General features: G+C 40.2%; 101 protein-coding genes and 2 rRNA genes (1 of these 103 running past the window's edge). 42 read left to right on the top strand and 61 right to left on the bottom strand.

Features of this window, described 5'->3' with window-relative positions; translation table 11 throughout:
• The 10 genes from EYS08_RS14590 to EYS08_RS14545 all read right to left on the bottom strand — a co-directional run.
• Positions 1–1,794, bottom strand: partial view of a heavy metal translocating P-type ATPase gene (locus tag EYS08_RS14590; RefSeq protein WP_131030738.1) — the 5' portion only. It extends 591 nt beyond the left edge of the window; 1,794 of the gene's 2,385 nt are visible here — the first part of the coding sequence; the start codon lies at positions 1,792–1,794; the stop codon falls past the left edge of the window.
• Between the two features lie 13 nt (positions 1,795–1,807).
• Positions 1,808–3,154, bottom strand: coding sequence for an oxygen-independent coproporphyrinogen III oxidase (gene hemN / locus EYS08_RS14585; protein ID WP_131030737.1), 1,347 nt, complete (start codon positions 3,152–3,154; stop codon positions 1,808–1,810).
• Entirely contained in the window at positions 3,154–3,582 is a 429-nt protein-coding gene (locus EYS08_RS14580; protein ID WP_131030736.1) for a Rossmann-fold NAD(P)-binding domain-containing protein, read from the bottom strand. The genes hemN and EYS08_RS14580 overlap by 1 nt, the downstream gene beginning before the upstream one ends.
• Positions 3,583–3,844: 262 nt before the next feature.
• Complete coding sequence (locus EYS08_RS14575; RefSeq protein WP_131030735.1) at positions 3,845–4,876, bottom strand: response regulator; 1,032 nt, start codon at positions 4,874–4,876, stop codon at positions 3,845–3,847.
• Between the two features lie 24 nt (positions 4,877–4,900).
• Positions 4,901–6,091, bottom strand: a complete 1,191-nt coding sequence (locus EYS08_RS14570; protein ID WP_131030734.1) for a PAS domain-containing sensor histidine kinase — start codon at positions 6,089–6,091, stop codon at positions 4,901–4,903.
• A 57-nt stretch (positions 6,092–6,148) separates the two neighbouring features.
• Complete coding sequence (locus EYS08_RS14565) at positions 6,149–7,930, bottom strand: hypothetical protein (RefSeq protein ID WP_131030733.1); 1,782 nt, start codon at positions 7,928–7,930, stop codon at positions 6,149–6,151.
• 230 nt (positions 7,931–8,160) lie between these two features.
• The gene (locus tag EYS08_RS14560) at positions 8,161–9,471 is read right to left on the bottom strand and encodes an ATP-binding protein (RefSeq protein ID WP_131030732.1); all 1,311 of its coding nucleotides are present in this window, start codon (positions 9,469–9,471) and stop codon (positions 8,161–8,163) included.
• A gap of 408 nt (positions 9,472–9,879) precedes the next feature.
• Entirely contained in the window at positions 9,880–10,335 is a 456-nt protein-coding gene (locus EYS08_RS14555) for a pyridoxamine 5'-phosphate oxidase family protein (protein WP_131030731.1), read from the bottom strand.
• A 32-nt stretch (positions 10,336–10,367) separates the two neighbouring features.
• Positions 10,368–11,402: an alcohol dehydrogenase AdhP gene (adhP, locus tag EYS08_RS14550; RefSeq protein WP_131030730.1), complete on the bottom strand. Its 1,035-nt coding sequence runs from the start codon at positions 11,400–11,402 to the stop codon at positions 10,368–10,370.
• Between the two features lie 55 nt (positions 11,403–11,457).
• Positions 11,458–12,333 carry a universal stress protein gene (locus EYS08_RS14545; RefSeq protein WP_131030729.1) on the bottom strand — a complete coding sequence of 292 codons (876 nt, stop codon included), beginning with the start codon at positions 12,331–12,333 and terminating at the stop codon, positions 11,458–11,460.
• A 216-nt stretch (positions 12,334–12,549) separates the two neighbouring features.
• Between EYS08_RS14545 and EYS08_RS14540 the strand changes: the two genes are divergently transcribed.
• Complete coding sequence (locus EYS08_RS14540; RefSeq protein ID WP_131030728.1) at positions 12,550–12,915, top strand: helix-turn-helix domain-containing protein; 366 nt, start codon at positions 12,550–12,552, stop codon at positions 12,913–12,915.
• 25 nt (positions 12,916–12,940) lie between these two features.
• Here EYS08_RS14540 and EYS08_RS14535 read toward each other — a convergent pair whose 3' ends face one another.
• The 3 genes from EYS08_RS14535 to EYS08_RS14525 are packed head-to-tail and all read right to left on the bottom strand — an operon-like array spanning position 12,941 to position 15,536.
• Positions 12,941–13,531: a YceI family protein gene (locus tag EYS08_RS14535; RefSeq protein ID WP_131030727.1), complete on the bottom strand. Its 591-nt coding sequence runs from the start codon at positions 13,529–13,531 to the stop codon at positions 12,941–12,943.
• A 47-nt stretch (positions 13,532–13,578) separates the two neighbouring features.
• A complete protein-coding gene (locus tag EYS08_RS14530) occupies positions 13,579–14,895 on the bottom strand; it encodes a hypothetical protein (protein WP_244215961.1) in 1,317 nt (438 codons plus the stop codon).
• A 23-nt stretch (positions 14,896–14,918) separates the two neighbouring features.
• On the bottom strand, positions 14,919–15,536 hold the full coding sequence (locus EYS08_RS14525; protein ID WP_131030725.1) for a YceI family protein: 618 nt from the start codon (positions 15,534–15,536) through the stop codon (positions 14,919–14,921).
• Positions 15,537–15,961: 425 nt separating this feature from the next.
• Between EYS08_RS14525 and EYS08_RS14520 the strand changes: the two genes are divergently transcribed.
• On the top strand, positions 15,962–17,389 hold the full coding sequence (locus EYS08_RS14520; RefSeq protein WP_131030724.1) for a S41 family peptidase: 1,428 nt from the start codon (positions 15,962–15,964) through the stop codon (positions 17,387–17,389).
• Positions 17,390–17,458: 69 nt separating this feature from the next.
• Here the strand turns inward: EYS08_RS14520 and EYS08_RS14515 are convergent, their stop codons facing one another.
• Positions 17,459–18,151 carry a response regulator transcription factor gene (locus EYS08_RS14515; protein ID WP_131030723.1) on the bottom strand — a complete coding sequence of 231 codons (693 nt, stop codon included), beginning with the start codon at positions 18,149–18,151 and terminating at the stop codon, positions 17,459–17,461.
• On the bottom strand, positions 18,138–19,592 hold the full coding sequence (locus EYS08_RS14510) for a sensor histidine kinase (RefSeq protein ID WP_131030722.1): 1,455 nt from the start codon (positions 19,590–19,592) through the stop codon (positions 18,138–18,140). Before EYS08_RS14510 ends, EYS08_RS14515 begins: the two co-directional genes overlap by 14 nt.
• 109 nt (positions 19,593–19,701) lie before the next feature.
• On the opposite strand from EYS08_RS14510, the gene EYS08_RS14505 reads away from it, so the two are divergent.
• From EYS08_RS14505 to EYS08_RS14475, 7 genes are all read left to right on the top strand, one after another.
• A complete protein-coding gene (locus tag EYS08_RS14505; RefSeq protein WP_131030721.1) occupies positions 19,702–22,086 on the top strand; it encodes an outer membrane beta-barrel protein in 2,385 nt (794 codons plus the stop codon).
• 296 nt (positions 22,087–22,382) lie between these two features.
• A complete protein-coding gene (locus tag EYS08_RS14500) occupies positions 22,383–22,604 on the top strand; it encodes a hypothetical protein (protein WP_131030720.1) in 222 nt (73 codons plus the stop codon).
• Positions 22,605–22,617: 13 nt separating this feature from the next.
• Complete coding sequence (locus EYS08_RS14495; RefSeq protein ID WP_131030719.1) at positions 22,618–23,775, top strand: hypothetical protein; 1,158 nt, start codon at positions 22,618–22,620, stop codon at positions 23,773–23,775.
• Positions 23,776–24,084: 309 nt separating this feature from the next.
• Positions 24,085–24,621 (top strand): hypothetical protein, encoded by a 537-nt coding sequence (locus tag EYS08_RS14490; RefSeq protein WP_131030718.1) that lies wholly within the window; start codon positions 24,085–24,087, stop codon positions 24,619–24,621.
• Positions 24,622–24,833: 212 nt separating this feature from the next.
• On the top strand, positions 24,834–25,559 hold the full coding sequence (locus EYS08_RS14485; RefSeq protein WP_131030717.1) for a hypothetical protein: 726 nt from the start codon (positions 24,834–24,836) through the stop codon (positions 25,557–25,559).
• Positions 25,560–25,695: 136 nt separating this feature from the next.
• Positions 25,696–26,157 carry a DUF4262 domain-containing protein gene (locus EYS08_RS14480; protein ID WP_244215960.1) on the top strand — a complete coding sequence of 154 codons (462 nt, stop codon included), beginning with the start codon at positions 25,696–25,698 and terminating at the stop codon, positions 26,155–26,157.
• 102 nt (positions 26,158–26,259) lie between these two features.
• Positions 26,260–26,739: a hypothetical protein gene (locus EYS08_RS14475; RefSeq protein WP_131030716.1), complete on the top strand. Its 480-nt coding sequence runs from the start codon at positions 26,260–26,262 to the stop codon at positions 26,737–26,739.
• 561 nt (positions 26,740–27,300) lie between these two features.
• Here EYS08_RS14475 and EYS08_RS14470 read toward each other — a convergent pair.
• Together EYS08_RS14470 and EYS08_RS14465 are read right to left on the bottom strand one after the other, a co-directional pair.
• Positions 27,301–28,113, bottom strand: a complete 813-nt coding sequence (locus tag EYS08_RS14470) for a helix-turn-helix domain-containing protein (protein WP_131030715.1) — start codon at positions 28,111–28,113, stop codon at positions 27,301–27,303.
• Positions 28,114–29,085, bottom strand: coding sequence for an aldo/keto reductase (locus EYS08_RS14465; protein WP_131030714.1), 972 nt, complete (start codon positions 29,083–29,085; stop codon positions 28,114–28,116).
• 316 nt (positions 29,086–29,401) lie between these two features.
• On the opposite strand from EYS08_RS14465, the gene EYS08_RS14460 reads away from it, so the two are divergent.
• Positions 29,402–30,298, top strand: coding sequence for a hypothetical protein (locus EYS08_RS14460; RefSeq protein ID WP_131030713.1), 897 nt, complete (start codon positions 29,402–29,404; stop codon positions 30,296–30,298).
• Between the two features lie 37 nt (positions 30,299–30,335).
• Entirely contained in the window at positions 30,336–30,830 is a 495-nt protein-coding gene (locus EYS08_RS14455) for a hypothetical protein (protein WP_131030712.1), read from the top strand.
• Here the strand turns inward: EYS08_RS14455 and EYS08_RS14450 are convergent.
• The 15 genes from EYS08_RS14450 to EYS08_RS26660 form a co-directional block, all read right to left on the bottom strand.
• Entirely contained in the window at positions 30,827–31,669 is an 843-nt protein-coding gene (locus EYS08_RS14450) for a helix-turn-helix domain-containing protein (protein ID WP_131030711.1), read from the bottom strand. The two genes, EYS08_RS14455 and EYS08_RS14450, sit on opposite strands and share 4 nt — an antisense overlap.
• Before the next feature lie 120 nt (positions 31,670–31,789).
• On the bottom strand, positions 31,790–32,278 hold the full coding sequence (locus tag EYS08_RS14445; RefSeq protein ID WP_131030710.1) for a hypothetical protein: 489 nt from the start codon (positions 32,276–32,278) through the stop codon (positions 31,790–31,792).
• Between the two features lie 262 nt (positions 32,279–32,540).
• Complete coding sequence (locus tag EYS08_RS14440; RefSeq protein ID WP_131030709.1) at positions 32,541–33,659, bottom strand: Gfo/Idh/MocA family protein; 1,119 nt, start codon at positions 33,657–33,659, stop codon at positions 32,541–32,543.
• A 188-nt stretch (positions 33,660–33,847) separates the two neighbouring features.
• A complete protein-coding gene (locus tag EYS08_RS14435; RefSeq protein WP_131030708.1) occupies positions 33,848–35,104 on the bottom strand; it encodes a serine hydrolase domain-containing protein in 1,257 nt (418 codons plus the stop codon).
• Positions 35,105–35,141: 37 nt separating this feature from the next.
• On the bottom strand, positions 35,142–38,021 hold the full coding sequence (locus EYS08_RS14430) for a TonB-dependent receptor (RefSeq protein ID WP_131030707.1): 2,880 nt from the start codon (positions 38,019–38,021) through the stop codon (positions 35,142–35,144).
• Positions 38,022–38,036: 15 nt separating this feature from the next.
• Positions 38,037–39,062 (bottom strand): alpha/beta hydrolase, encoded by a 1,026-nt coding sequence (locus EYS08_RS14425; RefSeq protein WP_131030706.1) that lies wholly within the window; start codon positions 39,060–39,062, stop codon positions 38,037–38,039.
• A 4-nt stretch (positions 39,063–39,066) separates the two neighbouring features.
• Positions 39,067–39,918: an alpha/beta hydrolase gene (locus tag EYS08_RS14420; RefSeq protein ID WP_131030705.1), complete on the bottom strand. Its 852-nt coding sequence runs from the start codon at positions 39,916–39,918 to the stop codon at positions 39,067–39,069.
• The gene (locus EYS08_RS14415; RefSeq protein WP_131030704.1) at positions 39,918–41,459 is read right to left on the bottom strand and encodes a long-chain-fatty-acid--CoA ligase; all 1,542 of its coding nucleotides are present in this window, start codon (positions 41,457–41,459) and stop codon (positions 39,918–39,920) included. Before EYS08_RS14415 ends, EYS08_RS14420 begins: the two co-directional genes overlap by 1 nt.
• Positions 41,460–41,564: 105 nt before the next feature.
• Positions 41,565–42,320, bottom strand: a complete 756-nt coding sequence (locus tag EYS08_RS14410; RefSeq protein ID WP_165456464.1) for a helix-turn-helix domain-containing protein — start codon at positions 42,318–42,320, stop codon at positions 41,565–41,567.
• Between the two features lie 476 nt (positions 42,321–42,796).
• Positions 42,797–45,262 (bottom strand): outer membrane beta-barrel family protein, encoded by a 2,466-nt coding sequence (locus EYS08_RS14405; protein ID WP_131030702.1) that lies wholly within the window; start codon positions 45,260–45,262, stop codon positions 42,797–42,799.
• A 110-nt stretch (positions 45,263–45,372) separates the two neighbouring features.
• Positions 45,373–46,200, bottom strand: coding sequence for an AraC family transcriptional regulator (locus EYS08_RS14400; protein ID WP_131030701.1), 828 nt, complete (start codon positions 46,198–46,200; stop codon positions 45,373–45,375).
• Between the two features lie 221 nt (positions 46,201–46,421).
• Positions 46,422–47,267 carry a sugar phosphate isomerase/epimerase family protein gene (locus EYS08_RS14395; RefSeq protein ID WP_131030700.1) on the bottom strand — a complete coding sequence of 282 codons (846 nt, stop codon included), beginning with the start codon at positions 47,265–47,267 and terminating at the stop codon, positions 46,422–46,424.
• Between the two features lie 124 nt (positions 47,268–47,391).
• Positions 47,392–48,564, bottom strand: coding sequence for an efflux RND transporter periplasmic adaptor subunit (locus EYS08_RS14390; protein WP_131030699.1), 1,173 nt, complete (start codon positions 48,562–48,564; stop codon positions 47,392–47,394).
• Between the two features lie 10 nt (positions 48,565–48,574).
• Positions 48,575–52,951, bottom strand: a complete 4,377-nt coding sequence (locus EYS08_RS14385; RefSeq protein ID WP_131030698.1) for a CusA/CzcA family heavy metal efflux RND transporter — start codon at positions 52,949–52,951, stop codon at positions 48,575–48,577.
• A gap of 115 nt (positions 52,952–53,066) precedes the next feature.
• The gene (locus EYS08_RS26660; RefSeq protein WP_394343111.1) at positions 53,067–53,384 is read right to left on the bottom strand and encodes a DUF6660 family protein; all 318 of its coding nucleotides are present in this window, start codon (positions 53,382–53,384) and stop codon (positions 53,067–53,069) included.
• A 162-nt stretch (positions 53,385–53,546) separates the two neighbouring features.
• Here EYS08_RS26660 and EYS08_RS14380 point away from each other — a divergent pair, with 162 nt between their 5' ends.
• From EYS08_RS14380 to EYS08_RS14295, 18 genes are all read left to right on the top strand, one after another.
• On the top strand, positions 53,547–53,969 hold the full coding sequence (locus EYS08_RS14380) for an SMI1/KNR4 family protein (protein ID WP_131030697.1): 423 nt from the start codon (positions 53,547–53,549) through the stop codon (positions 53,967–53,969).
• A gap of 64 nt (positions 53,970–54,033) precedes the next feature.
• A complete protein-coding gene (locus EYS08_RS14375; RefSeq protein ID WP_131030696.1) occupies positions 54,034–54,507 on the top strand; it encodes a hypothetical protein in 474 nt (157 codons plus the stop codon).
• Positions 54,508–54,710: 203 nt separating this feature from the next.
• Positions 54,711–55,826: an acyltransferase family protein gene (locus EYS08_RS14370; RefSeq protein WP_131030695.1), complete on the top strand. Its 1,116-nt coding sequence runs from the start codon at positions 54,711–54,713 to the stop codon at positions 55,824–55,826.
• Positions 55,827–56,224: 398 nt separating this feature from the next.
• On the top strand, positions 56,225–56,476 hold the full coding sequence (locus EYS08_RS14365; RefSeq protein ID WP_131030694.1) for an FUSC family protein: 252 nt from the start codon (positions 56,225–56,227) through the stop codon (positions 56,474–56,476).
• An 83-nt stretch (positions 56,477–56,559) separates the two neighbouring features.
• Positions 56,560–56,892 (top strand): cupin domain-containing protein, encoded by a 333-nt coding sequence (locus tag EYS08_RS26345; protein WP_244215959.1) that lies wholly within the window; start codon positions 56,560–56,562, stop codon positions 56,890–56,892.
• Between the two features lie 622 nt (positions 56,893–57,514).
• Complete coding sequence (locus EYS08_RS14355; RefSeq protein ID WP_131030693.1) at positions 57,515–58,735, top strand: acyltransferase family protein; 1,221 nt, start codon at positions 57,515–57,517, stop codon at positions 58,733–58,735.
• A 124-nt stretch (positions 58,736–58,859) separates the two neighbouring features.
• Positions 58,860–59,621, top strand: coding sequence for a polysaccharide biosynthesis/export family protein (locus EYS08_RS14350; protein WP_131030692.1), 762 nt, complete (start codon positions 58,860–58,862; stop codon positions 59,619–59,621).
• Between the two features lie 7 nt (positions 59,622–59,628).
• On the top strand, positions 59,629–61,986 hold the full coding sequence (locus EYS08_RS14345; RefSeq protein WP_131030691.1) for a GumC family protein: 2,358 nt from the start codon (positions 59,629–59,631) through the stop codon (positions 61,984–61,986).
• Complete coding sequence (locus EYS08_RS14340) at positions 61,979–63,328, top strand: flippase (RefSeq protein ID WP_131030690.1); 1,350 nt, start codon at positions 61,979–61,981, stop codon at positions 63,326–63,328. The genes EYS08_RS14345 and EYS08_RS14340 overlap by 8 nt, the downstream gene beginning before the upstream one ends.
• Positions 63,315–64,007: an FkbM family methyltransferase gene (locus EYS08_RS14335; protein WP_131030689.1), complete on the top strand. Its 693-nt coding sequence runs from the start codon at positions 63,315–63,317 to the stop codon at positions 64,005–64,007. The genes EYS08_RS14340 and EYS08_RS14335 overlap by 14 nt, the downstream gene beginning before the upstream one ends.
• A 1-nt stretch (position 64,008) precedes the next feature.
• Positions 64,009–64,656, top strand: a complete 648-nt coding sequence (locus EYS08_RS14330) for a class I SAM-dependent methyltransferase (RefSeq protein ID WP_131030688.1) — start codon at positions 64,009–64,011, stop codon at positions 64,654–64,656.
• The gene (locus tag EYS08_RS14325) at positions 64,656–65,573 is read left to right on the top strand and encodes a nucleotide-diphospho-sugar transferase (protein WP_208745859.1); all 918 of its coding nucleotides are present in this window, start codon (positions 64,656–64,658) and stop codon (positions 65,571–65,573) included. Before EYS08_RS14330 ends, EYS08_RS14325 begins: the two co-directional genes overlap by 1 nt.
• A 1-nt stretch (position 65,574) precedes the next feature.
• Positions 65,575–66,999, top strand: coding sequence for a hypothetical protein (locus EYS08_RS14320; protein WP_131030687.1), 1,425 nt, complete (start codon positions 65,575–65,577; stop codon positions 66,997–66,999).
• The gene (locus EYS08_RS14315; RefSeq protein WP_165456463.1) at positions 66,983–67,852 is read left to right on the top strand and encodes an FkbM family methyltransferase; all 870 of its coding nucleotides are present in this window, start codon (positions 66,983–66,985) and stop codon (positions 67,850–67,852) included. Before EYS08_RS14320 ends, EYS08_RS14315 begins: the two co-directional genes overlap by 17 nt.
• An 11-nt stretch (positions 67,853–67,863) precedes the next feature.
• A complete protein-coding gene (locus EYS08_RS14310) occupies positions 67,864–68,964 on the top strand; it encodes a glycosyltransferase family 4 protein (protein WP_131030685.1) in 1,101 nt (366 codons plus the stop codon).
• A gap of 2 nt (positions 68,965–68,966) precedes the next feature.
• Positions 68,967–69,701: an FkbM family methyltransferase gene (locus EYS08_RS14305; RefSeq protein ID WP_165456462.1), complete on the top strand. Its 735-nt coding sequence runs from the start codon at positions 68,967–68,969 to the stop codon at positions 69,699–69,701.
• The gene (locus tag EYS08_RS14300; RefSeq protein WP_131030683.1) at positions 69,698–70,894 is read left to right on the top strand and encodes a glycosyltransferase family 4 protein; all 1,197 of its coding nucleotides are present in this window, start codon (positions 69,698–69,700) and stop codon (positions 70,892–70,894) included. The genes EYS08_RS14305 and EYS08_RS14300 overlap by 4 nt, the downstream gene beginning before the upstream one ends.
• A gap of 46 nt (positions 70,895–70,940) precedes the next feature.
• A complete protein-coding gene (locus EYS08_RS14295; RefSeq protein WP_131030682.1) occupies positions 70,941–72,344 on the top strand; it encodes an undecaprenyl-phosphate glucose phosphotransferase in 1,404 nt (467 codons plus the stop codon).
• On the opposite strand, the gene EYS08_RS14290 is transcribed toward EYS08_RS14295, so the two are convergent.
• Positions 72,341–73,150 (bottom strand): FkbM family methyltransferase, encoded by an 810-nt coding sequence (locus EYS08_RS14290; RefSeq protein WP_131030681.1) that lies wholly within the window; start codon positions 73,148–73,150, stop codon positions 72,341–72,343. The genes EYS08_RS14295 and EYS08_RS14290 overlap by 4 nt on opposite strands.
• A gap of 354 nt (positions 73,151–73,504) precedes the next feature.
• Here EYS08_RS14290 and EYS08_RS25750 point away from each other — a divergent pair, with 354 nt between their 5' ends.
• Complete coding sequence (locus EYS08_RS25750) at positions 73,505–73,675, top strand: hypothetical protein (RefSeq protein ID WP_165456461.1); 171 nt, start codon at positions 73,505–73,507, stop codon at positions 73,673–73,675.
• 50 nt (positions 73,676–73,725) lie between these two features.
• On the opposite strand, the gene EYS08_RS14285 is transcribed toward EYS08_RS25750, so the two are convergent.
• Positions 73,726–74,232 carry a hypothetical protein gene (locus EYS08_RS14285; RefSeq protein WP_131030680.1) on the bottom strand — a complete coding sequence of 169 codons (507 nt, stop codon included), beginning with the start codon at positions 74,230–74,232 and terminating at the stop codon, positions 73,726–73,728.
• 30 nt (positions 74,233–74,262) lie between these two features.
• Complete coding sequence (locus EYS08_RS14280; RefSeq protein WP_131030679.1) at positions 74,263–75,060, bottom strand: DUF4382 domain-containing protein; 798 nt, start codon at positions 75,058–75,060, stop codon at positions 74,263–74,265.
• Between the two features lie 194 nt (positions 75,061–75,254).
• Here EYS08_RS14280 and EYS08_RS14275 point away from each other — a divergent pair, with 194 nt between their 5' ends.
• The 4 genes from EYS08_RS14275 to EYS08_RS14260 are packed head-to-tail and all read left to right on the top strand — an operon-like array spanning position 75,255 to position 78,400.
• A complete protein-coding gene (locus EYS08_RS14275) occupies positions 75,255–75,539 on the top strand; it encodes a hypothetical protein (RefSeq protein WP_131030678.1) in 285 nt (94 codons plus the stop codon).
• Positions 75,540–75,543: 4 nt separating this feature from the next.
• Positions 75,544–76,395 carry a hypothetical protein gene (locus EYS08_RS14270; protein WP_131030677.1) on the top strand — a complete coding sequence of 284 codons (852 nt, stop codon included), beginning with the start codon at positions 75,544–75,546 and terminating at the stop codon, positions 76,393–76,395.
• A 5-nt stretch (positions 76,396–76,400) separates the two neighbouring features.
• Positions 76,401–77,081 (top strand): response regulator transcription factor, encoded by a 681-nt coding sequence (locus EYS08_RS14265; protein ID WP_131030676.1) that lies wholly within the window; start codon positions 76,401–76,403, stop codon positions 77,079–77,081.
• Complete coding sequence (locus EYS08_RS14260) at positions 77,078–78,400, top strand: sensor histidine kinase (protein WP_131030675.1); 1,323 nt, start codon at positions 77,078–77,080, stop codon at positions 78,398–78,400. Before EYS08_RS14265 ends, EYS08_RS14260 begins: the two co-directional genes overlap by 4 nt.
• Positions 78,401–78,441: 41 nt before the next feature.
• On the opposite strand, the gene EYS08_RS14255 is transcribed toward EYS08_RS14260, so the two are convergent.
• Both EYS08_RS14255 and EYS08_RS14250 read right to left on the bottom strand, forming a co-directional pair.
• Positions 78,442–79,173, bottom strand: a complete 732-nt coding sequence (locus EYS08_RS14255; RefSeq protein ID WP_131030674.1) for a DUF3667 domain-containing protein — start codon at positions 79,171–79,173, stop codon at positions 78,442–78,444.
• A 5-nt stretch (positions 79,174–79,178) separates the two neighbouring features.
• Positions 79,179–79,424: a hypothetical protein gene (locus EYS08_RS14250; RefSeq protein WP_131030673.1), complete on the bottom strand. Its 246-nt coding sequence runs from the start codon at positions 79,422–79,424 to the stop codon at positions 79,179–79,181.
• An 87-nt stretch (positions 79,425–79,511) separates the two neighbouring features.
• Here EYS08_RS14250 and EYS08_RS14245 point away from each other — a divergent pair, with 87 nt between their 5' ends.
• On the top strand, positions 79,512–80,273 hold the full coding sequence (locus tag EYS08_RS14245) for a response regulator transcription factor (RefSeq protein ID WP_131030672.1): 762 nt from the start codon (positions 79,512–79,514) through the stop codon (positions 80,271–80,273).
• A gap of 75 nt (positions 80,274–80,348) precedes the next feature.
• Here the strand turns inward: EYS08_RS14245 and EYS08_RS14240 are convergent, their stop codons facing one another.
• A complete protein-coding gene (locus EYS08_RS14240; RefSeq protein WP_131030671.1) occupies positions 80,349–81,089 on the bottom strand; it encodes an SDR family NAD(P)-dependent oxidoreductase in 741 nt (246 codons plus the stop codon).
• Between the two features lie 92 nt (positions 81,090–81,181).
• On the opposite strand from EYS08_RS14240, the gene EYS08_RS14235 reads away from it, so the two are divergent.
• Together EYS08_RS14235 and EYS08_RS14230 are read left to right on the top strand one after the other, a co-directional pair.
• On the top strand, positions 81,182–81,574 hold the full coding sequence (locus tag EYS08_RS14235; RefSeq protein WP_131030670.1) for a winged helix-turn-helix transcriptional regulator: 393 nt from the start codon (positions 81,182–81,184) through the stop codon (positions 81,572–81,574).
• A gap of 146 nt (positions 81,575–81,720) precedes the next feature.
• The gene (locus EYS08_RS14230; RefSeq protein WP_244215958.1) at positions 81,721–82,179 is read left to right on the top strand and encodes a DinB family protein; all 459 of its coding nucleotides are present in this window, start codon (positions 81,721–81,723) and stop codon (positions 82,177–82,179) included.
• A 339-nt stretch (positions 82,180–82,518) separates the two neighbouring features.
• Here the strand turns inward: EYS08_RS14230 and EYS08_RS14225 are convergent, their stop codons facing one another.
• The 14 genes from EYS08_RS14225 to EYS08_RS14160 form a co-directional block, all read right to left on the bottom strand.
• Entirely contained in the window at positions 82,519–83,487 is a 969-nt protein-coding gene (locus EYS08_RS14225) for a helix-turn-helix transcriptional regulator (RefSeq protein WP_131030668.1), read from the bottom strand.
• A 51-nt stretch (positions 83,488–83,538) separates the two neighbouring features.
• The gene (locus EYS08_RS14220) at positions 83,539–84,189 is read right to left on the bottom strand and encodes a YdeI/OmpD-associated family protein (protein ID WP_131030667.1); all 651 of its coding nucleotides are present in this window, start codon (positions 84,187–84,189) and stop codon (positions 83,539–83,541) included.
• Between the two features lie 721 nt (positions 84,190–84,910).
• A complete protein-coding gene (locus tag EYS08_RS14215; RefSeq protein ID WP_131030666.1) occupies positions 84,911–86,647 on the bottom strand; it encodes an STN and carboxypeptidase regulatory-like domain-containing protein in 1,737 nt (578 codons plus the stop codon).
• The gene (locus tag EYS08_RS14210; protein WP_131030665.1) at positions 86,647–87,606 is read right to left on the bottom strand and encodes a FecR family protein; all 960 of its coding nucleotides are present in this window, start codon (positions 87,604–87,606) and stop codon (positions 86,647–86,649) included. The genes EYS08_RS14215 and EYS08_RS14210 overlap by 1 nt, the downstream gene beginning before the upstream one ends.
• 10 nt (positions 87,607–87,616) lie before the next feature.
• Complete coding sequence (locus EYS08_RS14205) at positions 87,617–88,219, bottom strand: RNA polymerase sigma-70 factor (RefSeq protein WP_244215957.1); 603 nt, start codon at positions 88,217–88,219, stop codon at positions 87,617–87,619.
• Positions 88,220–88,312: 93 nt separating this feature from the next.
• Positions 88,313–89,407 carry a hypothetical protein gene (locus EYS08_RS14200; RefSeq protein ID WP_131030664.1) on the bottom strand — a complete coding sequence of 365 codons (1,095 nt, stop codon included), beginning with the start codon at positions 89,405–89,407 and terminating at the stop codon, positions 88,313–88,315.
• A 406-nt stretch (positions 89,408–89,813) separates the two neighbouring features.
• Entirely contained in the window at positions 89,814–90,164 is a 351-nt protein-coding gene (locus EYS08_RS14195; protein WP_131030663.1) for a hypothetical protein, read from the bottom strand.
• A gap of 86 nt (positions 90,165–90,250) precedes the next feature.
• A complete protein-coding gene (locus EYS08_RS14190) occupies positions 90,251–91,381 on the bottom strand; it encodes a sensor protein KdpD (protein ID WP_131030662.1) in 1,131 nt (376 codons plus the stop codon).
• A gap of 7 nt (positions 91,382–91,388) precedes the next feature.
• Positions 91,389–91,637, bottom strand: coding sequence for a hypothetical protein (locus EYS08_RS14185; protein WP_131030661.1), 249 nt, complete (start codon positions 91,635–91,637; stop codon positions 91,389–91,391).
• 158 nt (positions 91,638–91,795) lie between these two features.
• Positions 91,796–92,866 carry a porin gene (locus EYS08_RS14180; protein WP_131030660.1) on the bottom strand — a complete coding sequence of 357 codons (1,071 nt, stop codon included), beginning with the start codon at positions 92,864–92,866 and terminating at the stop codon, positions 91,796–91,798.
• 287 nt (positions 92,867–93,153) lie between these two features.
• Positions 93,154–93,714 carry a K(+)-transporting ATPase subunit C gene (locus EYS08_RS14175; RefSeq protein ID WP_131030659.1) on the bottom strand — a complete coding sequence of 187 codons (561 nt, stop codon included), beginning with the start codon at positions 93,712–93,714 and terminating at the stop codon, positions 93,154–93,156.
• Between the two features lie 105 nt (positions 93,715–93,819).
• Positions 93,820–95,847 carry a potassium-transporting ATPase subunit KdpB gene (kdpB, locus tag EYS08_RS14170; protein ID WP_131030658.1) on the bottom strand — a complete coding sequence of 676 codons (2,028 nt, stop codon included), beginning with the start codon at positions 95,845–95,847 and terminating at the stop codon, positions 93,820–93,822.
• Between the two features lie 128 nt (positions 95,848–95,975).
• Positions 95,976–97,694 (bottom strand): potassium-transporting ATPase subunit KdpA, encoded by a 1,719-nt coding sequence (gene kdpA / locus EYS08_RS14165; RefSeq protein ID WP_131030657.1) that lies wholly within the window; start codon positions 97,692–97,694, stop codon positions 95,976–95,978.
• Between the two features lie 39 nt (positions 97,695–97,733).
• Positions 97,734–97,811, bottom strand: coding sequence for a potassium-transporting ATPase subunit F (locus EYS08_RS14160; RefSeq protein WP_082035969.1), 78 nt, complete (start codon positions 97,809–97,811; stop codon positions 97,734–97,736).
• Positions 97,812–98,298: 487 nt separating this feature from the next.
• Here EYS08_RS14160 and EYS08_RS14155 point away from each other — a divergent pair, with 487 nt between their 5' ends.
• Both EYS08_RS14155 and EYS08_RS14150 read left to right on the top strand, forming a co-directional pair.
• The gene (locus EYS08_RS14155; RefSeq protein WP_131030656.1) at positions 98,299–98,496 is read left to right on the top strand and encodes a cold-shock protein; all 198 of its coding nucleotides are present in this window, start codon (positions 98,299–98,301) and stop codon (positions 98,494–98,496) included.
• Between the two features lie 71 nt (positions 98,497–98,567).
• Entirely contained in the window at positions 98,568–99,233 is a 666-nt protein-coding gene (locus EYS08_RS14150; RefSeq protein WP_131030655.1) for a Crp/Fnr family transcriptional regulator, read from the top strand.
• Positions 99,234–99,304: 71 nt separating this feature from the next.
• Here EYS08_RS14150 and EYS08_RS14145 read toward each other — a convergent pair whose 3' ends face one another.
• The 6 genes from EYS08_RS14145 to EYS08_RS14120 all read right to left on the bottom strand — a co-directional run bounded on the left by EYS08_RS14145 (position 99,305) and on the right by EYS08_RS14120 (position 108,651).
• Positions 99,305–100,792 carry a redoxin domain-containing protein gene (locus EYS08_RS14145; protein WP_131030654.1) on the bottom strand — a complete coding sequence of 496 codons (1,488 nt, stop codon included), beginning with the start codon at positions 100,790–100,792 and terminating at the stop codon, positions 99,305–99,307.
• 4 nt (positions 100,793–100,796) lie between these two features.
• Positions 100,797–101,918: a TlpA disulfide reductase family protein gene (locus EYS08_RS14140; protein ID WP_131030653.1), complete on the bottom strand. Its 1,122-nt coding sequence runs from the start codon at positions 101,916–101,918 to the stop codon at positions 100,797–100,799.
• 39 nt (positions 101,919–101,957) lie between these two features.
• Positions 101,958–103,337, bottom strand: coding sequence for a RagB/SusD family nutrient uptake outer membrane protein (locus tag EYS08_RS14135; protein ID WP_131030652.1), 1,380 nt, complete (start codon positions 103,335–103,337; stop codon positions 101,958–101,960).
• Positions 103,338–103,348: 11 nt separating this feature from the next.
• A complete protein-coding gene (locus EYS08_RS14130; RefSeq protein WP_165456460.1) occupies positions 103,349–106,642 on the bottom strand; it encodes a SusC/RagA family TonB-linked outer membrane protein in 3,294 nt (1,097 codons plus the stop codon).
• A 269-nt stretch (positions 106,643–106,911) separates the two neighbouring features.
• Positions 106,912–107,904, bottom strand: coding sequence for a FecR family protein (locus tag EYS08_RS14125; protein ID WP_131030650.1), 993 nt, complete (start codon positions 107,902–107,904; stop codon positions 106,912–106,914).
• Between the two features lie 150 nt (positions 107,905–108,054).
• A complete protein-coding gene (locus EYS08_RS14120) occupies positions 108,055–108,651 on the bottom strand; it encodes an RNA polymerase sigma factor (RefSeq protein ID WP_131030649.1) in 597 nt (198 codons plus the stop codon).
• A gap of 792 nt (positions 108,652–109,443) precedes the next feature.
• Between EYS08_RS14120 and EYS08_RS14115 the strand changes: the two genes are divergently transcribed.
• The 3 genes from EYS08_RS14115 to EYS08_RS14105 are packed head-to-tail and all read left to right on the top strand — an operon-like array spanning position 109,444 to position 112,338.
• Entirely contained in the window at positions 109,444–110,628 is a 1,185-nt protein-coding gene (locus EYS08_RS14115) for a glycosyltransferase family 87 protein (protein ID WP_131030648.1), read from the top strand.
• Positions 110,625–111,557: a glycosyltransferase family 2 protein gene (locus EYS08_RS14110; protein WP_131030647.1), complete on the top strand. Its 933-nt coding sequence runs from the start codon at positions 110,625–110,627 to the stop codon at positions 111,555–111,557. Before EYS08_RS14115 ends, EYS08_RS14110 begins: the two co-directional genes overlap by 4 nt.
• A gap of 1 nt (position 111,558) precedes the next feature.
• Positions 111,559–112,338 (top strand): polysaccharide deacetylase family protein, encoded by a 780-nt coding sequence (locus tag EYS08_RS14105; protein WP_131030646.1) that lies wholly within the window; start codon positions 111,559–111,561, stop codon positions 112,336–112,338.
• Between the two features lie 168 nt (positions 112,339–112,506).
• On the opposite strand, the gene EYS08_RS14100 is transcribed toward EYS08_RS14105, so the two are convergent.
• From EYS08_RS14100 to rrf (EYS08_RS14090), 3 genes are all read right to left on the bottom strand, one after another.
• Positions 112,507–114,273, bottom strand: a complete 1,767-nt coding sequence (locus EYS08_RS14100; RefSeq protein WP_165456466.1) for a S8 family peptidase — start codon at positions 114,271–114,273, stop codon at positions 112,507–112,509.
• A 603-nt stretch (positions 114,274–114,876) separates the two neighbouring features.
• Positions 114,877–114,988: ribosomal RNA gene (gene rrf, locus EYS08_RS14095) — 5S ribosomal RNA — on the bottom strand.
• 107 nt (positions 114,989–115,095) lie between these two features.
• Positions 115,096–115,207, bottom strand: a 5S ribosomal RNA gene (gene rrf / locus EYS08_RS14090).
• Positions 115,208–115,343: the final 136 nt, after the last annotated feature.

Below are 115,343 nucleotides of genomic sequence, written 5' to 3'. Positions count from 1 at the left end.
ATGCACGCCGCTTTCGCGAGCAGATTTTACTTCCATAGGCAGCATAGAAAGATGTCCGGCATAAATACTGTGGTTATTTATTTTAGCGGTCAAACCTTTTCCTACTACCTCTTTATAATCGCTGAGTGAATAATATCGGTCAACATTTAAGGCTTTTAAGATATGTCGGCTTAAGGGATGGGTAGAGTTTCGCAGCAACGAGGCCACAATAATTTTTTCTTCGTCTGTTAAAGATCCGTTAAAAACAATTTCGGCATTTTCGTTACTCGTTAATGTACCTGTTTTATCGAAAATCAGGGTATCGCATTTGGCAAGTTCTTCAACGGCATCTGTATTTTTTACATAAAATCCTTTCTTATCAAAAACCGCTAAAATTGCAGATAGTGTAAATGGGGTACTTAAAGCCAATACGCAGGGACAGGCCACAATAATTACGGCAGTAAATGCCGACCATGCCTTGTGGCTATCGTTCTGAAACAACCAGTATCCGGTAGCGGCAAATGCAATCAGGAAAACTCCCAGGCTGAAGTATTTGGCTACAGTATCGTTAAAGTTCTGTTTTTCAGTATTGTTTTTATAATTATCGTTGTTCCATAAACCGGTTAAATAACTCTGTGAAACAGGTTTAATTACTTCAAGCTCTATGGCCTCACTGGTTTGTCTGCCACCGGCATAAATAATCTCACCCAAAACTTTGTGTACGGGTTCCGATTCGCCTGTAACAAAACTCATGTCCATCCAGCCCTCACCTTTCATTAAAATTGCATCTGCAGGAACCAGCTCGCCATTCCTGATCCACAGCCGGTCGCCGATCTTGATTTCATTTATGGATACTGGTTTTTCTTTACCGTTTTGCAGGGTAGTTACCGCAATTGGGAAATAGGACCTGTAATCGCGATCAAAAGAAATGTGATGATAGGTACGCTGTTTAAGCCATTTGCCCATTAAAAGCAAAAACACCAATCCGGTTAAGGTATCGGCAAAACCTGGGCCTGTACTGAAAAGAATTTCGAAAGCAGTGCGTAAAAAAAGCACCGCAATAATTAATGCTAAAGGGGTATCGAGGTTAATGTGCCTATGTTTAAGGCTTGTTATTGCTGAGGTAAAATAATCACGGCCACAATAAAAAGCAGCAGGGATAGAGAACGCAAGGTTTAGCCAGCCAAAAAGCGATTGAAATTGTTTCTCGAAACCTGATAAACCAAAATACTCGGGAAAGCTAAAGAGCATAACATTGCCCATTAAAAATCCGGCAACGGCTATTTTTAACACCAAAGCTTTATCTACCGAACTGCTGTGTTCCTGTACTACATCCTGCAGACTGATCAAAGGCTCGTAACCAATCTGGTTTAAAGTTTCTACCAGTTGCCTTAACGAAATTTCGTCGTGATTGAAACTTATGGTAACCTGTTTTTTAAGAAAATCGATCCGTGAGCTGAATATAGCGGAGTTGATTTTATAGAGGTGTTCTAGCAACCAGATGCATGAACTGCAGTGTATTGCAGGGATATAAAAAGTGATAATGCTCGAACTTTCGTGTTTATAATCGAGTAGCTGATCGATAATTTTTGGCTCATCCAGATATTCTAAATGGCTTTCATTTTTAAATTGCCTGCCCGGGTTATTATTGTACACATAATAATTGCATAAATTATTCTCTGAAAGGATCTTGAAAACGGCCATACAGCCCGCGCAGCAAAAATCTTTATCTCCTACCTGATATTTTACCTTGGGCAGATCTTCGCCACAATGATAGCAAACTGCCTGTGTTGCGGTTTTATTTTGATCTTCCATTTTTAACCTGTTCTTAAATTGATGAACTGAACAATTGGGTTTTGGGCTGTTTAAGCCATAGTTTCTCGTCGAAAGCCATACACACATTCCGTAAAAAAGATCGTCCTTTGGTGGTAATCCTGATTTCTTTTTCTGTTACCCAGATCAACTTATCGCGTAATAAAGGCAACAGCCTGCCATACACTTGTTCTGGAATACCCTCATTGTACATTGTATTTTCCTTGCACATGATGTTAAGGATATGTTTTCTTACCTCAATATCTTCGCCTGTAAGGAAATGGCCTTTTTCTACAGGTAGTCTACCTTGTTCAATTTTATTGAGATAATCTTCTACCGTTTTAGGGTTTTGTGCAAAAGCTGTCCAGCTATCGCTAATAGCAGATACGCCAAGGCCAATAAGTAAATGGGTATGTTTATTGGTGTAACCCATAAAATTGCGGTGCAGCTTCTGTTCAGTCATTGCCTGGAATAAAGAATCGCTGTTCAGTGCAAAATGGTCCATCCCTACATCTTTATATCCTGCGGCATCAAGCAATTGTCTGCCCAATTGGTAAAGCGCAAATTTTTCGTCGGCCAGGGGAAGATCTTTTTCTGTATAATGCCTTTGGCCGGGTTTTAACCAGGGCACATGGGCATAACTGTAAAAAGCAATGCGGTCTGGCTTCATATCGATTACCGCTGCTATGGTATCCGCTAAGCCCGGAATTGTTTGTCCCGGAAGACCATAAATCAGATCGAAGTTAACAGAGGTATAACCGATTTCCCTTGCTTTTGTGGTAACTACAGCTACCTGTTGGGGCGTTTGAAAACGGTTGATCAGAAACTGCACTTTAGGATCGAAATCCTGGATTCCCAGGCTTAATCTTTTAAAGCCAAGGCTGTACAGCGTAGTTAAGTGTTCACTGGTAGTATTGGCTGGATGTGCCTCGAAAGAAAATTCGGCATCAGGAGCCAAAGTTGAATTTTGCAGAATGCCATTGATCAGTAAGCCCAGGTTCTCTGCGCTAAAAAAAGTTGGTGTTCCCCCACCAAGGTGCAGTTCTTTTAGTTTGGGTTTCTCCCTCAAAACATCTACATACATTCTCCACTCCGAAAGTACTGCTGCTATATATGGCAACTCTACCGAATGGTTTTTAGTAATACGCGTATTGCAGCCGCAATAGGTACAAAGGCTTTCACAAAACGGAAGGTGGATATAAAGGCTAATCCCTTCTTCCCTGCATGTTGCATAGGTACTGGCCACACTGCCCAGCCAACCGTTTGCATTGAAATTTTCGTTATCCCAGTAAGGAACAGTTGGATAACTGGTGTACCTTGGCGCGGCAACATTGTATTTTTTAAGTAGTGCAGCAGTTTCCATTATTTCAGCGCTTTTACGGTAGAACATTCGTTTTGACAGCAGCATGCGCTACCTACGCATTTACCCGCAGTCCATTGATCGAGGTTTTTGATCACCTGTTCCATCCGCTGTTTAGCGTCGGCATCGCCGGATGCCAAAGGAACATTTGCCACTTTGATCCCGGCAGAACCGGCAGCTTTTAAATCAAGATGATCTGTTTGGAAGGATGAGGTTGCGATGTATTTTATACCCAGGGCTTTTAGTCCCAGAATCATCGCCTCGCTTAGTTCATCGTTGTTAAAAACCAGCAGGGCTTCCTTTCCGGTTGCAAATGAAAGCGTATCAATAGTTAAACTATTGGCAATTATGGTAATGTCGTGTTTTTTATAATTGGCCAGTACCAACCATTCCTTTTCATCGGGTTTGATGTTGTAAGCTATAGCTTTCATATACAGAGTTTATGAATACAAAACTATAGCGGAAGTAAACCGCAACAGGTGAGGATGCTTAGAGAAAAAAATGATTTTTATTACATTTCTTAGTTTAGCGTTGGGCGTTTGCAGCCAGTTAACCGATTGATTAGTCCATCAACAACCTGGCTATCAACTATGAACCATCCAGCTATTGACCAATGGGCAGGGTAAGTTGGGCGTTTGGAGTCGATTAACCGATTTAAACAATTAACCGATTACCCCCTAAGCAATGAACAATTTACTGCTTAATATTTCTGAGTTTTTCGATCGAGCGGATATTGATGGCATTGCCGGTTTTATCAATCAGTTTTTCATCTTTAAAATCAGCGAGCATTCTGCTTACTGTTTCGCTGGCCGTACCTACCAGCGCAGCAAGGTCATCACGAGAAATCCGGATGGTACAGCTATCTTCAACACTGTCTCCAAATTTAGTGGCCACTTGTAGCAACGCTTCTGCTACACGTTTCCGTACCGATGAATAGGCCAATTGAAGCATTTGCTTTCCTTTATCGCGCACATTTCCAGACAATAAAGCAATGAAAGTTTTGGATACGGCCTGATGGTTGAGCAGGTACTCCATAAAATCGGCTTTGGGGATCTGGATAATGTCCGATTCAATTAAGGTTGCTGCATTGTCTGTGTATACTTCGCCATTACATAAACTTTCATATCCAAAAAAATCCCCATCATGATACAAACTCGACGAAAGTTCCCTGCCATCCTTAAAACGTTTATAGGTTTTTACCTGGCCCTTAACTACATAATAAAGATGGGTTGGTTCATCCCCTTCCACATAAATAATCTGTTTGTTAGCAATTGGCTTTGATTTGCCCTTTTTACGGAGCTCGTCCATCACCGCTTCGCTATTGCCTGATCCTGCATTAAAGCCAGCTGATTGCTGTTTCTTTTTAAACCTGCTTTCTATGGCCTTAAAAAGTTCTATATCATCAAACGGTTTGGTGAGGTAATCATCTGCCCCCATTTCCATGCCTTTTCGCATGTCTGCCCGCTCGGTTTTTGCCGTAATGAAAATAAAAGGAATATTTGCCGTTTTCTGGTTTTTGTTCAGTAGGTATAAAACCCCGTAACCATCCAGTTCTGGCATCATGATATCACAGAGGATCACATCAGGCAAATAATTCAAAGCCATTTCTACACCTATTTTACCATGTTTCGCGGTAAAAGTTTCATAACCCGCCAGATCCAGCACCTCAGCTGTACTTTCTCTTATGTCGTCATTATCTTCAATAATCAAAACTTTCTTGTTCATAGAGATTGGGTGTTTAATTGTAAATTATTTACCAAGCACAAAACTGAGCGTAAAAACCGTACCTGAGTTTTGTTCGCTTTGGCAGGCTACAGTGCCATTCATCAGCCCTACATATCTTTTTACAATGTTCAGGCCTAAACCTGTGCCAGGGATATCGCCCGTATTGTGTGCCCTGAAAAATGGTTCGAATAAGTTGTGCTGGTCCACTTTTGGAATCCCTATACCATTATCTTTTACCTCCAAAATGAGTTCATCATCTTTTAAAATAGAATTGAACTGGATCAAAGTATCTGCGCCCGAGTATTTTATCGAATTGGAAATCAGATTGATCACACAGTTTTTCAACAGGTTCGGATCGAGGTAAACTTCGGCAGTTGTACCTGTATGTTCGTAAATAATATGCTGGTTCTGTTTGGTCATCATCTGCATTTCTTCAGCTATTTCTTCAGCAAAGCTGATGATATTGAAGTACTGAGCTGATGCTTCTACTTTTCCGGCCTCGAGTTTTTCGAGCGAGAGGAAATCGTTTAGGATAGTGGTCAGGTTATTGATCGAATTTTTGATTTTCAGTGTATGTTTTTCTACACTGGCCACATCATGCTTGGAGGTATATTTATCTATTAAAGAAGCTGATAATTGTATCGAACTGAGTGGTGTTCTAAACTCATGCGAGGCCATAGAAACAAACCTTGTTTTGAGCTGATTGAGCTCCTTCTCTTTCTGAAAAAGCGCCTGCATATTTTCCTTGGCCATTTCGAGTTCGGATACCAGCTTAACAAGATCGTGTGTACGTTCTTTTATTTTAACCTCTAGTTTTTCGGTGTAACTTCTAATCTGCTCCTCATTGGCTTTTTCTTTACTCAGATCGTGGATAAAACCGGTGTAAATTTTACGGTCGCTAAATTTTATTTCGCTTACCCCCAGTCTGAAGGGGAAAACCGAGCCATCCTTACGTTTTCCGGAAACCTCCCTGCCAACACCTATAATGTGTTTCTGCCCGGTATGTTCATATCTGGATAAGTAGCCATCATGCCGGGAATGATCGGGCTCTGGCATTAAAACCGATACATTTTTGCCTACCAACTCTTCTCTGCCATAACCAAAAAGCTCAAGTGCAGCCGGGTTTAAATGTTCTATGAGTCCCTTATCATCAATGGTAATAATCCCATCAATGGCATTTTCAATAATTGCATCTAAAAATTTCGATCTATTCATGTAACACATCAGTATATCCTTGTAAATATAGAAAAGTTATTGCCGATCTTTTTTCTATTATTCAACAATCAGTCCGTCCAGTTTGTCTTTAGACTTTGCCAGCTGCTCATATAATGCTTTTAATTCGCCGGATGCCTGATCTGCAACCTCGGCAAAAAGCTTTTTATAATAATTTATCCCTTCGGCCAACTGTAATTTGAATCCGTTTAACTGTTTTATTTTTTTATCGCTGAAATGTTGAAGCTGCTGTTTGATATCTTCCTGAAGATAATCGATATAAAGATTGAGCTCTTTGATGAATATGTGTGGCCGTTCTACCTGCCTCAACAGGTTAATTTTCCCGTAAATATGGCCCACCATTTCATCAAGTGAATACACATCAGAAAAATAGGCCAGGTTTGGCCCGGGGCAAATGGCTACTGCAGTGCTTTCTTTTGGTTTAGCCATGTCATGTTTCAAATAGGTAGCGGCGCACAAGCCCTCACAAAGGCAAACTTTTTCGGTTACCAGATTAAACTGTTTTTGGTATTCATCTGCTGACAGGCCAGCAGTTTTGAGGCTTTTGATCTTTAAATGCTGATATTCGCGGGATGCTGTGCAGATGGCTTGCTCAGTAAATTCGGTATTGTTGCAAAGGTATTTTTTGGTGCACGGGCTTCCGGGCCTACCCTTTTCAATTCTTTCAACCCGTTGTTTTTCTATACTGCTGTTTTTAAAATTATTAAACTGAATACCCAGCGGAGAGGCTCCACTTAGGTAAAAATCGCTTTCTGTTGAGCTGGCCAATTGCGCCAGTGTTCCGGCATCTACATTGGTTACTTCTGGCACCAATAGGAATGGGCTTCCCCATCCTGTTGCATCGAGATTATAGTATTGAAGGAGAAAATTGTGTTCTGCAGCCGTACCGATCCCACCCTGAACACTTACCCGCTGTTTGGGCTGTTTTTCTGTTTGGATTCCCTTGTGCGCCAAAGCAGATTGGTACATTTTAAAAAGCTCAGCAAGCATATCGTTTTTTTTGAGCTTAAATTCCTCCAAAATCGGCCCCAGTAAATATCCTTCTGTTGCAAATGCATGACCACCACAGTTTAGACCCGACTCTATCCTGAATTCTGAAACCCATAAACCCTTTTTTGCCAAAAATTTAGCCTGGATCAGTGCCGATCTGAAATCGCTTACTTTTAAGATGATTTTCTTTTTCAGCTTGCCATTTTCATCTGGAAAAAAGTCTTCAAAATTTTCCATATAACTGTATAATTTCGGATTCATACCAGCCGATAGCACCACTGAAGCGTTTAGTTTACTTTCGGCAAAACCACGGAGCGCAGCCAATGCATCGGTATTGGTATCGCCCGAATATTCGCCATTTACATAATTCATTTTATCTACCTTAGCCATGATGTTCACATCAATAGCCCCTACCTGCATCGCATTTTTTAAAAGCGCCTGGAAGGTCAGCTTGGTTTCACCTTCAGGATATTGCAACATCAGGTCATAACCATGCTTTAATTTAGCCGTATCGGGCAGTAACTCAAAATAACGGCAAATATCATTACCAGTGGCAAAATCCTGTTGTTTTAGGGCTTTAAAATCGTTGGTTATGGTTTCCGATAAAAAGTTGAGGTAGGCCGTGATGCGTTTACTCCGGCTATCGGTTTCACCTTTAGGAATCGCTTCGAAATGAATCTGGCGGTTTTTTGAATGAAAAGCACGCATGCGCTCAATCAGTTCGTCATCAACAACAGATAGTACGGATGAAATACCGTACCTGGCAACTTTTAGTGGCGTATCAATAGAATAGCCGAGGCCCAATACGGGGATATGGAATGAATGTGGCATGGTGTTTCGTAATAAGGTTTGGCCTTTTATAACAAAAAGCCGATGATTTCGACAGCAAAACTATTATAGTTGAACTGATCTGGAGATGATGCCTGTCAAAACGAAAAGTGAGTGAGGTCACTTTTTAAGGTTTTATAATATCAAACTTGACATACTGTTATAGCAGTCCCATTCGCTTAGCAAAATAAATAATTCAATACCCATAATATCAAAATCGATTACTAATTATATTACATATCTTCAATGGATAAACCAATGAATTCAGCACGATAATCATTGAATTGAGCTTTAAGATTTCTGGTTTTATCTTTTAATCCGGCTATACTGATGTTTTCTTTTTTACGTTTTACTTCTCCAAAAATGATTGATTTTTCCAAATCGTTTACAGCAACGATATCAATTTCATTTTGATTGTTTTTTTCCCAATAGGTTCCAATCGCAGAAAAATTTCCTTCCTCAATCATTTTTTCGATAAAATATTTTTCCAGGATGCGTCCACTATAGGTCTGGTAATCACGCTTAACAATTTCCTTTAAATAGATTAAGTTTCCTATTTCTACCACACTACGATACTTATAAATAAAGCGGAACCAGAAATTCAGAAAGTTATCGTTAATATAATATTTCATCGATCGGCTATTGGGTTTGGCGAAAATTGGCTTTATCTTACTAATCAGATTGAACTCGTTTTCTAAGCGGTCTAAAAAACCTCCCGTCTGCATTTCCATAATGGATTCAATTTCTACCCTAGAGGTTTTCGAAGAGGCAATTAATGATAAAATAGAGAAATAGTTTCCGTATTCCTTACCAAATTCATCAACGAGCACATTCTTTCCTTCGTCCAAAAAGAGCGAATTTTCTGCCAGGATAACATTCAAAATTGACTCGAATGTAAATGCCTTTTCTTCGATCAGCAATTCTACATACTTAGCTACTCCGCCAGTTACCAAATAGAAAGCAAGTAAATCATCATTCGTATAATCCGGATAATAATCTGCCAGAATTTTCTTGAGCGTAGAAATGGTAAAGGCTTTCAAATGTATTCTGCTTGTTGCTCTACCAAATAACGGTTCCTTAGCATGTTCAAATATCCGGCTCATTAAAGAATAAACGGACCCACATAAGATCAGATTAATTTTAGCTGCTCCTTTTTGGCTAACCCAAATGTTTTGCATATCGCTATAAACAGAAGGATTGATGGTATTAAATTCCTGAAATTCGTCTATAACTAAAGTGAAATGCTTTGTTTTGGCCAATTCCATCAAATAGCCAAACACACTTTTAATGGTCTTAAGCTCCCCAAATATTTCAACCTGTAATTTATAGCGGATCTCCTGCACAAATTCCTCGCAAAGTAGTATCTCGTTCTTTTTGGCAACAAAAAAATACAGCATTGGTCTACCTGCATTTGCCTCAACCAGCAAACTTGTTTTCCCAATCCTTCTTCGACCAACAACGAAAGTCATTTGCGCCGTTTGTTTTGATCGTTCCTCAATTTTTTGAAGTAAGTTGAGTTCCTTTTCGCGATTATAAAATTTCATATCATTTCCATTATCGCAATACACATTACAGTAATCTGCATTACGATAATTCAAATATAAGTTTTTTCCTAAATTATTAGTGTGGTATTTTTATCAAGTGTCATAGTATTTCGTTATATAATATGCCCTTTCATAACCCATAAATTTCATCAACAAAAATACAGTAGTTGAATTAACCCGCAATGGATGCCTGTCAAAGCAAAAAACGAGCTGAAACGTTTTTAGTGGGTCAGGATCCTAGATCTGGATGATTGAGGGCAGTTTTCCCTAAAATCGTCTTTGAAGGCTGATTTTTCATCTGCTGCGGCAATCTTATCATAGGTTGGAAGAATTGCTTTCCCGAAAAAGTCGGGACAGCCTGTCGTTGCTTCTCCCAATGATGTCACATTTTGGAATCTGTTATTTCTGTCAATCAACGCTATCGTTTATCTCGAATCTACCTGTTTTAAGATGAAAGATAATTTTGAACACGATAATATCTTCATCATAAGTATCTTTCTTGCCAGTTCCATGCGATGGTTGCTCCGAAGGGGTATTGGTTAAAGGCATCATTCGGTGGATAATCCCCTGAAGTGCCCTTTGTTTTTCTGTTGCATCGGTGATTTCTTCAAATTTGCCCCAACACACCGCACTCTTCCAGTTAAAGGTATCGCGGATCTGATCGGTTTGAAAGCATACCTGGGGATTACTTTTCATCATCCTGATTTTTTGTCCTGGAGCAGAATGGGCGTAGACCATGCCGCTGCTGTACACATAATTAATGGGTACAATATAGCTTAGCCCATGTGCATGGCAGGCCAAACGGCCAATATGTTGTTCTTTAAGGAGCTTTTCTATGTCCTCTTCTTTTAATATTCCTAACATCTTCTTATTATTAAATATTGATTGATAAACACCTAATCACCAGAGATATCCAAAACAATCCGCCCATCAATCTCGCCCTTTTTCATTTGATCGAACACATTATTGATGTCTTCCAGTTTTGCTGATTTAACCTGTGCCCTTACCTTTCCATCTACCGCAAATTCAATGGCTTCCTGCATATCCTTTCTTGTGCCTACAATAGAGCCTCTAATGGTTATCCTGTTAAGTACTGTATCGAATATGGGAAGGTCAAAACTGCCCGGAGGTAGTCCGTTTAGTGATAAAGTACCTTTCCTGCGTAATGCCGAAAGCCCCTGGCTAAAAGCAACAGGTGTTACTGCCGTAACCAATACGCCATGCATACCCCCGGTTTGTTTTTTAAGAAATTCACCCGGATCATGTTCTAGTGCATTAACAACAATGTCTGCACCGAGTTTTCTGGCCATTTCCAATTTATCGTTCGAAATATCAATCGCAGCAACCTGAAAGCCCATGGCTTTTGCATACTGAACACCAAGGTGACCAAGTCCGCCAATACCTGATATGGCTACCCATTCACCTGCTTTTGCATCAGTTTCTTTTAAACCTTTGTATACGGTAACCCCGGCGCAGATAATGGGTGCCATTTCTGCAAAATTTACATGCGAAGGGAAATGGGCAACGTATCTCGAATCGGCAATTACATACTCTGCAAAACCGCCATCAACACTATAGCCTCCATTCTGCTGCTCATAACATAACGTTTCCCAGCCTGTTAAGCAAAATTCGCAACAGCCACAGGCACTGTATAACCATGGTACGCCAACCACATCTCCTTCTTTAACACTTTTAACATCATGTCCCATTGCAGCTACCAGGCCGATGGCCTCGTGGCCTGGCACCAATGGCATTTTTGATTTTACAGGCCAGTCGCCATTACAGGCGTGCAAATCGGTGTGGCATACCCCACATGAAATTACCTTAACCAAAATCTCATATTGATTGAGCGGTCTAACCGGCAGTTCCTCTATGGCCAGTGGTCCTCCATATTCATGGATAACTGCGGCTTTCATTGTTTTAGGATACATATACTTTTGTTTAACAATAGATTATAAGAATTGAATTTTATCTGGTGATGGGCAATTACATTGGAATGTTATGTGATGGTGGTAAAACCAAAAGCGGGATCTGAATATGATCTGACATGTTTAGGGTGTAACTGCCTTTAAGCAGGCGATGAAAAAAACTATGTTTTCGGTGCACCATGGTCAGGATATCGATCTGTCCGTTTTCTACGATCCAATCTAAACCGTCCTTAATCCGTTCACTGTTTATATGCCTATGGTAGATATTTCTATAGTTAACCCGGTCGGCAACCTGATTTAAAAAATCTTCCGTTGTATGCTTATCCCCTTCTGGTTCTGATTTTGAATTACCGGTATGTGTAATGAGTATATCGGCATTAAAAGGTTTTGCAAATTCGGCAAGTGTACATAAAACGGGGATATCACTATGGCTAAAATCTGTGGCAAAAGCGATTTTTTTAGGTTTCTTAAACCTATATCCCGCAGGGATAAGCAAAACAGGTATTTCCTGCTCAATAATTTTTCTGGCAACACTGCCCATAAGTGTTTTGGTTAACTTATCTGCGCGGTTTAGTCCGGCCACAACGAGGTTCATTTTACACTCGGTAAAATATTTACTAACCTCTTGTTCAACCTCGCCACGAACAGATCTCCCAAACACTTCTGCTTTAAAACCAAACTCATGATGGGCCTTTTTATATTTTTCTTCAACTTTTTCGACCAGTTTGCCTAAGGCTTTTTTAGCATCAGCTTCTATAAGCTTATATTCTTCAAGCGGCCATACAAGAGATGCCGCAGCAGGAGAAAACTCAGGAACCTGAAAAACATTTAACAGTTCTACTCTGGCACCAATACCATGGGCCAGATCAGTTGCATAATCGGCTGCGTTTTCTGCCGTTGCAGAGAAATCAACAGGTACCAGGATCTTTTTCATAATGGGTCTTTTTTGATAGTGTATAAAGTTTGTAAAAAGCCCGTGTTAAAAATATGAGCCGCATCAGTTATTAAAATGATTCTCCCGGTGTTACCATTTAAGTGCCCGATCATTATTATGATATGTTAAAGAAATATTTAGACTAATTATCATTACCACAAAAAATGATTAAATCAGCATGCTTTCTGTAATTTCAGTGTTTTAAAATTATACAAGATGAGTGTCCATATAGGCTTAATGATCTGGAAGGAAATGAAGCAGAAAGATATCTCTGTTTCAGACATTGCCGCCGCCCTTGAGATCAGCAAAACAAAAACGCAGGAGATGCTGAATACCGCAACTATCGATATTCTTACTTTGGTCCGTGTGAGTGAAATCCTGAGCTACAATTTTTTCAGCTACTACGAAAGCGGAAAGGTTTTCTCTAAAATCGAGTTACAGGAAAAAAAACGGCTAACCGCAGAAGTTGACCGGTTGAAGGCATTGCTCGCCGAAAAGAACAAAGCGCTGGAACTTCAGGAGCGGTTAAACAAGATTCAGTTCAGTACGATTTCGCTATTGGAAAAAGGACAATTTAGATAAATACAAATGCATTAGCACACCAGAATTACCCTGCCCGTTCCATTTTTAAAAAGAAAGCTACAACCAGTTGATCTTTGGCCTGGATGAGCCTGCCTATTTTTTTTGGAGGGATGAGATGAAAATCAGAAAAATTGATGGCTTGTTGCCCTATCAGCTCGATAGTGCCCCGTTTAACATTTATCTGATAACAGATTTCGTATCTTTTTAATACCCCTGATAATGTGATCTCCACATCGCCCTTAACAAAACTATTCTGACCTTCGGAAGGGATTTCTTTTAAGGACAGAAATTTGATCCTTAGCACTGGGAATCTGTTCTCCTTCAAGGTGTTTAGCAGTTGTTTGGTCATCATCGTACTGTTACAGTCAAAATTTTTTACCTCCAGATTTAAGATTCCTGAAAGCGCAATATGTTCTGTTTTATCTTTCGAAACCAGAACGGTATCGGTTTTGGGATACTGCAGGATTACGCAGGAAAAGCGGTTTATATTGGTGGATCCATTAACAGTGAGCATACTGTTTTCACTCACCACCCATCTTGAGGTACTTCTGGTTTTTCCTGCAGGCCTCAAGCCGGCAAACAGCAAAAAAAGGATAATTAACAGTAGTTTCATCATGGTTTTTAAAGGCCGGAACAAATCGCTCCAGCCAAATAGTCTATTGGCTAAAATCCTACAACAGCCTGGATCACATAACCTTTGAATTTCCCTCCGCTCCGGAAATCTGCAGTTGGGAAATCTTTATATTTCTGGCTCACATACTCACCTTTTAACAATATGTTTTTGGTCATAAACCATCCCGCAGCAATAGCAATGCGGTCTATTTTTACGTCATTGTTATAAGTTATTGCAGGTGTTGTTCCGGCAGCCGACACATTAGCCATTGCGGCCGTAACCACATTATATTTTGCACCAATAAAGAAATTTTCTGTCTTTCCGAACCTGTAAACACCATCTATTGCCATCTGCTCAGCTCCTCTGCTGTCTACCTCTGTTTTTGATCTTCCCTTTGCGTTTTCATAAGTTGCAAACAGTTCCAGCCCCTGAAATTTTATAAATGCGTTTAGCTGAAGGGCATTAACTTTTTTGGTAAAACCAGGGTTAAACCGTCCTGAGAAGGCATTGGTAGTATTTACTGCGCCAACTTTTTCCAGCACCATAAAATAGTTCGAGCCGGTACGGTCGCCGCCATATAAGGTCTGTCCGCCAGAACTGTTATTGCTATAATAGGAGGCTGCAAAACGCACCCTCAAATCGCTGTTCAATTGTTTATCAAAGCCGCCTTTTACATAAACGGCTGGTGATTTGTGCACATTTGCATCCTGGGGAGTCGCGATCAGGCTATCGATATTACCTTTGATCATTCCATTTGAAACACCGATTAAACCAAACAGCGCATTTTTTCTCACCAAAACTTCTCCGCCTATTTCGGTTGTAAACCCATCCATGATGTAATTTTCAATAAACGGGTTATAAATCGTTTGTCCGCCATCCGACCTGCGGAAATGCTGATCACCATAGTTGATTTCCATGTGTCCGATTTTGATGGTTGTTACTGCCATAATATCTTCCAACAATTTGCCCTTAAACGGCAGCTTATCAAACTGGATATATCCACCCTTCACCCAGGTTTCGTTGTGGTGGCGGGAAGAAAGATAGCTGGTGAGGTTCAGCCTGATCCCATCTGAGAGTTGTACATCCATGAATAGATTCGCATTGGCAGTATTAAAGCCCGGAGTTATTTTATATAGCCCGCCAGATGTGTTTTCATGTTTTAGCCCTTGAAAAGACTGGGTAAATCCAGCACCAAAACTGACTTTTATTTTATCAAATACGGCATTGCTATCTTTGGGTGCTTCAAAAACATTAATACCGGATTTATCGTAAGGCCTAAGATTGGAAACCTGTGCCTGTACGCCAAAACTATACGAACTTATAATTGCTACTATAAGGGCAGAAGCTAGTGTAAATTTATTTTTCATGATTTTATCTTAGTGATGAATTGTTATTTAGCTACTGATGTCTTAACATAGTCTAACTCGAACCTGACAACGAGGTTGTTACCCACCTTCATTGTGCCAAGCATAAAACTTGGTGGTTCAATACCATAGTCGGTTAGCATTAATTGTTGGCTGCCATGGCAACTGATGGAACCATCTGCATTTACCAAAGCCATTACCTTCATTGAAAGGCTCTGTGTTTTCCCGGCAATGGTCAGAATTCCAGTGGTCTGAATCGAATACCTTTTTGCCTGTACCATGGTAACTGTTGCAAAAGTGAGCTGGTAGCTTATCTTCGGAAAATCAGTTGCGTTAAGCGTTTTATAGGTACGGTCGTCCATAGCAGATTTACCACTTTTGAGGCTCTTTGCCGTTAGGCTAAATTTTAGCGCCGTTACATCTGTCATTTCGCCACGGGCATTGAAATTAAATGCACCTGTGCTTTCGAACTGTTTGGATGTCATCGACCAATCGTGAACATTGGATGTGCCCATTACCTTAACTGAACTGCTGGCTGTTTGCGAAAGCTGATATGTTGTTTGTGCCACTGTTACCAGCGGGGAGAGCATAAACAATAGGGTGATAGGTCTGATTTTTTTCTGGAATATGTTAAATGTTTTCATAGCAGGGTTATTGGATTAAACTGTTGGTCAAACCTACCCTGTTCTGCGTCGAATTTTATGAGGAGCACCAGATTGAAAACTGATGGTCATCACTTTTCAACCACATTACATCCTGAAAATCAATAATATAATTTTTTAAAAAAGCTTTTCAGCTAAGGCTCAACAGATTCTGCTCCAAACTATAGCCCACAACTATTTACCATGCAGTATTAAAGGCATCTTAAAGATTGACCAAAATAGATCCAATCAGGTCGGGTTGGACCTTTTCATTTTCATGTCTGATCAGGTCTTTCTTTGCATTATAATATACCTGCGCTGACAATCATAAAATTTAATGCAATTTTAATTATGCTATTTAAATCGGATGCCATACCATCAAAAAACCTGATAACTTTAATATATTAGTGTTCAATCAAATTACTGTGATGAAAAGACTATGTATCCTCCTTATTACCGCTACCTTTCCCTTTTTACTTATGGCACAACAGATACCCTGTAATTGCCTGCAGAATTTAAATGAAGCAATTATTAAAACTGAGCTCAACTATGCCGGATTTCCGCAAAAAGTATATGTTAAGACAAAACCAGCCTATGAAAACCTGGTAACCAGCCTCCGCAAAAAGGCAGAAAATGAAAGCAATCCTAAAAACTGCTATTATCTTATTAAAGATTATGTTAGATTTTTTGCAGACAAACATTTTTCATTGACATACCTCAACAAGGATGATTACGAAAAAGAGACCGTAGCTGTAGACGAATCTTATTTTAAAACACTGAAACCGGCTATTGGCGCTGAAGGCATATGGATAAACGCGGACAGTTCAATTAGGCTGGGGATAAAAAAATTTCCGGGCAATGAATACAAGGCTATTGTACTTAGTGCAAAGGATAGTATGCTCCACAAGGGACTTGTCTATTTTACGCTAAAACCGCACCAAAAAGGCTATCTGCTAAATCAGTATAATGTATTTAACAGTATAGATTTTTATGCTCAGCAAAGGGACGGCCTGTTACAGCTGTGGAATTTTTCACTTTTTGGAAGGGTTTTCCCAAATGAAATGACTGCAAAACAAAAAAAGGAGTTAGGTACATGGAAAAACAGCAACAATGGCCTCGATTATTCTCGGTTGGACGAGGAAACCAGCTATATCAAAATACCGACCTTCTTTAATAACGACAGTAAGATCGAGAAATTAGTTGCAGCCCATGATAAAGCCATCAGGAATAGTAAGTACCTGATCATAGATCTGCGTGGGAACGGAGGGGGCAATTCCGGTTGGAGCTTTCTCTTACCCTACGTGATGACCAACCCGATCAAACAGGACAGCCCCCTACTTCGCATTTCACAGGACAATGTCCGGCTCAAAAGATCAGAGCTTGAGTATTTCGTCAAAAATCCAGTACCTGTAGATCTAAAAAAATACTATACTGATGAATATGTAGCTAACCTCAAAAAAATCTACGAAGAACTCACATCTGCCAAGAATACCTTTTATCAGATCCCAGGGTTAACGATCCCCCTTGATTCTGTTCTTGGCAGCCCCGCTAAAGTTGCATTAATTACCGATGAACTTTGCGGAAGCTCCGCAGAATACTTTTTCCATTTAATGAAACAGAGCAAAAAGACAACACGGTACGGTAGGAATAGTGTAGGCATGATGGATTATGAAGGCCCAACATCACCAACACCGCTTCCGTGCAAAACGCTGATACTCATGATGCCGGTTTCCAAATCGAGCTGGACTGATAAGAAGCCTATTGATGAAACCGGGTTCAGTCCTGATGTAAAGCTTAGCATACCGGGCAATCAGTGGGTTGAATACATTATCAAGGACCTTAAAAGGAAAAATTGAATAATATTATTCAATTTTTCCTTTATAGCGATTAGGAAAGCTTTCATTATTTCAATACGTAACACATCATCAACAAATGAGCTTATATCCTACCCCGCGCAAACTGATGATCTGTATTTCAGGTTCATTTTTTAAGAGCTTTCGCAGATGTGCCATAAATACATCCATACTGCGGCCATTGTAAAAACTGTCTTCTCCCCATATTTTGATCAGCGCATCCTCACGCTCCAAAATGTTATTGCGGTTTTTCAGTAATAATTCAAGCAGGATAGCTTCTTTATAAGAAAGTGAATATTCACCGACAGAAGTTTTTAGTTTTTGGGCTACAGGATCGAGTTCGCAGTTCCTGAACCGGTATTTTCTATCGGGATCTTTTTCCTCGTTATTCGCAGGGCCAAAGCGTTTTAAAAGTGATTCCATCCGCACCAGCAGCTCATCAATGCTAAAAGGTTTTTTAAGATAGTCGTTTCCACCGCTTTTAAATCCCATCACCACATCTTCGGTAAGGGCTTTTGCACTCAAAAAGATGATCGGAATATTGGGGTCTGATTTTCTGATTTCGGCTGCCAGTGTATAACCATCCTTTTGGGGCATCATGATGTCGAGTACACAGATATCAGGCTTTTCTTTTTCAAATTGCGCCCAGGCAAGCGCTCCATTTAAAGCCAGCTTTACCTCGTAACCACTGCTGGTTAAGCCATCGAGTACAATGCGCGCCAAAAAAGGCTCATCTTCTGCATATAAAACCTTAGTTTTCTTCATACAATGGCAAAATGATCATAAAATTACTTCCTTTCCCTATTTTGCTCTGCAGCGCAACACGCCCGCCGTGGAGTTCTACCACCTGTTTTACATAATGAAGCCCCAGGCCGGATCCTTTCACATTGTGGATATTATCCTGGCTAAAAATCCTGAAAAAGCGTTCGAAAACCTGTTGCTGATAAATTGCTTTAATCCCCGGACCATTATCCTTAAAACTAATGGTTAACTCACGATCAGCAATGCTGCAGGAGACCTCAATTTTGGATTGCGCCGGCGAATATTTCAATGCATTATCAATCAGGTTATAACATACGTTAGCAATATGCATCGCATCACCTTTGATAAAATAGGGTTCATCGGAAGGCGCAAGTATAAGCTGTGTATTCTTCTCGCGTACCTGAATATCCATAGAAAAAATCACCTGTCTGAGTACGGATTGAATTTCGAAGAGGGTAAATTGCAATTTTGTTTTTCCTAGGTCCATTTGTTCCTGCTTAAGCACCTTTTCTATCATCGCCTGTAAACGATGTAATTCGTGACGGCTTATATTAATGTAATTCTGCAGCTTTTCGGGCTCATCAATCAAACGATATTTACTGATCGATTCAAGGGCCACGGCAATTGTCGAGATTGGTGTTTGGAGTTCATGCGTGATGTTACTCGTAAAGCTCATTCTCGCCTGGGCATAAAGCTGCTGATTTTTCATCAGCCTGATGAGCAGGTAGAAAGCGGCGGCTGTGAGCGCCAGCATCAGAAACGACGAAATGAGGTAATACCTCATCTGATAAATGATCAGCCAGGTAATACTTGGCACCACCAGCTGATACTGTTTCTGAAACTTAAGGTTATAGGTGTATTTTCCACTCACGAAAGAAGATGCATCTTTAGAAACCGCTTTCCCTTTCACCAACTTCCCGTTGGAATAATCGTAAAGGGCATAATTCCTATCGATAGCCACCCCCAAGCCATCGAGCCGATGGTTCACCAAACTATCCATCTCCTTCATGTCCTGCTGATCTTCCAGCGAAACTTCCCGTTGCGATTTGCCATCGATAATGGCTGTTGATTTGTTATCGGTCTGCTTTTTAGGATTGTTCGGGAACGACATTTTCATTTCTACTACCGAGCTATCGTTGGTAATTCCATAATGGAACCGGCTGTGCAGGTTATCCACTTTTAAATCATCAAAAGCGTGCTTGAGCACCAGCCATTCTGGTGAGAGGAAAAACTGCTGAAAACGGATACTTTTCTCGTGCCCCTTCGCGATGCTCTGATAGCTTATCTGCCTCGAAGCATCGCTAACAATAGATTCGAGTACCGCAGCAACAGATTTCTTTTGCGCCAGATACAACTGCCGTATCCATGCACATTGCAGGCACAGGCTAATCATCAGTGTAATAACCGCCAGCGGAAAAACATATCTGGAGCTAAGCCATTTCATTCCCCTAAATTGAACAATTCATTTTATCAATGGAAGTCTGGGCCGAAGATTTAACCATATTTAACCGAGATTAACTTTGCTTAACATGCAAAGCATTTAGTTTTGAAACATGAAAAAGTTAACCCTACTCCTTCTTTTCTGCTTCCCCTTGATCACTTTAGCGCAATTACGTAAAGGTTTGGTAACCGATAAAACCGGTGAAGCAATTGACGGGGCAACCATTGGCTTGCACCGCGGAGACTCGACCCTAGCCGTCCAGACTTCAAAAAACGGGTTGTTCAGTTTCCCGCAGCTTTTTATAGGCAGTTACATTTTAAAGGTTAATGCTGTTGGATATAAAAATACGGTTCAAGCATTGAATTTTCCGATGGATTCGGTTGTTGTCGTGATGATCAGTGAGGATAGAACCCTGGAGCAGGTAACGGTATCTGCTTCAAAACCACTTATTGTGAGAAAAATCGACAGGGTGATATTCAATGTCGAAAATAGCATCGTAGCCAGTGGTGCAACGGTTTGGGATGCTTTGGGCAAAGCACCGGGCGTACAGACGCGTTTTGACGGTGGGATAACGGCGAACAACAAAGGTGTGGTGATTTACATGGATGATAAGCCCATCAGGTTATCGGGCGAAGATCTGGCCGCATACCTCCGGAGCCTTCCTTCAGATAATATTGCCAAAATAGAAATTATTGCCAATCCAACGGCCAGGTATGATGCCCAGGGCGGTGCGGTAATCAATATTATTTCTAAAAAACCAAAAGGCGACGGCTTTAACGTGGTGCTTTCCGGCGGTTATACCCAATCGACCTATAGCAGCTATAACCCAAGTATGGTGTTCAATTATCGGAAAGACAAATTGAATGTATATGGCAGTTATGGCTACAGCAGACGTAAAAAGGACCATACAGAAAGTGAATATATTATTTTCGACTCGCCTGAGAACTATTCGGATTGGCGGAACGATAAATCGGGAATACGTTCGGGGAATGCGAACAGTTATAAAATCGGCGCAGACTACAACCTAACCGATAAACAGGTAATCGGGATTTTGGTAAATGGCTACAATGGTGCGAACAGCAGACTGAATAGTACATTAACTACTATTGTTAACAACCACTCGGCACTACCAGATTCTATTCTTCATACCCAAAACATTTCTAATGGAAAAGCATATCAATATAGTTTCAATCTCAACTACAAAATTAAATTAGATACCAACGGCCGGAATATTAATGTAGATTTAGATTATGTTCCTTACCAGAACAAAAACAGCCAGCAGGTAGATACTTATAGCACAATGGGTAATGGCAATCTGCTTCCCAACAATTACCACATCTTTACCCCATCTAACCAGAATATTGATATCTACTCGGGAAAACTGGATTATTCGGATAAGTTCTGGAAGAAATGGACGTTTGAATCGGGTGTAAAATATAGCAGTATCCGAACACGCAACAGTTTTGATTTTTATAACAATCCAACAACCGGCCCTGAATTAATACCTAACCGCAGCGACCGCTTTGAATATGCAGAAAACATATCGGCCATTTATGCCAGCATTAACGGAGATGTTGGCAAATGGAGTTTTGAGGGCGGCCTACGTGGCGAATATACCCGGACAAATGGCAAATCGCTGGTGTTAAACACCAACAACCAGAACAACTATTTTAAGCTTTTCCCAACGCTTTTTGTAGCGTATAAAATGAATAAAGACAACGAAATAAAACTCATCTATAATTCGAGGATCAACAGACCTGAATACTGGAGGTTAAATCCTTTTAAATCTTATACCAGTCCTTACACTTACCTGGAAGGAAACCCTGCACTGCAACCTGCTTTTATTTACAATGGCGAACTGGGTTATACCTATAAACAGCAATATAACATTTCATTTTACCTACGGCGGGTGGTTGATTATTTTAGCAATATCTCGGTACAGGATAACACTTCAAAACTCTTTTATGATACCCAAAGAAACCTCGATTTGAGTCAGGAAATGGGCTTCTCGGCTTCCTTTCCCATTAAGGTATCTACCTGGTGGGAAATCAACAATTATGCACAGGGCTCCTATCGCCAGGAAAAGTCGGGATATTTACAGGCCCGTTATGATTATCATGTTTGGGGTATTTACCTCAGCTCTAATCATGCTTTTACATTGAACAAAACACAGGGATTGAAAGCGGAAATCAGCGCATGGTACTCTTCTCCGACCATACAGGGCATTTATAAACTTGCACAGCTTTATGATGTGAGCGCAGGTGTGAGCAAGAGTTTGTTTAAGGGCAAAGGTACTTTAAGGTTGGCTGTAAACGATATATTTTATGGAAATCCCTACCGTATTGATGTTGATTACGAGAATCAACATAATGGTTTTTATGAGCAGAATGATACACGTAGTGCTACTTTAAGCTTCTCGTACCGGTTGGGCAGTAATCCAACGGCTACCAGGAAAAGAACTTCGGCCAGTGAGGAGGAAAAGAAACGCACGCAGTAAATTTTAACCACAGATGCACATAGATACACGGATTTTCGTATCTGTGCGCATCCTTTCTATCTGTGGTTAAATTATTTTTATTGCTTGGGTCATAGCGAGATGCTACGACTATGACGGCGTGTTTATTTAGTAAAAAAAATGAAATAATTTGTGATTTGGAAAACTGTTTGTTATCTTGTATGTTAACAGGTTAAGAGATGAAATTAAGGATGTGTCCAAGGTGGACATATTTTTTTTTTTAACAACAAGTTATCTGAAAAATATCTTTACTTTTGCAACCCTTTTATTTATATATCATGAGCAAGGATAGTATCTTAAACAATCTTTTTAGAGCGGCCTCAAATATGCTTACTCAATTCAGTACAGAGGAACCGCTGATCAGTGAGGAGACTAAAGCAATCCTTAATGATTCGGAGGGTAAAGTCGAGCTTTATGACAAAATCATGAGCAAGCGTAAACATGGCGAGGTCACCCTTAATTTGAAAGGTCAGGACATTAAGTTTTTCGTAGAGGCTTAAACATAAAGTTTCTTTGGAACAGGTTGCGCTCAATACCGTGATCGCTGTGATGATGGCGATTTTTCCAGGTTTCCTTTTTAGAAAATTTTATTATCGTGGTGAGTTCACCAAGCAGTTTAATCAATCCAATGAGTTTGATAAGTTGTTGTGGAATGTGTTTTTCAGTGGGGTTTCCATGGGGGTCACTTTTCTCTCTGTTTATGCTTTCCGATCGATGTCGGGTCTTGAAGTTCTAGATTCACTTAGTTATGATACTGTACGACAGATTGCAACGCCAATTGCGGACAATAAGATTCCGGATAAGGATCTGATGTACAAAACCTATCAGGATTTACTATTGATCATTGCGCTTATTTACGCTATTTCCTGTTTCTTTGGTTTTATGTTGCATTGGCTGGTTAGAGGGCTCAGACTAGACGTACATTTCCAGCTGTTTCGATTTAAAAATTATTGGTATTACTATATTCATGGTGGCAAAATCCTTTATAGCAGTCCAGGCAACAAAAAGCCTGCTTTTACGATGGTAGATGTGTTATGTGAGATTGCAGGTGAAACTAAGATGTATTCTGGCATCCTCTCGCAGTATACAATTAATAAGGAAGATAATAACCTAGAAAACCTATTTCTGACCAATGCACGTGCGCTAAAACAGGTGAAAAATGCTGCAGGCAATACAGTGGAGGTGAAGTCAAGAGAAATTCCTGGAGCAGCTTTTTGTATTCCGTATAAAACGGTAGCAAACATGAATTTAGTGTACGTTTATCGTGATGATCGTGGTCGGAACCTGAATAAACTTTCTTTGATTGCGATTAATATAGCTTTCTTTCTATTTTTCACATTTGTAGTCGCTTCGTTCTGGTTTGATTTAAGTTCCTACGGTATTGTAGGATTCTGGGAAAAATTTTTCTACGGCATTTTCGCATTTATGGGCTTAGCCAACTTTCGCTTATTATTTTTAAAAAGGGCTTGGCAAAACCTTGAGTGGATAACTGCCTCTTTATTAATTATTTCCAGTTCGTTATGGATCCTCTACCTGATGGGAGTTGTCAATGTTTGGGTTTCAATCGGCTTTTTTATTGTCGCTATTGTAGTGATTTCTACAATTCCCTCTTCATCACCATCCCAGGACTCTAATTCTGATGCCCAGCAATCATCACAGGATAACAGCTAATGATTTCAGATTCCTTGTTTATTTATTCCCGCAAAAAAACCTTTGATCTACACTAGTGGCTTTGTTTCACAAAACAGTTTTCTGTTTATTTTGCACTGTTTTTCTTCAGTAACCTCAGTCTTTATTTGCCGTTCAAGGTTTAAGATCTTGCATTGGTTACGTATAGGTGTACAGCGAGGCTAAAATCGCCCTTCAAATACGATTTACGATTTATTTACAAAATTTACATTTTTATTTACAATCCAAATTACTCCATCCGAAAAATATCAAACTAGATTCGCTTAATCAATTTGAAAGGATATAAAACATATGAAAAAAACCATCTATGTGCTGATCTTACCACTGGTTGTGGTAAGCGGATTAGTATTTGCCAATCGTGAAATTAAGCCATCCCCAAAGCCCTTGTCTACCGCTGAGCGGAAAGCCCGCATGGTGGATGACAGGAAAAAATGGGAGGCCTCTCCTGACGGGATCAGGTACAAAGAATGGGAGCTTTCTCCTGAAGGTAAAAAGGTACATGCCAGCCATGATAAAATAAGGAAGTACATAAAGGATTTCAGTAATATGGAGGCCGTGGTCACCTCTGTTACTTTTCAGCGCGCAAATGCGAAATCAGGACCAAAATGGCTTATCATCCATATTGATGGCGAAGAATACATGATGCAATTCACGCTTAAGGAATTTCAGCAGTTAAATGGCCTGAAAGTTAACGACAAAATAACAGTAAGAAGCCACAGCGCTGGCTATTCGCCTAATCATCCCTATTTGATTGTATCGGGCGACTATATTGAGCAAAATAATAAGGTACTTTTTAAACGTGACTTTAACAAAAATAACGGTTGCTGACAAAAAGCTCGATATTCCGCACCTCCTAGTTAAGATTAAAAGCGCATCGAAAGATGGGCTTTTTTTGTTTAGATCTATCCATAATTAGTTTGGCTTGGGTCTTAGCGAGACGCTAAGACTAGAGGCTCATCCGACATTTTAGCCTATTTTTTGGGATTTGTTAAATACTCCGTATTTTCGGCCGACAATTTTCGCTCACCAAACATTTCTTTATGAAAACCAAATTTTTGCTCCAAGCCTTATTTCTGTTAATTATCAGTACAAGTCTGTTCGCCCAAAAGCCCATTACCCCTGATGTTGACAGACTTAAACTGCATTTGAGCGATTACAAGGACTTTGATGCGCGTATTAAAGAGCTGCAGTATTTAGGCTACACCAAAATCGACTGGCCGATTGCTAAAAGCGACGACTGGTTGCAGAATTCAACATATGAGTTAACCCGCGATACGATCCAGACCGTACTGGAAATCATCCATGGGAAAGGCAAAGAAGTGTTTAAGGTAAACATGTACCAGGGATATTCGCCGAAGAAATGGGCAACATTGACCGCTGCAAGGAAAATAGAGACTGTCGACCTCATTTTCTTTAATGTCTGGAGAATGATCAACAAACAATTTGAAGCAACCCAAAAACACCAGCGCATAGTTTGGGGAACTTACAAGGTAACAGATTACGATATTCCCGAAACCTTTCTAAAGGGGCTGGATGAAGGAAAGTTAGGGTATTTCTGCTATTGGGGTCCATTTATGAAACAGCCTATCGAGCTGCACAATCATAACGCCAGGCTGATCAAAGTCACCGTTTCCGATCCGGAAGCAGCAACGGCATATTACAAGGCGACAAAAAATAAATCCAGCATCAGCTGGCCTGTCTATGACTTGGCCGTTCCGAGCACATCGAGAGATGGGCTTTTTTTGTTTAGATCTATCCATAATTAGTTGGGCTTTGGACTTAACGAGATGCTAAGACTAGATGGCGTAATTGATAAAATGAGTTATTTAGTCAACTACAAGCCAAATTTGGTTTGTAGTTGCGCATATTTATATTATCTACTATTTTGCAAAAAGTTCTGCGATGAAGATAACTGAAGCACAAAAGAAAAAATATTTCAAAAGAGTGAATGATGATATCCGTAAATACGGCTATCATACCACTGCTGTATTAGAAGCAGAAAATTCTACACCTTTTACTTACTCAACTGGAATTTTTGAGAATTTCAAAATCCCTGAATTGTTCATTTCAGGTCTCGGTCCAAACCTTTCCGAGGAATTGATTAAAAATTATGCAGATCAATATAAACATGGGGCTGTTCCGCTAAATAAAAGAATTACAGACTTAACGGAAAGGTTTCCGGTATACTTTATTAAAGTCACCAATGAAAGTTTATCTGATTATGTGTTATCTTCAATCAGGCATTATGAGGACAAAAAATATGAGTATTTACAACTTGTATTTCCTGATTTAAATGGAAATTTCCCAAATGAGCCAAACTATGATTATGACCAAAAAATTGTTGGAGAATTCAAACCAACATAAAAGCAGAACGAAACAACACATTCATCTACTATGAAGAATAGATAATCTCAAAAATTATCCCCCCATTTAAAAAAAGAGAATTGACAGGAAATCTAAATTAGCATGCTTAAACTGTACAAATTAATAAATAATCAGCTTCATTATTGGGAGACTTGGGATGACGAAAAAACAGCAACAATACATTCAGGTATTGTTGGAGAACTTGGCGAGCAAAATAAAGTTACAGGTGGGCTTTTTTCAAATTTCCGTAAGAAAGTGCAAAAGGAAATTGATGCTAAACTGAAAGAAGGTTATACTGAATTTGATGATGATAAAATGGCTTTCTTGGAAGTTGAATATATTATTGACGGCTTCGGTACAGATGAAGACCTTGATAAACGCCATAGACTTGAAAATCACTTAGACGAACTTTTAGCTTCGACTGGACTTGGCTATGCAGATGGTGGTAGTATTGGAAGCGGAACAATGGAAGCCGGTTGTATAGTTGTGGACTTTGACATCGCAAAAAAAGTAATTGAAGAAAATTTGAAAAACACAGAGTTTGGAGACTATTCTCGAATATTTAAAATGGGTGACGAATAATAGTAATCACATCAACACACACCTACTAACTCTACACTGAGCAAAGCCGAAGTGAATAACACATGTTTTTTTTATTTTCGACTGTAGAAAGGTCTTCAACAAGCTACCATTGATGTTATTTTACAAACTACTATTAATCAATATTTTAACCGATTTTGTATTTCCGCCCAACTAGGCCACACCACCGTATCCCCGTTCTACTTAAACCCGGCCTAACAAATTTTTCGGGCCGCACTCCTCAAGCCAACCCACTAGCTTCGAAAGAAAACGGCGAAGCCCTCATGAATGCAGCTGAAAACTATAATACAAATGAATAAATTTTCAGCCGGCATTTTTTGTTTCTTTTTGATGCCAAAAAGAAAGAGCCCTTCGGCGGCGGCGAGCCGAGGCAAGACAGCGCATTAGGGCAAAAGAAATCAATTAAACGTCACTCATATTGATTTTTTGTAAAATAAATTACCCCATCAGACTGACAACGGCATAGCACTTAAATTAATGACATTAGTCTTAGTGCCGCTACCTAAAACAACAACCAAAATATCCTTTCGTAAAATCCACACCTTACGAATTTACCGCAGTAGGCGCCATACCGAACTTCTTTTTAAAAGCATGTGAGAAGTGCGACAGGCTTTCGAAGCCCAGGTCGAGGTAAATGGCAGAAGGTTTCTGATGTTTGCTTTCGATGAGGTGTTTGGCTTCTGTTAGCCGTTTATCCTGCAGCCAATGGCGGGGTGGCGCACCGAATGTTTTCAGGAAATCGCGTTTAAAACCGGCCAGACTGCGACCAGTAAGCTGCGCGAATTTTTCGATGGGCACATTAAAATGAAAATTGCTCAGCATAAACTTTTCCAGGTCTATTTTATAGGGTTCTGAAAAGTCGAATAAAAAGTTACGTAGTGCCGGTAGGGCAAGTAATAGCAATTTAATTCCTTCTTTCACTTTCAAAATACCCATTTCATTGGTCATGGTGGCACCCGAGCTTCGGGCATAAGGAACAATAGACTGGAAATATCCTTTGAGGAATTCGTTTGATGGAATCAGGATATTTGGCGGACCAATGTATTTATGGTCTGCTGTTAACTTTTCTTCCAATACGATCTTGCGCAAAAGCTCTTCCTGAAGGGATATGACGATGGTTTCATAGTTTCCTCCGGGCAGCGGTGTTTTGGTGAGTGTACCCAGCTGGTTTTTGCCAATCAACAGCAGTTCTCCTCCGGTCATCGAAATGCTTTGCCCAGCGGTTTCTAAAGTGAACTGCCCCGAAACCTGCAATACCAGGGTATGGTGGTTCCAGAAGCACACTTTTTCTTTCCGCTGGGCAGAGAGGTAAGAATAAAAGATTAGGCCTGGGAGGATTTCTTTTGGATTGGTCATTTAACGTTGTAAATAAGTACCGCCACGTATGGCACCTACTGCAAAAGTAGTATTTAAAGTGTTCATTTCTTGCGGCGTAAATACAATATCAAGCGCTTTAATATTTTCGGGCAGGCGCGATCTGCGGCTCATGCTTACTAAAGGCATGATATGATTACCCTGCTCCTTTACCCAGGCAATAGCAAGCTGCGTAGGTGTACAGCCTTTGTTGTGGGCCAATTGTTTCAATACTTCTACTTTTTCGAGATTATGAACCAGGTTGTCACCCTGAAAACGGGAGAAATGGTTATGGTAATCATTTTCTGCGAGTGGCGCTTTCATGTCACCGGTTAATAAACCTTCAGCGGTATTGGCGAAGGCTACTACGGCAATGCCCAGTTCTTTTGCTGCAGGCAGCAGTTCATTTTCGATCTGACGGTCGGCCAGCGAATAGCCGATTTCCAGCGCACTTATGGGATGAGTGTCATTTGCCTGACGAAGCTGATCAGCCGTAATTTCAGATACACCAATGTGACGCACTTTACCTTCTTTAATCAGGTCGGCAACCGTTCCGATGATGTCTGCTACCGGTACGCTGTCGTCCATTCGGCAAGGCTGGTAGAGGTCGATGGCTTCGATGCCTAAACGCGTTAGTGAGTAATTAATAAAATTCTTAATGGCGATGGGCCGCAGATCTAATCCCAACCACTGGCCGTTGTGAAAGATGGCACCGAATTTTACGCTGATAAAGGCATCGTCGCGCCGGCCTTTAATCGCTTTGCCAATTAACATTTCGTTATGACCGGCACCGTAAAAGTCGCCTGTATTTAAAAAGTTAATGCCATTATCTAATGCTTCCTGAATGGTGGCAATACTTTCTGTTTCGCTGGGCGTAGCACCACCCCATACAGAAGACATGCGCATACAGCCTAAACCAAGTTTAGATACGAATGGGCCATTTTGACCCAACTGAATTTTTGTGATGTTGTTCATGAAACAAAGATCAACATTCGAAATACCCAAGACTTTCTTCTACGGCTCAAATATTTTGTTTGTACGGCTCAGCTGTTGCAGTTACATTTTTTAGGTACGCCATTAATTTAAATCCATTTTCCACGAAAATTAATATCTTGCAGAACTAAATTAACAATTATGCTCAATCTCACTTTATCCATTGGAAACGTTCATAAGCGTTTGAGCATCAAAGTAAATCATACTAGATACATGATAGGAAATTTTGCTAAATTGGATGAATCGAAGATTCGTTTAAGGCAAACGCTGTCCATTTACTAATTACTGCAATATCAATATGAGCTTCGATCTATACTTCTACAAACGAAAAGACAGTCAGCAAACGGAAGAACAAATAGCAGAATATCTGACAAAAAACCTTTCTCATAATCTTAGTGATCATCCGAGACAATGGCATTATGAAAATCCTGCCACGGGAGTTTATTTTCTCATTGACTGGAACGAACCAGAAGAAGAACAGGACAGTATCGAAGTATTTGATAATTTTCAAGACTATAAATACCTGAACTTCACTTTCAGTATCAACTTTTTCAGACCCAGATTTTTCGGACTTGAAATATTCCCCATTATTGAAAAACTCATAAGCGACCTTGATCTTTTTGTTTTAGATCCACAAGATGAAACCGACTCTAACAATCCAAGGAAATTTCCTGCAGGACATTTTCAAGAACAATGGATTAGACACAATGATGGCGTAACATTAGACCAGTTCACTGAGTTAAATTTTGAATATTTACCTATTGACAAATCAAACGACCTGTGGTGGTTTCAATTTAATAGCGAAGAACTTCAAAATAATCTGACAGAAGATTTATTTGTTTCAGGCTTCTTTATTTTAAAAAGCAAAGAAGATGGGCAATTATATACTGCGTGTGTTTGGCCGCAACACATTTCAATAATACTTCCACCAGTTGACTTTTTAATAGTTCAAAAAGAACATAGACAGCTTTTTAAGACGGTAAAAGAAAGTGGACTTGTAACATATAACACAGTTCTTAGTGAATTTGCAGACCACTTTGAAAATTATACACATGAAATCCCAAACCTAAAGGTTTTTAGAAACACTGGTTCTAATCAAATTAAGAAGAAATTTAATGCATTAAAATTGGGTAAAACTGTAAGTGAATTTGGTAATGGAGTCAGCTTTGATGGTTTTGTAAATGTCCGACCTTGAGACCTATCTAGCGCAAATAAAGCTGAAATGCAGCAATATGAATAAAATAAAAAAACATAGGGGACTTAGACGATATTATAAAAACCTTAAGGTAAAAAACAGCAACTGGTCAGGATTGAACTTCGATACCCCTGAACATGCCTGGTTTGATTTATGGCACACACATTTTGACTGGCGTGGTTATGGCAATAATAGTTTTAAAAAACGCAAACCTCATCTCGACAAGCTATTTAGGCATTTTGATCTACTCGAAGAAAAAGCAAAGTATTTGCAAACTGATTATCAAATATGGGCAACGTTGATCGATTTTGATAGTTATAACGATGCCTTATTTTTACACACTCCGAATCCGAACCATAACAACTTTCCATGGATAATGAAAGATCTTTCCAAAACAACTACTTTATCGAACAAAGAATTAGACCATTACATTGATGGACTGATAGGCTATGAAAAACGATATGGGCGAGCAGATGAGGCTTTCTGTGTACTTTTCAAGAAAAACCCTGGCATCCCTGTAGTGCCCATCTAACGCTCCCGAAAATCACTAGGTGTACACTTATACTTATCGCGAAAGCTTTTGGTAAAATTGGCCAAATCATTATAGCCACAATTAAAAGCAATGTCTTTAATCCTTTCGTTTGAAATTATCAGCATTTCGGCAGCTTTTTCGAGCCTTTTGGTTTTGATATAATTGGCTGGCGTATCGTTGTAATGTCTGGCAAATTCGCGTTTAAAAGACGATAAACTCAAATTATTCAATTGTGCAAGGGCTTCGATACTGAGCTGTTCAAACAGGTTGGCCTCAATAATTTGCTTAAAGGTGTAGGTAGTGGGCGAAAAAAGCTGTGCAAATATGGTTTGTATGGCCCGGGCATTAGCAGTTTGGGCCAGCAGCAGGATAATTTCTTTTAACTTTAAAACCAGTATATCTTCGTTAACCAGTGCCGGATGCTGAAAATAAAACAGCAAGCCTTCGATATATTTTTCGATTAAAAAACTGTTGTTTAAAATTTCAAGACTTTTGTTCGAAACCATCCGATCGGGTACCTGAAGTATAACCGGCATCTCCCGGTCGTAGATCCGCTTTAAAATATCGGGATGAAAATTAACGACCATAATTTCATTGATTCCCTCTTCATTTAAGTTACTGATGGTTTTGCTGGCCTGGATACAATTTAAAAACAAGGCATGTTTATGTGGTATATTTACCCGGTCTTCGTCGCGGTGATATTGCATTTCACCTTGTAACATGTACAAAAAGCAGGCATTATCAGTAATGGGAAAATCGAAGGTAAAAGGTGCCTTTATCCTGATGTTCTGGATAATGGATTTACCAAACAAATCGTATTTTTTATGGTCAATGATCATATTAAAAAAAAACTTCTGCTATAAAAATAGAAAAACTAATGCATGCTTTGGCTTTTCTGCGCCCATGCATTAGCTTATCTGGTATAAAAAGATCCTTTAACCCAAAATCGCATTTTTGGTTTACCGTATTCTAAGCGCGTTACGTTGTTTAATGTACTGGTAAATGGCACCGGCAACAAATGCGATTAAGAGCACGAGCAATGTTTGGGCAATTATAGGATCGGTAGGATTTTTAGCCAGTGGATGCCCCAGCGGAACCCGGGTAAAGGTTTCGTTCACTGTGGGGATGAGCGACAGAAAGAAGCTAAAAGAAAGTAAAAAATTCTCTATATAGCAGGCCTTGTTATTGGTATTTCGCTTTGCCGAAAGCCAAAAAGCCACCACCACTAAAATAAAAATGAATACCGAAAAAATATGCCCGGCATTAAAGCCTCCATGTTTGGAGATTCCCAATGCAGTTAAAGCCGTAACAGCAGTAGTATAAAAGTATATTTTACCACTAAGATGTGTTAAATCAATTTTGCCAAAACGTACAAATGAAATGATTGCCGCTGCGATGGCCACGATACCAATGATGGTATGAAAAATTCCTAAACCAGATAGTCCCATAGTCTTTTTTGTTGTTATGTAATTGTTGTTTACAAAAGTGGCTATAGTAAGGTTAAGGCGTTTTGCTTATTCGTTCAATTAATTGGTAATCTCGTTCAAAAATAATCGGGTGTGCTGCTTCCTGCCTAAAGTAATGGCCGGGCTTGAATTTTCGTTATGGCAGGCAGGCCATATTCGTCGATTGGACGAAGTTATTTCGATGGGACTTTGTTGGGCAAAAGGCACCTATAACCCAATAAATCCGCTTTAAAATTCCCCTTATCTAAGCAGTTAGATCGACCTTTTTCCCTGTTTTTACGGCCTGGTAGATGGCATCAATAATTTTAAGATCTTTTAAACCTTCTTCACCGTTTACAGGAACCACCGGCTTTTTATCTTCAAAAATAATAGTGGCCATTTCATCCATCTGTACAGTTTGATGCGTAGTTATGGGCTGTGTGAGTTCACCCTTGTGTGTTCTACCCTTTATCGGACCATAACCGGTAGAAGGTTGCATTTCTGCAAATCCTTTGTCGCCACTCATAAAAAATCTATCCAGGTGATTGATGTTATAACTAGACAAGCAGGAGGCTACCGCACCGCTCGGGAAACCCAATTGAAATTGTATGGTTTCATCTACGCCTTCTTTAAACTTTACAGGGTCAGTCTTGGTTTCCTGGGCCGTTACCCAGATTGGCTCTTCGCCCACCATATACCTGGCTCCATTAATCGCATAGATTCCAATATCCATCATTGATCCCCCTCCTGCAAGCGCCTTGTTTAATCGCCATTGCGTAGGATCGCCTATTTTAAAACCACATTGTCCCTGGAAAAACATGACCTTACCGAAGTCGCCAGCATTCCTCATTCGGATCACCTCCAGTGTACGGGGCTCAAAATGCAACCTGTAACCAACCAGTAACTTTACATTTGCTTTTTTACAAGCATCAAGCATCTCTTGCCCCTCTTTGGCATTCAATGCCATCGGTTTTTCGCATATGGCATGTTTTCCGGCTTTTGCTACCCGGATAACCTGGCTATGGTGCAGTGCATTTGGTGTAATTACATAAATCGCATCTATATCCGGATTGTTTTTTACCTGATCGAAGTTTTCATAGTTATAACAATTCTTTTCAGGGATGTTGTACTTGGTTTGCCATTCTTTAATTTTTGAAGGCGTACCGCTAATTACACCTACCAGCTTGGCCTTAGTACTGGCCTTCATCGCTTCTGCTACACGGGTGCCATATCCGCCTAAACCCATGATGGCTACCCTGAGTACCCTACCCTGGTAAGGCTGTTCGCTCTGGCCTGGAGCGTTCGCAAATGCCGATATTGAACTTAATTGCAGCATCAATGCTGATGCACCCATTTTTTGTAGAAAATCTCTTCTGGTATTCATATTTTTCCTGTGGCTATGTACCTATTCAGCAAAAATAGCAATCAATATTTGCAATTACCCATTTTCACCGCTTAATTAACTGATTTACTTTATGATACCAAACACCGATCTACTACATTTAGTTTTCATGATTTACTAATTAGTAAGTTCAATAAGGATACCGACGAACGGTTTTACTTGGCAGATTGTTAATTCAGTGCCTGATAAACCAGCACTTTATATTTGTCGCTGAGCTCGCTGTGTTTCAAGGGCCACTGTTGTAGGAATAAAAGGCCAGAAAGTTTTTCTTTTGGATCGGCCCAGTATGAGGTTGCGAAAAAACCTCCCCAGGAAATGCTTCCTTCAGATAAGCCCAATTTGCCACTTCCCTTCGCTGTTGTAAGCTGAAAACCAATTCCGAACTTATCATCACCCAATGAAATATCCCCGATCTGGTTCCTGGTCATCACATCAACGGTATGCTTTGCCAGCAATTGCTTACCCAGATAATTCCCTTTATTGATAAACAGTTGCAGAAAAGCAGCGTAATCAGTTATGGTAGATACCAATCCGGCCCCACCTGCAAAATAACCATTGTTATTTACCGGGTAATTTATCGAACTACCCGGAAATGTACCATCAACCCATTTAACGGGCTTACGGGTCTTCGCATCTTCGGTATATGCAGTTACCAGTCTACCCCTTTTGGTTTCAGGCAGGTGAAAATAGGTATCGTTCATCCCCAGGGGTGTAAATATTCTTTCGGCAAAAAACCTGTCTAAGGACATGCCAGATGCGGCCTCCACCAGCCTTCCCAGCACATCAATACTTAAACTATAGTTAAAGCGTTCGCCAGGGTTAAATTCAAGGGGCAAAGTGCCCAGTTTATTCACAGCATCAGCCAAAAGCTGCTTATGGTCAGAAAATCCGGCCTGTATACCAGCTTTGGCATAAATGGCCTGCATTTTGGCTGAACCGATCTGTGCATAGCCTAATCCGGAAGTGTGCGTGAGCAGGTCCCTGATGGTAATTTCGCGTTTAGCAGGCAGGGTGGTATAACTACTGTCCTTTTCGTTAAACTTATCGAGCACTTTGGGGCTGGCAAATGAGGGAATATATTTAGATACCGGATCATCAAGCAGAAACTTTCCCTCTTCCCATAACATCATCACCGCTGTGCTGGTAATGGCTTTGGTTTGGGATGCAATACGGAATATGGCATCTTTATGCATCGGCCTGCCTTTTTCTTTATCGTCCATACCAAATGCTTTAAAATAGGCTGGCTTCCCATCCTTCATGACCAGGCATACTGCCCCCACAATCCAGTTGCTATCGATGTAACTTTGAACCACCCGGTCTATCCGGGCTAAACGCTCAGGATGAAAGGCACCGGACTTGACAATTTGCTGCCCGTGTAGCGACAAACATATGGTGGTAATGGAGAGGAACAGGAATAAACGTTTCATAAGACCGGTATTGTTAATATCAAATATAGCTAACAAATTAAAACTTGTACGAAGCAGTTAAGTAATAGGCTCTTGGTGGGTTGGAAATGGTAAAATAAGGTGTATTATTGGCCACCGCAGCATCAAACTGTGCCTTGTTAAAGCTTCCTGCCCCGCTTAACTGTGTTAAAAGGTTTCCGGGCCTGGCCCAGCTCATTACCTGATAATTATTGAACAGGTTATTGATATTTGCGCTCAAAGTTATTTTACGGGTGAGATTGTACCCTGCGCCGATATCAAAATTGGAGAAGGAAGGCAGGTAAAACACGTTAGGAGCATTGGCCTGTCTTTTGCCAAGATAAGACCAGGTGAGAAAAAGATAGAGTTTGTCATTGTGATAAGTGGGCGTAATGCGTGATATGATCCGCGCATTGTTATCTGTTTCGTTACCCGAATAAGATATTTTGGTGTCGTCTGCTATTCCGGGACTATTGGCTACCCAATATTCTGCCTCCACAATTTTGGAACGCTGAAAGGTTGCAACAGCCCTCAGGCTTAAGTTTTTGGTCAGGTTATAATCGCCTTCTATCTCTACCCCAAACGTGCGGTACTTGCTATACAGGGAGGGCGTGGTATAAAGTGTTGCATCTGCGTTGGTAAAAATCGAACCGTTTGGCACCCCGCTTAACATGCTGTAAAAAGGCGTAATAAATAAATCAAGATCTTTCCTCCGGGCTTTCAGGCCAAGTTCTACCTGTTCGGTGGTACGTACTTCAGGATTTAGCAAGGCCACTGTTTCGGGCCTGTTGGCCGCAAAATATACATCCATATCAGGCGATTTTTTACCTCTTGAGTAACGGGTGTATACAGCGGTATTGTCATCAAACTTATAATTGAGTGCGCCTGAAAAGGAGAAGGTATTTAATCTTTTTTCGAATTCTACTGAGCTGATACGATCGAGCGTATTGTTATTGAAGAATGTTTTCGGATCATTATCTGTTCCGCCCTGTAAACCGGTTTTAAAGTAAGTGCGTTGGTTATGCGCCTCTACTTTGGCTGTTTCGTACCTTCCTCCCCAATCAAAGGTCAGTTTATCGGTCATGTTCCAGGTTTGGCTGAAGAAAAAGGCGTATTGTGCCTGCGTTACGTTAAAGTCAAGAAAGCCACCTGTGTCGCCGTTAGCCTGTGCAATTCCTTCAGCATTGGTTACCTGATGAACCCCGGTGGTGCCACCCAGGGTACTGCCCGTAAAGGTAAGGTTTACGAGTTTCGGCCGGTTTTCGATGGTACCCAAAGCAACTCCGTTGATTCCAGAAAAGCGGTGGGCTTCCGATCTTCCATAGTACATCCCTGCGTTAAAGCTCATGTTTTTAAGCTTTTTATTAACAGCAAACTGGTTGATCACCTCATTCACCTGGTTCTCATAACTGCCCAATACAGAAAAATAAAGCGAATGCGGGCTTACGCCCTGTCCTGGCAGTACATCCTTAACGATCGTGTATGCAGGCAGACCGCCCTGTCCAGGCGCTGCATTGATGCTCATCAGTTCAGTTCCGGTTTTGGCATCCTTGAACGAATAGTTCCCAAATCCAAGCCCGGTCATTCCCGATAGCAGAAAGTAACTGCTAAAATCGGTACCACTCATAATCGAGCCGTTTGTGGTGCTGTAATTGATATTATTCCGGGAGTAGCGGAAAGCATTGCTGAGCGACCAGCCTTTGCCAAGCTGCTGTTCCCAAACAGTGCCTATCGATTTATATTTGCTTTCCACCACATTAGCTGGATTTAATGAGATATCACCCCCTCCGATATACCGTGGGGAGGTAAAATCAAATTTGGGCATCAGGATTGTTGAAAATATATCGAATCCTTCACTTGGTTTTGGATCTGAGAAACTGTTGGTAGGCAGTAACTGGGCATATCCGTTTTTATCGTGAAGGTATTTACCGATTATTTTCAGTGAACCGGTTTTATATTTCTTTAAAAGGTTTGCCTTGATCTGTCCACCGTTATTAATGGGATAGCCCGGGTAGCGGCCAGTTTGGTCATACCGGTAAAAACCACCGATATTGTAAAACCAGTTATCTTTGATCGGCCCGCCCAGGTCCAGATCAACGCGTGCGAGCGGATTGCCGCCATCACTTCCCTGAAAGCCATATTTGGTTCTGAGTTCGCCCTCAAAGGTATTACCTCCGGTTTTAGAAACGTAATTAAAGATTCCCCCAGGCGCATTTGCCGCTGTAACAGAGGCCGTTCCGCCCCGTACGGCTTCCAAGCGGGCCAGGGTTGCATCCGGCCTGAGGAAGAAATCGGGGCCATAACTGAAATAGGTAATATTGGTTACCGGGATTCCATCTTCCTGCATCGAAACATATTCATAGCCAAAACTTCCGTCTTGCGAACCTGCAGTGATGCCGCGTGAGGCAACACTGTTCCTGATCTCACCATTTGATGAATTTACAAATACACCTGGTGCATTTTTTAAAAGGTCGGCAGCACTTGCCGGTACAGTGCGTTCAATCTGTGCACTGTTTAAGGTGGTAATTGCTACGGAAGCATCAATACGTTTTCGCTTATCGAACATTCCTGTAACCACCACTTCATCCATCGTATTCACTGCTGTTGTCATCCTGATCACCGCTTTAGTGTTGGCTAACAAAGCTATTTCCCGGGTGATAAAACCTAAAAAAGAAACGGTTGCAGTTTCCTTTTGGGCACTGATATTGGTAAAAACAAATTCACCGTTCTGGTCGGTAGTCGTGCTTCGTCCGGTTATTTTCAGTTTAATAGTTGCACCGGGAATAGCATTTCCCTGCTCGTCGGTAACTTTACCTGAAAAAGAGTTGGTTTGAGCGGTACATATACCAGCAAACAGCAACATGGCCAAAAGCATAAAAAGCTTTCTGTAATTTAGATTGTTGTGTAATTTTCTTTTCATAACCGATAGTTTATATTATTGGTTCAGTAGTTTTTTTGCCATGTAGTAGAGCTCTGTATTTGCCCGCTCTGGAACAAAGCCATGAGGGTACCCGGCGTAATTGTGCAGCTCTGTAAATATTCCCGCATTAATAAGTCTTTGCGCATATAAGAGTGCGCCATCCCTCAAAGGGTCGACGCCGCAGGTTAAAATATAGGTTGGCGGCAGGCCCTTTAAATTTTGGGTCAGCCCGGGCAGTGCATGTTCAGGAACATTTTTATACTGTTTTTCTCCAAGATAGTATTTCAGGTAGCGGGTCATGTCGGCTCCCTTAATACCGGGAATATTCCATAACTCCACTACCGATACATGAGTTGTATCCATATCTGCGGGAGGAAAAACCAGCAGTTGGGCCTTTATTTTCGGGCCTTTTTCTGCCCTGGCCTTAAGTACGATGCTTCCTGCAATTGCTGCTCCGGCGCTTCCTCCGCCCACACCAACTTTAGCGGTGTCTATCCCATAAGTTTTTGCATTGGAAATACTCCAGAGCAGGGTTGAATAACCATCATTCACCCCTGCCGGAAATACATGTTCAGGGGCAAGCCTGTAATCGACTGATATTACCACTACCTGCGAGCGGATACTCATCGTAGCGCAGGCCTGGTGATCGCTGGTAAGATTTCCTGCAATAAAACCGCCGCCGTGAAACCAAACCAGCAATGGAACATTACCGTTGGCGTACTTTGGCCGGTAAACCCGTATGGGCACCAGCGGATCGCCTTTTTTCAGCCCTGGTATATTAAGGTCGGAAATTTCTACGCTGTCTCCGTTTTTAAGCTTAGGCGTTGGACGTGCCTTATCCGCTTTTCTTGCATTGGCAATAAAGGTACTATCAAGTTTTGAAACCGGACCGAAGGCGAGTAATTTGATTTCCGGCGATAAGCGGGTACTCACCTCTGCCGCAGTAAGCGGCCTAACGGTGTTTTTCTGTTTTTTTGTCTGTGCGAAAACGGCTGTACATGCCATTAGCATGATCAGGGACAATGTGCTTAGTCTTTTCATATTTTTATCTTTTTTGTCCGTATTTTTTGAGCCATGCAACAGCTGACAGGTATAGTTTTAGTTTTTCCTGCGGTTTTTTATCCAGATCATGTGCCAGGCCTTCCACTTCAATAAATTTCAAAGGAATATGCATACGCTGAAGTTTTTGGGCCAGCTGCTGCGACTGGATAACTTTTACCACCGGATCGATGGTTCCATGCGCAATGAAAGTAGGGATGTTTTTAACATGGGTATAAGGACTTGCCAACGAAAAACTTGCTGGTACATGGCTAACACCTGTAAAGCGGTCGCCGGTGATTTTTTCTACCAATCCTATCAGTCCTGCCTTTACACAATAATTCAGTGTAGCGGTATCGGTAAAGTTATTGGGGCCACTAAAATCTACTATGGCATTTATTTTTCTTTTTGAAGTATACCCATACAAAAGTGCCAGATGCGCCCCTGAGCTAAAACCTGCAGTACTAAAACCATCTGCACGGGTATTCCATTCACCAGCATGGTCTGCGCAATACTTTACCGCACTGTCTACATCCTCCATTATCTGTTTATAATGAACAGTGGAATCATTGGCATACCTATGGTTAATATTAACCGAAGCAATACCCTGGCTGAGCAGGTACTGCTGAAAATCTCTGACATATTCCTTGCCGGCCTGCACCCATGCACCGCCATGGATCAGGATTACAAAAGGTGTTTTGGGTGCCCGGCCTGGCGGAAGGTAAACATCCATGAGGTTACGTTCAAAACCTCCATATTTTACGTCCTTGAGCTTTACAGTATCTTGCTGTGCCATGGCATCCATTGATCCCAGCAGCAAGAAAATAAGCACTTTTATCAAAATAGCCTTTTTCATCATTATAAATTATTTTTCAGTTCTTTTTTAAACAGTTTTCCGGTAGCGGTTAAGGGCAATGCCGCTCTGAATTCTACATAGCGGGGGCACTTATAAGAGGCCAGCATCGCCCTGCACCAGTCGATAATCTCCCTTTCAGCGACCTGCTGGTTTTCTTTTAATACAATGAATGCTTTTACTTCTTCACCAAGCTTGTCATCCCGCAGGCCCACAACAGCAGCAAGCGATACTGCCGGATGCTTCATCATCACTTCTTCTACTTCTCTTGGATAAATATTCATTCCACCCCTGATGATCATATCTTTTAGTCTGTCAACAATGAAATAAAAGCCATCGTCATCTTTTATGGCAATATCACCAGAGTGTAGCCAGCCGTTGCGAAGTACCTCCCGGGTTTCATCTGGCCTGCGGAAATAGCCTTTCATCACATTATGCCCTTTGTAGATCAGCTCTCCTTTTTCACCGTTTGGAACCTCATGACCTTCCGGATCGATTATTTTTACGGAGACACCCCAAACCGGGGTACCGATAGATCCGGGTTTGCGACCGATTTTTGGATCGTTGAAGGTGACTACCGGAGAGCCTTCGCTCATCCCATATCCTTCCTGCACCTGAACACCGAACCTTTGCTCAAAACCCTCCAGTACAGCCAGTGGCAGAGAAGCTCCGCCAGAAATGCAGATCCGCAAAGCATTACTTACCTGCTGATCAGTGATTTCGGGATGGATATAGCTGGCCATTATCCAGTACATTGTGGGTACGCCTGCAAAAATGCTTACCTGATGTTTATTGATATTTTCGATAACATCTTTCGCATCAAACCGTGGCAAAAGGATACCATGAGCTGCCCTGTAAAGGCCTGCGTTCATCAACACCGTCATGCCGAATACATGGAATAACGGAAGAACAATCAATTGGACATCTGTTTGAGAAAGGGAAAACAGTTCAGTCGAGAGAACGGCATTGCAATAAAGATTGATATGGGTAAGTTCTGCGCCTTTTGGCCTTCCTGTAGTTCCAGATGTATAAATAATCACAGCCGTATCTTCTGCATCGGTAACGCAGCTATCAAAGTCTTCATCTTCTCCGGCCATCAGTTCAGCCAACGTATAACTTCCTTTCTGAGCAAGCTTGTCAGCGCCTATCAAAACAAAATTCCTGCAGCCAGGTACCTGGTCAAAAGCATTCCAACCTAATTTCCCAACCGGCATTTCAGGAGTTCCTTCAAAACAAAAATAAAACGCTGCCTGGGCGTCCTGAAGGTGGTATTTTATTTCATCAGACTTAAGGAGGATATTCAGTGGAACCATTACAGCACCTGTTTTTAGCACTGCATAATAAATAACCGGAAACCAGATGCAGTTTGGGCAAGTCATGGCCACCTTTTCACCTTTCCTGATGCCTAGTTTTTTAAGTGCATTGGCTAGCTGGTTGGCCATAACATTTACCTGGTGAAAAGTAAAATCAGTGCTGCCGGAGCTGAAAGCCGGACGGGTTCCGAATCTTGAGGCACTATCCTCCAAAAGCACAGATAAATTCAGCATAAAATAGTTGGTTAGCGGCAAGTTTTGCTTGCTGACATGAAACTAATTATTATGCATGCATTATAAAAATCGAAACGGGAATTAATTTAGTCGAAACGGGAATTTCTATATTTTACCGTAATAACGCTTAAAAAGCATTTCGAAATACCTGATGTTGGTATAACCCAAACTCCTTGCTGCCTCGGCAAGATCAACATGGTTCTCGGCAACCAATAGGTTTGCCATCTGGATTTTTTGTTGAATAATATATTGACGGATCGGCAATCCGTATACTTTTTTAAAATCCCTTTTAAGATCACACTCATTCAGTCCAACCCAACGGCTCAGCTGTAAAACGCTTATTTCTGTGTCCATGTTAGACATGATCCGGGTATGTGCTTCTCTTATACTGTCCAGACGTCTTTGGGTAAGGCCATCGCCATCAGCAGGTTCTATTTCCTTCTGGCTTAAATGGCGGATCAGGTAATATATAAATTCCGTCAACTTGGCGTCCAGAAGCATGGTATTGGAAAAGTCGCGGGCGGAAATCTCAAAGAGCTGCTTGATGAGCTGTTTAACTTGAGGATGATGTGCACAGCTTTGAAACCGTCTGCTTAACTCCGTTATATTTCCTATAAAGTATGCCTCCGGGATAAAAAACCGTATTCCATCAACACGGGTAATTTCCCAGCCAAATTTCTTAGCGCCTTCCAGCGCAGCAGAATGTAAGAGCTGGTCTTCATTGCTGATCCGAAAATCTATCAACCCTCGCTGTCCGACCGGGTCGGGAGAATAAAATTGTGTAGGTTCATTAAAATCCCAAATGCCGCGAAAAAAATGGATATCGTTTTTGATAAAAACCTGAACAAATCCAGTCCCCATATGCTCTGGAAGGATAATGCTCTTGGAGGACCAGGTATCCCTTGAGGAAAAACCGTACTTCGTCGTCAGTTCCTGTAGATATTTCGTTGGGTCAGCGTAGGGCAATAACAACTGCATGCTAGTATATTTGGTCTACTGCAAGTTACGATTTTTCTTATCAAAACAGAATGGGGAAGCGGTCTGATATTCGCATGTCACCGTTGTATTGTTAATGCGAGAATACCGTATCGATTTAAGACATATTTTGTTGTTTCTACGGAAAGTGGATTCGTGCAGTATTTTTTTTAGCGATATTAAATAGCGGGACAAAAAACAGGAATGCTAAAATATATATCGTAAAAATCAGGGATTTTGATCATGTAAGCTCAGCGCCAATGAATCGTCATCTCCGAAGAAGTTTCCTTTGGAACACTACGCGTTGCTCGGGAGATGACGCCGATTTTTAGAATATGTTATTGATAGAGGTTACTGCCATCTTAAAACTCCTTATCGCCGAATTCGCTGGTAGGAAGTTTGGATTTACCAATAAGTTTGTTCAGGTTAAAGCTGAAATTCAGGATGAACACATCGGTTTCATAAATATAATTGGTGGTGGTATAAAAATCTTTTCCAAATGTTGTTATCCGTTGTCTGTTTGATTGGTTCATGCCAATATCCATATTCTGCCACTGCAGGGTTGCAGAAAAACGTCCATCCATAAATGTTTTCTTAACAGCAGTATTGGGAACCAGAAACTTTGAATCTTCGCCCTGCGCAGTCGGCCGCTTTGATAAATAATTAACATTTCCCTGCACACTCCAGGTTTTATTGAGTTTAAAGCTGGTATTGGCATTTATCGAGTATACCCAGTTTGCATTATCTACTAACGAACTGCTGCCCAGCACATTTAAATCTCCAGATACCTTATAATTATAAACGTTACCGCCCAGATATAGGCTCCACCATTTAACAGGTTGGAGATTGGCTCCCATTTCAAGGCCAAAAGAACGTGCTTTTTCTGCATTTGTAAATACCCTGTTCAAAATCGTATCAGCATAAACGCTATTTACACGCTGTATTGGATTTTTAATGTTCTGATAATATAGTGTTGTAAAAAAAGAGCCCTTTTTAAAGGTTCTGGTCAGTCCGAGTTCTACAAGATCGATAAAAGATGGTTTTAGATCCGGGTCGCCCTGTTCTAATGTTTCTGAGTGTTCTCGTTCGGGTATAGGATTAAGCTCATAATTATTGGTACGCTGAATCCTTCTGGAATAGCCAGCCTTTAACTTCAGCCCATCATTAACATTGTAAAGCAGGTTCAGGGAGGGGAAAAGGTTAGAAAGGTCTAGCTCATGCACTGCGGGATCGTAAGAAAGATTTAACCGTCTGGTGGCATATTCGTAACGCAGTCCTCCAATATATTCCAGTTTATCCTGTTTGCCCGAATACTGCGAATAAACCGAATGTATCTGGTTTTTTGCGCTGGCACTTCCTCTAAACCTGTTGGCATCCGGCTGCGAAATGGCAGGGCTTACAAAATAATCAAACTGCCCATCCTGGGTATCATATCTGAACTGATAACCGCTTTCGAGTTTCCCTTTACCAACATTAATGGCGTAATCTAACTTAAACCTGTAGCCATTTATCGGGTTCTTATAGGGATTAAAAACGTACTGTATAGTATCGGCTGTATTGGGATAACCAAGATTTCTATTTTTGGTATTGCCATAAAGATTTGCATTTTCATATAACAATGAGGCTGTTAATGAGGATTTATCCGCAAAAGTATGGGTATAATCCAGATTGCCCAGTGTAAACGTGCCTTCCTTTGTTTGCAGGTTGGAGTTATAATATGTGGTTGACTTAATGGGAAGCCCTGTTGAAAGATCTGAGGTACTATTGGTATAAACCAGATCTGCAAGACGGGCCTGATAACGCTTTCCACTAAAAAAACCAACAGAAAAGGAGTTGTTTTTATCCAGGGTATAAATAGCAGATAACCTGCCTGCATAATTATATTTATCAAAACTACGTTCACCGTTCGAGGGAAAACGTGTAATGGTATTATTGGTGAAATTCTTGGTAAACACATCTCCTTCACGGTAGCCCGCATTATCATTTCTAAGGTAATTTCCACCTACAGAAATATCCCATTTATCTTTTCTGAAGTTCAGCGTAACATCGCCCCCAAAACGCTTGGGCTTTTCCTTATTGTCATAGTCAGTTGTACTTGGAAGTCCGGCCTGGGCATTGGCCGTCAAGGTAAATCCGTCGTTAGCACCTTTCTTGGTAACGATATTGATAATACCCGCCTTTCCGTCAGGATCATATTTAGCAGATGGAGAAGTAATCAGTTCTATATTTTCCAGGCTATTGGCAGATAACTGGCTTAAAACAGTCTGTGCATCAGTAAGTACCGGCTTGCCATTCACGAGTACAAGAAATCCGGTCGATCCTCTAACGCTGATCTGTCCCTCTCCGTTAACAGCAACGGAAGGCAGGTTCTTTAACACATCAATTGCGGTTCCGCCTTTTGCACTTTCAAACTGATCTGCGCGGTAAGATTGTTTATCGATTTTATTGGAGGCATTAACCTTTCCACTGCTAATATTCACCTGGTTTAACAACTCGCTGGCTGGTGTGAGCGTAACCGAACCCAGGTTAACTATTCTTGTATCATTAATGTTTACGGGAATAAACTTGTTCCTATAACCGATGTAAGCTATTTTCAGTACGTATTGGCCAACCTGAAGCTTATTGATCTCAAATGCCCCGTTAGACCTGGTTAATACACCTCCAACTACTGTCGAATCTGTTTTTTTTAAGAGTGCTATACTGGCATATTCGAGCGGCTGTTTGGTCTGCTGATCGATAAGAATACCCTTAAGGGTAACATTTTGAGCCTTGACGGTTTGACTAAAAAAAACAAGCAAAAGAAGCACGATGGATCTGGAGAGTTGCATGAACGGTATAAAAAATGATTAAAGCTCTTCTATTCTTAAGTGGATATTAAATACCGCAAAGAAGCAGGTAAAATTCCTTTTCTCACGGTACATTTGAAAATAGTATGGTATTAAACAAGGCTTGCCCGATAATTTTGGGGCGTAAAACCTGTAAAGCGCTTAAAATACTTTACAAAATGTGATGCATCATTGAAACTGAGGCCGAAGCTTATTTCAGCAACCGTGTTATCGGTATAGATCAATAAACGTTTAGCTTCATTGATAATGAATTCTGAAAGTACCACCGAAGCAGAGATATTCATTTCTTTCTTACATGCCAGATTGAGGTTCTGTGGAGAGGTATTCAATTTGCCTGCATAATGGGCAACACTGTTTTTTAACTGTTTTTCCTGGCTCAAAATTTCACGGAACTGATAGCACAGGCCATTGCCATCCTGCTTTCTACCTGCGGGCAATAGTTCACCCTCCGATTGGATTTTTCCCAACAATGCCTTTAACAATCCTTCTACAACTGTATGAGATGAATGATCAGCTACATCAACCTCATCTACAAGCAATTGAAAGATTTTATTAAGGGCTGCTGCATTTTTCAATTGTAGAACGGCATTCCTGCTCAATTGCAGTAATAGCCTGCTTATCTCTTTGTCAATACTCTGATCAATAAAGCCCTTTTTAATGATGGCAACATAGCCCTCCGGTTCTGAGGTAAGCTCCCAGTAATGCATTTGTTCCTTCCTTACAAAAAAAACACTATTAGGAAAGATCTCAAAATCTTGCGAATCTATATAATGAAAACCGCTTCCGCTTGAAAGGTAGATGATTTCGAAATAGCTATTGTGCTTATGTGGTGCGGTGATGCGTACGCCTTTTCTAAATGGCGATACCTTGAGCATCCTATTTTCCTGAATCTTGTTTTTAACGATAATCGGCATGCTCATGTGCTAAATTTTGACTTCTGCAGAACCCGCTGCAAAATCTTAAATTGCATGTATTTGATTCTTCGCATTAATTGTTTTCACAAATATAGTATCATTCATGTATAGTATCCTAGTAAGATTACGCGAACAGATCCTTTCCAAACAGATGGTATAAATTGATATGCGGCCGAAGGAAAAGACCGCATATCAATCATGAATTTACCATTAATTGCAAACAGAAATTAGCGGGTACCATCGCAAACACCCCTAAAATAGCCAACAGATTCAGCTATTCCTGCCAAGGGATCTTTCATGTCTTTTTCATATTCTAAACTACAGCAGCCCTGGTAATTAACCTTTCTCAGCATTTTTACGAATGCTGGGATATCAATTACGCCACGACCGAGTTCGCAAGTGGTACCCTCATTTGCCGCTACAGTTACATTCTTTAAATGCATATCAAAAATACGTTTCGAAAACTTCTGAAGATCTGCAACCGAATCCCGCCCATCTCTCTTGTTATGCCCCATATCAAAGCATATACCAACACGTTGATCCAGGTTTTTAATGAGGTTGTAGATACTTTCTGCATTTGGATATAGTTTATCCTCGGGACCATGATTATGAATGGCATAACGAATATTATATTCTTTTGTCTTTTGGGCAACGTACTCAAGGTCAGCATGAGCTGGAATACCGATCAACAGATCAACACCAACCCTTTTGGCATAATCAAATGCATTGTCGATCTCTTCTTTATTTTTGGTGTATATAGGCCCTACGGCATATCCAACTACATTATTATCCTTTAGTTTAACATGAAAGGCAGTAATTTCTGCTGCTGTACTTTTAAAAGGCAAATGAAAGTCTTTAATACAGAGGTAATGTACATCAACCCTTTTCATCATTTTAAGCGATTCGTCAAGGTTAAAGTTAAGGAAGCTATAACCGGCAATTGCTAATTTAAAAGCGTCTTTACCCGCAACATTCCCTTTAGCAGGTGCTGCAAAAACTGAGGGGATATTGATCAGCGTTGTGGCAGTTAGCCCCAATATTCCTGTTTGCAAAAAAATTCTTCTTGTAGTCATCTTAATTTATCTGGCGACTAAAGTTAATATTTAAATCGGTGCAGTTCAAACGTGCATACAGATCTTTTAAAAAATGAATTGTTATTCATGGCAGCAATTTCTGCCAACTATAAAGCTTAAACACTTAATGTTCCTCACCTTCTTCTTCGGCATTCTTTACTTTGCTTAACAGATCGTAGGCGCCTTTTGTCACCACCTTTACATCACTTATCTGCCCGGCAAAAGAAACCTGGGTGTAACCATTTTCGGCAACACCTGCTTTTACTTCCATCATCCTGTACCGGTAAGTATTATTCCCCTTATCACCAGGCTGATCTATAAACACGAATTTTTTACCTTCAAATTCAACAATTGCCGCATCGGGCAGCGCTTCAACCTTGTTCATGCCGCTCTCTACATAAGCCTTAAGGTACATGCCCGGAAGCAGCTGTGTATCCTCCTTATCCAGGTGGCAATGAATTTGCACGGTACGCTCTTTGCTAATTTCCCTGCCGATGAGATAAACCGTAGCCATGCGTTCCTTTTCTTCATTGGCCAGTACAAAACGGACTTTCTGCCCAAGCTTAAGCTTGGGTACATCCTTTTCAAATACCGTAAGCTCTGCATGCAGGTGTTCGGTATCGGCAATTTTGAACAACACATCAGTGGTGCTGGCAAAGGCACCTATATTGGTATTAACCTGCGTAACATAACCCGCCATTGGTGTATAAAGGTTAAACGTTTTCTGGATATTTCCCTTCTCAAGTGCCGAAAAACTGATATTCATAATGGAAAGTTTTGAACGTTGTCCCAGTAATCTAGCGCTTACACTCTGGTATTCGCTCCTTGCTTTCTGCAATGCTTTTTTAGAATTTACGTTTTCCTTTGCCAATTCTTCCTGACGGTCGAGCTCCTGCTTTAGAAACTGCAGCTGGCTTTTATAGTCCAGATAGTCTTGTTGCATCTGAATGAATTCCGGATTCTGCATGACAGCTACAAGCTCCCCTTTGGCTACCCGTTTTCCCTGCAGCATACTGGTACTTTTTACAATCCCTTCCAGCGGTGTAGAAATGGATACCAGGCTTTGCGGCGGGAGGTCGAGCACGCCGTTTACTTTCGTTGTTCCGCTTAATTCCCTAAGCTCAATAGCTCCCAGGGTAATCTCCGTTAACTTGTACTGTTCTGGGGTAAGGGTTACGATATCGCGCTCTTCGTGAACGGCTTCTTTTTCGGGTTCCTTCTCCGAATTGGGGCTACTACAGCCAGCCAGATAAAATGGAAAGGATAGCAGGATAAAATGTTTATATATGGATCTCATGAGATTATGCTTAAAATGATTTGTTGTTACCGGTCAAAAATTCAATATGGTTGATGCTCTGGCTTAACTGGAGCAGGGCCATCAAACGCCCCTCGTAAATACCATTCGCCTGTTTAAGGTTCAATAGATATTCTGAATAGCCTATTTCACCATTCTGATAGGCAATCCGGCTGTTTTTTAAGATCAATGCCGCGTTGGCCAGGGCCGAGGTAATAAAATAGTCGTAACGTTTCCTGTTTTTCAGGTATTCGCCCAGGGCCTGCTGATATTGTCCTGTTAGTTTTCGCTGCTGGAGCTCCAGGTCGTTCGAGGCAATATCCCTGTTAATTGATGCAGCCTTTGCTTTCGCAGAATAGGCCCTGTAAAACAGCGGAACGGAAAGTCCCACCTGAAAGCCCTGGAAGCGTTTGTCGCGACCAAAGAAAACATCATTGCCATTAATGTTTTGAAAACCGGTTAGCGACTGGTTGAAATAACCAAGGGTAAAATCGGGCAGTGCTTTGGCCAGTTCTACTTTCCGCTGTTTTTCGGCGATCACGATCTGTTGCCTGAAATAGGCAATGGCTGGATTTTCATTTAAAAGAGCCGTATCTCCGATCGAAACCTCAGGCGTTTCCTTTAAAAACTTGTCAGCAATTAGGGCTTGTCCGCTCCTGCCCAGAAGTGTAGCCAGCTGCGCTTTATAAATTTCGATATCAGCCCCGTTCTGATCGAGCAGGTTCTGTACATCCTTGAGCTGCGTCTCGGCGGCTACCTTTTCAAGCAGGTTGCCCTCGCCGGTTTTGTACTTTAGCGATGCAGACTTTACAAAACCCTTATAAATGCTGTCTTGTTCGATCAGCAGTTTTTCTTTCGAATACAGGTACTGAAGATTGGTATAAACCGTCTTGACCTGAAAAATGAGTTCGTTTTTACTTGAGGCCACCTGAAGCTGGCCTGCTTTGATGCGTTCATCGCCCAGTGCCGCATTTGCAGCGAAAAGTGTTGGAAATGGAATGCTCTGCGAGACGGTAAAGTTGTTGTCGTTTTTAACCAGGCTGTTGTACTGCCCGTAAAGCATAGACACTTCAGTTTTGGGCATTTCAAAGGCACTTTTCCGGAGCGCCTGCTGCAACCCAACGCCCAGGGTGGCTCCGCTAATCGCCTTATTGTTTTCCAATGCCGAAGATACCGCCTGTTCAAGGGTTAACGCAGTCTGGGCCTTAACAGGCTGCAATCCAAACAAGGTAATCAACATGATTATTATGCCTGCTACCGGAGCAATTCTTACTTTTTTCCTGCCCATTTTTTCTACCCAAATGTAAAGCACGGGAAGTACTAAAAGGGTTAAAAGTGTTGCAGAGATCAGTCCACCGATAACAACCGTTGCCAATGGGCGTTGTACTTCAGCACCGCTTCCGCCAGAGATAGCCATTGGGAGAAAGCCCAGAGAGGCCACAAGCGCCGTCATAATAACCGGGCGAAGTCTGACCGAAGTTCCTGTTCTGATAATTTCGAGAATATCTTTCATTCCTTCTTTTTTTAACCTGTTAAATTCACTGATCAGTACGATACCATTCAGTACCGCCACACCAAAGAGCGCAATAAAGCCGATGCCTGCGGAGATGCTGAATGGCATGCCCCGTGCCCATAGGGCAAATACGCCCCCAATGGCTGACAATGGAATTGCGGTAAAAATTAAAAGCGCATGTTTAATTGATGAAAAAGTAAGATAAAGTAACAGTAAAATGAGTAATAGTGCCAGTGGTACGGCAATACCCAATCTTTTAGTGGCTGCCTGCAGGTTCTCAAAAGTGCCTCCAAAGGTTGGATAATATCCTGGTAAAAACTTAACCTCTGTATCAATCTTCTGCTGGATTTCTTTCACGATACTTTCCACATCCCTTCCCCTCACATTAAAGCCAACGGTAATCCGCCGCTTTGCATCATCGCGCTGGATCTGGTTTGGCCCTTCCCTGTACTGGATATCAGCCAGCTGTTCCAGCGGAATCTGGTTGCCATTGGGTGCGGTTACAAACAGGTTCTTCACATCCTCAAGCGACTGCCTGTTTTCTTTTTCCAGACGCACAACCATATCGAACCGTTTTTCGCCTTCAAATACAAGTCCTGCAACCTCTCCGGCAAATCCCGAGCGGATAGCGGTATTCACATCCTCGATATTCAGTCCGAACTGCGCAATTTTTTCTCTATGAAATTTGATGATAACCTGTGGAAGTCCTGAGGCTTGTTCCACATAAACATCCTCAGCACCTTCGATTTTTCTGGCTATAGTACCGATCTTGGCTGCATAAGTACTTAGCTTCGAAAAATCCTCTCCATAAACCTTGATTACAACATCCTGCCTGGCACCAGTCATGAGTTCATTAAAGCGCATCTGGATGGGCTGCTGAAATCCGAAAGTAACCCCAGGAATATACTGTTCAAGCTTGGCCTGCATCTTGCCTGCAAGCTCATCCCTGGTCGAAGCATTTGTCCAGTCTCCTTTATCCTTTAAGATAATAATCAGGTCACAGGCTTCTACCGGCATGGGGTCGGTAGGAATCTCGCTAGAGCCAATCTTTCCGATTACCTCTTTTACTTCAGGAAAATTTGCCTTTAATACCTTTGCAGCCCGTGTAGCAGCTTCAATGGTTTGAGAAAGACTGCTTCCGGTAAGTACCCTGGTTTCTACTGCAAAGTCACCCTCCTCTAGCGTGGGAATAAATTCGGCACCCAGGTAGTTGAAAATAATAAGGCAAATGGCAAATAACCCAATTGCAATGCCCACAACGGCCACCCTTGCCCGAAGTACAAAATTGAGCATTGGGGTATACATCCTTTGAAAAAAAGACATAATCCTATCTGATACATTTCTTTTGGTGCTGATGGTTTTGTTTAAAAATAGCGCACTCATCATAGGCACATAAGTTAACGACAAGATAAAAGCGCCAAGGATAGCAAAAGCCACCGTTTGAGCCATTGGCCTAAACATCTTACCTTCTATGCCAACCAGTGCCAAAATCGGCAGGTAAACGATGAGGATAATGATTTCGCCGAAAGCAGCACTGTTACGGATTTTGGAAGCAGATTCAAAAATTTCTGCATCCATCTCCTGCTGGCTTAACCTGCTTTTGTTTTTTCGGATACCCAGATGATGAAGAGATGCCTCTACTATAATTACCGCTCCATCTACGATTAGCCCAAAGTCTATAGCGCCAAGGCTCATCAGGTTTCCACTGACGCCAAAAAGGTTCATCAGGCATATGGCAAAAAGCATGGCAAGCGGAATAACCGAGGCCACAATCAGCCCAGCACGGAAATTCCCCAAAAGCAGTACCAGCACAAAGATCACAATCAATGCGCCTTCTGCCAGGTTTTTGGTCACCGTACCAATAGCACTGTCTACCAGTTTTGTGCGGTCGAGAAATGGCTCGATAACCACGCCTTCTGGAAGATTCTTTGCAATCTGATCCATCCGGTTTTTTACATTTGCGATAACCTTAGAAGAGTTGGCACCCTTTAGCATCATCACTACAGCCCCTACTACCTCGCCCTGGTCGTTTCTCGTCATGGCACCGTACCTGGTGGCCGCACCGATCCTCACTTCAGCTACATTTCTGATCAGCACTGGAATGCTATTTTCATTGGTCCGTACAACGATGTTCTCAATGTCCTCAATACTGTTGATAAGTCCCTCGCTCCTGATAAAATAGGCATTGGGCTTCTTATCGATATAAGATCCGCCGGTGTTCTGGTTGTTTTTTTCGAGTGCCTTAAAAATATCGCTGATGGATATATCCATACTTCTGAGCTTATCGGGATTAAGGGCAATCTCATACTGCTTTAGGTATCCCCCAAAGCTGCTTACATCTGCTACGCCCTCTACGCCCAGGAGTTGGCGGCGAACAATCCAGTCTTGAATGGTGCGGAGCTCGGTAGCATCATATTTTTTTTCATATCCTTTTTTGGGATGGATTACGTACTGGTAAATCTCTCCCAGTCCGGTTGTTAATGGTGCAATCTCTGGCATGCCGATCCCCTTGGGAATGGCTCTTTCCACTTCGGTAAGCCTTTCGCTCACCTGTTGGCGGGCCCAGTAAATCTCTACATTTTCCTTAAACACCACCGTCACAACTGAAAGGCCGAACCTGCTAAAGGAACGGATTTCTTCTATTCCAGGAATAGTGGCCATGGTTTGCTCTACCGGATAGGTTACAAAACGCTCAATATCTTCAGCGCCATTGCTTGGTGAGGAGGTAATAATCTGGACCTGGTTATTGGTAATATCGGGAAGGGCATCTATGGGCAGCTGCCTAATGGAGTATATGCCCCAGGCAATCAGCGCCAGTATCATAATTCCCACCAGCAGTTTCTGCCTGATGGAGAATTGTATTATTCTGTTCAGCATTGTCGTTTAAATCAAAAATCAATAAATAGCAGGGCATCATTGCACCTCATGGTACAAAATTGCGCATGTAAAAAAGCATGCTTTTCACGGACAGCTCCATGAAATAAAAAATTGATTAAACGAGTTTAGGCGGTTGCCAAATATCGAGGGGTTGTTTTTTCAACGCCGAGCACTGGAAAACCGGGTATGGTTTCTGGAATACAGGAACAATAAGATCTGTTAACTTTTCGGATGGAAAGTGCTGACCGACAGAACAGCAGGCACAACTGCAAAATGGCGGACAGGATTCTCCATGCATATGCTCAGCTTTTGATTGATCGCTGTGCACTGTGCTTTCAGTGTGTGACTTGGAAACCATATCTTCCTTGTCCTGGCAAGGCATTAGGCCCAGAAGGATTAGATAAAGAGAAAAAAGGAATACAAAGTTTTTCACCAAGGGCAAATGTAATGATTAATGTTTTTAATTCATAAAGCCCTTTTTACTTTAATTCCTGTTTTGATGGTTAGAAAACTATTTATCTATTTATTAGTGATAACCATTCCCGATGAAAATTAATATCTTGTGGAACTAAATTCACAATCATGCGCCATCTGTATGGAAAGATTTGAAGAAATACTAACAAAATATAATTTTACCAAACGGACCAACAAACCAAAGACCACTTTTGAGGAATCAGAAAAAATAATAAACTTCAAACTTCCTAACGATTATAAAACTTTTGCTTTAAATTATTCGGGACTTGAAGGTTTTATTGGGGAGCAATATGTTAGACTTTGGGACTTCGACGAAGTAATTGAAATGAATATCGACTATCAAATTTTCGAGCATTTACCGAACACATTAGCAATTGGGGGAAATGGTGGTGGAGAGTACATTGCAATAGAACAATTAAATGATAATAGTTTAAGAATTGTGTTATCTCCGTTCCTAGTCGAGGAAGAAGCACATATTGAAATAGGAATTTCCTTTACCGATTTTTTAGAACGTCTAGAAAACCGAAAAGAGTGGTTTGAATAATTAAAACCACATATCACTAACAAACCGACCTAACGTTAGAAAGGAGAATTAGACTATAATGCCAATGATCATACTTACATTTAAAGATTGGGTTTTAACAGTTGATCATGAAAGCACGAAATCAACCTATGCTGTCGTTGAAAATGGTAGTGCGGAGGATTGTAATTGTAATGACTGCTTGAATTATATTCAGAATAGGGGTAACATATTCCCAGAGCAGGTTAAGCATTTATTCAATCAACTTGGTGTAGATTACCACAAAGAAAGTGAGGTTTGGCGAATGTGTAAAGAAAATGACAGTACACACCGCTATAGTGTAATATTTCATTTTAAAGGAAGCTTTGAGGGCACTGATTGTTTAGTCTCACTTAATGGCTCACAAACAATTAAACTAAATCCTATAACAGATTCTTTTAAAATCGGTTTCACCAAGCGCGATGATCTAACCTACTTTAAAGATAAAAATGATTTGATTCAGATTGAAATTGAAATCATGGTGCCATGGGTTATCGATAGAATGTTAGAAAGCGAGTGGTAGCTTCTTATCCTATGAAATGACTTTCAAAAGAAGCCTTGTTGTTATCCAAACACCCGGTTCCTTCAAGTCTTAACAGCCCTAAAACAATGTCCGGAATCGGCTTATCCATCAATCTCTTCAGGCTTACGTATCATTGTAGATGCAAAGTTATGGGCTAAAGAATGTTGGTTATTTTTACGGCTTGCAATTTTACAAGCCCTTACATGCGTACTAACCTAAATAATGAACTGGCCACCAAGCCACACTACCCTATATTAGATGGCCTTCGCGGTGTCGCTGCTATAATTGTTGTTACCTTTCACTTAACCGAGCCCTTAGGCACTGGGCACCTCGATATCCTGGTGAATCATGGTTATCTGGCTGTAGATTTTTTCTTTTTATTGTCGGGTTTTGTAATGGGCTACGCTTATGACGACAGATGGAATAAAATGAGTGTAGGCAGTTTTTTCAAACGCCGTATTGTACGTTTGCAACCCATGGTGATTTTAGGAATGACCCTTGGTGCCATCGGATTCTATTTTACAGATTCTACCATATGGCCGCTCATTCACACCATTCCGCTCTGGAAGATGCTGCTCGTACTGCTTATTGGCTACACCATCCTGCCTATACCATTATCACTTGATATACGTGGCTGGCAGGAAATGCATCCCATGAACAGCGTGGGCTGGTCTTTGTTTTTTGAATACATTGCCAATATTTTATATGCGGTGTGGATCAGGAAGTTTTCCAAAACCGCATTAAGTATCTTAGTGGTTATTGCGGCCATCGCACTGGCACACCTAGCCATTACAAACGGTGATGTGAGCGGTGGCTGGACATTGAATGTAGAGCAGGTACGCATTGGATTTACCCGAACCCTATACCCTTTCTTTGCAGGCTTGTTACTTTCGCGTATCGCCAAGCCCACCCGAATTAAAAATGCCTTTTTATGGTGCAGTCTTTTAGTGGCGCTAGTACTTTATATGCCGCGCATTGGCGGCGCGGAGCACCTTTGGATGAACGGGATTTATGAATCTGTCTGCATTATCATCGTATTCCCGCTTATTGTGTACATTGGCGCCAGTGGCATACTGCAAACGCAAAGAGAGTACAGGATATGCAAATTTTTAGGTGATGTATCCTATCCACTTTACCTGGTACATTATCCGCTGGTTTATTTTTACGTAGCCTGGATCAGCAACCGTAAAGGCACAACCATTGTGCAGGCCTGGCCTTATGCCTTACTCATTTTAGTCGGCGGGATTATTTTGGCCTATGCCACTTTAAAATGGTACGACGAGCCAGTGCGTAAATGGTTGCGGAAAAAGCTTGCCTAAAATTGGGTTAGATTTAAAAGAGGCTGTATCATAAATATAGAGTTATCATTCTGAAAGTTAATTTTGTATAAAAAATCAATATAGATGACAGAGGCTTTTTTTTGCAGTGATAGGCTGCAAAGGATCGTCATTGCGAGAAGGCTTTTTTAGCCTACGAAGTAATCTTTATGGTAATCACTAGCAGAAAGATTGCGTCGTCGTTCCTCCTCGCAATGACGACCTGTCTTTTGGAGTCTGTCATTGATAGCTTGTCGAAGGACTTTGTTAAATAACCTTTGATTAAGTTCATTTTTCGATGGGCTTTTTTAATTAAACTTGATCTACCGCTTTTAGTAGTTGCGTTTATCACGTATATTTGAGCATTACCCACAAGGGATTACGCTCAAAAACCACGGAAAATGGAACAAAAAAATCTAACGGAACTAACAGACGAGGAGTTGCTGCAAGAAGCAAAAAAAAGGAAATCGGCAGTCATAACCAATGCCATATTAGTTGGATTTCTGATCGGTGTTGTATTTTACAGCGTTATGAAAAACAGTTTAGGTTTTTTAACACTCATCCCCTTATTTTTCATTTATAAGCTGACAAACAACTCAAAATATAACAATCAAGAATTAGAAAACCTTCTAAAAGAAAGAGGCTTGAAATAAGAAAGGTAGTTGATGATCAGATAACGGCGGATGACCTTGACCAATGAATTGAAGCGTAAAAATATACAGGGAAAAACCAAAGAATGATGGAATCCAATATCAAAATCATTAATAAAAATGAAGGCGAATATTTAGGCATAGCAAGCGGTAATTACAGGATCATCATTTCTGGTGAGCAAACCAATGGCAACTATGCAGTTATCGAAATGACTGTTCCTCCAGGAGGCGGCCCACCACCGCACGCTCACCCCGACACACAGGAAATGTTTCATGTATTGGAGGGAGAAGTGGAATTTAGAACAGAAAATGGTAAACAAATCGTTTCAAAAGAAGGCTTTGTAAATATTCCCTTTGGCGGAGCCATTCATTGCTTTAAGAATATTTCAGCAAACCTGCACGATTGCTCTGGACGGTAGTACCCGCCGGACTGGAAAATCTATTTCAGGAAATAGGTACACCTCCCTGGGCAAACGCTGCCCATTCCTGAACTAACAGAAGAGCGGAAAGCGTTTTTAAAAGAGATGGATCTGAAATATAATCAGCAAACATACTCCATCGCCTTTTGGACTAGTATTCATGTAATAGTGACTACCTATTGTCTCAAAAAACGCAATAGAACTGCTGGCACTCTTTGTCCATCTCCCGTAGTTCTAGCCAATTATCCACTGAATCAATATTCAAGAACCGCTGCATAATCCTCGCCGGTTCTGCCTTCAAAGAATATCCCAAAATCAAAGGTTAAGATTTCCACATCTAACACAAAGCTATTTTAGAACTGTGCTTCTCCTTTTTGAATAACTGGCAATTGCTGATGAGTCATAGATTGACTTTGTATGTTTAATCAGCAGCTCATTATACCTATTTTACAGCAACACAGCACCTTGATGTAAAATACAACTCACACCAACCTCTTTTATTTTGTTCATTCTATTCATTAACCCCCTCAACCTCACAACTATCAGCTTTATAAATTAAATTGGGTTTGTATAATAAGTTTGAGCATTGCTGTTTGTTTTTTTTTACTATTCAGATCCCTACATGAATATAAATCAAATTCCTCCAAAGCATTTTTACACCCTCGATGCCATTAGAGGCCTTGCGGCCATAGTAGTTATTCTATATCACTGGCAGTTCTTTTATTACGCTAACGATATCTGGGTAAGTGGTGGCTTTGAGAAAACGGCACTTCCGTTCTATCCTTACTTATCGGCCATCTATAATGACGGCGTAATTGCGGTCGATTTGTTCTTTCTCCTTTCGGGGTTCATTTTTTTCTGGTTGTATGCCAAGCGGATTGCTACCCGGAAAATGGACTTCAGTAAATTTATGGTCTTCCGGATGAGCAGGCTCTACCCTATCCACCTGATTACTTTATTATCGATGGCGGCATTCCAATGGCTTATGCTCAAAAATGCAGGTCATTACTTTATTATTCAGTACAACGACAGTTATCACTTTATATTGAACATCCTTTTTATGCAAAGTTGGGGAATTGAGAAAGGTGCATCTTTTAACGGACCATCTTGGTCGGTTTCTGTAGAAGTATTCCTTTATTTAGCATTCTTCGTGATCTGCTACCTGAAACTGCAAAATAAAAAATGGCTGTTATTCTTCCTTATGCCTTTGGGAATATTTTTACAATATTATTTTACCCTCATCGGAAAAGGCATGTACTCTTTCTTTTTAGGCGCATTGGTTTATTACCTCTATGTTTGGATGCTTAAAGAAAACAGGACAAAAAAATACCTGTCGCCCCTGATCGTCTTCACGGGTTTACTTTGGGTTCTACTCTTTGCCGAATATTATTTTGGATTCCTTAGAGGTATATTTATAAAGCAGTATCTACATACATTCCCCCACAAAACCCTCGACTCGGCAGAAACAGCTTTTGGACTGGGCAAGAACTTTGTTTTCAGAACCCTAGTGTCACCTTGCACCATCCTAGCCCTAACACTGTGGGAAACCAACAAGGGTACGATCAACAAGAAATGGGCATTGCTCGGTAATTGCAGCTATGCCATGTACTTAATCCATTTTTCGCTACAGATCACCTTCGTACTCATAGTTGATGCTTTTCATATCAACCGTCTGGTACTCCGTTCACCAATTACTTTACTGATTTTTTTCCTGATTCTGCTGCCACTGAGTCTAATGATCTACTATTATTTCGAGTTGCCAGCCCAGGAAAAAATCAGGGAAAGATTCTATAAAATAGAAAAAACAAAACCAAGCATAGCTGAGGTTGAAGTAAAAACATAATAAATTTCTGTGGTCGGGAGCCGATTCCCAACTCGGATAGCGTGTAGTGAATGGCTGGCGGTAGAATCCCCCTCATTCACAAGCATTTTTATATAATACTGCATTAATAAATTAATTACTAGATATGAAATTAAAATTTAGCTTACCACTCATCCTGGCCTTGCTAATCGTTATGGGATGTGCAAACACCCGGAAACTCACTTACTTTAATGACATTGCAGTGGCTACCGGGGCAGATTCCCTTCACCGTATGCAGCAACTTAAGATACAGCCTGGTGATATCCTGCAAATCACCATCACCACGCTTGACAAAGAAGTTTCACAAATGTTTAATCCCAATGTGGCTGCTTCAGGCCCAGCCTCCGGTAGCGGCATAGAACAGGGATACCTGGTAGACAGCGTGGGCATTATAACCTTACCGGTGATCGGAAAAATAAACGTAAAGAATAAAACAACCACAGCCATTAACGACCTGGTATCACAGGAACTGGATAAAACAGTGCGTAGCACTTACGTATCTACACGGCTGGTAAATTTCAGGGTATCTGTTCTGGGTGATGTGGCCCATCCAGGTTCCTTCCGCATAGGAGCAGAAAGAGCTTCTATACTGGATGTACTGAGCATGGCAGGCGACCTGAACATCACGGCCAAACGGGACGACATTATGATCATCCGCGAAATCAATGGAATCAAAAAGTATACATCAGTAAACCTGAACGATAGCAAAACACTCTCCTCTGATTATTATTATCTCCGCAATAATGATGTGATTTATGTTAAGCCGGGCCCCGATCGCAAGTTTGCCACATCTAAAACAGTACAGCTCCTGCCTGCCATCATAGGCGTGATATCGTTAATTACCACGATTGTCATCTTAAACAAGTAATCGCCTTATGAATCAGGAAAAAACAACAAATAATAAAAACTCGGTAATAGATCTGAACGATCTCTTCCAGAAGATGCTTTTTCACTGGCCCCTCTACCTTTTGGTACTGTTGGCTATGGTGGCAGGCGGCATGCTTTACATGAAATACAAGAAACCGATGTACATGTCGAGCGCTAAACTATACCTAAAGGATGAAAAAAAAGGTGGTGGGGAAGAAATGGATGCACTCAAATCACTCTCTCTTTTCAACAGTGGTAAAAATATTGAAAATGAAATGGAGGTGCTGAAATCTCCTATCCTGGTAGAAAAAGTGATCGCAGCTAATGGCTTTAACATCCGGTATTATATAAAAGGAACGGTAAAAAATGAAGAAATCTATGGCCGTCTACCGTTTACCATCCGCGTACTGAGCGACAGTTCAAAAGTAGGCTCCTACATTTTTGATGTCACGCGTGAAAACAACATGCTAAAAATAAAACAGGTAAATGCTACTGCTGATACCAGCAGGCAATTAACCGTCAAACCCGGTGAAGCATTCACCGTAGCGAAGGATAAATTCGTGATCAACTACGCTCCAAAGGCTACCGCCGATCTGGCAAATACATTCCAGATCAAGGTAGACTCAGTTGCAGAGTGTGCTTATGACAAAATAGAAGAAATAGGTGCAGCGCTTGTGAACCGTGATGCTACAGTAATAATGGTTAGCTACAGCGATCCCGTACCCCAAAGGGCAGCCAATTTTCTCAATACCCTGCTCGACACCTATAACGAATATACCCTTGACGACAAGAACAGGACTGCCTTTAAAACCATTCATTTTCTGGGAGTGCGGATCGATTCTTTAAAAGAAGAATTGGGACTGCTTGAAAAACAGGAAGAAAATTTCAAGATCCAGAGGGGCATCACAGATATTGATGCGAGCTCTAAACTGGCACTTGAACAGGTAAAGGAAGCAGATATCCGGCTCAGTGAAGCCAATATGCAACTTTCAGTTCTTGATCAGGTGGAAAGATACGTCAACAATCCTTCCGGCAATTACCCTTTTGCACCCGTACTCGGCAATATTGATCAGACATTAACTTCCATGATCAATCGTTACGAGGAAGCACTTAAAGAAAGGAAACGTTTGTCGCTCTCCCTCAAACCTACCAGCGAGATCCTAAAAAATGTAGAATCGCAGATTGCCGATACCCGTAAAACCATCAGCGATTATATCTCCGGATACAAGCGGAACGCTGGTGTGGTACAAAAAGAAACACAGCGTAAAGTAAACCAGATACAGGGAAAAATAGCCAATATACCTACCTACGCAAAAGAGTACATCAACATCAAAAGGCAACAGGGCGTAAAGGAAAGCCTATATCTCTACCTGTTAAAAAAGAAAGAAGAAGCATCAGTTGCCTACGCCAGCAATGTGGTAGACAATAAAGTGATTGCCCCAGCTTTTGTGCCCGAAAAACCTATTTCTCCAAAAAAAGCCATTGTATTTATTGGCTTTATTGCCGCTGGGCTGGTGCTTGCCAGTGCCTATATTTATTTTAAATATTTCTTAAACCCTAGGGTACTCAGTAAAAAAGAAATCGAACAGGTATTCGATCTCCCTATGATCGCCGAAATTTACCAGCAGGATGACAAGCCGCACGACATGTCACTCCAGAACAGGTCAATACTGGTAGAACAGACATTCAACATGCGTACAAACCTAAAATTTCTGCTTACAGGAGTTACCGGTACGCCTACTGTCCTGCTCACTTCAAGCGTTTCGGGTGAGGGGAAAACATTCCTGGCGGCCCATCTTGGAAATTCATTAACGGTGGGTGATAAAAAAGTGGTACTGGTTGAACTCGATCTCAGAAACCCTAAGCTTTCACAGTTCTTCGGGCTGGATCATAATGTTGGTGTAACCAATTATATCATAGGCAATAAAAACCTGGAAGAGATTATTAAAAAAGTACCGGGCACAGAAGAACTTTACCTCGTTTCTTCAGGGGCTATTCCACCCAACCCAATTGAGCTGATTGAAGGAGAGCGCATGGCAGACCTGCTGAACCAGTTGAAGAACCGCTTCGACTACGTAATCATTGATATGTCGCCTATCGGTATCGTATCCGACGCTAAAAGCATTTCAAGCCTTATAGACTGTGCCCTGTTTGTGGTTCGGTACAATTTCACCCTGAAATCTAAATTATCGGCAGTATCGGAAAATCTAGTGAAAGGGTTCTTCAAAAAAATAGGGATCATCTTTAACGGCATAGAACAGGATACCTTCCACTCGTATTATGATCAATATTCATACGCAGAAAATAAACAACATAAAGGTACATGGTCATCATTAGTTAAAAAAATAAAACAGCGCATTGTATAAACTATTTGAAAATAGCGGTTGGCTCCTGATTGATAAGCTCAGTAAACTTTTTCCGGGCATTATCATCATGGCGCTCATTGGCCGGCACCTAGGCCCTGAAGAGTTCGGGATATGGAACTATGCGCTTGCACTTACCACGATTATAGGAAGTGTCGCCATTCTTGGAATGGATAGGCTCGCTGTAAAAGAAATTATCAATAATGAGCAAGGGCAGGGAACTATTGTGGCCACTGTTATTTTAATGAGGATTATTGCCAGCATAATCTGTATGGCTGTCAGCATAGGCATTGTGCTGTTTGCCCAGAAACACCAGCAACTTTATTTATACTGCACCATTTTTTCTGCGCTGATTATCATCCTGCAATCCTTTGATGTACTGGATTATTTCTACCAGGCAAAAAACAAGGTAAAAAGAGTAATCATCCCAAAAGTGACCGTATTCATTACTTTTTGCGTAGTAAAGTTGATCGTTATATTGCTCGGTGGTACCCTCATCGCATTTCTATGGGCATCGGTTATCGAATTGCTCATCACCTACCTCATCATCATTATGGTATTTGGCTACCATAATGCCACAGATTTTACCCCTCGGGTCGACTGGTCGCTGGCCAGAACGCTGCTGGTTCAAAGCTGGCCACTCATACTCTCAAACCTGGTAGTAGTATTATTTATGAAGATAGACCTGGTATTGTTGGATGTGCTTTCTAACCCTGCCGAACTGGGCAGGTACGTAGGTGCTGCACGGATCTCTGAATTGTGGTATGCCATTCCTACTGTGATATCTGTAGCCATACTGCCGGGGCTCATACAAAAGAAAAAGATCAGCCAAAATACTTACCTGGTCACATTGGAAAAATGGCTACGGTTATCCTTCTGGCTTAGCGCCGCTATTGCTATACTGGTTACACTAACTGCACACCTGATTATTCCGTTCCTTTACGGTGACAGCTATAGGGCTGCTTCCTGGATGCTGATGATCCATGTATGGGCAGGTATTCCCGTTTTCCTATGTATTGTTTTAGTGCAATATCTTTTCGTGGAAGGAGAATATAAGATCTATCTGTATGCCAACCTGTATGGCCTGATCGCTAACGTGGCTATCAACTTCTTTTTGATACCTGCCTATGGCGGTATTGGCGCGGCCATTGCCACGGTAGCTGCTTACTTTACTGTATATGGCGTACTGCTTTTACTCGACAAGAGCGGCCAGGGATACCGGCTCACAAAAAAAATGTTCAACCCTGTACTGGCGCTTTCAGACATCAAACAATTGCACAATAGCCTGAGGATTTTTACCGGCAAATTATTCACCAAAAACGTTATGCCAAATGAGCAGCATTAAAAGTATAGCATCAAAAATAGTTACCACGCTATTTCCCCGGCTCAGTTACGGGGTGCGTGCTTACAGCTCAGAAGGAGAAGATATGATCTTAAAAAGGATCTTTGATAAAAAGCAGCATGGTGTTTATGTAGATGTGGGCGCACATCATCCCTTTAGGGTATCCAATACCTACCTGCTTTACAAGCAGAACTGGACCGGTATCAACATCGATCCTATGCCGGGTTCGATGGCTGTATTTAATAGGCATCGGCCTAAAGATATTAACCTTGAAATGGGCGTATCTGCAGTAAAACAGCAACTCACCTATTTCATATTTAACGAACCTGCTTTAAACACTTTCTCTCCTGAAAAGGTAAAAGAATACTCGCAGGCAGCGAGATACCGCGTAATTGCAGAAAAGAAGATCGAAACCTGGCCACTGGCTGATATCCTGGATGAATACCTGGCAAAAAACGTAACCATCGATTTTCTCAGCATCGATGCCGAAGGGCTCGATTTAGAAGTACTGCGATCTAACAATTGGGATAAATACAAACCGGAGTACGTACTGGCCGAATCACCTCCCTTCGAGGTATTCCAGCCAGAGAGCAGCGAATTATACCAATTTATGCAACAGATAGGCTATAGCTTGTTTGCCAAAACCTATTACACATACATTTTTAAAAATATGCACACATAATATGTCTGGAAGCAAGTTATACGTACAATATGGTAGTGGCCCCTTTTCAGCACCTGATGGCTGGAAAAACTACGATGCATCGCCCACCCTCAAGATCCAGCGGATTCCCCTGATCGGGAAATTGCTCACGCCAGCCATGCATGTATCTTTCCACCCTGACGTTTTACTAGGCGATATACTGAAAGGCCTTCCAGGCATAAAGGATAACGCTTGCGATGGCATTTACTGTTCGCATGTACTGGAGCACCTAGCCTATAACGACTGCCTTCTGGCGATCAGGAATAGTTTTCGGATGCTGAAGCCGGGCGGTTACTTCAGGTGCGTACTGCCAGATCTTGCTGTTGCCGCAAAGAGATACCTCGAGCAACTCTCAAACAATGACCCGAAGGCCAATACCGCTTTTATGGAAGAAACACTGTTGGGAAAAGAACAAAGGATCAGGGGGCTGAAACAGTTGATACAGCTGGCCCTAGGTAACCGCGAACACCTGTACATGTGGGACCACCTTTCCTTAACGCATCAGCTTGCTGTCGCCGGGTTTAAAAACATCAGAAATTGTGCGTTTAACGACAGCCCAGATCCTATGTTTAAACTGGTAGAAGAAGAAATTAGATTTAATAATGCCGTTGCATTGGAGGCAACAAAATAATGTTACACACGCCGATCTTACTTCTGATATTTAACCGTCCCGAACAAGCATTGCTGATATTCGGGCAGATCAGGCTGCAGCAGCCTGAACGGTTGTTTATTGCTGCTGATGGTCCCCGGGCCGATCAGCCTGGAGAAGCTGCACTGTGCGAAACCACCAGAACAACGATCTTAAACGGCATCGACTGGCCCTGTAAGATAGAAACCCTATTCCGCCCCGATAACCTGGGCTGTGGTAAAGCGGTAAGCACCGCCATCGACTGGTTTTTTAACAATGTAGAAGAAGGCATTATACTGGAAGATGATTGTTTGCCGGATCCAACCTTCTTCTCGTTCTGTACAGTGATGCTGGAAAAATACCGATTGAACAAGAATATTATGCACGTTAACGGAGGCAATTACCAGGCGGGCATGCTGAGGGGAAATGGCTCCTACTATTTTTCGCGCTATGCACACGTGTGGGGATGGGCGAGCTGGCGGCGTGCCTGGCAGCATTACGACTTCAGCCTTAAGTGCTACAAGAACGATTCCAGACAGGGTCTCAACAGCTTTCTGCAGTCAGAACTGCAATCCGTAAACAATGCCCAAACAGACACCTGGGATATCCAATGGTTTATGAGCGTGTGGTTCAATAAAGGATTGGTAATCACGCCCAATATCAGTCTTGTTAAAAACATAGGTTATGGCAAAAACGCTACCCATACCCATTCCGTTCCACAATGGTTTAACAAAATACAATATGGCAAAATAGTAGATATAAAACACCCTGACAACAATAACATTAATGAAGAAGCCGACAGGTATAGCCTCAAAACGCTGTATAGCCCGGGAAGATTTTATACAGCGATCAAAAAAATAGCACAAAACAATATGTGGCTGTTCAACCAGTGCAAACGTATTTACAGAATGGTAAATTAATATGGAAACCGGATACAGTAGTCTTCAGAGCAGTAATTTATTCGTGGAATGCTTCAGGGAAAGCATGCCTCTGGTTATTGCCGTAACACTGCTGTATCTGTACTATAACAAGCGGATCTCTATTATCGATACGCTGCTTTATGCCTTTGCAACAGAAGCTTATACGATGCTTGTAATCGGGCCTACCTTTACGGCTACATTTTTCGTTGGTATTTACATCTTCGTTGAACAGGCACATCAGTTGTTTACGGGTAGGCAATACATCAGAAAGGAATATCTCTTTTTACTGATATTGCCACTGCTATCGAGTATTTTGGTATTCCTGATCACACAATTCTATAAAGATCCTTTTAATTATCCTGGCGGCAGGCTATACGCTTTTTATACTAAGCCCATTTATTTTTACCTCAAAACCTATCTGCCTTTATTTGCCATTGGTGCCAAGATCGTGCAGGAAAGAGGGCAACTTTCATTTGAAAAATTTGCCAATAGCATAAAAAAAATTGCGGTTATATCCTGTATCATAGCTACAATCCAGATTGTAGTACAGCTCATTTTCCAGAATGTAGAACTTAGCGAGCTTTTAGGGCTTCAAAGCCGTTACTTGATCATGGAAATCAATGGCCCGCTGGGTGTTCGCGTGCAGGCCTTGTTCTCTGAACCTAAAATATTCAGTGCCTTTCTTTCTTTAGCCATTCCGTTTTTCTTGAGAGACCGGAACTACAGGGCGGCTACGGTAATGTTTGTTGTGGGCATACTCACATCATCACAAACCTTTTGGGTTAATATCATGGCTGGTGGTCTTCTTTTTTTCTGTCTGCCAAAATTGATGTCGGTGAGATGGAAAATAATTGGTACCATGGGCATGATCGTTGGCATTTTCCTCGCCATTTCGGCCTCCAAGGAATATTTCATGAAACAATATCTGGCTAACCGCAACCATCCCGTATATCGGCTGCTACTTGAAAGATCCACTTACCGCTACAATAATGAGATATGGCGAAAAAATAACATTTTTCTAGGGATTCCGCTACAGCGGGATATGGAACTACCAGTAGTAGATTTTTTGAAGGATGAACCTTATCTCTTTATATCCGGTTACGGAGCGGGAAACAGTACATTCATCCCTCCGCGTTATTTTTTCGGGCAGATGAGTTATCAAAACCGGGTGGAAGGCATTGGCGGCCAGAACCTAAATATGCGCTGGTTCTTTATTCTGGCAGAATTCGGTGCTGTTTCGCTGTTTTTCTTCTTCATGATACTAACCAGAACGGCGCAGGAGACTCCACCTTTTCAACGTAGTTATCTGGCATATTTGGCTGTTTGTTTCTTTTTTAGCCAGATCGATCTTTTTTTAGTCATAGTGGCATTACTCTGTGCATATAACGAATCAATAAATGAAAATGGACATGAACAAAGTAAGTAGTATGCTCTGGGGGATTCGATTCCGGCTGTCTTTATTGTATCACTACCTGTTCAATAAAAAGGTTAGAAAGAGAACGGCATGGCATGAAATGTTATACCACCTGTTTTCACCACGGATGTACACGGTGGCCAATGAAAAAGCCACTTTGGTAAATAAAGACGAAAAATACTGCTATTACCGGATAACAGGTTATGAGCACCTATTCATTTACCCTGCAACCGCACCGTTTTACAGTTTTGCCATGATCATAACCGAAGCAAGGCCGCAACATTGGCATTACTACGAAATTCCGCAAACAGCAATCGCACCAGGAGACGTGGTTGTTGATTGTGGCAGTGCAGAAGGTTTTTTTGCCTTTAGGCACCAATACACTGCCGGCCGCATTTATGTACTGGAACCTTTGCCCCTATTCATAGATTCCCTACAGCAACTTTTCGGACGAAAAGATAACGTGGTGATCCTGCCGGTAGCGGCAGGTGATACCTGCCAAAAGGCATATATCAACATGACCTCCGATAGCACTATCCTAAATGGTACCATAGGTCAGCACAGTGAAAACAGTGAAGCGATTGAAATAGACGTGGTTACCATCGATAGTCTTTTCGCTGATAAAGGGATTATGATAGATTACCTGAAGGCAGACATTGAAGGATTTGAGGAAAATATGATCAGGGGTGCGATTGAAACCATCCGCGCAAGCAAACCGAAAATAGCGATCACCACCTATCATAAAGGACAGGATTATGAAAAACTGATCGCATTGATTAAAAGCGTGGTACCGGAATACAATTATCTCGTAAAGGGGATACATTATTTATCCGGCAACCCGGTAATGTTACACATGTGGATATAAAGACAATTTAGATGCAGGTATTTTTTGACAACAGTGTATTTTCTATTCAGAAAGCAGGCGGTGTATCTGCCTACTGGTATGAACTGCTATCTGGCATGTGCAACAGCGAGCTTTCAATTGGCTTTTTAAATGCAAGGCCACAATCAGACAATATCTTTGAAAACAAAATAGACTATAATCGCTTCAATTGTATCCAGGAGAGCAGGATTCCCCTAAAGTACCTGCGATATCTGCCGCTACGTTATGCCCTTCCTACTGCTGCCATTTTTCATGGAGGATATCTACGGATATCCCCTCAAAAGGACATCCTGAATATCCTTACCGTGCATGATTTTGCACATGAGCGAAAGTTGGCCTCAAAGTTCCCACGGGGACTGGCAAATACATTGCAAAAAGCGTATGGCATCAGACGCGCCGATGGCATTATATGTATCTCAGATAGTACCCGACAAGAACTGTTTCACTTTTTTCCCGGCATTAATCCAGCGAAGATAAAAGTGATCCATCATGGCATCGGTAACTTCTACCCGATTAGCAAACAGCAACCGGCCAATTGTTCGCTTGACATCGATCTCGGTGAAAAATTTGTCCTGTATGTAGGCGCCCGCAGGAATTATAAGAATTTTTTTACGGCAGTAAAAACAATAGAGCTGCTGCCCCCGTCCTTCAACCTGGTAGTGGTAGGTGGTGAGCCATGGGATAAAAAAGAAATAGATATGATGAACAAAAAAATACCAGGGCGCTATCGTATTTTCCAAACAATAAGCCAGTCCGATCTGAATATATTATATAATCACGCTTTCTGCCTTCTTTATACTTCCGCTTATGAAGGCTTCGGATTTCCTCCGGGAGAAGCCATGAAAGCTGGTTGTCCTGTAGTAACTACCAATATGACATCGATGCCCGAAGTAGTAGGCAGGGCAGGGCTAATGGCTGACAGGCCAGACCCCCTGTTATTTGCCGAAAAGATCAGCTCGTTGGAGAATGAAATATTTAAACAACGGCTGATTGCCCGGGGACTGCAACAGGCGCAACAATTTACGTGGAACAAAAGTGTACAAGAAACAATTAATTTTTATAAAGACTGCTGGAACCTCAAATTTTCGACATGAATATGCTTTTTAAAATAACAAATGCCTTAAAAGTATTCCTGGCCTCAGGCAGGAGCCTCAGGTCGCTATCAGAAAAAGGTGCCTCGGTTGCTTCTACACTGATACTGCACAACTGTAGGCATTACATACCGGTATTAGGAGCTATTATAGATGTAGGCGCCAATCAGGGCCAGTTTGCAATAGCTGCAAATCACTTCTACCCTGGGGCGCATATACACTCCTTTGAGCCCCTTCCCGAAGTATATCCTATTTTACAACACAATACGCGCAGGTTAAACGGCATTAGCACTTACAACATGGCCCTGGGCAACTCTACAGGAATGCTCGAATTTTACAGCAATACTTACTCTCATGCCAGCTCTGCCCTAAACGTATCTGCACTGCAAAAAAATATGCTGCCTAAAACAGCTACCTCCCATCGGATAGAAATACCGGTACAACGATTGGATGACCTGCGCCACAAGGTGATCTTTACGTCACCGGTATTACTGAAAATGGATGTACAGGGGTTTGAGAAGGAAGTATTGAAAGGTGCAATGGCCAGTTTGCAGCAAATTGACTATCTGTTATTTGAAACTTCTTTTGTTCATATGTACGAGGGTGAACCTCTGTTTGATGAAATGCATGATTTTGTAAAAGAACTGGGATTTGAATTCATTGCTCCTGTAGGCTTCCTTCAATCCGATAAATTACAAATCCTACAAATGGATCTTTTATATAAAAGGAAAAACATATGAAAATTGTAGTTAACGATCACTCAGGCCACGCCTTCACCCTTCAGCTTAGTAAGCAGTTCGCACAAAGCGGGCATCAGGTATTGCATGCTTATTCAGTTTCCTTCCAATCGCCAAAAGGAAACTTTGAAGACCTTCACCATTCAGGATCTGGCCTAAGCGTACTGCCCATAACCATTAAAGGTAAATTCGAAAAGTATTCTCTTTTAAAAAGACGGAAACAGGAAGTTGAATATGCTCAGCAGCTCATCACTACACTGAAAACATTTCAGCCTAACGTGGTGGTAAGCAGTACAACCCCATTATTTGTGCAGCAGCATTTACAAGAATACTGCATCAGGAAGGGAATCAAATTTGTATACTGGTGCCAGGACATCTATTCCATTGCCATTCAGAAGATTGCAAAACAACGACTGGGTTTTATAGGCTTCCCACTGTGGTACTACTTCAAAAAACTGGAAGCCGGACTGCTGAGAAAAAGCACACATGTGATCAGTATTACACCGGCCTTTAATGATCTCTTTCAAAAATGGAAGATTGATCCGAAGCGGGTAACCTACATTCCCAACTGGGCACCTCTTCCTGAAATAATACTTACAGGCAAGAACAATGAATGGGCTAACCGGCACCAGGTGGCTGATAAAACCTGTGTAGTTTATTCGGGTACGCTTGGATTAAAGCATAATCCATCCATACTATCTGCCGCTGCCCAATATTTCCGCAAGCATAAAGAAGTGCTTTTTATTATCATCTCCGAAGGTTTAGGGGCAGATTTCCTGCAAAAAGAAAAAGAGAAAAAGCAGCTGGACAATCTCCTGTTACTTCCCTTTCAGGATTTTCAAGAAATGAGCCTAGTATTCGGCACTGCAGACATCCTACTGGCTATACTAGAAAATGATGCTAGCGCCTACTCAGTGCCTTCGAAAGTACTCGCTTACCTGTGTGCAGAAAAACCAATAGTACTGGCAATGCCCCCAGATAACCTGAGCGCCGCTATTGTAGTAGATAACAAAGTAGGCTATTGTATTACACCGGATAATTTACAAGGCTTTTTCCAGCAGATTGAGAAGCTGGTAGCCGACCCCGTGTTACGAAGGAAAATGGGCCATAATGGCCGTGCATATGCAGAAAAAAAATTCGACATAACACATATTGAAAACCAATTTATGGAAGTGTTCAACACCATCCTAAACTAATTAAGAATAAGCTGTTCCCATTCATAATCCTCTAATCGCGCATAAAATGAAAACTGGCACCCCTATTAATTTCTTAGCAAGACTCCTGATAGATTACCTTGTATTGCTACTGGCATTTCTGTGCATTTATCATTATATTTTTGGTTTGAGAAGTGTGTTCTTTTCGTTATTCAACCTATTACTGTTTAGTATAAGTATCACCTCATGGACCATTATTGGGATGTCCGTCCATTTATACGAGGAATTTAGAACAAGGTCGTTCGCTTACGAATTTATAGCTATTCTCAAAACCACCTTACTTCATACCTGTTTCTTCACATTCCTGTTCTTCTATTGTTTTAAGCACTATCCTTACCCTAGAACCTTTACTTTACTACATGCTCTTTTAATTTTCACAGGTATTACAGTGATTAAATTCATTGTTAAACAATCATTGCTGCGGCTGAGATCAAATGGTTATAATATAAAAAACGTACTGATAATAGGCACAGGGGATACCGGAATGAAATTCTATAACACCATTACATCTAACGACCATTTCGGGTACAGGTGTATTGGATTTATAGATGAGCAAACCAATCCTTATCTCAATGGGCAATATCTGGGAAAAATATCAGATCTCTCCCGGATACTGGAAGATCATGAAATTGACGATGTTATTGTAGCCCTGCCGGAAACGCAGAATACAGAAATGGAAAAAATTATTATCGCCAGTGAAAAAGAAGCCAAGCGGGTAAGGATTATAGCAGATTGCCACCGCTTCTGCACTTCAACGGCTAGCATGAATTTATTCGGCACATTTCCGCTTTTAACGATCCGTACCTCTCCGTTGGATGATCCGGCCAAACAAAGGTTCAAACGCATTTTTGAACTTTGCCTCACCACCATACTTTTCATTACTGTTTTCTGGTGGCTGTTTCCCTTCATTGGCCTGCTCATCAAACTTTCTTCCCCTGGTCCCATCCTTTTTAAACAGGAGCGACAGGGCTTAAACAACAAAAAAATAACCTGCTATAAATTCCGCTCGATGATAAGCAACAGCGCTACCATAAACACAAATGGACAATATCTTCAGGCCACACTGAACGATTCAAGGGTTACCCCGACAGGAAGGTTCCTTCGGAAAACAAATCTCGACGAGCTTCCGCAATTTTTCAATGTTTTAATGGGAGATATGGCACTGGTAGGACCACGCCCCCATCCTATTCCATTACACCAGGAATCAAAAAACACCATACAGAATTATATGCTGAGGCATGTAGTGAAGCCAGGAATTACAGGCTGGGCGCAAGTGAACGGCTACAGGGGTGAAACCAAGATCGAAGGCCAGATGCAGAAACGTGTTGACTTTGATCTGTGGTATATTGAAAATTATAGTATATGGCTAGATTGCCAGATCATTTTCCAGACACTGATGAATATGATCAAAGGAGATAAAAACGCTTATTAGTTATGAAGCTGCTTCAGCGCGACAATATTCTGAAAAGAAAATATTTCATAGTTCGTGCTGTTGTACGGCCCCAGCGCTTTCAGCCCGTCGGGCAACATCCGATAAAAATCGTATCCAGGTAATATATCCACAATATCCTTGAAAAAGGTTCTGGAGATGACATTCATCTCATTGAACTCCAACTGTATAACTTCCGCCATTCCGCTGGCGATGGTTTGCCTGGCTCCTTTCAGCACACTCAGCTCATGACCTTCTGTATCGATCTTTAATAATGCGATCTTCGAGATATCATGTTTCGCTACAAATTCATCAATGCTGGTAAGGGCAATAGCCACTTCCTCGGCTTTCCCCTTATGAAGATGTTCTATTACGCCTTTATACATGCTGGCATGTTCGGATCCGCCATCACCCTGATAGTCGTAAATAGCAGCCACACTATGTGCTTCCCCTGCTCCCTCTGGCACCGCTGTGAAATTGTACGCCACTGCGACCTCACTTAGTTTACTGAATGCTACCGGGTGTGGCTCAAAAGCAAAGATTGGCTGGGTAATCCCATTCTTTCTCAGCATCATCGAATAGTTACCTAAATTGGCACCAATGTCTAGAATCGCCCCAGAATCAAACTTTCCCAGAGCTTTCAAAAACTTAATAAATGCTTTCTCACCAGACACAGTATCGTTCTCATAATTCCTGAGACCCAATCCGAACAGACTCAGCTTATACAAAAAAAGATTCACGGGATAAAAAATCCGCCGTGCAAACAATAGTACATATATTCTTTTAACAGACTTTCCTAGGGCATTCATACTTTAAATGTTATCATCAGGCTACAATACTGTAAACACTAATGTACTCATATTTTATACTGTAAACGTATTCACTTTATTCACAGCACATTAAATTCTATTAATTTGAAGTTGTGGGTTGATTACCTGGATCAGACAGTTAAAACAATAGCAGGAAGAAAAATTTCGCATAAGCAGCGATAAGATCCAAAGAGATCCCAATCGGTAACAGAAGAGCGGAAAGCGTTTTTAAAGGAGATGGATCTGAAATACAATCAACAAACCTATCCCATGGATTTTCCGGGAAAGTAAATTCATGACTTGATTAATAAAAAAGATAACATCAATTGGCACAGTTATCGCTAACATATTATTATGAAACAGATATATCTTATTGTAGCGTTATCGGGAATGCTGCTTACCAGTGCTTGTTATAGTACCCGAACTGCTGGTAATAGCGGAAAAGTTCCTCCAGGGCAAGCCAAAAAAGGAACAGGTTCAAAATCGGCCAAACCTTTTGCTCCGGGGCAACAAAAAAGAAATTAAAAAGAAAACCCTCCAAATTTGGAGGGTTTCTTTCTTTATTACACAAACAACTAATGTTTTCCCCTACCGTTTCCATGGCCTTTGCCATTTCCGTTTCCTTTATTAAAATGCTGTGAGGGTTTTCCTTTAGCACCTTTATAAACTTTCGCATTACCCTTAGCCGGTGCATATTTCTGTCCTTTGCTTTTCCCTATTGCCGATTGACCATGGTTGCCTTTAAATTTGGCATATTTTACTTTATGGGTTTTAAAATAGCGATAAGGCTGAGGAGAATTAATTACAACCTTGTACCCATTATATAAATCGTATCCCCTATATCTCGGTGGAAGCGATGTGGTAAAAACCCAGCCTCCTGCACCCATATAAATAAACTGTTTTTTAGGTACATAATAATAGCTCTCAATATCTGGCAGGTAGTAATAATCTACATAATCGTAACCGGTTGGGCCCCATGCAGGCTGTGTCCCAATGTTTATATTTACACTTACCTGGGCCTGAGCTTTAAAAGTAAGGCTGCCGCTTACCACAAGTAACAACAGCAAGAATAGCTTTTTCATCGTTTTAAATTTAGATATGAATAATGGGTTTTACTGTTTTAAAGTAACCGTGCCTAACGATGTGTTTTGCCCTAAAGCCACTTTAACAGCAGTAATGGTACTATCTCTATAACCAACAACCGGTGCAAATTTAACTGAGTAGGTACCTGAAGATAAGCCACCAACTGTAAATTTACCAGTTAAAGGATCGGCAACGGTACCCACAGTATCTGTACCAGCAATAACCAATACTTCAGGATGGCTTGCTAAAGGCAAAACAGTTCCCGAAATTAATCCGGTAGTTGCTGCTGTAATTCCACGTACCACTGGTTTTAATAAATATTTTCCGTTTCCGGTGCTTACGATAGATTTCGCCGCATCAAAGTCTAATAGCAATGTATAAGCAGCGCCTTCAACCAATTCAGGATTAGCGGTTAATTTCACCTTCCAGCCAGATGTTTGTGCACTTGGCGTTTTAAGTTCCTGCTGAACACCATTTACTACAATTGTATTTCCGGTTTCGTTAAGTACCAGTCTGATCTCTGTAATTTCACCTGAAGGCATTTCACCCGAAGCAACCAAAATATCAGGATTACTGGTGCCGATCCTAAAATCAAGAATATCGAATATACCTGCACTTGCTGCAAATACATAAGGTTTATCGCCCGATACCAGTACAATCTCTTTTACACTTAAGTTAATCTTATCGAAGTTACCCGGGGCATCGGTCATTTTAATCTGAACTTTAGTTGTTCCCTGGCTTGATTCATTTTTTTTACATCCATAAAAGGCAGTCATCCCGATTACAACAAAGACGGCTAAAATGGTATTTACAAAATTTGTTTTCATAACTGTAGATTTTATTTAAAGTTTTACGCTTCAAAGTTGAGATGCCAAGATGAAACCAACATGAAATTTAAATTTTATTTTTTTCATCTTAATTTCATGTTGCCATTCTACTTTTGAAATGTGAGCGCACCATGTATGGTGGTTTTTAGGTAGGGTTTACCTCTTAGGGGGTAAACTTTTTTTATATTTATAAAATGATCCGATTCGCCATTATTTTTTGCCTGGCAATTGTCCCGTTATCGGGTGTTTTTGCCGTGCAACAAGATTCTACCACTTTAACTGTTTCAAATCAGCAGGAAGAACTGCTTAAAAAACAGGATAAGAAAAAAAAAGACAAGCAGCCTGAAAATCAAAAACCAGAGCCGCTCCAGATCAAAAAAGTACCAAAAGCCAAAAAACAGCTAAAACCCATGGCGGTAAAGCCTAATGTAAAGGTAAAACCCATCAAGATTATTAAACCTAAGATTAAAAGGCCATAAATATATGCGCATCCGTCTCTTGATTTTCTTCTCATTTTTGGTGATATCGAATGTAAAGGCACAGCAAGATTCTACAAAAGCTACGCTTACACTCGCAGCCATGTACAATAGTAACATCAATTATTACGGACAGGTTACCCCTGAAAAATACCCGTATGTACTCTTTAACGCTACCTTACGGTTTCCAAGCGGTTTATATTTTTCGGGCGGTGGTTATAAGCTCTTAAACTATGGCTCTACCATTTCGGAAACAGATTTGGGCGTAGGTTACGATTATGATTTTAATGAAAAATTTACCGCCGGACTAGCTTATACCCATTCTTTTTTTCCTGCTAATTCTCCTTTGCTCCAGGCATCCAATAACAATAACATCAATGCATCGGCTGCCTACCAATGGCCTTGGTTTAAAACAGATCTTAGTCTCGATTTGGCCTTCGGAAAGCAAACCGATGGATTTATTAGTTTTGGGAACTCAAAAGAAATTGAACTGGGAACGGTGTTCAACCAAAAGAACCTTATTTCAATTACACCAGCTATAGAAATTACAGCAGGCACAACCCACTTTTATGAAACCTATATCATCGAAAAAAACAAAAGGCAGAACTCGAATGGGAATGGAAAGGGAAAAAGTGATACCGCTCCCGGAATCGTTAACGGGAGCACCACTGAGGTAGTTGAAAATACGGTCAACCAGTTTAAACTATTGTCTTACAATTTTAAGTTACCTTTAAACTGGAGTAATGGAAATTTCCTTGCAGAAGCCAGTTATCAATTCTCCATACTTGGAAACAGAAAAGAAGAAAACGTAAAACACCAACAATCTTTCTTTGGTTTAGCAGTTTACTACCAATTTTAATCCGCATGAAGGTACTGATTATAGAAGATGAAAAAACGCTTGCCTTTGAAATGGAAAAGTTTCTTAAAAAGGCTTTCTTCTTGTGCGATATGGCCCATAGTTTTAAACAGGGTTTTAATAAGCTAGAGCTAAACCAATATGATTATGTGCTTATTGATTTAGGTTTGCCAGATGGCGACGGCTTTGAACTGCTTAGCAAGGCGAAGAAAAGCAATCCTGATGCCGCTTACATTATTCTTACGGCCAGGGGTAAATTAGAAGACCGCGTGGCGGGCTTAGACATGGGGGCGGACGATTATTTAGCGAAACCCTTCTTTTTACCAGAACTTCAATCGCGCATGCAAGCCATAGCAAGGCGAAAGTTTAACATTACCGAAGAATTAATTCCCCTCGGAAACTTTAGCATCGATCTGCAAAAACGCTTTGTATTTTTTGAGGAAGAGCAGATTGAACTTTCGCGCAAAGAATTTGATCTTTTAAGTTACCTTTTGCTGCACAAAAACAGGGTGCTTACCAGAATACAATTGAGCGAACATATTTGGGGCAACTTTGTAGATGATGATTACGATTCGAACTACATTGATGCACACATTAAAAATATCAGAAAGAAATTAAATGTTTACGCCCCTACCGAATGGTTAGAAACCGTTAGAGGCGTTGGTTATAGAATTAAAAAAGTAATTTGAAACTATCTACTAAACTTACTTTATTTATTACTGGATCTAAACTTGCCATTGTAGGCCTGTTTATCCTATTGCTTCCTTTTCTCATCGGGCAGGTTGCTTCTAACTACACCAACTTTTCACTTAGAAACCAGCAAAAAAAAGTACTCCAAAACATCAACAAAAACGGAATAGATTATTACTTCGAAGGCGATAACAGTTATGGCAGCTACACCATGCTGAAAGATGAATACATTGCACTCGAAATGGTAGCACAAACACTAAAATTAGATACCATACGCGATACCAAACGGATTGTAGAACAAGATACGATCGCTTATCGGGTACTGAGTTTTACTTTTCAAAAAAACCAAAAAAACTACCTCTTAGAAATCGGTAAAACCACTGCCAGTATCAACCTTTACAATGATGCGCTCCAACGTTTTGCCTTATATGTGCTCATCATTCTTATTGCCCTGAGTATTATCATAGATTTGATTTTTACCCGTCAGTTAATCAAACCACTTGGTCAGATTATCAAATTAAGGCTAATTAATAGCCGGTTTCCCTTTAAAAAGAAACATGGCCATATTAACACCAGTACGCAAGACTTTAAATACCTTGATCATTCACTCATTTCGTTAATGGACCAGATCAACGAGGCTTTTGAAAAGGAGCGGGAATTTACGGCCAATGCCTCGCATGAGTTTATGACGCCCATTAGTATATTACAAAACAAGATGGAAAACCTGCTTACTGAAGAATCGGCATCAGAAGCGGTACAGGAACATATTGTTGATATGATGAAAACACTGGAGCGGTTAAAGAAAATATCGCGTTCGCTCTTGCTCATTTCGAGAATAGAAAATGAGCAATTCTCTAAGCAGGAAGAGATAGAACCGCAAACACTCTTTAATGAAATAGTGGAAGAAATAAGCCATAGGCTTGAAGAAAAAAACATTCAGATCGACATCAACCTTAGCCACAATAAGCGTTTAAGCCACATCAATCATGATCTTTTGTTTCAGCTCTTTTATAACTTAATTAACAATGCCATTAAGTTTAACAAAGAAAATGGAAGTATACAGATTTCTGATCATCTTGAAAAAGGTTATTATTGCATTCAGGTTAGCGATAGTGGCCAGGGCATTAAAGCAGAAGACATACCACATGTATTTGACCGTTTTAAAAAAACCGGTCATGCCGAAAATGCGGGTTATGGGTTAGGGCTTGCCATTGTAAAAAGCATAGCGAATTACCTTAACTTAAAGATTCAGGTGAATTCAATACCGGGGGAGGGAACAAGTTTTAAAGTTATTTTCGAAGCAGCGCAACGCGAATAATTTGATCAGGAAGGAATGGCAATGCCTTATTATTTGCGTAATTAATGTTTTATCAATACATCGACTAAAACGCCCAAAAGCACTAACACAAGGCCAAATGTTAACATCCCCAAGCTATAAGCAATAATTGCTTTTAGGTAGCTTCCTACTTTTTTCCCGTTAAAAAACTGTGCAATTGCCCATGTGGTATAGACTGCTCCTGTAACGCCCGAAACTTTCATGAAACTGATTTTACTAAGTCCTTCGGCAATGGCAAAAACAGAAATGATTAACATGCCAATTCCCATCACAAAACACAGCAGTATCAATATTTCGAAGAAGTTGTAGTTATATTTTTTAAAAAATAATTTTAACCACAAGGAAATGCAAACGCCCATTAAAATATTGGCATAACCATAATGCCCCTGTACCCAATCGAAAATTAAACCAATGCTTGTTTTTTTTACCTCCTTAAATTCAACATACCCTTCTTCAATATGGAAGAAATGACTTATTACCGTATAAATTAATGAGCTAACGACGATAAATATAACCGGCTTTACCAAGCGGCTCCGGTTCTCGGTAATGAATGTTCTGATATTTTGGCCAGGCCTGATGAGCAGTTCTTTTACGGTAAACAATATTCCTTTTTCAAAATGTAGAATATGTTGCATTTCGTGTAGGATATAGTGCGCATCTACTCTTTTAACATGCACTGGCTGGCCGCAATGTCCGCAAAATTTATCATTTACAATGTGGCTGCAGTTTCTGCAATTTATTAGATCAGGATGCATATAATTTATTGATTAATATTTGTTGCATTACGTAATCTGATCTCATCATTTACCGATTTTAAGGAGATGTAAATAGGTAACCAGGTGATGGGCAACACCATTGCTGGGATGAATAACACCAGTTTTGCCCTGAGAAAAAACAAGGCTAAAAAGATAAGCACTCCTAATATGATAAATCCAATTAAAGCACCCTTTAACTTCGACTTGGTTTTGTTTAATTCCGCCAAGCTTAATTCAGACCATTTTTTCATCTTTCAAAATCTTTTCTGTAAAAGTGGGTAAAAAAACATTCTCAAAGGCTACACTTTAGTGTAAATTTGCTATTAAGCGCCCCCTAAATGAAAAATACCACTACCTCCGTTCTGCTGACCAAAAATAAGGTTGAAAAAATATCAACCAAAGACCTTCTTCAGCAACAAGATTACATGGAAGCTATAAAAGCTTTTGCACGTTTAACCTACGAAAGCATATATGTTATCGATTACGAAAAAATGGTGTTTGAGTATGTTTCAGAAAACCCCTTGTTTTTATGTGGTTATTCGCCAGAAGAGGTATTGGATTTAGGCTATGAATTCTATTTTAAAAATGTTCCTGAAAAGGATCTTGCATTATTGAGTCTGATTAACGAAGCCGGATTTGATTTTTTCGAAAAACTGCCTGATGAAGAAAAAAAACAATACAGCATTACTTACGATTTTCATCTGATTAACCAGGAAGGTAAAGCCACGCTGATTAACCATAAACTTACTCCCTTATTTTTAACTGGCGAAGGTAAAATATGGAAAGCGATGTGTATTGTCTCCATCTCGCACCACCAGCAGGCGGGTAACATCTATATTTACAAACAAGGCAGCGATGAGCTGTGGGAACTGAATACCACAAATAAAATCTGGCAGAAATCAGCGAAACCAAAACTCAGCAAGAGGGAAATCGAAATATTGCAACTGCACGCCCAGGGCTTAACCATTAACCAAATTGCCGAAAAAATATTTGCCGCCCCCGATACTGTAAAGTATTATAGGCGGCGGATTTTTGAACGACTGAAGGTGAATAATATGGTTGAAGCACTTTCACGTGCAGTTAATGGTAAGATAATTTAGTCTCATCCATTTTTTTACAATATTTTGGTCGGGAATTGCCGCCCCGACCAAAACCTGACTTTATTGGTGAACATCTTAAGCGTTCAACCCACCATCAATTGTTAAAAACGAACCGGTGATGTATCTGGCTTCTTCACTTGCAATAAAGCTTACAAATGCTGCAATATCTTCTACCGTACCGTAATCTGGCAAAGCCATACGGGTTCTCAAGAAATCAGCCAATGGTGCATCGGCGGGATTCATATCGGTATTGATTGGTCCGGGCTGAATCAGGTTTACCGTAATTTTCCTGGCACCAAGATCGCGTGCTAAACCTCGTGTAAAACCCTGAAGTGCCGATTTGCTCATGGTATACAAAGTAGTTTCAGGACCAACCGCGTTATCGCCCATGTTACTGCCAATGGTAATGATCCGGCCACCTTCTGGCATGCCTTTTACCGCAGCCAAAGCGGCCACAAAAACTGCTTGTACATTAACGGCCATAATTTCGTTATAATCTTCAAGGGTATGTTCTTCAAAGGCTTTGCCAATGTAAATACCGGCATTATTGATCAGGATATCGATGTGGCCAAAATCAGCAATTGTTTTAGCCACTGCGCCAGTTACTTCAGCTGGTACCGTGCTGCTTGCTTTTAATGCCACAGCAAGCCCACCCGCAGCTTCAACTTCAGCCACTACGGCCAAAGCTTTTTCTAGTGAATTGGCATAAGTAAATACCACTTTTGCACCTTCGGCAGCTAATCTTTTTACAATCGCTGCACCTATGCCCCGGCTTCCTCCGGTTACCAAAGCAATTTTATCTGTTAATTTTTTCATCTGTATTCTTTAAATTTTCTACTAAATTAAAAGAGATACTTTACATTTGCAGGTAAGCAACAAATTGTTAGGTACTAACAAAAAAGTAAGAAATGAGAAAAGAAACATCAACCAATGCTTTGAACGAAAAAATGATGATCGACAGCTGTGGCATGTCCTCATCGCTGGCGGTAATCGGCGGAAGGTGGAAACCTGCCATATTGTGCCGCCTTTCTTATGGTACCATGCGCTATGGCGAGCTTAAAAAAGACATTATCGGCATATCAGAACGGATGTTGGTGGCGCAGTTAAGAGAACTGGAAAAAGACCAGATTATTACCCGGGTTGTTTTTCCGGAAGTGCCACCAAGGGTAGAATATCGTCTAACTGATTTGGGCCGTACCATGAAACCGATGCTGGATGCGATGTCTGACTGGGGAAATATGTACCGGAAACACATCAACCAAACACAAGATTTATCTGGTGCCGTAGCAATAGAGCAGTAAAGGGGTCTTGGGGCTTGCTTTCATATTCTAAAAATAAATAGAAATTTAAATAAAAAATAACATGCTGTTTTTCGACTGACAAACTGTTGTCATAAGCCAGTCTTAGCTTTGTTCTATTAAATTAATATAACATAATGTCAGCAACTATGATTACTAAAAACGAATTACTACAGCATTGGTTAGGCCACAGAAAACTAACCAGAAAAACCATTGAAAAATTTCCTGAAAAAGATTTGTTCGAGTTTTCGGTCGGTGGGATGAGGCCTTTTTCTTCATTAATTAAAGAGTTGTTATCGATTAATGTTCCTGGTTTGAAAGAAATGGTCACCAGAGAAACAGCTCCTTTTAGTCATGATCTTCCGTTTAATAGCAAAGAAGAGCTACTAGCAAAATGGGATGAGGATACCCCAAAAATTGTGGAATACTTTAACCAAATCTCTGAAGATCAGCTTCACGAAACAATTAAATTATTCGGGCAGTACGAGTTTTCGATCATTAGCCACCTTTTGTATTTCATTGATAACGAAATACATCACCGCGGGCAAGGCTTTGTATATTTAAGGGCATTAGGCATTGAGCCTCCATTTTTCTGGGACCGTTATTAAACAATAAAAAGGTTTATGATAAGTTGTAATTTCCTTTGGTCTTTGTCACGTTGAATCGGGACAATTAGTCGAAACGTCTTGGGATACATTTAAACAGTGCCCTTGATTCGCTACTATTGGCAAATTCCAATATAAGAGTCGTCATCTCCGAAGCAACGCGGAGCGGAGAGATCTTTGAACTATGTTACCGAAAGTTTAAAGATCTCTCCTCCAAAGGAGTTCCTTTGGAACACTACGGTCGAAATGACGATAATTTGAGACCGTTTATCTCCTCACAATTCACTGTTATTTATATCGATTTTATAAAATAAATCATCCCTCAGCACGACAATTCTATATTTATGATACAACCTCTTTGTTTTTTATTCTCTTTAAACCAGCTTCCATTATTTCAATCAGCTCATTGTTTAAATGGGCTGGTTCTATAATCTCGGCAACATCAGCAAATTTAACAAACCAGCGGACAAAAGAAACAACAGAAAGGGAACATTCGAAATACATGACCACAAAATCATCTGAAATTTCTTCGCTTATAAATCCGAAAATCTGTCGTTCCCAATACAGAAAATGTGCATACTTCCGGTCTACCTTAATTTCGACTTTCATGATATTTTCAGATAGACTTTTATCCCTAAATTCATTAATTGGTGGGTGTGTAATGGTGAAGTTTTCTTCGAGCACTAAAACTTTTTTAATCCTGTCTAACCTAAAATTGCGGTAATCTTTCCTTAAATGGCAATAGGCTAAAAGATACCAAAAGTTGTGTTCGTAGAATACACCAATTGGTTCTACCGACCGACTAACCGTATGCATATCACCACTCTTGAGGTAATCGATATGGGTTATTTTTTTCTTTAAGGTACTATTGAGTAAAACATCGATAATGTTAGGCAGGTAATCATTAGATTTAAAGTCGTTTTTAAGGTGTATGGTATCTTCTAAATGCAGGAAATCTCTTTTTTGATTCACCTGAAATGAACTTTTTATTTTGATAAGTGCCGCCTCAAAATATTTTTTGACAAATTCGGTTTCATGTTTCTGCATCACTTTTTCGGCAACCATTAAACTGAGAATTTCTTCCTGACTGAACCTTGATGGCTGCAGTCTAAACCCTTCCATAATTGAATAGCCAGATCCTGATTCATTTACGATCGGAATACCAGCAACCTCAAGGGCTTTTAAATCCCTGTAAATTGTTCTTAAACTGATTTCGAACCGCTTTTGTAATTCTACTGTAGTGACTACAGATTTAGACTGTAATAGAAAAAATATCTGTAATATCCGGTCAAATCTTTTGGTAATATCCATTTTTAAAAATGTAGGTATTTAATTATACAGCTAATTTAGATGGTTTGCCCGTTAACGGAGAAATTGCTTTGGCAATACGTTTTCTGACGAAGATTTTATGAGTTCAAAAATTCTGTTTTGCCGGGTTTCTGATTTTTTGGCGAGTACAATCCATTGCAGGATGGATTTCTTAACCGATTTACTAAGACTCAGAAAAAAAATCTTTGCATCTTTTCTGTTTTTAAATTCTGCCGCTAAATCTTTAGGTATTTTAAGTGTTTCTACGGCATCCAGGGCGGTCCATGCCCCATTTTGTTTGGCCTTTTTAATGGTTTCTAAACCTGCTTTTGCGATAAGTTTTTGTGCCAACAGGCGCTTTACCTTTTCCTTATTAATTTTCGACCAAACACTATTGGTTTTCCGTTTACAGAAAAACTGCATAAACCGCTCCTTATCTATAGGCTTTTTTATACTGTCTATCCAGCCAAAACACAGGGCCTCATCTACAGCTTCGCTCCAGGTAATACTTGGCAAACCAGAACCCTTTTTGCCATAAACAAGCCAAACCGACGATCTAAGTTCATGATTGGCTGCTAACCAATCCCGCCATTCTTTGATGTTGATGGGACAAAAAGTTTCTATATCTTTCACTCTGTTTTCCACTATTTCGCAATTAATAGAATAATTTTCAGGAACAGTTGATCCCTCAATTATTTTAACCATGCAGCAAATTTAGCAGTTGGAGTGACAACCCTATGGCAGTTGTGATTTTATCTTTTATTAAACCCTTAGAAAACAATTTTCATTCAGTTTGAGGAAACTCTCCTTCTTTATCTGGATAATAGATTTAAAAGGCATAAACAAAATGAACTTAATCAATATTACAACAAATGCCCACAATTCAAACAGCGAAACCAGTAAAATCCTCTGCCAGGAACTGGTTCGACTCAAGTTTCTATGCCGCTACTTAGCCACTTTTCTAATAAAAAACAGTTTAATATTTCACTATTGTTTTGGAAAGCAAATGCAGATGCTATTTTCAGTGTTCCTCCTGCTTTCCGTTACAAGTCCTCGTTACACTCCGGGCTTTTCTCTCCAATCAGGTTTATTGAACATATAAGCACAGCTATTGAGGGTAAATAGCTTGATGCAGATAATTTTCCGCTTATTATAATCGCAATAGCAACACTAATAGAAACGGAACGATTTATCAAATATAGGCGATAGTTATAATCACCATCCACAACAAACTGAACACACCTCCAAAATAAACCATAGGCATATTTTGTTTAAGGTTTTTCTTTATGAAGGCAGCATATATCATCCAACCAAAAAAGGCAATAAAATATAGCGGAACCGCGAATAATAACATAAAATTAAAAATTGGTAATCAAATATAGCCATTTAATTAATTGCAGTCATAAAATTGGCAAAAATAAACGATCTACAGAGCAACCATAACGCCAAAATACCAACCTAACCAGCCTTGTGCCCCGTTTTTAAAATGATGGCTCCAGGCAGGCGCCATTTCCTTTTTATAATTTTCGCCAGGAATAGCTTCTCCCTTCACGTAATATGAATAGGCAGGTCCAGCAAAAATAGCCAGCTTCGATAATGCGTTAAACTGCAGGTTTGCCTGTAGCCTGTAGAGGTTGCTTGCTTCTTCAAAATTACCGAGATATATGGATTGGACCGTTCCTTCGGCGGCAATAGCAAGACGTTTGTTTAATATAAAATCATGGCCAAGACCTAATCCAAAAGTAAATGCGCGTGCAGTATCTGAAAAATTTTTACCCGCAATTAATAAAGTATATAATTTGGCATTTCCGGTTTTAAAAGCGATGCTGGTATTAATGACCTCATTGGTATATACTGTTATTTTGCGGTAGCCATTATTGGATAAATTGATCAGACCGATACTGATGCCCGATGATGTATCGGCCAGATTTACCACACCCAGTTGAAAACCATCCATGTTTTTAGCTTGGTTAACCAACCCGGCAAGCTGCATGCCCTTTAAACGGCCTGAGGATTTATTCAATACACCCGCCAGCTGAACCCCTGTGGCATTTTTGCTCACATTAATCAGTCCGGCTACCTGTGCTCCTTTAACATCTTTGCCGGCAAGGTTCCCCACTCCGGCCAATTGTACTCCTCTTACCTTACTTTCTACTCTATTTAACAAACCAGCCGCCTGCAAACCGTCTACATTCATATTTACATCGTTATAGGCGCCAGAAAATTGGGTACCTTTTACTGATCCACCCACTATATTAAACAAGCCTGCTACCTGAATCTTTTTAATATCGCCTTTGGTTAAATTAAACGCACCCGCGATTTCAAAGCCATTTGTTCCGGCAGTATAACCACCAAGTATATTTAAAGATGCCTTGTTTACCACACTAGAACTCATGCTGCCATGCGAGCTTAAGCCAGGGGTAAAAGATGCCTGAAAAGGTGTTTGTGCCAAAAAATCAGGAATATTCAGATTCTGAATGCGTTGCTTTGAGGATAGCAAAAAGCGCCATATTCCACGTCCTCCAAAAGTGTTGGAGAAAAATGCGCCTTTCTCTTTGTCTGGATCTTCGTATTTCTCAGGTTTTATATTGATATCAGCCAGGAAAACCAGCGCTGTATCGCGATAGGTTTCTTTACTTGCCGTTAAAATTACGCCACTGTGCTCACCCCTAAAACGCAGGGTAAAATAACCGTTGTTATCTGTAAGCGCAGCCTGAAGCAGTTTTTTTTCGTAAACACTGGCCTGTTTAACTTTATTGCCTGTTCGGGTATCAACCACATAACCGCTTATTGCATACTCATTGTCGCCATTAGCAATGTGCGCTGCTTCTATTGTTAAATGATTTACAGCATAGCGTAAAATAATGTATTCGGCATTTTCTTTATAATCTACCTTACCATCAAATAGCTGATCTAAAACCTCGCGCACCGGAACATTTTTCACATTCAGGTTAACCAGGCTATCCTGTCTGAACAGCACACTATTGTAAGAAAAATAGAATCCACCCGCTTTGCTTATCATCTGCAAAACATTACCAACTCGTTCCTGTTTAACATTTAAGCTTACTCCTTTTGATAAATTCCTTCTATAATCGACTGTGGTAACCTGTGCACTACAATAGCCCGAAATAAAAAGCAATAAGATAATCAGTTTTGTCTTCATTATTTTTTATCAGACAACAAAATAATGTTGCCGTTACGGGTCAGGTTTAAATTTAAAGTTTCACAGGTAACGATCAGAATATCATTTAACGAACCCATTTTGAAAGTGGTGGTAATCGTTAAGTCTCTAACTTTATCATCTAACTTAATTTTACTTCCGTATGCTTCATTTAAAGTGTTGACCAGTTTCCATAACGGAAGGTTATTGCCCTGAATTAATCTGGTTCTGTAATAGTTGTAAAGCTGATCGGTACTTTGTTCTTTTACCAGTTTTTGGGTATTGCCGTCGATGTGGATTTTTTCACCCTTATAAAGCTTAATTTCATCATTGCCCAATCGAACCTTCACAATTCCGGTTTCTACGTTAATTTCAGTATCCTTTTTTATATGCTTAATGTTGAAGGAGGTACCTACTACTTCTACACTTATCTTTTCGATATCAATTACAAAAGGGTGCGTTTTATCTTTGGCCACATCAAAAAACACATCACCTCGTTCCAATTTCAGTTTTCTGTTGTTTTTAAAATTAGCTGCATAACTTATTTTAGTATTTTTGTTTAAGGTAAGTGCCGATCCATCAGGTAAGGCTTCGGTACGCACCTGGTAGGTAGCAGTGAGTTCAGTGTAACTTTCGGGGCTGTATAAATTATATGCAATCCATCCACCTACAGCAATAAATAAAACTGCTGCTATCCTTAGCCAAACTTTACTGGTAATTAACCGTTTGCTGTTGTCGCCTTCCTGTTTTAAATCTGCTCTTCTTGCCTTAAAACTTGTCCACGCCTGTTCTTCATCCCTTTTGTTTTCGTTTTTTAGGGTGTTGCTTACCTGCCAGATGGTTTCTAACTGCGTAAAATGCTTTTTATTGGCTTCGGCAGCATTTAGCCACTTTTCTACCTTTTCGTTTTCTTCTATAGTACTCTCTTTTAGAAGAACCTTTATCAATAATTCGTCAGTCATGCGCTTTCTTCTAATTAAAAAAATCGTTGTAATACCATAATCCGAGTAAAATTAACACCAGGAAATCGGCAAGTTTTAGTCTTAAAATCTTTAAAGCCTTTCCCATTTGATTTTCTACCGTTTTGATTGATAAACCTAAATGATCGGCAATTTCGCGGTATTTTAATTCTTCGAACCTGCTCATTTGAAAAATGGTGCGGCATTGCTCTGGTAAATGGTTTAGAGCATCTCTTAAATGCTGCTGTAGCTCTGTAAATTCGACTTTTGCCGCAGCAGGTTCATGTTCTGTATTCATGGTGTGTACCGTAAATTCCTGGTATTTGCTTTTGGTTTTTTCCTGTTTAATATAATTTAAACTATCGTTGTAAACACATTTGTAGAGGTATGCTTTTATAGATTGTATTTTAAGGCTCTCCCTTTTTTCCCAAAACTTTAAGAACATTCCCTGTACAATTTCCTCAGCAATATCTTCATCTTTTAAAATCACCTGAGCATAAGCGTGCAGCGCATTGTAATGCGTTTTGAACAAATGTTCAAATGCGGTATCATCATGATATTGATGGCTAATTTCGGAAGCTACTGCTGTTAATTCCACGGGTTTAATTGTAATCAAATATATATCTTTTAATAATTGAATGAGAGAAGAACAAATTGATTGAACATAAGATAATGCTTCATTTTCTCATTCAAAACTCAATCATTCATCTTAAAAACTAATTGCTAAGCCACCTGTGTAACCTAAAAACAGGGCGTTTAAGGTATTGTCTTTTCTATCCCAGCTTTTTACATAGTGTTTCTGTAAGGTTTTACCCTCTTCGGTATTGGTTGATACAAAATTGAATGATGGGCCTGCAAAAATTTCCAAATTTTGGCCTATCCTAAGTGACGGCAGTAGCTGAAAGGTAGATTTGAAATAATTGCCCCGTTTAAAGTTTTGCAATGAACCCGCGGTAAGTTCTGCATTTAGCCTAAAGTGTTCTGATTGAAAAAAGTGAGCACCTAAACCTGCTTCGAAAGCATAAACTTCATCTTTATTTTTAAAGTTATAACCAGCGCCGATAATACCGTATAATACTTTCCCGCCCGATCTGAATGTGGCCATGGTAGTTAAATTCTGATTGGTAGCTAAAGCAATACTTTTCTCACCGTTTTTAACAATATTGATAATCCCGATCGGGTAATCACTGCTATCGGCCACGTTAATAAAACCAGCAAGCTGAACGCCTTTCACTTTCTTTGCCACATTGATAAAACCTGCAATTTGTGATCCTTTTACATCGGCGGCTTTATTCATAAAACCAGCAACCTGCACAGCAGAAACATTTTTCGAAGTCCAGTTCATAAAACCAGCTACCTGAGCATCACTGTTTTCTTTTGAGATATTGGCGAAACCTGCAATAGCGGCCCCATTCCCTCCACCATAAGTATTGATAAAACCGGCAAACTGTGCACCACTTGCTTTGCCACCAATGTGGTTAGAAAAACCTGAGAACTGTGTACCACTTGCATTTTTACGTACAATATTGGAAAGACCTGCGAATGAGAGTCCTTTTTCTGCTGCCGAAACGCCAACCAATGCATTTAAAGAAAATACGTTTGTATCTAACGCGGCATGGGTTCCGTTGGTACTTACCGGGTACACTAAACCAATATTTACCTTCCCTTTTTTGCCTTCCTGTGCAAAACCATTTAACGCGGTGCTTAATAATACCGCTAAACCCAATGCTTTAACACCAGGTGTTTTTTTGAAGTTGATGTTTGTTGCAAAGCTGTTTTTAATTTTTGTCGAAGTTGTGTTCATTTCTGTTTAATTTTAAAATGAGACAATAAACACGACCCTTACCCCTACGTGCAGCAAAAAAATATTTCTGTGCTCCCCAATGCCATCAACTTAAGAGTTTAAGGCAAAAGAAAATTAACCACAGATAAAAAGGATAAACACAGATACAGTACTTAAATCTGTGTTTATCTGTGAGCATCTGTGGTAAAAAAACTTAGGTTAATGACATTGCCCCAATTCCTCCATTACAGCAGTTTAAACCAAAATAAAAAGCCCCGAAATTTACATTTCAAGGCTTGGTTATATTATAAAATGGGAAAAATATTTTCTGTTTATGATCTGATAAAAACCAACAGGTCTTTATTTATAGTTGCAGCTTCGGTGATTGGCATGCCATGAGGGAAACCAGGATGCGAGAATTAATCTTTTACTTTACAGCTTTAAACTTCGTGGCCAATAGTACCCCTCCAAGAGCAGCGGTGAGAAAAACGCCTTCAAAAATCAATAACCTTTTTTTCTTTTTAAAGCCGCGGTAAAAGGTATGTGCTGCAATAATCCCCAGGCCAACAAACTCTATATCTATTTGTACCCGTTTCGACGAATCTTTACTTTTAATCAGCGCAATGCGCAATAATTTATCAATTAAACTGATGTTTTTAGAAACACCTTTTCTAATCTGTGCCTTACTTGCCGAAGCGCCTAATTTCTTAGCCGCAGTTTGTAATCCGGTAGTGGCGATCTCGTTAATCAAATGTGTTTTAGTATCTTTTTTTTCCATATTGCTTCTATAGGTCCTATTATTTCAACTCAATATAAAGGAATATGGTTTTGATTATTTGAGAATGATGTGAATTGCTTTTTTATTTAAGATAGGATAACCAAATCGATATCCTTCATTGCCAGATTCTTCAGTAAGCCATTAAAAATCGCTGTACGCAGCATCACCTGGAAAATATTAAGATGTGGTTTTCCAATACAAATGGTGGTAATTTCTTTCTCGTTGGCAATATCGATGATGGTTTTGGTTATCGCATTACTTTTTATCTTGATCACTTCAGCCCCAAGCTCGGTAGCCAGTTTAAAATGGTTAATCAGATGGCGTTGTTTATCGAGTTTAATGCGCTCCATACTTTCATTATCGCTCTGCACATACAGTACAAGCCATGGCGATCGGTAATAGGAGGCCAGTCTTGCAGTTTTCCTGATCACTACCCCTGCAGTTTCGGCATTAGAAGAAATACAGGCCAAAAAACGTTCGGGCCGAAGTTTAATTGATTTTGGAATTTCGGTCTGAATTTTCCGTTCTACCTGGTGCACCACCTCTTTTAAGGCCAGTTCGCGCAACTGAAGAATTTTATCGGATTGAAAAAAATTACCGAGTGCCCTTTCAATTTTTGATTGATCGTAAATTTTGCCTTCCTTAAGGCGGGTAACCAATTCGTCAGCCGTAAGGTCGATGTTTACAATCTCATCGGCAATTTCCAATATTTTATCTGGAATACGTTCGGTAACAGCTATCCCTGTAATCTGCTCAATTTCCTCATTAATGCTTTCCAAATGCTGGATATTAACAGCCGAGATCACGCTAATCCCTGCCTCGAGCAGGTCGAACACATCCTGCCAGCGTTTGGTGTTTTTGCTGCCTTCGGCATTGGTATGGGCAAGTTCATCAACGATAACAATCTCGGGATGGCGGTTCATAATTCCTTTCAAGTCCATTTCTTCTATTTCCTTGCCCCGATAAAAGATTTTTCGCCTTGGAATAATGGGAAGACCTGCAACAAGTGCTTCTGTTTCTACTCTTTTGTGGGTTTCAACATAACCGATGCAAATGTCTACTCCATTTCGCAATAATGCATGCGATTCCTGGAGCATCCGATAAGTTTTACCAACACCAGCACTCATGCCAATATAGATCTTTAACTTTCCGCGTCTGGATTTCTTCACCAGATCCAAAAAGTGTTTGACTGATTCTTCTTTTTGTTCTTCTTCCATGATCTTTTTACCAGGCAACAGTCATTATTCCCTTCTCTATCAATATAGTAACTGTGATCATCATCATAAGGGTAAATAATATCAGCATAAATTTAAGTGAAATCTTCCTGGAAAGCAGTTTAAAGTATTTTTCAGTAGCATAACTTTTTTTGATAGCAGATGTTCTTTTCCTTTTTAAAAAGCTTAATTTTCTCATCATTAACATTCCAAGAAATGCTAAAAACAGGCTGAATAAGATTTCTATGTATGGATGCATTGTTTTAATATTAAAATTATACTAATCTGCCACGTTGTCCGAAGGACTCCTACGGAGAGCCTGTCGAAACGCTTAACATGCATTTTGGCTAGTCCTTCGACAGGCTCAGGATGACAAATTTTAAAGAGTAATCCTCATTCCCGCGCAAGCGAACCGCATTAAAACGAAACCGCTATACTGGCAGTGACGGTTGCATTTGCATTTACCGCAGCACCTTCTCTTGCAAATATTTTGTCTTTACTATCATAGGTTTTTCCCTCCAATCTGATTACGGCATTTGTTATAGGCGAATAATCAACATTTAACGAGTAGCCCTTGGTTTTAAAACCCTGCGGTGTTCCGGTTGCGATAAAAATCCCGTTTTTATCTTCATAATATTCGAATCTTCCGGCAACAGCCCATTTTGGTGCAAATTTGTATTGAAGGATTGCTACGGGTGAAATCACCTCGCTTTTATCATTGCTTCCTTTTTGTTTTTGCTGGGTTCCATAATCAAGTCCAACGGTTACACCAAATTTATCGGTAAGCTGAAAGATACCATAAACGTTGTGGTAAAACCTATTTACCCTAACCGAATCAGCGCCTTCAGTTCCAAGATAATTGTTGTAGTTTACCGTGATCTTGTCTGTTGGTTTCCAGCTTAATTGAAGTCCGCCCGCAGGTTTATTATTTCCATTCTGGCGGGTAATGCGTTGCCAGCCGTTAAGGTAAAGTGCTGTTGCTGTAAATTTGCCATCCTTAGTGCCATAGGTAATTTTTGCACCCGACTCATAATAAGGGGTATTCTCTGAAGAAATATTTCTGGTGAGTACCCAGCAATCTTTTGAAACCGCACTTTCGAAACCGATGTGTGAAGAAAATATTCCGGCATCAACCCAAAGGTTTTCCGATTTGGATAATTTCACGCCAGCATTGGCCTCGAAGATATTTTTTAATACACCCGGCTCAGCAGCAAGGTTTGCATTGGTATAAGTTCCTGCCATTACAGCTAAGTTTGCGCGGATATTTCCACTATCGTAAGCCGCTTTAATAAAACCAAGGTTTAGGTTTACCTCGGTTGCACGGTTATGTGAATAAATAAAGCCTGGGCGGTTATGATCGGCGGGTTTGTTAAAATCATATCCATAGTAGGCTTCAAGATAGCCGGTTACTTTAATCTTTGGTTCTTCCTGTGCTTTTGCGAAGAATGTAGTGGTCATTGTAGCGGCAAGTAATAATATTTTTTTCATAAAAAAGGAATTGTTTTGTGTAAGGCAAAGCCCATGAGGTTCGCGCTCGTTTTTTACGAACCCCATCTGCTTTGTTATTGTTAATTTTTGGGTATTAATTAAAGAGCGGTCGTCATTCCCGCGCAGGCGGGAATCTTAATACACAATACATTCGCATTAAGATTATCTGCGATGAGCACTGCGTGGCCCAATCGGGTTGGGAATGACAAACCTCCGCAACCTGTCTCCGTTGTTATCTATCCCTTAAGTTTTTGGCAAACGCTTTCGGACAGACAGCAAACCACCATTTAAAGCTCATCAAGGGCAAGGTTCAGCTTCAGCACATTTACCGATGATGGCCCGAAAAGGCTCATAAAGGGTTTAAGGGTATTCATTGCGATAAGTTCTTTCACCTTTTTCTCATCTATATTTCGGGCTTTTGCTACTCGTTGGATTTGAATCCTGGCGCCTTGCTCAGAAATATTTGGATCAAGCCCACTTCCTGATGCGGTAACCATATCGGCAGGGATATCAGATTTTTTGATACCTGGGTTGTATTTCAATAAAGTATCAATACGGGACTGAACTTCTTTTAAATAGTCGGGATTAGATGGACCTTTGTTAGAACCTCCAGAACCTGCTGCATTGTAAGCAACTGCTGATGGTCTTCCCCAGAAATATTCTGGTTTGGTAAAAGATTGACCCAATAGCGCATAACCTACTGTTTTACCATTTTTGGTGATTTTTTCTCCTCCCCCGTTTCCTTTAGACATTTTGCCGATAAAGGCCACTGTGATGGGATATACTACGCATAACAGTACCAATAGTACTAGGGTTAAGCGGATAGATTGAATGATATACTTTTTCATTTTTATATTTTTTTGTTTTCCTTGATGTCATGCTGAGGTACGAAGCATCTTTAACTTACTGGCAATGCTGGTTTTTAGCAACTACCTCACCGCTTACAGATTCTTTTATACAAATAAGCCAACCAATAAATCGATTATTTTAATGCCTATAAATGGAGCAACTACGCCACCAATACCATATATAAACAGGTTTCTGCGCAATAATGCTGTTGCACCAATAGGTTTATAAGCTACCCCTTTCAATGCCAGCGGAATCAGGATCGGAATAATGATGGCATTAAAAATCACAGCGGACATGATTGCCGATTCTGGTGAGTGCAGGCCCATAATATTCAGGCTTTGCAAAGCAGGAATTGATGCGATAAATAGAGCCGGAACGATTGCAAAATACTTGGCCACATCATTCGCGATTGAAAAAGTAGTGAGCGTACCACGTGTAATTAGCAACTGTTTACCAATTTCTACAATCTCGATCAGTTTTGTAGGATCGTTATCCAAATCGACCATGTTACCGGCCTCTTTTGCAGCCTGTGTTCCACTGTTCATCGCTACTCCAACGTCAGCCTGAGCCAATGCAGGAGCATCATTGGTACCATCACCCATCATCGCTACCAGCTTACCGAGTGTCTGTTCATCTTTGATGTAGTTCATTTTATCCTCGGGTTTAGCCTCAGCAATAAAATCGTCAACACCAGCTTTTTCTGCAATATACTTGGCTGTTAATGGATTATCACCTGTAACCATCACAGTTTTCACACCCATTTTCCTTAAACGTTCGAAACGTTCGCTAATGCCTGGTTTAATAATGTCCTGCAGTTCGATTACACCAAGGGCTTTCTCATTTTCGGATACTACAAGTGGCGTTCCACCGTTAGTGGCAATAGCCTTTACATGGTTTTCGATATCGGAAGGAAAAATATTCCCAGCCTTTTCTACAATATTCCTGATCGAATCGAAAGCGCCTTTTCTGATCCTTCTTCCGTCGGCAGTATCCAATCCGCTCGAACGGGTTTCGGCAGTAAACTTAATAAACGTAGATCCCTGTGGTGTTCCGATAGATTTAATACCTTGCTCGGCCGCAAGCTCAATAATTGATTTTCCCTCTGGGGTTTCATCGGCTAACGAACTCAGTACACAAGCATCGGTAAAAACTTTAATGTTTACACCTGCAGTTGGATAAAAATTGGTCGCTTTACGGTTACCAATAGTGATCGTTCCAGTTTTATCTAAAAGTAATACATCAATATCACCCGCAGTTTCTACCGCTTTACCAGATTTGGTAATTACGTTAGCCCTTAACGCCCTATCCATTCCGGCGATACCAATGGCAGATAAAAGTCCACCAATGGTGGTTGGGATCAGACATACAAAAAGGGAGATCAGTGCAGCAATGGTAATCGGCGTATTGGCATAATCAGCAAAAGGTTTCAATGTTACACATACGATGATAAATACCAGGGTAAAACTAGCCAGCAAAATTGTTAATGCAATTTCATTGGGTGTTTTCTGGCGTGATGCACCTTCAACCAGGGCAATCATCTTATCTAAAAAACTTTCTCCGGGAGCAGTGCTCACCTGAACTTTAATTTCATCAGATAATACTTTTGTACCTCCGGTTACCGAAGATTTATCACCTCCTGATTCACGTATTACTGGGGCAGACTCTCCAGTTATGGCCGATTCGTCGATGGTGGCAATACCTTCAATAATCTCTCCGTCTGTTGGAATGGTATCACCTGTTTCGCAGATAAACACATCTCCTTTTTTTAATTGGTTGGACGAACGGATTTCTATGGTTCCGTTTGCCAAAAGCACTTTTGCAGGTGTTTCTTCTCTTGTTTTACGAAGACTGTCTGCCTGTGCTTTACCTCTTGCCTCTGCAATAGCCTCGGCGAAGTTGGCAAACAAAACGGTAAGCAATAAAACTAAGAAGATGAAGAAATTGTATAAAGGCGATCCTTGTCCGCTATGGCTAAAAGAGTATACAGTCACATAAGCCATTACCAGTGTTCCGATTTCGACGGTAAACATGACCGGGTTACGCACCATTGCCCTTGGGTCAAGCTTGATAAAAGATTGTTTTAGTGCGGTCTGCACCAAGGCAGGTTCGAACAATTTATTATTGGGTTTCATTTTTTTATTTGTTATGTGATTTCACAGATTTAATTGATTTCACAGATTATGGTGTGGTTTGTCATCCTGAGCTTGTCGAAGGACCTTTGATAATTTCATTTCGACAGCCTCAATGTGACAACTCTCATTTATTTAAGCATGGTAAAATATTCTGCCAACGGACCTAAAGCCAGGGCAGGGAAATAAGAAAGTGCATTTAACACTATGATCACTGCAAAAGTCATCAGTGCAAAGGTTTTGGTATCTGTTTTAAGTGTACCAGCAGATTCGGGGATGAATTTTTTGGCACCCAATAATCCAGCGATGGCAACAGGGCCTATAATTGGCAAGAAACGGCCAAGGAAAATCACAATACCGGTAGATAGATTCCAGAACATATTGTTATCACCCAACCCTTCAAATCCCGAACCATTGTTGGCATTCGATGAAGTCATTTCATATAACATCTCTGAGAATCCATGGAAACCGGGGTTGTTGAGCCAGTTTTTAGGTTGCACTGCCCATGCAGCATCGCCATGACTGGTAAAGATGTAACTCGCAATCGCTGTTCCGGCAAGGATCAAAAACGGACTTAACAAAGTAATAATAGCTGCAATCTTGATTTCTCTGGCCTCTACTTTATGTCCAAGAAACTCCGGCGTTCTTCCCACCATCAAGCCTGAAATAAATACGGCAACAATCAGGTAAATGAAATAGTTTAATAAACCAACACCACATCCCCCATAGAATGAATTGATCATCATTCCCAGTAATTGCCATGTACCTGACATTGGCATCGTACTATCGTGCATACTGTTCACCGAACCCGTAGAAATAATTGTAGTTACAGTAGACCAGTAAGCAGAGGCAGCCGGGCCGAAGCGTACTTCTTTTCCTTCCATGGCACCAGTAGACTGAGAAATTCCCATTTTAGCTAATGCCGGATTACCGCCCAGCTCCGAGCTAAGCATAGGGATGAGCAACATAAACAGACCGATGGTCATAACACCAAAGATGGTCCATGCTAGTTTTTTCCTGCGGATGAAATAACCAAAGGCAATTACCATTGCAATAGGAATGATTACCTGCGCAATCAGCTCAACCATATTGGTAAAATAACTTGGGTTTTCAAATGGATGTGCTGAATTGACCCCAAAATAACCTCCACCATTTGTACCTAAGTGTTTAATGGCAATCATTTGGGCAGCTGGTCCCCTCGAAACATGTACCGTATCGCCCTGCATCGATATAAATTGGTCTTTTCCTTCGTAACTGGCAGGTGTACCGTTAAAGGTTAAGATTAGCGCCATCACAAAAGATAATGGCAATAATAAACGGGTAATTGCTTTCACAAAAAATTCCCAAAAGTTTCCTAGCTGGGTTGTTGTTTTATCCCTGAATGCTTTAAACAATACAACTGCAGCTGCAATACCCGTTGCTGCGCTTACAAACTGAAGAAACATGAGTACATATTGCTGGGTAAGGTAACTTACGCCACTCTCGCCCGAATAATGCTGCAGGTTACAATTAGCAACAAAGCTAATAATGGTGTTAAAAGCCAGATCTGGTGTCATCCCAGGGTTTCCATCCGGATTGAATGGAAGTTTATCCTGAAAGATGAGTACAAAAAAACCGTAAAACAACCACAGTATATTAATGGTAAGCAGTGCTTTTAACTGCTGTTTCCAGTTCATCTGTTCTTTAATATTGATTCCGGAAAGCTTGTAAATACCAGTTTCCAATGGTTTTAAAAAATCTGTCCAGACTTTTTCTCCTGCAAAAACTTTGGCCAGGTATTTACCCAATGGTATTGCGATGACCAGGGTGAGCAGGAATGTGGCGACAATGCCTGTTAATTCAGTGTTCATTTTTTGATTTGCTAATTATCCTCTGTAGAGGAGAATGGATTAAAATTTTTCGGGTTTGATCAGCACGTAGATCATATAGATAAATACGGCGATGGCGATAATAAATAATGCGATCATAATGTTAGATTTTTTCGAACCAGTCGATTGATTTGTAAGTAGCCCAGCAGAGCAGGATTAGGATTAAAAAAAATAGTATTGTCATGATATATTGATTTTACATGCCATTAGCCAACCTTATACCACAAAAGAAAAACAAAACACAAACAACTGATATACAATAATTTGTATTAAAATAAAACCTTTAAATTTAAATTAGACATAAAAAAACCCTTCCATTTTGGAAAGGTTTTTTTCATTTGGGAAGACAATGGTATTGCTGTCATTCTGAACGCAGTAAAGAACCCCAAGGCTCTGCGAAGCAAATCTTTTAATGATTATGCGCTAAACGCTCTGGTCTTAGCGGTACGCTAAGACCCCACAATTTAATTCCGTGTCCGAGTCTCCGTGGCAAAAACTAAGTCTTAGCGAGATGCTAAGACTAGGAGAGCCGAAAAACTTTGTTGCCACATTACACGTATGTTAGTTAAAACCAAACAGACGTATAATGAGAAAGGGCACGGTAATACAAATCGATCAATCGGTTGGCTTTGGATTTATACAAGACGAAAACGAACAGGAAATTGCATTTTGTTTAGCAAATCTTACTGAAAACATCACTACAGGCGACCTGGTAGAATTTAAAATCGAACTAATGGCGCACGGACTGACAGCCACCAACCTTCGCCTATTATTACTTATTTAAATGCACATATTAAGATTATTTTTGTATATTATATAAAAGCAAGATGATTATCTATCAAAAAAGATCTCTTTTTGAACCTAAAAGTTTATAACATTATGCTCAATTCTAACAGCAACAGTTCTTTTGTATGGCCACTTATCCAGTATATGGAGCAATACCATAAGCTTTCCAGTAGCCTTATTGCGCAGTACGAAAAACATTGCTCATTAGTAACGATTAGAAAAAATAAACACATTGTCTCTCCTGTTGATAGTAATGCAGCACTTTACTTTGTAAAAAGTGGTATTGTTCGTGGTTTTGTAAAAGATGGCACCAAAGATATTACAACCTGGTTTTGCTTTGGTAATAATATTGTAGGAGCCATTCGCCACCCTGATTTACAAGCTAACCACTCTGTAGAATATTTACAGGCCTTAGAAGATTGCGAGCTGATCCGTGTTCCTTATACGTTAATCGACTATGCTTATTCCCATTTCGAAGAAGCCAACATTATCGGGCGAAAACTGTTAGCAGTACACAATTATGCTGCATCCGAAAGATCTATACTGGCCAGAATACCCAATGCATTGCGACGGTACCAAAAGCTGGCAGAAAGCGGAAATGTAGACTTAAACAAAATACCGCTCCGCTATCTGGCAAGCTATTTAGGAATGAGATTAGAAACATTAAGCAGAGTTAGAAGCAAAGAACTGCATAAAAGTGTACATCGCGATGTTGCCGTATTAATAGAGAAATAGTGGCCTTTAAAAAAGCAAACCCCGTACAGTTATTGGTATGGGGTTAAAAACTCTAGTAAAACACAACGGATTTAACCTTTTTTAATCATATCAATCATCATCGAAATTTCATCTACCGCAGCTTCATTGCTACCATCAAAACCCATCAGGTTAAATCTGATATTCCCTGCAGGATCGATCACAAATTTTGAAGGAATTCCCGACACTTTATAATCAGTAACCACCTTGTTAACTTTCGAATCAGGATCTTTGGTATCCATTAACACTTCGAAACTATATTTCTGCGATTTAATATAATCGCTCGCATCCTGAGTTGGCGTAGCTGTTTTCTCCCAGGTATGAATAAACAAAAACTTCACGCTTGGATCTTCTTTATATTTATTAACCGCCATTTGCATTGCAGGGAAAGAAGCCTTACATGGCCCACACCAGGTTGCCCAAAAATCGAGGATTACCACTTTACCCTTTAAACTGCTTAGTGTAACTTTTTTGCCTTCAATATCGGTTAATGTAAAATCTACAGCTGGTTTATTGATGATTTCTTTATTAAGTTTTTGCTGTAGATTGGCCAGAATCCCTTTTCTGATTTCAGCAGCATAGGCGTCGAAACCCGCATCACTTCCCTTTACTTTAATATAAAGTTTTTTAAAGGTACTGCTCATTTCATCATTGGCCTTGCCCGATTTTACGGCCTCTTCCAATTTAGTATAAGCCTCCTGATTTCTATTCAATGCCATTAATATTTTGGCGTATTGGAAATTTGATCTTGGAGAAGCCGTTTTTGGATTTTTAGCCGCTAAATCGGCATAAATAAGTGCTTCATCATACTTCTTTTGTTCGAAAAGAATACCTGCATAAGTCATGGTTAAACCCGGGTAACCCGAAGCGGCAAATTTGGATGAATTTTCGTTAGGCAGCTTTCCATCATAATAGGTTTTAGCACTTTCCATGGCTTTTTTATAGTATACAGCTGCATTTTTTAAATCGCCGGTTTTATAAAAAGTCTCTGCAACACCACCAAATCCGTTTCCTTTCCAAAAATCTACCTGAAGCTTGTTAATATACTCGATAGCCTTAGCGGCATTTTTTTCTTTGGCATATTCAGAAGCAATAGCCGATACCACATAATCGTACACAATCAATTCTTCTCCAGAACCCGAAACCGGAAATTTCTTAATCCATATTTTATAGGCATTTTCTTTCGCCAGCGCCGTTTTCTCATCATAAATTTTGCTGGCTTCCTGTGCCCTCGCTCTCGAACCTTTAGGAAATTTCTGTAATTCTACCTGAACAAGAGAATCGGAAGCCTTTACATTTTTTAACCGATAGTAGTAATTAATGGCCAGGTCAACGTCTTTTTCCTGATCGGCAGCGGCCAGCTTTTGTAATTTGGCTGCCAATAGTACCTTATCTGCAGGTTCCTTCGAAGCCACCAGTTTGTCTAGATAAATCCTGGTTGTATCTACCGGTTTGGTTTGTGCTTTTAAACCACTAACACTTCCTAGAATGATAATAGAAAGCAATCCTAACATTTTGTTACTGATCTTTAATGTGTTCATGTAATTAATTTTTAAATAGGTTTGACAATGTATTGTTCAATTCTTCTCCACGTAAATCTTTTGCAACAACTTTCCCATCCTTATCCAATAAAAAGCTTGCGGGAACCGATTTTACACCATATAATGTCGCAGCAGTATTCGACCAGCCTTTAAGTTCAGAAACATGTTTCCAGGTTAAACCATCATCGTTAATTGCTTTTAGCCAGGCTTCTTTTTTACTGTCTAATGATACGCCTAAAATTTCGAAGCCTTTATCATGGTACTTTTTGTAAGCCGCAACTACATTCGGATTTTCCTTACGGCAGGGACCGCACCAGCTTGCCCAAAAATCTACCAAAACATATTTTCCACGAAGGGCAGAAAGTTTAAGTGGTTTTCCATCTATATCATTCATTACAAAATCTGGAGCCAGTTTTCCCGGAGCAGTTTTATTGGTTAATGCTAAACTGGCTTTAATAGCTTTTCCATAAAATGAAGCTTTAACCGCTGGAGCAAATAATGCATACATTGCTGCTGCTTGCTCGGGATAGGGATAACTAATAAAGCGGTCTTCTACAATTGCCGCAACAGCTACCGAAGAAGCATGTGCTGTTACATAAGCTTTCACTGCATTTTGGTTAAGCACATCCAGCGCTTTAAATTCATCATCGAAGGGTTTACGCTGTGCCGGGCTTAAGGTTACTTTACCTTTTTGGTTTGCGCTATCTAAACGGCGGTAAATATCGCCAGCCTTTGCTGTTATCGATTTCCAAGGACCATTATAAAAACCAAAATAAACATCTGTCTCTGGCGAACCGATTACTTTAGCCTTAAACAACGAATCCTTATCGCCAACTATTGAGATGTCTTTATTTTCTAAAAGAAAGTTTTTTTGTTGCTTACCATCCTTAAGCTTTAAGGCATACATTTTAACCTCGGGTACTGTACCACTAAAAGCGAAACTGCCATTGGTAATGGTAGTAGAATCCTTAATTTCTTTATCGCCAATGTTATGCGAAAGATAAATTAATCCCGTATCTATTCCTTTTATCTTACCCGTTAATTTATATCCTCGTTGTATGTTAAAAGCACTTACTACCAAAAGAACCAAGGTAGCTGTTGCGACTAATTTTATTGTCTTTTTCATGATTGATGTAGTTATGGGAGCCAGAGAGGCTCCCAATAATTAATTTTGATAACCTGGATTTTGAGTTAAATTGGTATTGATCAGGATTTGCGCCTGTGGAATTGGGAACAAAACGGAAGTTGGTTTCCAGGTTGGTTTTAAGGCACCAATTACTGCATTTGCGCGACCATTTCTTTTTAAATCGAACCAGCGATGTCCCCATTCTCCAAAAAACTCTACTTTTCGCTCCTGTTCAATAGCAGTTAACATCTGCCCTTGATCTAAAGTAGCACTCACACCACCTAAACCGGCCCTGCTTCTAACCATATCGATATCCGTTTTTGCACCAGAAAGGTTGTTTTGCTGCGCCCTGGCTTCAGCACGGATCAGGTATTGTTCAGCAAACCTAAGCGCAACATTATATTCATTGCCAGTTCCAGTGCCTATTTTATATTTGTTTATACCATAGTAGGTTTTCCCGCCAATTGTTTTGGTAACTGTCCAATTGGTACGGCGTAAATCAGTTGTGCTTTCAAAGCTTTGATACGTTACATCTGCCAAGGTATAATTCGGGATCACCGCAGGTAAGGTTACATATGCGGCTCCGGGTACAGAAAGTCCTGAAATATTACCAATCTGCCAGATAATTTCATTACTAGTATTAACAAAAGCCGCCTCTGGTGCCGGAAGTGTGTAAACCGCTGAACCTATAACCTGTGTAGCCTGTGCTTCTGCATTTGCATAATCTTTTTGGTAGAGGTAAACCCTAGCCAGAAGTGCTGTTGCTGCATATTTGTTCACCCTGCCTCTAAAAGTGCCCGCATAAGCTGTAGGTAATAGATTTTGTGCTTCAGTTAAGTCCTTTATAATCTGCGGATAAACCTCGGTTGTTGATGTACGGGGCAAAGTTGCATTTTCGAAAGCGGAATAATCGTCTTTTAGTGGCAACGGTATGTCTCCATAAAGATTTACGAGATGGAAATACGCAAACGCCCGCATAAATTTAGCTTCACCCAAAAGCTGATTTTTTACAGAAGGTGTTAAGGTTGTGGAAGCACTAAGGCCGCTAATGGCGTTATTGGCATTTTTCACCAATTGGTAAGTTGTTCCCCATATGGCGTTAGCTGTACCATTATTATTTGAGATTGAATTGTTTGCGAACTCCTGGGTTAATACTACGCTTGCATTATACTGCAACTCATCACTGGAAACCCCCGAGTAAAAAGTAAGTGAAGTAATTAAGCCATTGTTAGCCTGCGAAGAAAAAGAATACAGGCCCATCACAACGCTCTGTGCAGCGGCATCTGTTTTAAAAGAATCTTCGAACAAAACCTGAGTTGGCGGCGCCCCCAGTTCTACAAATTTTTTGCAGGAAGAAACAGTTAAGACTGCTATAAGGATCAATATTTTATAAAAGAAATTTCTATATATTTTTTTCATGATTTTATCAGTTAAAATGAACAGTTAACACCAAATACAATTGTTCTTAATGGAGGCAATACCTGACTAAGTGTACCGGTACCTAAACCCGGAGGCCCACCCGGAACAGTTGTTTCTGTATCTAAGATGTACTTGTTCTTTGCCCATGTATATAAATTCTGGCCTTGAATAAAGACGCTACAATTAGACATTTTAATCTGCTTTAACCATTCGGTAGGCAAAGAGTACGATAGGTTTACAGATCTCAGTTTTAAATATGAGGCATCCCCATATACTGCATCAGACGATGTAAAATTGTTATAGGAAGCGGCAATTACTGATCCTGCTGTTGCCGATGCTCCCGGTAGGTTAGCATTTGTGCTTGTCGGTGTCCATCTTCCCAGCCAATATTCGTTTTGGTTGCCAAGTGCGCCTGGTCTGTTATTTACAATTTGTGTAACGCCAAAACGGTGGTTAAATTGAAAAAATATGCCCAGCTCAAAATTCTTATAAGTGAAAGTATTGTTGAAACCTCCGAAAAATGGCGTTCCTAAATCTGCAATATAACGATCGTTTGAATTGATCACACCGTTGCCATCTTTATCTTCGAACATAGCTGTTCCGTTTGTCGGGTTAACGCCAAGATAATGATATAGTCGGATAAGATTAATCGATTCGCCAACCACATATGAAGAAGCATAAAATGATTTTTCAAGATCTGGAAAATTGACAATCTTATTATCGGTAAAAGTGAAGTTTGCAGAGGTCTTCCAAGAAAAATCTTTTGTGACGATATTGGCTGTATTTAACTCAAGCTCTAAGCCTTTGTTTTGGATTGTAGCCGGAAGATTTAATGTATAACTATTATATCCGCTCTGACTGCCTAATGCATTAGAAGTGATCTGATCAGATGATCTGTTTCTATAGTAATTTGCAGTAAAAGAGATACGATCTTTTAAGAAACCTAAGTCAATTGCAAATTCAAGTTTTTTAGTAGTTTCCCACTGGATAAATTCATTTGGGAGAACAGTTACATTTGTTGCAGCATTGCCAAGATAAGCCGTTGCTGAAGAATATAAAGGAAGGTAAAGGTAATTGGAGATCTGATCATTTCCCGTTGTACCATAACTTCCTCTAATTTTACCAAAACTTAGGAAAGGAATCTTATCTTTTATAAATTCTTCATTTGAGAATACCCATCCCGCACCAATTGCCCCGAAGTTCCCGAAGCGGTTTTTGGGACCAAATCTTGATGATCCATCCCTTCTAAAGGTGGCATTGAAAAGGTATTTTTCATTCCAATCGTAATTTAGTTTGGCAAAAACAGCATCATATTTATACTTAACAATATTATTGTACCATACGGTAGTAGTACCTGCAGCACCCAATGTGCCCAACAGCGCCTCATTGCTATAATTTGTTCCGGAAATATAAAGCCCATTCGAGGCATTTTGCTGGAAACTCGTTCCAATAAGCGCAGTTAAAGTTCCACCGCCAATGCTTCGTACATAATCTAAAGTTGGCTCAATAATCCAGTTTTGGGCGTTAAGATTGGTAAAATCAGCAGAACTTGTTGGGTTGTTTGCCGGGTTTTGAGATGATGCCGGATTTGTAGCCGTCTGATCCAACCTGGTATTGGTATAACCAAAATTTGCTTTGGCAGTTAAGCCTTGTAGTATGGTGTACTTCAAATTGGCATTTGCAATTAAGTTATTGGTTACCCCATTGTATCGCTTTAGTAAAGTTGCCAGGGGGTTAGTGAAATTTGTAGACCAAAATAATTTACCCGTAGCATCATAAAGAGGAAGGTTTGGTGGCAAATTGTACACTGATGAAACATCTCCGGTTGGTATATTGGTATTATCATTAGCATAACTAACAGAAAACGAAGCTGTAAATTTCTTATTCAGCGAGCTATGGTCTAAATTCAATCTCGAGGAGAATCTTTTATCATTATTATCGCCTAAAAAGACGGTACTTTCTCTGCGGTATGCAGAATTGAAGAAAAAACGGGTCTGCTCATTACCCCCAGACATTGAAGCCTGAATTTCATTTACGTGCCCCCTGTTCCCAATAAACATTTTCTGGAAGTCGGTTGAGCTGTTCCTGTCCCATACCGTCAAATCCGGGGCATTATTGCTGTTCGGCGTTACACCATCATTTTTAAACGCTTCTGTCCGCAGTGCCAGGTATTGTTCAAGATCTAACATAGGGATAAAACGATTAACTTCTGTAAAGCCCGTGTTAAGGTTGAGCCCAATTTTTACGCGCCCTGATTTTCCTTTTTTAGTGGTAATTAAAACTACGCCATTTGCACCTCTCGATCCATAAATAGAAGTGGCATCTGCATCTTTCAAAATATCGATACGCTCAATATCAGATGGGTTGATCATGCTAAAAGGACTCACGCCTCCACTTGCACCCGAAGTTCCGAAAGCATTTAAGTTATCTGTTGCGGGTGAGCCTCCATTAAAATTGGTAAACGGAACCCCATCAATCACATACAAGGGAATCCCTCCTGATGAAAGCGAATTCTGCCCTCTTATCTGCACCTGAATGGCTCCCCCCGGAACGCCGTTATTTTGGGCAATCAATACACCCGACATTCTGCCGGATAGTGCTGCTAAGGGATTTCCAACAGGCTGCTTTTCGATCTCTTTCGCGGTAATAGAAGCAATAGATCCTGTACTCGTTTTTCTCGTTGTAGTGCCATAACCGATAATCTGTACTTCATTTAGGCTACCTACCGAAGGTTTCATTACGATTTTGTAGGAATTTTCTGAGCCGATAACCTGTTCTGTATTCTGATAGCCGATGCAAGTAAAAAGCAGCACTTTCGTTCCCTCATCCGGCACGTTAATTCCAAACTGGCCGTTTCTATCAGTCGCTGTACTTACCTTATTGTTTTGTTTCAGCAGTATTGAAACCCCTGGGATAGGAACTCCATCTTCATCTACCACAATACCAGAAATCCTGATGTCAACAGGCAAAGCTTTAACTTCTGGTTTTATCGACGAAATTAAAATCCTGTTATTTAACTGCGTTACTTTGAAACGTTTCGAATTAAACAAAAGATCAAGCAGTTCCTGAACCGTACGTTTTTGTACCGGGATATTTATTTCCCTTAGTTCTTTAAGATCGGTATTTCTATAAATAAAAATAAAAGGTGTTTGCTTTTGAATTTTTTCAATGGCAGAGAATACACTCTCATGATTTAATCCAAGTATAACTTCCGTATTGGAGATCGATTGACCTTTGGTATTAGAAGCAAAGATTAATGAAGAGGTGGCAAAGGTTACTATAGCTAATACAAAGCTTAAACGCATAATCTGACGAATTAGATATCGTGATTTTTTGGAAGCGAAAAATTTCTTACAGGGATTCCCGCCCTCTGCTGATTGTGCAGAAAATTTCATAATTTTAAATGTTTTAAATGATGCCTAAATTGTTTAATACATGCTGTTCCAATTCCAGCTGGAACAGTGCAAATTTTATCTCTCTGTCTTGCAAGGACAGGGAGATTTTTTCATCAGAGGTGGAAATAGTAGAGTTCTTTCATGTGGTTTGGTTTGTTTGGTTTTAGTTGATTGATTATTTAATTATTGCAATCCTTGCCCGAAATTAAAATCTCGTTGGCTTTGGTTACGTATGCTGCATTATTAAAGGATGTAATTACCTGCAAAATCTCATCTAAACTTTCTCCTTTCTGAAAAGTTGTGGTAAAGCGGCAGTTTTTACCGCTATCATCCACAAAAGTAATTTTGGTTCCGAAGCGTTTAGCCAATACTTCAATGGCATCTTTCATGGTAATATCTTCAAAGAAAATATCTTTTGCCTGCCAGTCTACAATTTCCTGCGATATCACTTTGGCCAGGCTTGGCATTTTTCTTTTCTCATCAAAGGTTAGCTGTTGATTAGGTGTAAGTACCCCTAAAAGCTTTTGATGATCTTGCACACTTACTTTTCCGCGGGTTACCGTTATCACAACCTTCTGTCCATCAACGGCTTTAATATTGAAAGCGGTACCCAAAACAGTTGTTTTAACTTTTCCTGCATAAACGATAAAGGGCTTGGCCGAATCATGAACAATATCAAAATATCCTTCCCCTTTAAGTGTAACTTCTCTGGTTTTACCATCAAAATGTTGGGGATACAGCAAAACCGCTCCATTATTTAATATCACTGTACTCCCATCCGGTAATACTATTTTTTTATGCTCCGTTTGTGCTACTACATTAACAACTGCTACATTGGCTTTAGCGGTTATTTTTTGCGTTGCAGGTTTTAAAAAATAAAAAGTAGAAAAACCTGCAATCAATAGCACAGCAGCCCAGCCTATCCAAGCAAAATTTAATTTAAAAGACTTCTTTTCTTCGGCGCGAACAATTTCATTAAAAATTTTATTGGCCTTACTTTCTGCTATAGTTTCTTCAGATTGAAATAAATCCCAATCATTTTCCATTAAGCGTTTTTCAAATTCAACATTACTTGAGGCGTTAAGATGATTAAATAAAACGCTCTTTTCTTCTTCTGATATAGTATTTTGAGCATACTTCTCCAGAAGTTCACTTATTTCTTCATTTTTCATACAATGGCGATATAGAAAAGATATTATTTTGTTCGTTTTAATAGTTGACGTTTGTGAAACACAAAAAGGGGTAGTCAAAAAATTTTTTTTTTAAAAAAACAACCTGATACTAAGAAATCTTAGCAAAATCCTGCAGAATTGATGGAGCGCTTATTTTAATAGCTCCAGAAAAACGAAAGAGATGAATGGTATAGTATTATTTTCACCAACCAAGGTGCGTAATGTTTTTAGGGCTTCTCTTAAATGAACCTTAACAGTAGCGGGTGCAATATGAAGTATTTCTGCAACTTCTTTTTGTTTCATACCTTCAATATGGCACATCCGGTAAACCAATCCTTGCTGTTTGGGTAGTTTAGCCAGTAATTGATCAACGTAGCTTTGCGCATCTTTTCGCATAATGGCATCTTCAGTCCCAGTGTCCTGTTCACTCCAAACTAATTTCTGTAAGTCTGTTGTTTTGTTTTCAGCGGCAATAACCCTAAGCAAGTCTAAAGTAAGGTTAACGGCAATTCTCCGAATGTATCCACCAAAGTTTTCAATGGCATTCAGATTTTCCCTTTTTAACCAAATTTTAAGGAAGGTTTCCTGAACTACCTCTTCAGCTCTTTCTTTAGATTTCAGGTAGCGGTTGGCGTAAGAAAAAACCTTATTTTTATAAGCATCAAAGATCAAGCGAAAGGCCTGTTGATCGCCAACAGCTATTTTGAGTATTAAATCTCGTTCCTCTCCCAATTCCTTATTTTGCATATACTAATATAATATTTTCAAAGCAGGTTTTCTTGGTTGATGAAGTGTTTTTGCACTGCAAAAACGTCTTTTCCATTAAATAACGTTGAATTTTAAAAAACTCATAGGGCACTAAAAAATTAGTTCCAAGCCTACAATGGTTAAAAATCATATCTTCGGTCCTAATCTATAATTTTTGGTAAGACTACAAAAAAATCTGCTTATTTCTGCTAATTAGGATGCAATTTGACAATAAGCTCCTAAAAAAACAGCACTTCCGCATTAAAACTATTAAGTTTTATTTAAAAATTACTCAAATTCAGTAATTTTTAAATAAATGAGGCGATATGGGAGTTATTTTAATCGCTAAATAAGGGATGAAAAATGATTGATAATATATGAAAAAAGCGACGATGAAAACATCATAGCCCGTACTAATCAACTAAACCTTATAAATACCAACCAAATATTTATGATTCAAAAGTAAGTTAGGTGTATTAATTGGAAATTAAGTTAGAATTAAATGAAAGAAAATAACTTAACGTTCTCGAAAATATTCATAATTAAATCAAGTACAAGGGCAGGAACGCCCTTGTAATGATATGCGCTATCATCCCTAAAAGACGCTCACCAGATATCCAATTATTGTGCAATTATAACGGCTCTCCATCATAATTCATAATTTTAGTCCATCCCAGTACCTATCCAAAATATGCACACATAAACACCTAATAACCAAACCAATAAAACACACCTACTATGTAAATGATTATGCAAACTGTTAAAATGGTTATATTGCGGCACTAAATCATAATGAGCAACTCAAAAAACGCTAATCTTAACAACCTATTCTCATTTCTATTAAAAAAGGAATGCGTAATTGCCATTTATCTGCTATTGGCAATTGTAGCGGGTTATAAACAATACCACCATCATTCTTACAATAATTATCTGATTTTCAAATATGTATACTGGCATACTGTAGATCTGCAAAATTTATACAATAACTATCCAGAATATTTAGATAGTAACCACTATGGGCCTTTATTTTCAATCTTTATTGCTCCTTTTGCACTGTTGCCCGATGGTTTAGGTGCTGTGCTTTGGAATGTGGCCAATGTATTAATCTTGCTTTGGGGAATTTATAGTCTCCCTATATCGTTAAACAAACGCACTATTATTGCCTGGATCTGTGCACACGAAGCCTTAACTGCGCTCTTCAGTTTTCAGTTTAACATCGCATTAACGGGACTAATATTGCTCAGTTTCTCTTACCTGATTAAAAAGAAAGAATTACAATCGGCTTTTTTTATTGCTTTCGGTACATTAGTTAAACTTTACGGAATTGTTGGATTGGCATTTTTCTTCTTCACTAAAAATAAGCTAAAATTTATTATAGGCGGCTTAATTGCTTTTGCAGTACTGTTCGCTTTACCAATGGTTATTTCATCACCGGCCTTCGTTATCCAGTCTTATACAGATTGGTATCATTCCCTCGCCCATAAAAATGACTTGAATGCATCGTTAACTTCATTTCAGGATATTTCTTTAATGGGAATGGTAAGAAGAGCAACAGGAAACATTAACATTCCAAATGCGCCGTTTTTATTGGCTGGTCTTGTACTATTTGGTTTGCCCTATTTACGGATTAAGCAATATAAACACCTCGGCTTTAGGTTAATGTTATTGGCATCGACACTTATTTTTACAGTTATATTTAGCAGCGGTTCTGAATCGCCAACCTATATTATCGCTTTTGCAGGCGTTGCCATTTGGTTTACGGTGCAGCAAAGCCCGAAAAAAGGATGGATAATAGCCTTATTTATTTTTGCATTTATATTAACCAGCCTATCGCCAACTGATATTTTCCCAAGGCCGGTTAAAGAATTTATTCGTCTATATTCGCTTAAAGCCCTACCTTGCGTTATCATTTGGCTAACCATAATTTATCAAATGATGAAAGAAGATTTTGAGTCTTATCTGATTGCCGATAAATGAATAAATTAGTTTCTATAGTAATACCTGCTTACAACGAAGCCGATAATATTTTTGTAATAGCCGAAAGTATTAAAAAAGTTTTTTCGACCATCAATTACGATTATGAAATTATCTTGGTTGATGATGGAAGTGCCGATCATACGCTCGAAAAGATAAAGGATTATGCTTCAACAGCAGATAATATATTTTTCCTCGAGTTTTCTAAAAACTTTGGTCATCAACTGGCGGTTAAAGCGGGCATGGACCATGCTTTTGGCGATTGTGTAATTTCTATGGATTGCGATATGCAACATCCTCCGGAGTTGATTCCGCAAATGCTACAGAAATGGCAGGAAGGTTTTGAAGTGGTATACACTATCAGAGAAGAAGATAAAAATTTATCAAAAGGAAAAAGAAGTTCATCAAACCTATTTTATAAAACCTTAAACTGGCTATCGGATATTGATCTAGAACCAGGAGCAGCCGATTTCCGCTTACTCGATCAAAAGGTTGTTAGTGTTTTTAGGAATTTTCACGAAAACGAGCCCTTTTTACGTGGTTTGGTAAAGTGGCTTGGTTTTAAGCAGTTTGCCATTCGTTACAATCCTGCAGCACGTTTTTCGGGGAATAGCAAGTATACCTTTAAAAAGATGTTAAGGCTGGCCTTACATGGCGTTACCTCTTTCAGTATAAAACCATTATATTCTGCAGTATACCTGGGCTTCATCCTTTCTTTTGCCTCCGTACTGTACATACCCTATATTATTTACGCATTTGTAAACCATGTAGAGGTTTCTGGTTGGGCATCTGTAATTATGACTATCGTCTTTTTTGGAGGGCTACAACTCATTATCTTGGGTATTATAGGCATATATGTAGGTAAAATGTTCATGCAATCTAAAAACCGTCCTAATTATATTATCCGTTCAACTAATATTCAGCAAAAATAAAATGGTACTGTTAAGTTTTGATATCGAAGAGTTCGATATGCCTTTTGAATATGGAAAAGATATTTCTTTCGAAGATCAGATTGCCATTTCGAGGGCTGGCACTATTACCATTTTGGATATTTTGGATAAATATGAGGTAAAAGCTACTTTTTTTTGTACGGTTACTTTTGCCGAAAATACTCCCGATCTGATTAAAAGGATTACCGAAACGGGGCACGAACTTGCCTCGCATGGCTATTATCATTCTGATTTTAAACCCGAACACCTTCTCCAATCCAAACTAAAATTAGAAGAACTCTCTGGCAAAGAAATTATAGGCTACCGCATGGCGAGAATGATGCCCGTTGACGAAAAGGAAATTGAAAAAGCTGGATATACTTATAATACGTCCATTAATCCAACCTATTTACCAGGGCGGTATAACAATTTTAATGTCTCCAGAACACATTTCATCAAGAATAATGTATTGCAGATCCCAGCTTCGGTAAGCCCGTTAATTAGGTTTCCGCTATTCTGGTTATCTTTTCACAATCTGCCTTTGAGCATTTACAAAACATTGGCCAGCTGGACATACAAAAAAGATAAATACCTGAATATCTATTTCCACCCCTGGGAATTTACCGATTTAGAAGATTTTAATCGCTTCGGTTTCCCAGCTTACGTAAGAAAAAACACGGGTACAAAAATGGCAAAACGAACCGAAGATCTTATTTCGTGGATGAAAGCTAAAAATTATACTTTTGGCACCTTTCAGGAATTTGTTAAAAACCTAGCCTTGTAGGTTTTTAATAAATATGTTTTTACGTTTAGCATCTGCGCAGTTACAGGAGTACTTAGCTCCGGGCGAAGCGACATCCCCGAAAGCGCAGCGAAGGGATACAGCGGAAAACGGGAACAAACCTTAATAGCTGTAATGAACTTGTGCTTTAAAAAAAGATCGAAAATCAAATTATTTATACGTTTCGGCTAATTTAAGCGCATTGTAGGCATTAACAACTCCTCCGCTAACACATATTTCACTAAAAGGCCTTCTAACATTCTCACCTCTTTCATTTTTATATTTCACCTTGTGTGCTACTTTCGAAACAGATTTCATGATAATCTCTCTTACTTGCGCTGGTTTTAAATCTGGGTAATAGCTTAAAATTAATGCCGCCAAGCCAGCTACAACAGGCGAGGCCATACTCGTTCCATCAGCTTCTTCGTATCTATTATCAGGAATGGTTGATTTGATTAAAAATCCAGGGGCAAAAACATCTACATTATATTTGCCATAATTAGAGAAATCGGCTTTCAGGTTATCATCATCTTTGTATGCACTTGCTCCTACCTCGATCCAATTATTGGCATGGGGTAAATTAAACTTTGCTGAGTCGATTGGCGCAGGCTTTACTATTGCAGATCGGTCATAAGGTGACCTCATGCCCATTCCATTATTTTGTGCAATAGGCCTAGGTGGGGTAAATTCAGGTTTGCTAGGCTTTTTATTGGCTTCTTTATAAGCCTCAGCCTCTTTACTTTCAAAAAATTTATTAGGGAAATTCTCTTCAATATCATTATTCTGGTTATCGTTTCCGGCTGCATGTACCAGTAATACACCTTTAAGTTCTGCATACTTTACTGCAGAGTCTACTGCTTTTTTATCCCACTTATAGCTTTTACCAAAACTCATGTTAATTACTTTAGCGCCATTATCAACCGCGTATCTAATGCCATTAGCTACATCTTTATCCCGCTCATCACCTGTGGGTACCACCCTAATTGCCATAATACTTACATTATTGGCTACACCCAAAATACCTTCCGAATTTGTACGATCAGCGCCAATAATTCCCGATACATGTGTTCCGTGAAAAGCATCCGGCCCTTTTACATCATTGTTTCCATAATCTTTCTGATAAGGATTGCTGTAATCATCGCCAACCAGTTCTGCACGCATATCATATTTAGGATTTAAGTTGTACTTCAGCATCGCATCGTATTGCTTATATCCCTCTTTTATACTCTTATAAAACTTCTCAAAACTACCGTCTTCTTTAGCCCCCTTTCTGATGATTGTTTTAACCTGCTCTTCAGTTTCATCATCAGCTTTATATTGGTCGACATCCTCCATCGTCGGGATTTCCTTTTTATTGATCTTGGCTACAGAATCCAAAACTTTGTTAATGGCAATCAGAACTGAAAAGGTATTGCTGGCATCTTCATATTTTTTACCAAAATCGCCAACCATCTTCTTATACAGTTTAAATTCTTCTTTTTGCGTACTGTCTAAAGGTGTCAAATTTGTTGTTGATTGATATTTAGGTGTATAAAGCCTTAATAAACGTACCAATTCTAAATTATCAAACTCAAGGTTACCCTTTTTTGAACCTATAAAATTCCAGCCATGAATATCATCAATATAACCATTGCCGTCATCGTCTATTCCATTGCCAGGGATTTCTTTTTTATTCGTCCATAAAACATGTTGCAAATCAGGGTGCTTGGTATCTACACCGCCATCTATTACCGCTACAATAATATTTTGCTTAGGTTTTTTATCTTTTAAAAGTTCACGATAAGCTTTCTCCGTACTGATACCAAAATATCCGTTCTCCAATAAATCGAGGTTAAACCAATTTGCAGGGAGTTGTACATTCTTACTTTGAGCAAAAACGCTAAAATTTATACACAAAACAAAAGCAAGAAAAGTTAATTTCTTAAGGTTCACATTCATCATCATAATATGTACGTAATATTACAATAATACGGTTTTATTACCTTGAGGCTGAAAGATTTTACATTTTTTAACAAGAGTATAATAATCAATTTAGAGCAGCTACTTTACGAGTAGACTAATCCTTAAATGTTTGGCAATAATCGAGGTCCTTTTACCATTAAGAAATTAAGAGCATTAAGAATGGTAGAGTTAAATAATTTCTTAGCTGTCCTTCGTTGTGAAGGAACATGCTCTTAATCTGGCGTTTAACTTATTTGTTAAGCATAATCCAGAAGATTAATTTTTTGATGATCTGGAGCGCCATGGCAGTAGCATATAGGTTGGGTTCCGTCCTGCTGTACACTGCAATCCTTTTTGGAACCGTTGGAGTAAACAATTTCCTCAGCCCAAAAGGGATTTCCGCTGCCATCAGGGCTATTGAGCTGGGTCGGGAGGTATAAACTGAAGAGGAAGCAGGTTTGCGCAAATCAGCGTAATCTGCGGGAACGTTGCCTTAACTTTTCTTAACTCCTTAATGGTGAAAACAAGATAGGCATGGCAATAAAATGCTTTTAAACGAAGAAACCCCCACGACGTTACTGTCAAGGGGGTTCTTTTAAGATCTGGCACCGACCTACTCTCCCACGTGTTACCGCAGTACCATCGGCTCTGGTGGGCTTAACTTCTCTGTTCGGAATGGGAAGAGGTGGACACCACCGATATAGGCACCTAAATATTTTTATATCGATTTTAATATTTCAAACTATGCGACCTTAAAACATAAGGCCCTGTATATAACAAGAAAACCCCTCGACTTACCGTCAAGGGGTTTCTTTTAAGATTTGGCACCGACCTACTCTCCCACGTGTTACCGCAGTACCATCGGCTCTGGTGGGCTTAACTTCTCTGTTCGGAATGGGAAGAGGTGGACACCACCGATATAGGCACCTAAATTTCTTTAGATAAGCTATCTCGAGCTTAAATGACATATTATTGAAAGAAGTTATGTTAGAAGAACAAACAACAGTCTGTTTGCTTTGAAAGCTTCGGATGATTAGTACTACTCGACTGTGCTGTCGCCAGCTTTA

The sequence above is a fragment of the Pedobacter kyonggii genome (genome assembly GCF_004310665.1).
Classification (GTDB): Bacteria; Bacteroidota; Bacteroidia; order Sphingobacteriales; family Sphingobacteriaceae; genus Pedobacter; species Pedobacter kyonggii.
Note: the sequence above shows the minus strand (reverse complement) of the source record. Positions and strands in the feature narration are given on the sequence as shown.

Coding starts and splice junctions, on each gene's coding strand:
- EYS08_RS14110 (WP_131030647.1), top strand. CDS start 110,625: ATGAATAAATTAGTTTCTATAGTAATACCTGCTTACAACGAAGCCGAT.
- EYS08_RS14130 (WP_165456460.1), bottom strand. CDS start 106,642: ATGCGTTTAAGCTTTGTATTAGCTATAGTAACCTTTGCCACCTCTTCA.
- EYS08_RS14185 (WP_131030661.1), bottom strand. CDS start 91,637: ATGCATCCATACATAGAAATCTTATTCAGCCTGTTTTTAGCATTTCTT.
- EYS08_RS14395 (WP_131030700.1), bottom strand. CDS start 47,267: ATGACTACAAGAAGAATTTTTTTGCAAACAGGAATATTGGGGCTAACT.
- EYS08_RS14475 (WP_131030716.1), top strand. CDS start 26,260: ATGCTTAAACTGTACAAATTAATAAATAATCAGCTTCATTATTGGGAG.
- EYS08_RS14455 (WP_131030712.1), top strand. CDS start 30,336: ATGAATAAAATAAAAAAACATAGGGGACTTAGACGATATTATAAAAAC.
- EYS08_RS14310 (WP_131030685.1), top strand. CDS start 67,864: ATGCAGGTATTTTTTGACAACAGTGTATTTTCTATTCAGAAAGCAGGC.
- EYS08_RS14515 (WP_131030723.1), bottom strand. CDS start 18,151: ATGAAGAAAACTAAGGTTTTATATGCAGAAGATGAGCCTTTTTTGGCG.
- EYS08_RS14325 (WP_208745859.1), top strand. CDS start 64,656: ATGTTACACACGCCGATCTTACTTCTGATATTTAACCGTCCCGAACAA.
- EYS08_RS14555 (WP_131030731.1), bottom strand. CDS start 10,335: ATGTTAGGAATATTAAAAGAAGAGGACATAGAAAAGCTCCTTAAAGAA.
- EYS08_RS14575 (WP_131030735.1), bottom strand. CDS start 4,876: ATGAACAAGAAAGTTTTGATTATTGAAGATAATGACGACATAAGAGAA.
- EYS08_RS14350 (WP_131030692.1), top strand. CDS start 58,860: ATGAAATTAAAATTTAGCTTACCACTCATCCTGGCCTTGCTAATCGTT.
- EYS08_RS14335 (WP_131030689.1), top strand. CDS start 63,315: ATGAGCAGCATTAAAAGTATAGCATCAAAAATAGTTACCACGCTATTT.
- EYS08_RS14525 (WP_131030725.1), bottom strand. CDS start 15,536: ATGAAAACATTTAACATATTCCAGAAAAAAATCAGACCTATCACCCTA.
- EYS08_RS14245 (WP_131030672.1), top strand. CDS start 79,512: ATGAAAAATACCACTACCTCCGTTCTGCTGACCAAAAATAAGGTTGAA.
- EYS08_RS14125 (WP_131030650.1), bottom strand. CDS start 107,904: ATGAAAAATGAAGAAATAAGTGAACTTCTGGAGAAGTATGCTCAAAAT.
- EYS08_RS14180 (WP_131030660.1), bottom strand. CDS start 92,866: ATGAAAAAAATATTATTACTTGCCGCTACAATGACCACTACATTCTTC.
- EYS08_RS14100 (WP_165456466.1), bottom strand. CDS start 114,273: ATGAATGTGAACCTTAAGAAATTAACTTTTCTTGCTTTTGTTTTGTGT.
- EYS08_RS14405 (WP_131030702.1), bottom strand. CDS start 45,262: ATGCAACTCTCCAGATCCATCGTGCTTCTTTTGCTTGTTTTTTTTAGT.
- EYS08_RS14250 (WP_131030673.1), bottom strand. CDS start 79,424: ATGAAAAAATGGTCTGAATTAAGCTTGGCGGAATTAAACAAAACCAAG.
- EYS08_RS14290 (WP_131030681.1), bottom strand. CDS start 73,150: ATGAATGCCCTAGGAAAGTCTGTTAAAAGAATATATGTACTATTGTTT.
- EYS08_RS14255 (WP_131030674.1), bottom strand. CDS start 79,173: ATGCATCCTGATCTAATAAATTGCAGAAACTGCAGCCACATTGTAAAT.
- kdpB (WP_131030658.1), bottom strand. CDS start 95,847: ATGAAACCCAATAATAAATTGTTCGAACCTGCCTTGGTGCAGACCGCA.
- EYS08_RS14445 (WP_131030710.1), bottom strand. CDS start 32,278: ATGGGACTATCTGGTTTAGGAATTTTTCATACCATCATTGGTATCGTG.
- EYS08_RS14400 (WP_131030701.1), bottom strand. CDS start 46,200: ATGAGCATGCCGATTATCGTTAAAAACAAGATTCAGGAAAATAGGATG.
- EYS08_RS14225 (WP_131030668.1), bottom strand. CDS start 83,487: ATGGATATTACCAAAAGATTTGACCGGATATTACAGATATTTTTTCTA.
- EYS08_RS14450 (WP_131030711.1), bottom strand. CDS start 31,669: ATGATCATTGACCATAAAAAATACGATTTGTTTGGTAAATCCATTATC.
- EYS08_RS14295 (WP_131030682.1), top strand. CDS start 70,941: ATGAAAACTGGCACCCCTATTAATTTCTTAGCAAGACTCCTGATAGAT.
- EYS08_RS14580 (WP_131030736.1), bottom strand. CDS start 3,582: ATGAAAGCTATAGCTTACAACATCAAACCCGATGAAAAGGAATGGTTG.
- kdpA (WP_131030657.1), bottom strand. CDS start 97,694: ATGAACACTGAATTAACAGGCATTGTCGCCACATTCCTGCTCACCCTG.
- EYS08_RS14105 (WP_131030646.1), top strand. CDS start 111,559: ATGGTACTGTTAAGTTTTGATATCGAAGAGTTCGATATGCCTTTTGAA.
- EYS08_RS14565 (WP_131030733.1), bottom strand. CDS start 7,930: ATGCCACATTCATTCCATATCCCCGTATTGGGCCTCGGCTATTCTATT.
- EYS08_RS26345 (WP_244215959.1), top strand. CDS start 56,560: ATGATGGAATCCAATATCAAAATCATTAATAAAAATGAAGGCGAATAT.
- hemN (WP_131030737.1), bottom strand. CDS start 3,154: ATGGAAACTGCTGCACTACTTAAAAAATACAATGTTGCCGCGCCAAGG.
- EYS08_RS14505 (WP_131030721.1), top strand. CDS start 19,702: ATGAAAAAGTTAACCCTACTCCTTCTTTTCTGCTTCCCCTTGATCACT.
- EYS08_RS14300 (WP_131030683.1), top strand. CDS start 69,698: ATGAAAATTGTAGTTAACGATCACTCAGGCCACGCCTTCACCCTTCAG.
- EYS08_RS14210 (WP_131030665.1), bottom strand. CDS start 87,606: ATGACTGACGAATTATTGATAAAGGTTCTTCTAAAAGAGAGTACTATA.
- EYS08_RS14190 (WP_131030662.1), bottom strand. CDS start 91,381: ATGGAAGAAGAACAAAAAGAAGAATCAGTCAAACACTTTTTGGATCTG.
- EYS08_RS14305 (WP_165456462.1), top strand. CDS start 68,967: ATGCTTTTTAAAATAACAAATGCCTTAAAAGTATTCCTGGCCTCAGGC.
- EYS08_RS14560 (WP_131030732.1), bottom strand. CDS start 9,471: ATGAAATTTTATAATCGCGAAAAGGAACTCAACTTACTTCAAAAAATT.
- EYS08_RS14135 (WP_131030652.1), bottom strand. CDS start 103,337: ATGAAAAAAATATATAGAAATTTCTTTTATAAAATATTGATCCTTATA.
- EYS08_RS14115 (WP_131030648.1), top strand. CDS start 109,444: ATGAGCAACTCAAAAAACGCTAATCTTAACAACCTATTCTCATTTCTA.
- EYS08_RS14460 (WP_131030713.1), top strand. CDS start 29,402: ATGAGCTTCGATCTATACTTCTACAAACGAAAAGACAGTCAGCAAACG.
- EYS08_RS14275 (WP_131030678.1), top strand. CDS start 75,255: ATGATCCGATTCGCCATTATTTTTTGCCTGGCAATTGTCCCGTTATCG.
- EYS08_RS14195 (WP_131030663.1), bottom strand. CDS start 90,164: ATGGAAAAAAAAGATACTAAAACACATTTGATTAACGAGATCGCCACT.
- EYS08_RS14390 (WP_131030699.1), bottom strand. CDS start 48,564: ATGAGATCCATATATAAACATTTTATCCTGCTATCCTTTCCATTTTAT.
- EYS08_RS14155 (WP_131030656.1), top strand. CDS start 98,299: ATGAGAAAGGGCACGGTAATACAAATCGATCAATCGGTTGGCTTTGGA.
- EYS08_RS14265 (WP_131030676.1), top strand. CDS start 76,401: ATGAAGGTACTGATTATAGAAGATGAAAAAACGCTTGCCTTTGAAATG.
- EYS08_RS14540 (WP_131030728.1), top strand. CDS start 12,550: ATGAGTGTCCATATAGGCTTAATGATCTGGAAGGAAATGAAGCAGAAA.
- EYS08_RS14510 (WP_131030722.1), bottom strand. CDS start 19,592: ATGAAATGGCTTAGCTCCAGATATGTTTTTCCGCTGGCGGTTATTACA.
- EYS08_RS14270 (WP_131030677.1), top strand. CDS start 75,544: ATGCGCATCCGTCTCTTGATTTTCTTCTCATTTTTGGTGATATCGAAT.
- EYS08_RS14535 (WP_131030727.1), bottom strand. CDS start 13,531: ATGATGAAACTACTGTTAATTATCCTTTTTTTGCTGTTTGCCGGCTTG.
- EYS08_RS14480 (WP_244215960.1), top strand. CDS start 25,696: ATGAAGATAACTGAAGCACAAAAGAAAAAATATTTCAAAAGAGTGAAT.
- EYS08_RS14280 (WP_131030679.1), bottom strand. CDS start 75,060: ATGAAAACAAATTTTGTAAATACCATTTTAGCCGTCTTTGTTGTAATC.
- EYS08_RS14425 (WP_131030706.1), bottom strand. CDS start 39,062: ATGAAAAGACTAAGCACATTGTCCCTGATCATGCTAATGGCATGTACA.
- EYS08_RS25750 (WP_165456461.1), top strand. CDS start 73,505: ATGAAACAGATATATCTTATTGTAGCGTTATCGGGAATGCTGCTTACC.
- EYS08_RS14370 (WP_131030695.1), top strand. CDS start 54,711: ATGCGTACTAACCTAAATAATGAACTGGCCACCAAGCCACACTACCCT.
- EYS08_RS14140 (WP_131030653.1), bottom strand. CDS start 101,918: ATGAAAAAGACAATAAAATTAGTCGCAACAGCTACCTTGGTTCTTTTG.
- EYS08_RS14320 (WP_131030687.1), top strand. CDS start 65,575: ATGGAAACCGGATACAGTAGTCTTCAGAGCAGTAATTTATTCGTGGAA.
- EYS08_RS14235 (WP_131030670.1), top strand. CDS start 81,182: ATGAGAAAAGAAACATCAACCAATGCTTTGAACGAAAAAATGATGATC.
- EYS08_RS14120 (WP_131030649.1), bottom strand. CDS start 108,651: ATGCAAAATAAGGAATTGGGAGAGGAACGAGATTTAATACTCAAAATA.
- EYS08_RS14465 (WP_131030714.1), bottom strand. CDS start 29,085: ATGAACAACATCACAAAAATTCAGTTGGGTCAAAATGGCCCATTCGTA.
- EYS08_RS14355 (WP_131030693.1), top strand. CDS start 57,515: ATGAATATAAATCAAATTCCTCCAAAGCATTTTTACACCCTCGATGCC.
- EYS08_RS14440 (WP_131030709.1), bottom strand. CDS start 33,659: ATGAATACCAGAAGAGATTTTCTACAAAAAATGGGTGCATCAGCATTG.
- EYS08_RS14490 (WP_131030718.1), top strand. CDS start 24,085: ATGAAAAAAACCATCTATGTGCTGATCTTACCACTGGTTGTGGTAAGC.
- EYS08_RS14385 (WP_131030698.1), bottom strand. CDS start 52,951: ATGCTGAACAGAATAATACAATTCTCCATCAGGCAGAAACTGCTGGTG.
- EYS08_RS14530 (WP_244215961.1), bottom strand. CDS start 14,895: ATGAAAAATAAATTTACACTAGCTTCTGCCCTTATAGTAGCAATTATA.
- EYS08_RS14330 (WP_131030688.1), top strand. CDS start 64,009: ATGTCTGGAAGCAAGTTATACGTACAATATGGTAGTGGCCCCTTTTCA.
- EYS08_RS14315 (WP_165456463.1), top strand. CDS start 66,983: ATGAACAAAGTAAGTAGTATGCTCTGGGGGATTCGATTCCGGCTGTCT.
- adhP (WP_131030730.1), bottom strand. CDS start 11,402: ATGTATCCTAAAACAATGAAAGCCGCAGTTATCCATGAATATGGAGGA.
- EYS08_RS14545 (WP_131030729.1), bottom strand. CDS start 12,333: ATGAAAAAGATCCTGGTACCTGTTGATTTCTCTGCAACGGCAGAAAAC.
- EYS08_RS14435 (WP_131030708.1), bottom strand. CDS start 35,104: ATGAAACGTTTATTCCTGTTCCTCTCCATTACCACCATATGTTTGTCG.
- EYS08_RS14520 (WP_131030724.1), top strand. CDS start 15,962: ATGAAAAGACTATGTATCCTCCTTATTACCGCTACCTTTCCCTTTTTA.
- EYS08_RS14410 (WP_165456464.1), bottom strand. CDS start 42,320: ATGGGGACTGGATTTGTTCAGGTTTTTATCAAAAACGATATCCATTTT.
- EYS08_RS14285 (WP_131030680.1), bottom strand. CDS start 74,232: ATGAAAAAGCTATTCTTGCTGTTGTTACTTGTGGTAAGCGGCAGCCTT.
- EYS08_RS14220 (WP_131030667.1), bottom strand. CDS start 84,189: ATGGTTAAAATAATTGAGGGATCAACTGTTCCTGAAAATTATTCTATT.
- EYS08_RS14215 (WP_131030666.1), bottom strand. CDS start 86,647: ATGAAGACAAAACTGATTATCTTATTGCTTTTTATTTCGGGCTATTGT.
- EYS08_RS14430 (WP_131030707.1), bottom strand. CDS start 38,021: ATGAAAAGAAAATTACACAACAATCTAAATTACAGAAAGCTTTTTATG.
- EYS08_RS14485 (WP_131030717.1), top strand. CDS start 24,834: ATGAAAACCAAATTTTTGCTCCAAGCCTTATTTCTGTTAATTATCAGT.
- EYS08_RS14570 (WP_131030734.1), bottom strand. CDS start 6,091: ATGAATAGATCGAAATTTTTAGATGCAATTATTGAAAATGCCATTGAT.
- EYS08_RS14500 (WP_131030720.1), top strand. CDS start 22,383: ATGAGCAAGGATAGTATCTTAAACAATCTTTTTAGAGCGGCCTCAAAT.
- EYS08_RS14230 (WP_244215958.1), top strand. CDS start 81,721: ATGATTACTAAAAACGAATTACTACAGCATTGGTTAGGCCACAGAAAA.
- EYS08_RS14345 (WP_131030691.1), top strand. CDS start 59,629: ATGAATCAGGAAAAAACAACAAATAATAAAAACTCGGTAATAGATCTG.
- EYS08_RS14365 (WP_131030694.1), top strand. CDS start 56,225: ATGGAACAAAAAAATCTAACGGAACTAACAGACGAGGAGTTGCTGCAA.
- EYS08_RS14240 (WP_131030671.1), bottom strand. CDS start 81,089: ATGAAAAAATTAACAGATAAAATTGCTTTGGTAACCGGAGGAAGCCGG.
- EYS08_RS14470 (WP_131030715.1), bottom strand. CDS start 28,113: ATGACCAATCCAAAAGAAATCCTCCCAGGCCTAATCTTTTATTCTTAC.
- EYS08_RS14175 (WP_131030659.1), bottom strand. CDS start 93,714: ATGAAAAAGTATATCATTCAATCTATCCGCTTAACCCTAGTACTATTG.
- EYS08_RS14160 (WP_082035969.1), bottom strand. CDS start 97,811: ATGATCGCATTATTTATTATCGCCATCGCCGTATTTATCTATATGATC.
- EYS08_RS14380 (WP_131030697.1), top strand. CDS start 53,547: ATGGAAAGATTTGAAGAAATACTAACAAAATATAATTTTACCAAACGG.
- EYS08_RS14415 (WP_131030704.1), bottom strand. CDS start 41,459: ATGCTGAATTTATCTGTGCTTTTGGAGGATAGTGCCTCAAGATTCGGA.
- EYS08_RS14375 (WP_131030696.1), top strand. CDS start 54,034: ATGATCATACTTACATTTAAAGATTGGGTTTTAACAGTTGATCATGAA.
- EYS08_RS14200 (WP_131030664.1), bottom strand. CDS start 89,407: ATGAACACAACTTCGACAAAAATTAAAAACAGCTTTGCAACAAACATC.
- EYS08_RS14145 (WP_131030654.1), bottom strand. CDS start 100,792: ATGAACACATTAAAGATCAGTAACAAAATGTTAGGATTGCTTTCTATT.
- EYS08_RS14420 (WP_131030705.1), bottom strand. CDS start 39,918: ATGATGAAAAAGGCTATTTTGATAAAAGTGCTTATTTTCTTGCTGCTG.